The organism is Psychroserpens sp. S379A, from assembly GCF_049800755.1.
Taxonomy (GTDB): domain Bacteria; phylum Bacteroidota; class Bacteroidia; order Flavobacteriales; family Flavobacteriaceae; genus Psychroserpens.
In genome coordinates this window covers 56,377-171,719 of record NZ_JBNAFQ010000004.1, presented here as the reverse complement: position 1 = coordinate 171,719, position 115,343 = coordinate 56,377, and the positions used below count along the sequence as shown (strand labels likewise).

The following is a 115,343-nucleotide window of genomic DNA, read 5'->3' as shown; positions in this document are numbered from 1 at the left end:
GCTATACTTTTTTATCAGTGCTTTAGCTTCTTCTATTAGGTTTTTCTTTCCTTTGATTTGATCGTCAATAAGCTCTAAGTTAGTGCTTAATTTTTCAAGTCTAGTGTTTAAACCTTCAACTTCATCTTCTAAATCTTGAACCTCAAGTGGTAATTCTCCTCTAAGGTTTCTAATTTCATCTACTCTTGAGTCAATTAATTGTAAATCGTACAATGCTCTTAATCGATCTTCAACAGATGCTTCAGCTTTTTTTGCCATAATTATAAATACTTTACCGGATTTGTATTTGTCGTTGATAAAACGACTGCAAAATTAGTAATTTTTTTTGAGAGATAGTCTACTAAAAAGTTTTTTGTGAATTGTTCACTTTCATAATGCCCAATATCTGCTACAATAATGTCATTTTCTGCTGAAAAGAAATCGTGATATTTTAAATCTGAAGTCACTAAAACATCAGCTCCTGCTGCTTTAGCTGCAGCAATTGCAAAACTTCCTGAGCCTCCTAAAACTGCAATTTTTGAAACTTGATTTTTTATCAATTTTGAATGTCTAATGCAAGATGCCTTCATTTTGTCTTTTACAAACTGAAGAAAAGTTTCTGTGTTTTGAGCAGATTCTAATTCGCCAAGCATTCCGATGCCAATATTTTGATTGTAATTATCGAGTGTTGTGACTTCAAAAGCAACTTCTTCGTAAGGATGGTGTTCAAAAAGTGTATTTAAAAGTTTAGATTCTACATGTTTATTGAAGGTTACAGAAATTTGAGTTTCAGGTTCTTCATGCAATTCTCCTTTTTTTCCAACTTGCGGATTCGAATTTTCATTGCCTCTATATGTGCCTTTGCCTTTAGTATTAAAACTGCAATTGTCATAGTTACCAATATTGCCAGCTCCAGCTTTAAATAGTTCAGTTCTTAAAGCTTCAGCATTTTGAGTTGGAACATAAGTTGTTAGTTTTTTTATGGTTCCTTTTTGCGGAATTAAAATCTTTTTGTTTGTTAAGCCTAATGTATTGCAAATAATATCGTTTACACCTTTAAGTGCATTGTCTAAAGCAGTATGAATAGCATAAATAGCAATATCGTTTTTAATGGCTTTTAAAACGGTTCGCTCTACATAAGATTTTCCTGTAATTTTTTTTAGACCTTTAAAAATAATAGGATGAAAACTTACAATGAGGTTGCAATTTTTTTCAATGGCTTCGTCAACTACTGCTTCCAAAGTGTCTAAAGTAACAAGAACACCAGAAACTTTAGCGTGTTTATCTCCAACTAGAAGTCCGACATTATCAAAGTCTTCTGCATAATTTAGTGGAGCCAATTCTTCTAAGTAGCTAATAACCTCTTTTATTTGCATAATTCTGAATTTGTTTCAAATATAAAATTTTATAGTCATTTTGATATGTTTATCTTAGCAATTGATTTTATGCTATGAAGCTACTTCGATATATTCTTTTTCCTGTGGTTCCTATTTATTTTTTAGTGACTTGGCTAAGAAATAAGTTATATGATATGGGATGGAAATCTTCTAAGAGTTTTGATATTCCTATTATTTGTGTTGGGAATTTAAGTGTTGGTGGCACAGGAAAAACACCAACAATAGAATATCTTATCAAGCTTTTAAGTCCGAATTATAAAGTGGCAACTTTAAGTAGAGGTTACAAGCGCAATTCTTCGGGTTTTATAATTGCAGATGATCAATGTACTGCAGCTTCAATTGGAGATGAACCCTTTCAGTTTTATAACAAATTTAAAGCTATTATTGTCGCTGTTGATGCAGACAGACGTCACGGAATTTCAGAATTAATTAAGCAGAAACAACCAGATATTATTTTATTAGATGATGCCTTTCAGCATAGAAAAGTAAAAGCTGGATTTAATGTTTTACTCACATCATTTGACAATTTATATGTTGATGATTTTGTGTTGCCAACAGGAAATTTGAGAGAACCTAAATCTGGAGCTAAAAGAGCTAATGTTATTGTGGTAACTAAATGTCCTGAAACGATTTCTGATTCTGAAAAAAAATCAATTATTAAACGACTGAAGCCTTTATCGCATCAAACGGTGTTTTTTAGTTCGATACAATATTCTGAAGAGATTTTGAATGCTAATGAAAGTTTAGCCTTATCTGAATTAAAAGGAGAAAAGTTTACCTTAGTAACAGGAATTGCTAATCCGAAACCATTGGAGAATTTTTTAGATAATGAAGGCTTACAATTTGAGCATTTAAAATTTAAAGACCATCACAATTTTACTGAAAGTGATATTTCGTTATTGAAAACAAAGGAACGAATAGTAACTACCGAAAAGGATTATGTGAGATTGTCACCTTATTTTAAGGATGAAAAACGATTGTTTTATTTGCCAATTGAATTTAAAATAGACGCTCTCGAAATATTTGAAAAATCGATTTTAAGCTATTTAAAATCTTAAGTTAAACAGAAGGTGTTGTTTTTTCGTTTTCTGCTAAAGCTTCATACAATTTCTTTTCAAAATCTTCTTGTTTAAACGGTTTAGAGATGATATCATCAAATCCTGCTTCGTCAAACTCGTGCATTTTGTCTTCTAAAGTTACAGCTGTAAGCGCGAAAATAGTAAGCTCTTTGTCGAATGTTCTAATTCTTTTTGTGGCTTCTAGTCCACTAATTCCAGGCATGTGAATGTCCATAAGGACAACGTCGTAAGTGTTTTCTCTTACTTTTTCAACAGCTGCTTCACCATTATCTACGATTTCACATTCAAGATTCATCTTATTTAAGATTTTCTTGGTAATCATTTGATTGATTTTGTTGTCTTCAACAATCAAAATTTTAATGTTGCTAATGTCCAATTTGCTAATGTTTTTAGAGTAATCCTCTTTAATAATTTTAACTTCTTCTGGAGCGTAGGTCAATGGGATTTCAAAAAAGAAAGTTGTTCCTTTTCCGAGTTCACTTTTGAGGTAAATTTTTCCTTTTAATATTTCAATTAATCCTTTTACAATGGAAAGACCTAAACCAGTTCCACCATATTTTCGATTAATTTGTATGGAGCCTTGGGAGAAGCTCTCAAACATATTTTCTTGTTTTTCTTTAGAGATTCCTATACCATTATCTTCAATTTCAAATCTTAAAATGTGATCGTTTCCTTTTTTAGAGATACTGTATACTCTTACCCAAATGTCTCCATCTTTAGTGAACTTGATTGAGTTTCCGATAAGGTTAATTAGGATTTGAGAAATTTTTAAATTATCTCCAATAAAAGTATGAGGCAAATCTTTTTGATACTCATAATGCATCACAACATTGTTGTCTAATGCCGAATTGTTAAGCGCAGACACAACGTTCTCTACTTTCATTTTTAAGTTAAATTGAACAGGATCAAGTTCTACTTTATTAGCTTCAATTTTATTAATTTGAAGAATATCATTAATAAACGTTAACAGATAATCTCCTGAAAATTTTAAAGATTTTAAATGTGGAATTTGGTGTTCTTTTGGATCTTCATCTAAAAGCATATTTGTTAAACCAGTTACAGCATATAAAGGCGTTCTAAGCTCATGAGTTACTGTAGATAAAAAGTTAGCTTTGGTTTTTGAAGCTTGTTCAGCTTTACGCATGGCTTCAACCAGATCGTCATTTTTTTCATGAAGCATGTTATTAGACTTCAATCTAATGTTGTTGTTCTTGTATAAGGCTAAGGTTAATAACGATAAAATGGTGATAAGTGCAATACTTAAAATGGTTGTAATTTTTGCTAAGCTACTTTCCGATTCCTGTTCTTCTATTATTGTTTTTAGCTTTTCGTAATCTGCGGCATTGTAGGCGTCAATATATTCGGCACGTTTTTCAGGCAATAGGTTTTCTCGTTTAACATTGAGAATAGAATCCGAAAGTTGCACATGTTTATTTAAATACTCATGAGCTAATTTAAAATCAGCTTGGTCTTTATAAATATTACTAAGCGTGATATAAGCTTCGTTAGTGTTTTCAATAAAACCATTATCATCAGCAATATTTAAGCCTTCTTCTGTCATAGAAATAGCTAATTTGTTATTTCCAAGCTTGTCTATAGTTTTTCCGCTGTAAATTAAGGCATTTGATAAAATGTTATTTTGGTTATATTTTCTAGCGAGAACAATAGTTTGTTCTAATAAAGATTTGGCTGTTTTATAATCTTTAAGTTTTAGATTTACTTTGGCTTCATTTAATGTAACTTCAGGGATATAACGGTCTAGATCTTCTTCTTCAAATTTAGTTTTTGCAGAATTGAAATAATCTAAAGCGGTTTGGTATTCTTTTTTGCTAGCATGAAGTGAGCCTCTAATGCTATAAGTTGTAGCTAAATTGCCATAATCACTTATTTCACGCTGAATTTCAGCAGCTTTGGTTAGTGAAATTAAAGCATTATCATATTCGTTAACAGTAAATTGAAGTTTGGCAATTTTAGTATGAATTTCGCCTTCACTTTTTCTATCGCTTATTTTTTCAGCGATAGTAAGTGCTTTTTCTAGGTTGTTTTTTGCATTAAAATAATCGCCTCTATCACTATCAAAACTTGATTGAGTGATAAGGTTTTCAATGCGCATTTTCAATATATCAACATCTTCTTCTGAATCAACTTGAGCAGAAACAAAGGTCGATAAAGTGATTAAAAAAGCTAATATGTAATACTTGATTTGGGACATAACTTTGCCACTTTATTTGGACAAATATAATTATTTATTCGATAAACGTACTAATTTCATCGATAAATTGCAAATTAAATCTAAGATTCTTGAAGAATAGCCTGTTTCATTATCGTACCAGCCCACAATTTTTATCATATTTCCAATAACTGAAGTCATTTGAGAATCAAATATGCAAGAATGTGTGTTTCCTACAATATCTATAGAAACAATTGGATCTTCAGTATATTGAAGAATTCCTTTGAGGTGTTCTTGAGAGGCAATTTTGAATGCTTCATTAATATCTTCAATAGTGACTGTACGTTCAATATTAAAGGTGATATCTGTTAATGAACCATTTGCAACAGGAACTCTTATTCCGCAACCACCAATAACATCAGATAAATCGGGAAAAATTTTGGTTAAGGCTTTTGCAGCTCCAGTTGTTGTTGGAACTATAGATTGTCCTGCTGCTCTTGCGCGTCGTAAATCTTTGTGAGGTTGGTCGTGTAAACTCTGATCTGTGGTATACGAATGCACAGTTGTAATATAGGCTTGTTTTACTCCACAAAGTTCATTAATTACAGAAATCATTGGAGCAGCATTATTAGTAGTGCAAGATGCATTTGAAATAATTGACTCGTTTCCTTCAACGACATTGTCATTGACACCTAAAACCACAGTTTTTATGTCATCTTCAATTGGTGGAACAGATAAAACAACTTGTTTTGCACCATTTTTTATATGGTGTTCTAAATCTGAAGTTGTTTTAAACTTTCCGGTAGCTTCAATTACAAAATCGACATTATAAGGAGTCCAGTCGATATGTTTTGGATGATTTTGGTTTAATAGAGGAATAGAATTATTATTGATAATAATCTCATTTTCAGAGCATGATATCTCATGTTTTGAAACACCATGAATGCTATCGTATTTAAGTAAATGACTAAGAGTTTTGGTGTCAGCAAGATCGTTTATGGCAACAACCTGAATGTCATCTCTATCTTGAATAAGTCTAAAAACTCGTCTTCCAATACGACCAAAACCATTAATTGCAACCTTAATCATTTAGTTGATATGTTTTTGTGCTTTATACGAAGATCTTACTAAGGCACTACTTTCTACGTGACGAAATCCTAAATCTAATCCTATTTGTTTATATTCATCAAACTGTTCAGGAGTTACAAACTGTTTTACAGGTAAGTGCTTTTTACTAGGCTGAAGGTATTGTCCAATTGTCACTACATCTACATCATTATCCTTAAGGTCGTGAAGTGTTTCAATCACTTCGTCACGAGTTTCACCTAAGCCTAACATGATACCAGATTTAGTACGACGCTGACCTTGTTGCTTTAAATATTTAAGAACGTGCATGCTACGATCGTATTTTGCTTGAATACGAACGTCACGAGTTAAACGTCTTACAGTTTCGATATTATGAGAGACTACTTCTGGAGCAACATCAATAATTCGATCAATATGTTGTTCTATACCTTGAAAATCTGGAATAAGTGTTTCTAGAGTCGTTTCGGGATTCATGCGTCTAACCGCTTTAACGGTTTCGCTCCACATAATGCTTCCCATATCTTTTAGATCATCTCTATCTACACTGGTTAATACAGCATGCTTAATTTGCATGAGTTTGATAGAACGTGCTACTTTTTCAGGTTCGTCCCAATCTACCGTTTCTGGTCGACCAGTTTTTACACCACAAAATCCGCAAGAACGCGTGCAAATGTTGCCTAAAATCATAAATGTAGCAGTCCCTTCGCCCCAACATTCTCCCATATTCGGACAACTTCCTGAGGTACAAATGGTGTTTAATTTATATTTATCGACAAGACCTCTTAATTCGGTGTATTTTTTTCCTGTTGGAAGCTTAACACGAAGCCATTTTGGCTTAGGTTGACGTGCTGTAGTTGTATTTGAAGCGACTTCTGTACTCATTCTAAAAATTTTCGACTACAAAGATACGAAGTATTCTTTTAAATAAATCTTAAGAAATAAGATACCACACGCTAAATCCTACTAAGAAGATTATTCCTAAAATACTCAATATATGTAAGCCTTTTGAAGGTCTCCATGCTTTAGGAGTATGTTTACTTGAAATGAGTAGGTAATTAATTATGGCATAAAAAGGCGCTGTTAAAAATGAAAGTATTGTGGCTATTTTTATAAGTAAACCCATTTCCGAAGCAAAACAAAAAAAGATAATTATTGTTCCTGCAGATAAAATTAAAATCCAAAATAAATAGCCTTTTTTGAATACATTACCTAAAAGAAGTTGTGATGTTTTAGCCATGGCTCTCGGAGAAGCATCTAAGGTGGTTAATGTAGTGCTAAACATGGTTGTGAAAGCTGCAATACCAACAAAAATGAAAGCCCAATTACCTAAGCTTTGTGTGTACATATCGAGTAATTGATTCGCAAATTTTCCAGCAGAGTTGTTAAATGTTGTTCCGCTTTGAAACATAACTAGTGCGCCTAAAGCTACAAATGCAATTCCTAATATAATTGTGCCAATATAGCCTACATTAAAGTCGAATAATGCTGATTTAGGAGAAAATTCTCCAGACGTTTTTTTCTTTTCAATAGCCCAAAGTGAATGCCATACAGAAATATCTAAAGGCGCAGGCATCCATCCCATAAATGCAATTAGGAAGGTGATTTCTACACTGTTTTTTGGAAGTAACTGTTTTAATGCTATCGCGTTGGTATTGTTAAACAAAGCAAAACAAACCGCAATGATGGTGCTTAAAGTAAGCGTTACAATAATGATTTTTATGAGTTTATCTAGGAGGTTGTATTTTCCAACAAGCAACAGCATTAAACAAACTCCTAAAATAATCACAGTCCATGTTTCAATATTAATAGCGTCTCCAAAAAGCGAAGAAGCTATTCCAGCAGTAACAATTGTAACTGCTGTTTGTATGGTAAACATCGTGGCGAATGTTAAAATGAAATATGCAATAAGAACTGGTTTTCCGAGTTTTTTATAACCATCTAATAATGATTCACCAGTTGCTGAAGCATGTCGAGGTCCAAATTGAAAAAACGGATATTTAAAAAGATTGACCAAAAGCAAAGCCCAAATTAAGCCAAATCCAAAATCTGCTCCAGCTCTAGTAGATTGTACCAAATGTGATACACCAATAGCAGCTCCAGCAAATAGTAAACCAGGTCCTATTTTTTTAAGACTAAAAGTCATTATTCTTTTTTAATAATCTCAGCTAAAAGTTTTTTTGCTCTAAGTAACTTCACTTTGACGTTATTCATGGGTTCGTCAAGCTGTTGCGCAATTTCTTTATAGCTAAGCTCTTGAAAGTATCTTAAGTTAATGACTTCTTGATAATGTGGTTTTAATTTTTTGATATCGCGAAGTAATTTTGCAAGATTTTGTTCAGTAATTAAGATGTCTTCAGGTGAAGGTGATTCGTCAATAATACCATGAAAATCATCGTCTTGATTACTATTAGCTGTATGTGAAATTGACGACTTTTGTTTTCGAAGTAAATCGATATGAATGTTTTTAGAAATGGTAATCAACCAGGTTTTAAATTCATAGTTGTCGTTATATGTATGAATTTTGTCAAATGCTTTAGAAAATGTTTGAATGGTTATGTCTTCAGCATCATTTTCATTTTCAGTACGTTTCAATTGAAATCCGTAAACGCTATTCCAAAAGTTATCGAGCAAAAAATTAAATGCTATTTGGTCTTTGTTTTTTGCTTTTTGAATGGCTTCGTTTACTTCCAATGCTTTGGTTTTGATATCAAATTTTTTATAAAGATAAAGAATTGAAAGGCAATTAAGAATATTTCAAGAAACGGACTTAAAAACGGAAGGTCTTTTTCATTCAGTTTTTTTGAAGCTAAATAGAGATTAGTAAGTTGCACTAAGAATCTTAAAATAATTAAGCCTAAAACGATTTTCCAATTAAACATTAACGTCATTAAGGTAATCGCTAGTGTCCAAAATAAAAGTTGCGAACAATAAAATGTAGCTAAGAAGAATTTGTGTTTTGGTTTATAATGGTTTGCAGTGCTTATATGTCTGCGTTTTTGAAGCATCCATCCTTTAAGTGTCTGTTTTGGAACAGATTCAGTAAAGCTTTCATTTGTAAGGCATATTGTGGTGTTTGTTGCATTTGCAACTTGATTAATGAATAAATCATCATCACCAGATTTTATATGCATATGTTGCATGAATCCATTAGCTTCGAAAAATTGTTCTTTTCGGTAAGCTAAATTTCTTCCAACTGCCATATAAGGTTGCCCTAATTTGGCATACGATAAATACTGAATTGCTGTTAGAAAAGTTTCATAACGAATCAGTTTGTTTATAAAAGAACCTTTAATTTTTTGATAAGTACCATAGCCAAGTACAATGGTTTTTTTGTTAGAGAAATGCGCACTCATATCTCTAATCCAGTGTTTAGATAAAGGTTTGCAGTCGGCATCAGTAAATAATAGAAAGTCATTAGTGGAAGCTTTAATGCCTAAAGTGAGTGCATATTTTTTGTTTCCCCAAAATTTCTCAATAGGTTTTACATTAACGATTTTTATATTGTCATGTTTAAGTTTGAAGTCCTCCATGACATCTAAAGTATCATCAGTAGAATTGTCATTAATGAGAATAACCTCAAAACTTGGATAGTCTTGAGTAAGAATTGATGGTAAGAATTTTGTTAGGTTTTTAGCTTCATTTTTAGCGCAAATAATTACTGAAACTGAAACGTTTTTCGGTTTAGGTTTGGTAGCTTTATAATTGATAAAGCTATTGAATATAATTCCGTAAAATAAAACTTGAATACCTACTGCAACGATAAATACGTAGAATGCTACTTCAAGAATAATCATTAATGATTAAGAGTGTTGAGGTTCGTTGCAATTTTCAAATTGATCAGGAGTTTTTCCACAAAATCCGCAAGCTTCACCTTCTTGATTTAGCATAGGGTTTTGGCTTGCACATGTTCCTGCAAATTTTCCATCTTTTTTTGCCCAAATTTTAATGGCAATTCCAGCCACACCTAAACTTAGAAGTATTAATGTGATGATGACGAGTTTCATAAATGAACGATTAAAAATTTAGTGCAAAGATACAATTTTTCGCATGTTTAACGAACAATATATAAGATAGTCTTGTACTTGCAAGAAGGTTTTGTACTTGTTTGTTAATTAAATTGTTAGTGACTTTTTAACAGTTCTAGTGTCTTAATTAGTAATTATTATAAATTTAAATTCACTAACTAATACTTTTATCACTTATGAAAAAATTATTTGCAGAGTTCTTCGGAACATTTTGGCTAGTTTTTGGCGGTTGTGGTAGCGCGATTTTTGCTGCTGCATTTCCAGAACTAGGAATTGGTTTTGCTGGTGTTGCATTGGCCTTTGGTCTAACAGTTTTAACGATGGCATATGCTGTTGGTCATATTTCTGGAGGACATTTTAATCCTGCTGTTTCTTTGGGTTTATGGGCTGGAGGAAAGTTTTCTGCTAAAGACCTTGTTGGTTATATTGTTGCTCAAGTTGTTGGTGCAATAGCAGCTGCTGGAGTTTTGTATGTTATTGTTACTGGTAAATCTGATTTTGTAGATATTGGAGGTTTTGCTTCAAATGGCTATGGTGACTTATCTCCTGGAGGTTATAGTATGATGTCTGTGTTAATTGCAGAATTTGTATTAACAATGTTTTTCTTGCTTATAATTTTAGGAAGCACTAATGTTAGAGCTCCTAAAGGATTTGCTCCAATTGCTATTGGACTAGGGTTAACGTTAATACATTTAATTAGTATTCCAATTTCTAATACATCAGTTAATCCAGCACGATCTACAAGTCAGGCGTTGTTTGCTGGAGGAGAATTTACAGCACAATTATGGTTGTTTTGGTTGGCTCCAATTGCAGGTGCCATTGTTGCAGGATTTGTTCATAAAGCAATGTTTGATAAAGAATAAATTATTTATTTGATTTTAATATAAAAAGCCACTTTTGACTATCAAAAGTGGCTTTTTTGTATAAGTACTATTAATCTTATCTTTTGTTATTTAAATCAATTTCTGCAACAGCGCTATCTGCAACAGCTTCATTTAAATGGTCTTTTTGTTCAATTGTAATACTTAATGCTAAAGCATCTTTCACGTAAGGAACAGATTGAAGTTGTTTTTGTGAAGCATCTAAAATTCCTAAATGAACCATTCTATCTTGCATCTCTGCCCAAAGTTGGTATGTTTGGTTTTCTGGTAATTGAGGTAAAGATACTACATCAATTAATGAGGTTTCTTCTACTGGATTAATATAAGCAACAGTTTTTAAATCTTTAGCGCGATCATTTCCTCGAAACACATATTTTTCAGTTTCAGGATTGTTGAGTTTCATAAACTCATGCATTAAATTGTCTAGTCTTTTATTGTTCTCTTCAATATCGCTTCTTAAGTCAAAAATTTCATCAACAACAACTTGGTTTTCTTTTAATAAAGCTTTGTTTTGTTCGCTTTTAATGTAAAAACCACCAGCGCAAATTAATGCTACCATACTAGCAGCAATACTGTACCAAGGTGTTTTGCGATGCTTTTTGTCTAATTTGATTACTGGAGTTTCTTTTTCAATATCGTTTAAGACATTGTTTAAAACAAATTTAGGCGCTTCTACTGCATTAGCTTTAGCGATAATTTCAAGATTATCTTGTAATCTTTCGTATTCACTTCTCACTTCTGCATAAGTGTCAATGTAGTGCTCTACTTTCAGACTTTCTGAAGTAGAGGTTTCATCTAGTATATACTTGTCAAGTAAACCAGATTGAAAAAAAGTATGTAGTTTTTTTTCCATAAGTAATATTTTTAAGGATCATAAACTTTTTTAAGTTCCCGTAATCCTATTTTTAATCTAGACTTAATCGTACCTAAGGGAATATCTAATTCGTCACTTGCTTCTTGTTGTGTCATGCCTTCAAAAAAGAGGGCTTTCAAAACAATTTGGTACTTTTTATCTAATCTTGCCACATGCTCTTTTAAATCTAATACATCTTGATTTAAATTCGCTGTTGGTAAGATATATACGTTTGATTTATCAATTTGGACTTCTTTATCGAATCTGTTATTGAAGCTTCTTAATTTGTCAATAGCTGTGTTTTTAGCAATTCGATATAACCAAGTAAATAATTTTGCTTTTTTAGAATCGTATTTTTTGGCATTTTTCCAAACCTTAACAAAAGTTTCTTGTAAAGCATCTTGAGCAATTTCTTCATTTATGGTCACTTTTAAAATCACACCATACAAACTATCTGAATAATGTTCATAGAGAAGCCTTAGGGCTTTTTTATCGCCTTTTTCTAATAGTTGTACAATTTGTTGTTCGATAGAAGTGCTCAAAAAAATAAATTATGTTAAAATTAAATTTTAAATGATCTAAATATACAGCTATGTTCGTATATAGTATAAGTTTGGTAAAGTTAATTAAAAATTAGCGTAATAATAATGTTAAGATTGTGTCTGTAGGAACTAAACTTTCTTTCTAAAGAAATTGATTAATAGCTTTTTCATGTTTCTACAGTAAGACTAAAGCCTCAATATATTGAGGCTTTTTCTTTATATAATATTTACTTCGGCTTCAATATTAATATCAAATAGACGCCAAACTGTTTTTTGAATGAGTTTTGATAATTCTAAAATGTCATTTCCTGAAGCATCACCATAATTCACAAGAACTAATGCTTGTTTTTTATGTACACCATAATTACCTAGAGTTTTTCCTTTAAAGCCTGAAGTTTCAATGAGCCAACCTGCAGGAACTTTAATTTCATTTTCTGAAATTACATAATGTGGAACCTTTGGGAAATTATTTTGAAGTTTTAAAAATGCATCTTTAGATATAATTGGGTTTTTAAAGAAGCTTCCGCTATTGCCAATTTTTTTAGGATCGGGTAATTTACTTTGTCGTATAGAAATTACAGCTTTTGAAACCTCTTGAATGGTAGGTTCAGAAATACACATGTGTTCTAATTGAGCAGCTATTGCACCATAATTAGTGTGTAATACGTGATTTTTTGAAGTTAATTTAAATACAACATTTAAGATGATGTATTTTCCTTTGGCTTCTTGTTTAAATATCGAATTGCGATAATCAAATTTGCAATCTGAATTTGTAAATGTTTCAATTTCTAAAGTATCAAGATTTAAAGCTTCGCAAGTGTGGAAAGTATCTTTCAGTTCTACACCATAAGCACCAATATTTTGAATTGGACTTGTGCCTACATTTCCAGGAATGAGTGATAGATTCTCCAAACCGCCAAAATCATGTTTTAAAGTCCAAAGCACAAATTCATGCCAATTTTCTCCAGCATTAGCTCTAACAAAAACAGTGTCTTCAGTTTGAGAAATAATAGTCTTGCCTTTTATATTGATATGTATAACAAGCGCATCAACATCTTTAGTGAGTAGCATATTGCTTCCACCTCCCAAGATAAATTTAGGCGTATTTGTTTCAGAAGTATATACATTTTTTAATTCAGCAACAGAATCAATAGAAACAAACCGCTTAGCTTTTGCTTCAATACCAAACGTATTATAAGCTTTTAGAGATATGTCATTTAGAATTTGCACTAGTCTTTGTAAACTTTAAGGGCTTCTTTTAAAATATTTACAGATTTGATCAAGCTTTCTTTATTTAAAACGTACGCAATTCTGATTTGATTTAAGCCAACTCCTGGAGTACTGTAAAAACCTGCAGCTGGAGCAACCATAACCGTTTCACCATCAACGTCAAAAGATTCTAATAGCCATTGCGCAAATGCATCAGAGTTTTTTATTGGTAATTGAGCGATGCAATAAAAAGCACCTTTTGGGTTTGCGACTTGTACACCTTCTATGTTGTTAAGTTCTTCAATAAGAACATTTCGTCTTTCAACATATTCATTAATGACATCATCGAAATAGCTTTGTGGAGTTTCTAAAGCAGCCTCGCTGGCAATTTGTGCAAGAGTAGGAGGACTTAATCTGGCTTGAGCAAATTTTAAGGCAGTTTTAATAACCTCTTTGTTTTTAGATACCAAGCAACCAATACGAGCACCACACATGCTATATCGCTTAGACACAGAATCTATAACGATAGCGTGGTTTTCTAAGCCTTCTTCTTGTAGTATGGAATAATGGTTAACTCCATCATAGGCAAACTCTCTATAGACTTCGTCTGCAATTAAAAACAAATCATGTTTTTTAACTATTGCAGCTAATTTTTTGATTTCTTCTTTTGAATAGAGATAACCTGTTGGGTTTCCTGGATTACAAATTAATATTGCTTTTGTTTTTGAAGTGATTAATTTTTCAAATTCTTCAATTGGAGGTAAAGCAAAATTATTTTCAATTTTAGAGATTACAGGGACTACTTTTACACCAGAAGATGTTGAAAACCCATTATAATTTGCATAAAATGGTTCTGGAATTATCACTTCATCATCAACATCTGTAATACTACCAAAGGCAAAAAGTAAAGCTTCACTACCACCAGTTGTAACAATGATATCATCATGCTTTACATGGATGTCATTTTTAGCATAATAATTAGCTATTTTTTGGCGATAACCTTCAGAACCTTCAGAACGTGTATAAGCCAATATATCTAATGAGTGGACTTTTACAGCGTCTAATGCAATTTGAGGAGTTTTGATGTCTGGTTGACCTATATTTAAGTGGTATACTGTTTTACCTTGTTTATATGCATTTTCAGCAAAAGGCACTAGCTTTCTAATAGGTGATTCTGGCATGTCTTGCCCTTTTTTTGATATTCTTGGCATAATGAAATTATTTATGTGGTAAAGTTCTGAAAATTATCTTAAAGTTTATTTAAAAAATACATCTAAAAAAGCGACTTATAATTAAGATTTGTAAATTGAAGTAATTATACCTCAACCAATGATAAAAAAGGAAGTATTATTACTATTTTTAGTTTTAACTATAAATTTTTCCTTTTCACAAGGCCAGTTTGACTTACCAGGTTTAGAGAAAGATAAAATTCGTTTTGATCTTGTTGGGAATTTGATTGTTATTCCAGTAGAAATTAATGGAGTCGAATTGTCTTTTGTTTTAGATACTGGAGCTAGTAAGCCTATTTTATTTAATTTTACTAATATTGATTCGCTTCAAATAAATAAAACTGAAACTATTTTATTGAGAGGGCTTGGAGGAGGACAACCAATTCAAGCTATTAAATCAAAAAACAACTTTTTAGCTATTGGTAAGGCTATAAATGTTAATCAAGACGTGTTTGTTGTTTTTGATAAAGAATTAAATTTTACGCCTAGGTTAGGTAGACCAATTCATGGTATCATAGGTTTTAGTTTATTTAAAAATTTTGTTGTTGAAATTAATTATTCATCAAAGTATTTAAAGCTTTTCAAACCAAGTGCTTTTCGGGATAAGAACTGTAAAAAATGTGAAGTATTTAATTTGTCATTTCATAATAATAAACCCTATATAGATGCACAAGTAAAAATAGATAATCAATTTAAACCTGTTAAGTTATTAGTTGATACAGGTAGTAGTGATGCACTCTGGCTTTTTGAAGACAAATCTTTAGGCATTGAGCCTCCCAATGAAATGTATTTTAATGATTTTCTTGGAAAAGGATTAAGCGGAAATATATATGGGAAACGATCTAAAGTAAAGACATTTCGTTTAAAAAGATTTGAGCTAAATGACGTGAATATAGCTTTCCCTGATTCAAGTGCCATAAGTCATGCTAGAAGGTTTACTAAGCGAAATGGTAGTATTTGCGGAGATTTATTAAAGCGATTTAATTTAATTATAGATTATCAAAATGCTAAGCTAACAATAAAGAAAAATAGTAAGTTTAGATTACCATTTTATTATAACAGAAGTGGTATTGTAATAGAGCAGAGAGGATTTATTGTTGTTAAAGAAGAAGTTAATTCAAATAATTTAAACTATGATTCTTCAGATTACTCCTCAAACGTCGAAATTAGTATTGCAAGCTATTTTAATTATGCAGCGAAACCAGCTTATACAATAGTTGAGATACGTAAAAACTCTCCAGCTGAAAGAGTAGGTTTGAAAAAAGGAGACATTATATTAGCTATCAATGGTAAGGAAACTCATACATTAGAACTTCAAAACGTTATCGCTTACTTTAAATCAAAATCAGGAAAGCTTATAAGTTTGAAAATTAATAGAAATGGTTCAATTTTTTTATTTAAATTTAGACTAGAAGACGTCTTTAAACAAAAAGAACTCCCTTAAAAAGAGAGTTCTTTATCATTAATGAGTTGAGCGTTATTATTGTTCCATAACACTTTTATCTTTTTTCTCTAGTGGATTTTTTTTGCTAGAATCTACGACTAAACCTTTAATTTTTAGAGCTACACTAGGAGTTTCTGCATTAGATGTTACAGTAATGGTCTTTCTAATAGGATTAACTCTATTAGTGTCATATTTAACAGAAATTTCTCCTGTTTCTCCTGGCATAATTGGTCCATCAGGTTTTTTTGGCACTGTACAACCACATGTCGATTTTACTTTAGAAATAATCAAAGGAGCATTTCCAGTATTAGTAAATTTAAATACTCTAACGCCATCAGATCCTTTCTCAATGGTACCATAATCAATTACTTGGTTTTCAAATTCTATTTTTGCAACCTTTTCTTGAGCTGAAACACTCAAACTTAGTAAACCAACAAATAAAATTAATATTACATTTTTCATCATTCAAATTTTAAATTGATATAATCAAAACTACTTACTTTTTAACTTTCTGCAAAATTAATTAGACATAATGCAGCATTAATTAACACTATCTAAGCTAAATCTATTAATAATATATCGACTTTAATTTCGCAAAAAAAGAAATATAAGTACTTTTGTCAGTCATAAAGCAAAAACAATACCAAAGCATGAGCATACCAGCAAAATATTCAGCATCTAATGTAGAAAGTAAGTGGTATAACTACTGGATGGAACATAATTATTTCCATTCTGTTCCAGATGAACGTGAACCTTATACCATAGTCATTCCTCCACCAAATGTAACAGGAGTATTGCATATGGGACATATGCTTAATAATACCATTCAAGATGTGCTTATTCGTAGAGCACGTTTGCAAGGTAAAAATGCATGTTGGGTTCCTGGAACAGACCATGCGTCTATTGCTACTGAAGCTAAAGTAGCTGCAAAGCTTAAAGCTCAAGGTATTGATAAAAATGACTTAACTCGCGAAGAATTTCTTAAGCATGCTTGGGATTGGACTGAAGAATATGGAGGTGTTATTCTTGAGCAGTTAAAAAAGTTAGGGTGTTCATGTGATTGGGATCGTACCAAATTCACTATGGATGACGATATGAGTGAAGCTGTTATCAAGGTTTTTGTTGACTTATACAACAAAGGTTTGATTTACAGAGGTTATCGAATGGTAAATTGGGATCCTGAGGCTAAAACAACCTTATCTGATGAAGAAGTAATACATGTAGAACAACAAGGCTTGCTATATTATTTAGAATATCAAGTTGAAGGCAGTAATGAGAAATTGACCATTGCAACAACACGTCCAGAAACAATTTTTGGAGATACAGCAATATGTATTAATCCAAATGATGAACGTTTTCAGCATTTAAAAGGAAAAAAAGCAATTGTGCCAATCTGCGGAAGAGTGGTTCCAATCATTGAAGATGAATATGTAGATATAGAATTCGGAACAGGTTGTTTAAAAGTAACACCTGCTCACGATGAAAATGATAAAGTTTTAGGCGATAAGCATAACTTAGAAGTTGTTGATATTTTTAATGAAGATGCCACTTTAAATAGCTACGGAATGCATTTTGAAGGTCAAGATCGTTTTGTGGTTAGAAAAGCTATTGCTAAAGAGTTAGAAGCTTCAGGAGTTATTGTTAAGACTGAAAATCATATTAATAAGGTAGGAACTTCAGAAAGAACAAAAGCTGTTATCGAACCTCGTTTAAGTGACCAATGGTTTCTTAAAATGGAAGATTTAGCTAAACCAGCCTTAGATGCTGTGCTTACTAATGGAGATGTGAAGTTATATCCTAAGAAGTTTGAAAATACATATAGACATTGGATGGAGAATATTCGTGATTGGAATATTTCCCGTCAATTGCGTTGGGGACAACAAATTCCTGCCTATTATTATGGAGATGGAAAAGAAGATTTTGTAGTTGCTGAAACTAAAGAAGAAGCTCTAGAGTTAGCTAAAACTAAGACATCAAATAAGGGATTAACTCTAGAGGATTTGCAGCAAGACTCAGATGCACTAGACACTTGGTTCTCGTCTTGGTTATGGCCAATGAGTGTGTTTGATGGTATTCGCAATCCAGAAAATGAAGAAATTAAGTACTATTACCCAACGAACGATTTAGTGACTGGTCCAGATATTTTGTTCTTTTGGGTAGCTCGTATGATTATTGCTGGTTATGAGTATAAAGGGCAAAGACCTTTTGAAAATGTATATCTTACAGGATTAGTAAGAGATAAGCAACGCCGCAAAATGTCGAAATCTCTTGGTAATTCTCCAGATGCCTTAAAATTAATTGACGATTATGGAGCAGATGGTGTAAGAGTTGGATTGTTGTTGAGTGCTGCTGCAGGTAACGATTTAATGTTTGACGAAGACCTCTGTAATCAAGGTAAAGGCTTTGCTAATAAAATATGGAATGCGTTTAGATTGGTACAAGGTTGGGAAATTAAAGATATTAAACAACCTGAATCGTCTAAAATTGCGTTAGAATGGTATCAAAACAAATTTCAAAACACTTTAGCAGAAATTGAAGATCATTACAGTAAGTATAGACTTTCAGATGCTTTAATGAGCATGTATAAATTGATTTGGGATGATTTCTGCTCTTGGCTTTTAGAAATGATTAAACCTGCATATCAACAACCTATTGATGCTAAAACGTATGCTTCAGTAATTGCGATTTTTGAAAATAACTTAAAGATTTTACATCCATTTATGCCATTCTTGACCGAAGAAATATGGCAACACATTACTGAGCGTCAGCCTGAAGACGCACTCATAATTGCTGAATATCCTAAAATTACATCATTCGATTCGGAGTTGGTTTCAAGTTTTGAAACCATTAAAGAGATTGTTTCGGGTATTAGAACGATTAGAAAAGAAAAAAATATTGCATTTAAAGACATTGTTGAATTAAAGGTTTTAAACAACGAAAACCTAGATGCCAAGTATGATACAGTAATTTCTAAAATGGGAAATATTTCTCAAATGAGTTCTGTGGCTGAAACTGTTGAAGGCGCTTTAACCTTTAGGGTAAAATCTAATGAATATTTTATTCCTATGGAAGGCAATATTGATGTTGAAGCTGAAATTCAGAAACTATCTGAAGAACTGAAATATACTGAAGGCTTTTTGAAATCAGTTCAAGGAAAGTTAAAAAATGAACGTTTTGTCAATAATGCTCCAGAACAAGTAGTGGCTAGTGAACGTAAAAAAGAAGCCGACGCTTTGGCTAAAATTGAAACTTTAAAGTCTAGTTTAGCGAGTTTGAAATAAATAATGTCATTCAGAAGGAGCCTAGCGACTGAAGAATCTCTTTATAAAGTATAGACTTCTCGATAACTACGTTACATATTTTCATTTCAGTAATGCTCGAAATGACACTAGTTTATTATATCTAGTGTTCAAAACAAAAATGATAAATGAGATTAAATTGTTGTTATTCAGAAGGCGTGTAACGACTGAAGAATTTCTTTATAAAGTATAGATTTCTCGGCTTAACTCGAAATGACAAAATGATCATTACCATTCATTTATTTTATTACTATCAAGCTTCACAAATATGAAAAGCAAGATGGTAAAACCCCAAAGTCCTGAACCTCCATAACTGAAAAATGGAAGCGGAATACCAACCGTTGGTATTAATCCCATAACCATTCCTGTGTTTATCGTAAAATGAATGAATAATATGGAAGCCACTGCATAACCATAAACCCGACTAAATTGAGATTTTTGAGATTCGGCCAAATACAATATTCTAATAATAAGCGCTACAAAGAGAATGACGACAAAAGAACTGCCTAAAAATCCCCATTCTTCGCCAACTGTACTAAAAATATAATCGGTTTCTTGTTCTGGAACAAATTTTCCAGTAGTTCGTGTGCCTTCTAGAAAGCCTTTACCAGAAAATCCTCCAGAACTAATTGCTTTTTCAGATTGAATAAGGTTATAAGCTTCTTCTTTTTTCATTTGCTCTAGCTTAACTGGATCTTTTTCAAGTCGCAACCAAAGACTTATTCTGTTTTGCTGATGAGGTTTTAAAACGTGATTATAAAATAATTTCACACCAGAAGAAAATACAATGCAGATGCCAAGAATAACTACAGATTGTATAATTGTTGCTCGTTTTTTTCTTCGGAAGAAATAGATTCCAAAAATAATTACAGCAGTAATAATTGCAGTAATTATAAGACCAAATTTTAAAGCTAAGACTGCTAATATAATACCCGAAAAAGCAATAGCTAAATAGATTTGTTGAAGGCCTTCTCGATAAAATACAAAAAAGAAAGAAGCATATACTAAGGTACTTCCAGCATCATTTTGTAATAAAATTAATAGCGCAGGAACTACAATAATAGCAACAGCTCGTAATTGATCCCTTAAGGTGTTCATGTCTGTTTGTAAATCGCTCATGTATTTAGCAACAGCTAAAGCAGTAGCAAATTTGGCAAACTCACTAGGCTGTATGGTCATACTACCTATTCCGTACCAAGATCTTGCGCCATTGACATCTTTTCCGAAGATAAATAACCCAACAAGTGCTAACATGGCGACAATATATATGATACTCGCAAAGCGTTCATAAAATTTGGCTTCAATCGAAAGGATTAATACAATCAATACAAATGATAGTCCGATAAATACTAATTGCTTTCCATAAAGCTGATTCATGTCAAAATAGCTTTCAATATTACCAATATGAGATGCAGACATAATGTTTAACCATCCAAAGCCTACTAATAGTAAAAACAAAATAATGATGATCCAATCAAATTTAAAACCTCTATGATGCTCTCTATTCATTGTTATTGGTTTGGTTGATTAGAATATTTGTCTTGAGGAGCAATGACTTTTTCGACGACTTGAAATGAAGTTTCACCATTAATTTTAAAAGGTTTGCCAGAGTAAGGTTTGGCATATTCATTTTCAAGACTATGAGTTAAAATCCAGTCTTCTAAATCTGTTCTTGTTACTTTTCCTTTAATGTATTTTTCAATCATTAAACTTGCCATGCGACCGGCAAAGCGACTTCCCCAATATCCATTTTCTACAAATACAGCTATGGCTATTTTAGGATTGTCTTTAGGAGCAAAGGCTACAAAAATAGAATGATCGGTTAGTTGTGTTTTTACGCTGTCAATTTCTACAAAATTTTCGGCAGTACCAGTTTTTCCACAAATGTCAATACCTGGAATTCTTATGGATGTAGCAGTTCCTTTATTGTAAACATCAAACATACCTTCAATCACAGGTTCAAAGTGACGTTTGTCTATTGTTGTCTGTTTTGGTGTTGTGTATTTACTTGGAATGGTATCATTTTCAATAGCTTTTATAATATGTGGTGTGTAATAATAACCTCGATTTCCTATAGCAGCTGCCATGTTTGCTAGTTGAATAGGAGTGGCTTCAACCTCACCTTGTCCAATAGCATTAGAGATGTTAAACGTAGAACCCCAACGATTGTCACCATAAGCACGATCGTAATAATCACCATCAGGAATTCGTCCTGGTCGTCCAACCGAAAGATCATTATTAAGAAAATCGCCTAATCCAAAGCTCTTAGCGTGTTTAGCCCAATTATTCATCGCATCGCCAGGATCATCATATTTGTCTATAATTTTTCGATAGATAGATGCAAAATAAGCATTACAGGATTGTGCAATGCCATCATTCATGTTAACTGGGCTTTTATGATGGTGACATCCCATTTTTCGATTACCATATTTATAACCCATTCTGCAACTCACTCTGTCTTTAGTGTCAACCACACCTTCTTGCAAAGCAATAAGTGCGTTTATTACTTTAAAAGGAGAGCCAGGAGGATATTGAGCAAGAAGACCTCTGTCAAATAAAGGTTTTGCAATAGAATCGAAGTGTAGTTTATTGTAGTTTTTTGAGCGTTCTCGACCAACAAGGATGTTTGGGTTATAACTTGGACCAGTAACCATAGTTAGAATTTCTCCACTACTTGGTTCAATGGCGACAATACCACCACGTTTGTTGGTCATTAGTAGTTCGCCATATTTTTGTAGTTCAGAATCAATTGTGATGGTGATATCTTTTCCTGGTTGTGGTAAGGTGTCAAATTTACCTTCTTTATAAGGACCAATATTTTTGTTGAACCTGTCTTTTTGAATAAATTTAATGCCTTTTACACCACGTAAAACCTTTTCGTAAGATAGTTCAACACCTTGTTTGCCTATTAAATCACCCATTTTGTAATATTGATCTTTTTCAATATTTCGTCGATTTACTTCGCCAATATCACCTAAAACATTAGCTCCTATTGAAGTTTGGTAATCTCTAAGGGAACGTTTTTGAATGTAGAATCCGTCAAATTTTCTCATTTTTTCCTGAAGTACAGCATAGTCTTTTTTGGAAAGTTGTGGTACAAAAACAGAAGGTAAACGAGGCGAATAATGGTACGCTTTACTGTAAATTCTCTTAAAATCTTCTTTTGTAATTTTAAGTAATCTGCAAAATTCTAAAGTGTCTAAAGGTTCAACTTCTCTAGGAATGACCATCACATCGTAAGATGGTTGATTGGCAACTAAAAGTTTTCCGTTTCTATCATAAACATAGCCTCGTTTAGGATAATGATATTCCTTTCTAATGGCATTATCTTCATACAAGCTGTAAGCTTCTTTATTGTACACTTGTAAATAAAACAAACGTGCAATAAATAAGAGTCCTACTAAGATTACAGTTAATAAGAGTAGAAGTTTTCTCATCGTTGTTTTCGACTAAAAAGTACAGAAATTAATATACAAAGTATCAAGGTAAATACACTAGAAAATAACGTCTTTTTCAGAATTAAAAGTATGTTAGAGATGTTAAAAATTTCTAATGAAAATAAGATGAGATGATGGAGAATGATTAAGATTAGAAAGTAAATCATTCTATTACCAAATTCAGTATTGCTAAACTTAATGTTTTGATGTTCGTAAACCATTCCGAAAGCAAATTTTAAAATTGGAGGTCTTGCAAAAGCAATAGCTACACACGCAGCTGCATGCACACCTCCAGAATCTGAGAATATATCTACAAACAATCCTAACATAAAACTTAAGAAAATAAACAATACGCGATTGTTGTTGATTGGAAATAAAAGTACGAAAAGAATATATGGATAGGGATTTACTGAACCTATAAAGTTGATATGGTTAAATATCAAAGCCTGTGCTAAAATGAGCACTACAAACCTAATGATGCTATTGATATTTAAGCTATTCATTGATTGGGTTTTCTAGTTGTTTTATTTCTTCAGCATCTAAATTTTCAATAATATACACATGAGAGAGAGTCGTCATGTCATTAAAAGGCTTAATATTAACTGTATAAGTGTCTCCTCCAATATCTATTACGAAATCTTCAACTGTTCCAATAGGAATTCCTTGCGGAAAAATAGAAGATTGTCCACCTGTTACAATAGTATCTCCTTGTTTGATAGGTGCAAATTTTGAAATGTCTGTGAGTTGAATTACAGACGCAGATTTTGCATCCCAAACTAAAGAGCCAATATGATTAGAAGATTGTAGTTGTGCATTGATTTGACTCTTTGTATTTAAAATGGAAAGCACTCTGGCATATCCATTAGATGTATTATCAATGATACCAACGATACCTTGTGATGTAATAACTGCCAAATCTTCTCTAAGTCCATGTTTTTCTCCTTTATTTATGGTTAAATAGTTTTTTGAAGATGTATAATTATTATTAATGATTTTAGCTGTTGTAACCTTGTATCGACCATTAAAAGTAGTCGTGTCTATCCTTGAACTTTCACTAATAATTGAATCTGTACCATTTAAAATTTGAGAGCGTAAGATTTTGTTTTCTTCAACAAGAATCTCGTTTTGTGTTTTTAAATCGAAGTAGTTTGAAACAGAACTTGCACTTTCATAAATGCCACCAGTAAAGAAATTAGCCGAATTGATAAACTTACTTTTATGGTACGAATGCGATTGAATCGTTAGCGCAATAGAAACAGAAAACAACAGCAGAAACAAAAGGGAAGTTTTGTTTCTAATGACAAAGTTTATAATCTGTTGCATGTTAAGTAGGTATTCTCAGTTATTTAATCAATACACTTTTAAATTTAGGTAAGTTCTTCAGTGTAATTCCTGTTCCTCGAACAACAGCTCTTAAAGGGTCTTCAGCAATATAAACAGGTAGATCTGTTTTTTGAGATAAACGTTTGTCTAGTCCACGTAACATCGATCCACCACCTGCAAGGTAAATTCCAGTATTGTATATATCTGCTGCTAATTCTGGAGGTGTTTGTGATAAAGTTTCCATCACAGAATCTTCAATTCTTAAAATCGATTTGTCTAGCGCTTTTGCAATCTCACGATAGGAGATTTGTACTTGCTTTGGTTTTCCAGTTAACAAATCACGACCTTGAACACTCATTTCTTCTGGTGGAAGGTCTAAATCTTCAGTAGCTGCACCAATTTGAATTTTAATTTTTTCAGCAGTACGATCACCAACATAAAGGTTATGTTGTGTTCGCATGTAATAAATAATATCATTGGTAAACACATCACCTGCAACTTTAACCGATTTGTCGCAAACAATTCCACCAAGTGCAATGACTGCAATTTCTGTGGTTCCACCTCCAATATCTACAATCATGTTTCCTTTTGGTTGCATAATGTCAATGCCAATACCAATGGCTGCAGCCATTGGTTCATGAATAAGATATACTTCTTTGCCATTGACACGCTCACAAGATTCTTTTACTGCTCGCATTTCTACTTCAGTAATTCCTGAAGGAATACAAACCACCATACGTAAAGCAGGTGTAAATAATTTCTTTTTTAACGCAGGAATGTTTTTAATGAACATGCTTATCATTTGCTCAGATGCATCAAAATCGGCAATTACACCATCTTTTAATGGTCTAATCGTTTTTATGTTTTCGTGCGTTTTTCCTTGCATCATGTTGGCTTCTTTTCCAACAGCAATAATTTTTCCTGAAATTCTATCTCTGGCAACAATCGATGGACTATCAACCACCACTTTGTCGTTATGAATAATAAGCGTATTCGCAGTTCCTAAATCTATGGCTATTTCTTCGGTTAAGAAATCAAAAAATCCCATGTGTTATTTTAATATTATAAGGGCGTTATTGTATTCAGTTATTGGTCTTTTGTAAATGTAGTAAAACTTACTAAATATTTACGTTTTATTTTTATTTCAATTTATATGAAAGCTAAGTGTTTATCATTTTATAGTTAAACGTAAGCTTTTTACTTTTGGATGTTTGAGATTGAAAGATTTTTTTTCAATCCTTTATACATAGTTATAAAAGTGTTTTTGCTGCCTTTTGAGTGCAGTCGAAAAATGTCAACGGCATTTTAAACGTATATGAGATTCTTCAATTTTATCAAAAAGACATTTTTAAAACATCTTTTCTAATGTTTAAAATGACGTGTTCCTGTCATAACCATTGCCACATTGTTTTCGTTACAATAATCTATGGTTAATTGATCTTTAATAGAACCACCTGGTTGTATTACAGCAGTAATTCCAGCGTTATCTGCAATTTCTACACAATCTGGAAACGGAAAAAATGCATCGCTAGCCATTACTGCACCTTTTAAATCAAAATTGAATGATTTCGCTTTATGAATGGCTTGATTAAGTGCATCTACACGACTTGTTTGACCTGTTCCACTTGCGCAAAGTTGTTTGTTCTTTGCTAAAACAATTGTATTTGATTTGGTGTGTTTGCAAATTTTTGAAGCAAATATTAAATCTTCTAACTCACTTTCGCTAGGTTTACTATTTGTAGCGTTTGTCAAATCTGAAAGACGATCCGTTTTATTGTCTTTATCTTGAACCAAAATACCATTTAAGCAAGTTCTTACAGTTGTTTGTGGGAAGTCTACATCATGTAAAACAAGTAAAATTCTATTTTTCTTTCCTTTTAAAATGTCTAAAGCCTCTTCAGAGAATGAAGGTGCAATCACGACTTCACAAAATAACGAATGAATTTCTTCAGCTGTTGTTTTATCAATTTCAGTGTTGGCTATTAAAATGCCACCAAATGCCGATACTGGATCACCAGCTAACGCATCAATATAAGCTTGATGGATCGTGTCACGTTGTGCAAATCCGCAAGCATTGTTGTGTTTCAAAATTGCAAAAGTAGGAGCTTCATCTTTAAACTCATTCATTAAATTTACAGCAGCATCTACATCGAGCAAGTTGTTGTAACTTAATTCTTTTCCGTGGAGTTTAGTAAATAAGTCATCAAAATTTCCGAAGAAAAATCCGCGTTGATGAGGATTTTCGCCATAACGTAACACCTGACCCTTAGTTTCGCTAATTTTTAAAGATGTAATCTCATGATTGGCATTAAAGTAATTAAAAATAGCCGAATCGTAATGCGAAGACACATTAAACGCTTTAGCAGCAAAACGTTTTCTATCAGCTTCAGAGGTGTCTCCATTTTTAGATTGCAATAATTCTAAGAATTCTGAATAATCTTCAACCGAAGATACACAAACTACATCAGCATAATTTTTTGCTGCAGCTCTAATTAGAGAAATACCTCCAATATCAATTTTTTCAATAATATCTTGATTAGAAGCTCCAGAAGCTACTGTTTTTTCAAAAGGATACAAATCCACAATGACTAAGTCAATTTGCGGAATGTCAAAATCAACCAATTCTGCCACATCACTTTCGTTATTTTGACGATTTAAAATGCCTCCAAAAACTTTAGGATGTAAGGTTTTTACTCGACCTCCAAGAATTGAAGGATATGATGTGACATCTTCAACTGGTATAACATTTATACCAAGATCTTTAATGAATTTTTCGGTACCACCTGTAGAATAAATGGTGACGTTTTGCGCGTCAAGTTCTTTTACGATAGGCTCTAAACCTTCTTTACTAAAAACTGAAATTAATGCAGATTTAATTGCTTTGTTGTTACTCATTGTTGTGTTGTTGTAGATAGGTTTCTAATTAAGAAACTGTGTTGTAAAAATTAAAGCCCAAAAATACATAATATCAAGAGTTATTATCAGTGAAAAATAGAGTTTATTTAAGTTTTTTGTAACAATAAATTGTTGAAAACGTCCTACCTTTATAATTCTACTAAAATTCTTGAATTTAAAACCAAATTAATGCTTGTATATTTAAGATTGTTTAAAGAAAGTTTTTCGTTTGCTATTAATGCATTGCGAAATAATAAACTGCGAACGGTCTTATCGCTTTTAGGAATTACTATTGGTATTTTTTCAATTATAGCAGTGCTTGCAGCAGTAGATTCGTTAGATAGAAGCATTAAGGATCAATTAAGTGGTCTTGATAAAAACACCATTTATCTTACTAAGTTTTCGTTTGGACCAACCGATGTTCCTAGATGGCAACGTGATAATTTTCCTCAAGTTGAGCACGACGATTTTGAATTTATACAACGTAATATTTCAAATATTGAAGCTATAGCTTATGTTATTTTTGGAGGTTCAGAAAATTTAAGGTATGAAGGTAAAACGGTTTCAGGTGTAAATGTTACTGCTGTGTCGAATGGTATATATGATATTGAAAACTTGAAGGTAGAAACAGGACGTTTTTATACTGAATCTGAATCAAATTCTGGAGCTCCAGTCATTGTTTTAGGAAGCGCTACAGCAAGTAATTTGTTTGATAATTTGAATCCAATAGGAAAAACAATTCGTGCTTTTGGGCGAAAATTAACTGTAATTGGTGTGCTTAAAAAAATGGGAACGGGTTTTGGAGACTCACCAGACGAAAGGGCTTATGTGCCAGCAAATTTTGTGAGACGTTTTAATAATGGAGGAGCAGATGGATTGCCAGGAGCAGTAATTATTAAACCCAAAAAAGGTGTTGATGTTGGTGCATTTGAATCGGTTTTAAAACAAAAATATAGAGCTTACAGAGGTTTAAAAGCCGATGAGCCTGACAATTTCTTTGTTAATAAATTATCTGGTTTAACCGATTTTGTAGACGGAATTATTAGTTTTATGAATGGTGTAGGTTGGGTAATTAGTGCATTTTCATTGTTAGTTGGAGGCTTCGGAATTGCAAATATTATGTTTGTAAGTGTTAAAGAACGTACCAACCTTATCGGCATACAAAAATCTTTAGGTGCTAAAAATCGTTTTATTCTATTTCAATTTTTATTTGAATCTATAATCTTATCTGTGCTTGGCGGAATTATTGGAATTATATTAGTTGCTATCATTGCTTTAGCAGCAACTGCAGCTCTAGATTTTGAGTTTGTCTTATCGTTCTATAATATTTTCTTAGGGTTTGCTTTATCAACCTTTATCGGATTGATATCTGGTGTGATTCCAGCTATTTCTGCTTCAAAATTAGATCCTGTTGAAGCGATAAGAACAGGAATGTAGACTTTAGTTAAAAGTTGAAAGTTGAAAGCTGAGGACTGCTATGTGTGTGAAATTATAGGAGCTTAGCTACTTTTTGGCAAACAAACTCTAAAAAGCGTTCGTCTGCTTCAGTAAACGGATTTGCTGTGTTTGAGTCAATATCTATCTGACCAATATTTTCTCCATTTACAAAAATAGGAATGACTATTTCAGCTTTAACAGTTATGCTACAAGCAATGTAGTTGTCTTGAGCTGATACATCTGGTACTACAAAATTTTCATTTGAAACAGCAACTTGTCCGCAAATTCCTTTCCCAAATGGAATTATAGTGTGATCTGTTGGTTCACCAACATAAGGTCCGAGTTTTAATTCGTTTTTGTTTCCGTTTTTAAAATAAAAACCTACCCAATTGTAATACGATACTTGTTTTTCAAGAAGTTTACAAACATCTAAAAGGCGTTCGTTTGTTGTTTTAGTATCATTAGTAATAATGGTTTCTACTTGAGGTTTTAGGGCTTCAAAAATCATTGTTATTAAATTTTTTGTAAAAGTATTTAAAAAGTGATATTTCTATATGCATTTTGTATAATTTTAACTGAATAAAATTGAATCTATTTGAAAGCACTTTTTCTTAAATACAAATCTGTTATAAAATTTATTTTAACCTTTCTTTCAGTATACTTTGTATTGACTTTAACCTATAAATTTTATTTAGACTTTTCTAATGGTTCTAAATATTATCCAGATTTTTTTACAAATTTAGTAGCTAAACAAAGCCATTTGCTATTAGAAACTTTAGGGTATGATGCAGCAATTGTAGCGCATCCAAATGAGCCATCAATGAAACTTATTATCAACAATAAATTTGTGGCTAGAGTAGTAGAAGGATGTAATTCGATTAGTGTGATTATTTTGTTTGTCTCGTTTATTGCAGCTTTTGCAGGTCGTTTTAAATCTACATTTGTTTATATGCTTTCAGGTAGTGTGATTATTTATGTTGTAAACCTGTTACGCATCGTTATTCTATCTATCGGACTTTATAATTATCCATGGCGACGAGAAGAACTGCATACAGTTATTTTTCCTTTAATTATCTATGGAATGGTGTTTTTGTTATGGATGTTTTGGGTAAATCGTTATTCTAAATTGAATCCAAAGAATGAATAAGCTTTTAACATTCATATTGCTTTTTATATTGTTCAGTCTGCTGGTTTTAATTCGGGTTTTTGAAGATGAATTGTTTTATGATCCTTATCTGTTGTTTTTTAAAAGTGATTATTTACATATCGACTCTCCTAGACGAGAAGTTTTTAAATTGACGTTATTTACAACCTTGCGTTATGTTTTAAATTCGATCATATCACTTGGCATTATATTTTTGTTTTTTAAAGATAAATCTATTGTAAAATTCTCCAGTATTGTTTATACTATTGCTTATGTTATCCTTATAGGATTGTTTTTGTATTTCGTAATTCATCCTAGACAAGAAGATTATTATTTGTTTTTTAATTTTAGACGATTTCTAATTCAGCCTATATTACTGATCCTCTTGTTGCCAGCATTTTACTATTACAAGCTCAAACATTAAAATTGTTAATGCATTTATAAATTAAGTGCTTAATTTTATCTTTTTTATACCTTTGTATTTCATTTAACTTATGATTAAAGCAATTTTACATAAAGCTTTTTCTGCGCTAATGGCATTATTAGTGCTGTTTTCTACTGTATCTTTTACTGTAGAAAAGCATTTTTGTGGAGATGTTTTAATTGACACTGCAGTGTTTTCTGAGGCTGAAAAATGTAAGATGGAAGCCTTTGAAATAGAACAATCTAAAATTACAAAAAAGCATTGTTGTAAGGATGTTACTGAAGTTGTTGAAGGTCAGGATCAATTGAAGCCTTCAAAAATTGAAAGTATAACGTCTCAACAGCAAATGTTTGTTGTATCGTATTTATATACTTATGTAAATACATTAAATGAGTTGCCAAAACTCATTATTCCTCATAAAAATTATTCACCTCCAGATCTCATTGAAGAGATTCTTATTCTTGAGGAGGTTTTTTTGATTTGATATAAAAGTTATTCTGAATTATTTAGAGTGCAAGATGATGTTTTGCGCTAAAATGAATAACTAATATATTAAATAAAATCAATGAAAAACATATGTTTATTACTTCTAGTTTTTCCACTTTTTATGTTTTCTCAAGACGAATTAAAAGGTGAGATATTAGAAGCTACATCAGATAATAAAACTATTCCAGTTGTTGGTGCCAATGTATTTTGGTTAAACACTTCGCTTGGAGCGGTAACTGATATCGATGGAAAGTTTTCTATTCCATATCAAAAAAATTACAAACAATTGGTGGTGAGTTATGTAGGTTATAAAACAGATACACTTACGATTACACAACCAAAATACATTAAACATTACTTAAAATCTACAAGCGAGTTAGATGAAATTACGATAACATCGAGAAAACAAGCAACAGTGAAATCTTATATGAAAGCTGCAAACGTAATTACAGTAAGTAGTGACGAATTATTAAAGGCAGCATGTTGTAACCTTTCTGAGAGTTTTGAAACCAATCCGTCGATTGATGTTAATTTCTCTGATGCTTTAACAGGAACTCGTCAAATTAAAATGCTAGGATTAACTAGCAAATATATTTTAATAACGACCGAAAATGTGCCATCAATTCGTGGCGCATCTCAAGCATTTGGTTTGAGTTTTATTCCTGGAACTTGGGTTGAAAGCATTCAAATAACTAAAGGAGCAGGAAGCGTAGCTAACGGGTTTGAAAGTATAGCTGGACAAATTAATGCAGAGCTTGTTAAACCGACAAAAGACAATCGCTTTTTTGTAAATTTTTATGCGGCAAGTAGCCAACGTATGGAGTTAAATACACATGTCAATACTAAAGTAAGTGACAAGTGGAGTACAGGTGTATACATTCATGGTAATACTCATCAGGAGAAGCATGATGTCAATGATGATGGGTTTTTAGATATGCCCTTGTACAATCAAATCAATGTGATGAATCGATGGCAATATACCAATGCAGAAAAAGGACTTGTGAGCTTTATTAATCTACGCTATCTGAACGATGCTAAACAAGCTGGTCAAGAAGATTTTGATCCAGATAGAGATAAATTCACAACTAATTTTTGGGGAAGTGAAATCGATACAGAACGTTTTGAAATCACAACAAAATTAGGTTATGTGAATCCTGAGGTGCCTTGGCAAAGTGTAGGTGTTCAATTTGCATATAGCACACATAATCAAACCTCATATTATGGCTTGAATCGATATGATATAAACCATAATAGTGTATATTCAAGCGTAGTTTATAATTCTATTATCAGCGATTCTAGACATAAAATTAAAACAGGATTGAGCTTCACCTATGACCATTATGATGAATTTGCAATCAATACAAATTTTGAGCGAAGCGAACGCTCATTTGGAGGTTATTTTGAATACGCTTATGATAATTTAGATAAACTAACATTAACTGCTGGACTACGATTTGATACGCATAATTTACTTGGTGAATTTGTTACACCAAGATTGCACATGAGATATACGCCTTGGGAGAAATCTGCATTGCGATTTTCTATTGGACGAGGAAAGCGAAGTGCTAATATTTTTGCTGAAAACCAAAATATGTTCGCAACGTCTAGAGCTATAAATATTTTAAATAGTAAAGGAAGCATCTATGGTTTAGATCCAGAAATAGCATGGAATTATGGAGTGTCGTATTTACAAGGATTTAATCTCTTCGGAAGAAAAGGCGATGTCACATTTGATTTTTATAGAACCGATTTTAAAAATCAAGTCGTAGTCGATTGGGAAAACCCTCAAGAAGTGAATTTCTATAACCTAAAAGGTGATAGTTATGCCAATAGTTTTCAAGTTGAAGTAAATTACAATGCCTTTAAGGGTTTCGATTTTAGAACTGCTTATAAGTATTACGATGTGCAAACCGATTATTTAACGGGAATGTTATCTAAGCCATTAACACCTAAGCATCGTTTTTTTGCTAATGCATCGTATGCGACTAATGCAGATGAAGAAGTAAAGTCTAGATGGAAATTTGATTTAACTTACAATTGGTTAAGTGAGCAACGTTTTGCGTCTACAAGTTCTAATTCTTCAGAATTTAGGTTACCTGAAGAATCACCAATAGTAGGAACTTTAAATGCTCAGGTCACTAAAGTATTTTCACCTAAATTTGAAATATATGTTGGAGGAGAGAACATTACCAACGTAAGACAGGATAATCCAATTTTAGGAGTAGATGATCCATTTGGTTCAAATTTTGATACTACATTTGTATATGGTCCAATTTTTGGAAGCATGTATTATGCAGGTTTACGCTTTAAAATAAAATAAATAATAAAATCTATAATAATGAAAAAAGTACTATTAGTAATAGCAGTGATGTTGGTTTCAATGCCATCCTTTGCTCAAAACAAAAATGCTAAAGCCTCTATAGAAGTTGATGGTGTTTGCTTAATGTGTAAGGAACGTATTGAAAAAGCGGCCATTAGAACCAAAGGCGTGAAGTCTGCCATTTGGAATGTAGAGACTCATGAATTAAAACTCATTTATGATGAACGCAAAACAAATTTGGATACCATTAGGCAAAGTATAGTTGCTGTTGGTCATGATACCAAAGCGTTAAAAGCTACAGATGAGGCTTATGACTCAGTTCATCCTTGTTGTAAATATCGTGATGAAGACGTGCAACGAGATCATAAAAATTAGATTGTATAAGTGTAACAAACTAGTTTGTTACACTTATAGTTTTAACTTCTGAAATAAGATTCCCTTTATTATCAGTGCCTTCAATATAAAAGTTTAATTTTTGGGTTTTTGTATTTGGGATTTTTAACACGATAGAGTTGTTGTGTTCCAAGTTTATATTTGGAAACCAACCAACTGTTCCATAATTTTTATAGCGATCATCACTATAACTGGCATATTTTGGTGTGTAAAATACTTTTGATTCAGTAAAACCTACTACAGCTTTACTTTCATGTGCAAATGGATTTTGTTTGTTTATAAAACCTCCTAAAGGTGTTTTTCTAGAGTAGATTCTAATAACTCCATTTGCGCCATTCATTCCAGTTCCAAATCCATTTTTATCTATTATTATACCTTCAACATCTGAAGTATATACACTTGTTAAAAAGTTAAAATCAGATATAGGAGAATTGTCAAAAAAGACAACAGGAGATTGACTTGCATTAAAAGATGAAACTATGTTCCTTCTAATTTGAATATTTCCAAATTGAGTTGAACGACTTACATTGTAACCATTTGCTCCTATATAGTCTAGAATGGTGCGAAACCTATTAGCAATGTCTTGAGTAATATGGGTATAATTGTTTTTAAAAGTAACATTGTTAATTTTTCCAGCCGCATCATTAACTTTTTTCGGTTTAGATGTACCTTGAAGTAGTACTTCATCTAGCACTATGTTATCCTTGTAAAAAAAATTTTCAAATGATATATGTTTAGGAAGAGTTGATTCAATTAAATGATTGTAATTAGTCAACATATCTTGATTTAAGGTGTTTTGATCAGCCGAATTTAACATGCAGCTTACATATAGATATGGTTTAGTCAATTTACCATTCTTGTCAAAATATGAAAATCGTATAGTTTCATTTTTAAGAGGGTAATAGTTTTTTACTTCAAAAGTATTATCACTTTTAACAGGTATATTGGACCAACTAAATCCTTTAAGTTTTGGGTCTTGCAAGCGCAGTGTCGTGATTTTTTTACTATCATTAATTTTACCTCTAAGAGTAACTCCATTTTCAAATTCAAAGATGGCTTTAGGTGCATTATTAAAGATAGAATTCCAGTTATATCGACTCCATCCTTGGGTTAATAATAACAAATCTAGTTCATAGAGTTTCTTATAGTTAACTTTTGTGAAATAGTATTTAGGATCTTCAATATATCCTTTTATGTAAGGTTTTAGTTGAGTTGCAGAAATAATATTTTGATCAGGATTATAACTACTAGTAGCGTGTGGTAGAACAGAAATACTAATGTTGTTTATGGTTTTATTACTATTTTGTTTGTCTAGGCTATATAATGATAAATAAAGTGAATCGTTTTCTTTTTTTATATGATTAATAGATATAGGTGAAGCTTCTGCGCTTTTTGTTGAATTAAATATAAGGCGTTCTATTAATGCTTGTTCGTTTTCATCAAATACAGTTAAAATATTAATACCATTAAATAAATCTTTTTTTGGTATCCTAAGTAATTTGTTTTTTGAGGTTTTAAAAGAAAACGTCATTGATTTCGATTTTCCATTTTTATGAATAAGCAATGTGTATACTTTTTCTTTTATAGAGTTATGGGTAAATTGATTTGTAGATATGTTTACTAAAACATCTTTAGCTCTTGTTGAGGTGACGCTTAACGCAATACCATTAGTTTTTATGTCTATAATATCTTTTCTAATTACATTACCATTAGGTAAGTTGATTTTAGCAAAATAGGATTGGTCAATATTAGGTTTAAAAGAGCATTTGCCAATACCAAAATCATTACTTTTAAAAGTTGTAATTTCTTGATTATTGTCATTATATATTGTACCAGATATTTTTAAGCCTTTATTGTTTGAATCAGTAATTTTAAACCCTAAAGTATTGTTTAAATCATAGATAATATATCCACCTTCTGGTAGAAATTGAAAATCATAATTGTTTTTCTTGACTACTAATTTGTTTTTGTTAATGTCATTTCCAATGATTTTTATTTTTTGAATATAAGCATCGTTTTCTTCAAAATTTCTCATCCAATTAGTGGAAGTTTTAATATAATAATCTCCAGTTGTAAAAGTAGAATCAATAAAAAAGTTCCCATTGGCACTTCCGTTTTGAGCCAGCCATAAATCATTTTTGATGAGTTTTCCAGATTCATCATAAACTCCTACATTTATATTTGTTGTTGCTTTTGATGGTAGATTTTCATGTCTGTCAAAAACATAAGTTTTAAACCAAATTTCTTCACCAGCAATGTAGGTTGTTTTATTTAGATGTGTGTAAAGGGTTTCTCTCGGTAATTCGAAATAGGCTTGGTATGTATTTTGAATAGATTCTTTGCTTTGAGAATAAATGTTGAGAGTAGCGCATAAAAAACAAACGAATAAATAATGTTTCATGTGTAGATTTTTTTCTAAAAATATTAAATAATAAATAATAAAAAAAGCTATTAGATTAATTCAATAAAAAAACGCTTCAAAATTAACTGAAGCGTTTTTAATTTTTATAGTTTATACTAAAATTACATCATGCCTGGCATTCCGCCTCCCATTGGTGGCATTCCTCCACCAGCTGGAGCATCTTCTTTAATATCAACCAAAGCACATTCGGTTGTAAGAATCATTCCAGAAACAGATGCGGCATTTTCTAAAGCAATACGAGTTACTTTTTTAGGATCGATAATTCCAGCTTTGAGCATATCTACATAAGTTTCAGTTTTTGCATCAAAACCAAAATCTTTTTTGCCTTCCATAACTTTAGAAATCACTACTGAACCTTCACCACCAGCATTAGAAACAATAGTTCTTAAAGGGGCTTCAATTGCTCTAGCAACGATTTGAATTCCTGTAACTTCATCTAAGTTTTCAGTAGTTATTTTTTCAAGAACAGATTTTGCTCTAACTAAGGCAACTCCACCACCAGCAACAATACCTTCTTCAACAGCAGCTCTTGTTGCGTGTAATGCATCATCAACACGATCTTTCTTTTCTTTCATTTCAACTTCAGAAGCAGCACCAACGTATAATACAGCAACGCCTCCTGCTAATTTAGCCAAGCGTTCTTGAAGTTTTTCTTTATCATAATCGCTTGTAGTTGTTTCAATTTGTGCTTTGATTTGGCTAACTCTAGCTTTAATTTCTGAAGACTTTCCAGAACCATTTACAATGGTAGTGTTGTCTTTATCAATCATTACAGATTCAGCAGTTCCTAGCATGTCTAAGTCAGCGTTTTCAAGAGAAAAACCACGTTCTTCAGAAATTACAGTTCCACCAGTTAAGATAGCAATGTCTTCAAGCATTGCTTTTCTTCTGTCACCAAAACCTGGTGCTTTTACAGCAGCAATTTTAAGTCCACCACGTAATTTATTTACAACTAAGGTAGCTAAGGCTTGACCTTCAACATCTTCAGCGATAATTAATAATGGACGACCAGATTGTGCTACTGGTTCTAATATTGGAAGAATTTCTTGAAGGTTAGAAATTTTCTTGTCAAATAATAAGATGTATGGATTTTCTAAATCTGCAATCATCTTATCAGAATCTGTTACGAAGTAAGGCGAAAGGTAACCTCGATCAAACTGCATACCTTCAACAACATCTACATAAGTATCTGTTCCTTTGGCTTCTTCAACAGTAATGACACCTTCTTTTCCAACTTTTCCAAAAGCTTGTGCAATTAATTCGCCAATAGTATCATCGTTATTAGCTGAAATTGAAGCGACTTGCTTAATCATTTCAGAAGAGTTTCCAACTTTTTTAGATTGCTTATCTAAGTTTTCGGTAATAGCTGTAACTGCTTTATCAATACCACGTTTTAAATCCATTGGATTAGCACCAGCAGCAACATTTTTTAAGCCTTCTTTTACAATAGCTTGAGCTAAAACAGTTGCAGTTGTTGTTCCGTCACCAGCTAAATCGTTGGTTTTGCTAGCAACTTCTTTTACCATTTGTGCTCCCATGTTTTCAAGCTCGTCTTCAAGCTCTACTTCTTTGGCTACAGAAACACCATCTTTAGTCACTTGAGGAGCACCAAAGCTTCTACCAATAATTACGTTTCTACCTTTTGGTCCTAAGGTTACTTTTACTGCATTAGCTAACGCATCTACACCACGTTTTAATCCGTCGCGTGCTTCAATATGAAATTTTATATCTTTTGCCATGTTTTTTAAGTTTTTAGCTTTTGGCTTATAGCCTATAGCTTTAGTTTATAATTTAGTTTTAAACAGCTAATAGCAAATGGCTAGTAGCTAAGCAATTTTAAACAATTGCTAATATGTCGCTTTCACGCATGATGAGGTAATCTTTACCTTCTAACTTTAATTCTGTTCCAGCATATTTACCATAAAGAACAGTGTCGCCAGATTTAACTGTCATTGGTTCATCTTTTGTACCTTTACCAACAGCGACAACTTTTCCTTTTTGTGGTTTTTCTTTGGCGTTGTCTGGAATAATAATTCCTGAAGCTGTTTTGGTTTCAGCTTCAACAGGTTCGATAAGAACTCTGTCTGCTAATGGTTTAATGTTTAAGCTCATTGTTATGTGTGTTTTTTAATTAAATATTTAAGTTAACGCTAAAGCGTTGAGCTAAAAATGTGCCAGCTGTTTTTTAACTGACAAACTTGCAGAAATAAAAAGAGCCAACTTATACAGTTGGCTCTTTTTATTAAGATTGTTTATTTTATTTAGTTTCCTGTTGAATCAGCAGGAGTTGCAGTGTCTTCAGATGTGGTTGTGTCAGGAGTTGTTGCTGGAATTGAAGTTTCGGTATCTTCTCCATTAATTACTTTAGACTCGGTAGCACCACCAGCTCCAGGAATAGCAAAATTAGATGCTAATATTAATGCTAATAATAAGGTTGCTAAAGCCCAAGTACTTTTATCTAAAAAATCGGTTGTTTTTTTAACACCACCTAATTGTTGTGTGCCACCACCTCCAAACGACGATGATAATCCTCCTCCTTTTGGGTTTTGTACCATAACTACAACGACTAGTAAAAATGCTACTAATACGATAAGGATTAAAAAGATAGTAAACGTATTCATGAGTTTATGTATTATTTTCTTGTAATTGTTTGACTGCTTTAATTTGGTCTGCAAAGAAACCACTTTTTTCTGGATATTTCAAACTTAAAATTTTATAAGATTGAATAGCCTTTTCATAATTTTTTTGTTCGAGATAAATTCGAGCTAAAGTCTCTGTCATTAAGCCATCATGCTTTACAGAGTCTTCGGTTTTAATCTCAATTTTTGAAGCCTCCTTTGAAGGTACTATTTTTGGATTGGATTCTAAAAACTTATCGATAAGCTCAAATTTTCTGCTAATTGTCTCAGTTGAATTCTCTACAGATGCTTCAACGTTATCTTCGAGATTGACTTTGTTGTCTTCTCGATTGATAGGTTTAAAACTTGTAATTTTTAACCATTCTGAAAATGAATGTGTTTCAGATTTATCAAATTCTAAAGGTTTCCCAATTTGCAAGGTATCTTTAGGAGCGTTTTCAATATGTTTTGCGTCAATATCTAAAATCACTTGTTCTGGAGTAGACTCTCGAAGTGATAAAAAATTTGCAACGTCTTCTATTTTTACTTTTTCTTCAAACAAATCTGGATCTAGAACGCCTTCTGTGTTTTTTATGTGTTCTTTTAAGGCATTGTCAATCGTAACACTTTTATCTACCGAAATATCATCAGCTTCCATGACAACAATTTCTTTAAGATGCTCAGAGTTTTGTTTAATAATTTGTGATATTTCATTTTGATTAAAAGCTTCAGAAGTAATATAGTCAAACAAGATGCTTCGGTCTGTAGTGTAGGCAGCCGTTGTTTTTAATTCCTGATTGTATTTGTAGCTTTCTTTGTTTTTTAAGCCTTTAAGGTATAATGCTCTTGCTGATTGTGCATACGGAAATTGGCTCAGTAATTCTTGCAATTGTCCTGTTTGATCAGATGTAATGTTCTGAGGATTTTGAAGGATGTATGTGAAATCTAGTGTGTTCAAAACAAATTACCATTTTGCTAGAGTAGCATTAAATATATCTTGTGTGAGACGCTCGAAAATTTCTTCATGTGCAGTATCTTTTTGCGCTCCAACTAACTGAGCACTACCTTCATAATCATAAAAGAACGAGAAGCGTTGCTCAAACTCTTCTTCAGGTTCATTTTTATCATAAAATCTAAGATTAACACTAATGGTTAATCTGTTTTGTGCTGCAGTGCTATTGGCTTGGGCTGTAGTTGGTGAAATTCTATATTCGGTAATTTCTCCTTCGTATACTAAGTCTCCATTTGAGGTTACTAAGCTTAAATTGGTTTGATTTTGGATTAAATCTTCAAGAGCAATTTTAAAATCTCTTTCTATTCCAGGCTCTACTAATGCAGCTGTATTTTGAAAATAATTCACTTGAAAGGTTTCAATGTTGCTTGCTATTGAAGTTCCTGTAAACGAATAAATTCCACAGCCTGAAAGAAACAGTGTTAAGCAAAAAAGAGTTATAAATTTAAAAACTAACTTCATTAATATGTATTTGGGCGTTTCATGGTTATAAATGCGTAAATTTTACCAGCTTCAATTGTAAATGAAGTTGTGATTAATCGATAGCCTTTATAGTGTTTTTCATTAATTAAGTCTTCAGCTTCTTTTCTAATAGCTTCAGAACTGTTTGGTCCAAACGAGCGTCTTAATCTAAATATTTCAACTGCTTTCATTTAGTTTTATTTTAAAAGATGTCTTAAAGATCATATTGTTTGATTTTTCTATACAATGTACGTTCGCTAATGCCTAATTCTGCAGCAGCTAGTTTTCGTTTGCCATTGTGACGTTCAAGAGACTTTTTAATTAATTCTAATTCTTTATCGTGTAAAGATAAGGTTTCTTCTTCTTGAATGTCTTCAGCAAAATGATATTTGTCTTCTGAATTGTCTTCAATAGTTTCAACAAGAGTATCTGTTTTTTCAGCAATAGGTAAAACTTCTAAGTTTTGAAATTCATTTTCAGTTGAATCGCTGTCATTGCTTCCGTAGATTTTCTGAATCAAGTGTTCATTATCTTTTTGAACTTCGTTAGCATTGCCACTTTTCATAAGTTCCATGGTGAGCTTTTTCAAATCGTTTAAATCACTTTTCATATCAAAAAGGACTTTGTATAAAATCTCACGCTCGTTACTAAAATCTGTTTCAGATTTTGAAGCATTTATGACTGCAGGTAAATTTGTAGAAGTGTTTGGGAGATAATTTCTAAGAACAGCAGCATCTATGGTTCGATTTTGTTCTAATACCGAAATTTGTTCAGCTACGTTGCGTAATTGTCTAATGTTTCCATTCCATCTAAACTTTAAAAGCATGTCGATTGCTGCATCATTAAGTTTAATGGTAGGCATTTTATATTTCAAGGCAAAGTCGCTTGCAAATTTTCTAAATAACAAATGAATATCATCTTTACGCTCTCTTAAAGGCGGAATGTTAATTTCAATAGTGCTTAGTCTGTAATACAGGTCTTCTCGAAATTTCTCTTTTTTAATCGCTTCAAACATATTTACATTGGTAGCTGCAACAATACGAACATTAGTTTTTTGAACCTTACTCGAGCCAACTTTTATAAATTCACCATTTTCTAAAACACGTAATAAGCGTACTTGTGTTGTAAGAGGTAATTCTCCAACTTCATCTAAAAATATGGTTCCACCATCGGCAACTTCAAAATAACCAGAACGCGTTTGTGTGGCTCCAGTAAAAGCACCTTTTTCATGACCAAATAATTCGCTATCTATTGTGCCTTCAGGAATCGCACCACAGTTTACTGCAATATATTTGCCGTGTTTGCGATGAGATAACTGATGTATGATTTTTGGAATACTTTCTTTACCAACACCAGATTCTCCAGTAACTAATACCGAAATATCTGTAGGAGCAACCTGAATTGCTTTTTCAATAGCGCGATTGAGTTTAGGGTTGTTGCCAATAATACTGAATCGTTGTTTTATAGCTTGAATAGATTCCATAGTTTAATTATCTTTTGAATATCCAATTGCTTCACCTATAAGCGTTGCGCTGGTACAATCTTTTACATCTACATTTACTAAATCTCCAATGTTGTAATGTTCTTTTGGGAAAACAGCAACAACATTTTGTGAGGTTCTTCCAGACCATTGATTATTAGATTTTTTAGACTCGCGTTCTATTAAGACTTCTACAGTAGTATTGAGATATTCTTTCGTTCTTATTTCGCTATGCTCACGTTGGCGTTGCACAATTTCTGCTAATCGTCTTTTCTTCACATCTTCAGGCACATCATCATCCATTTTACGTTCTGCCATAGTTCCTGGACGTTCAGAATACGTAAACATATAGCCAAAATTATATTTCACATAATCCATTAAGCTTAAAGTGTCTTGATGATCTTGTTCAGTTTCGGTTGGGAAACCAGCAATTAAATCTTGGCTGATTGCACATTCTGGAAGGATTCGTCTTATGTTGTCGATAAGTTCAAAATATTCCTCTCTAGTATGTAATCGATTCATTTCTTTTAAAATACGATTACTGCCACTTTGAACAGGTAAGTGAATGTGTTTACAGATGTTGTTGAACTTTGCCATCGTTTCAATCACATCTAAAGTAAGGTCTTGTGGATTGCTAGTAGAAAAACGAATACGCATTTTTGGTTGTGCTTTTGCACATAATTCTAATAGTTGCGCAAAATCAACAGCAGTCGCTTTTTGCAAATCGCTAGCTTTAGAAAAATCTTTTTTGAGTCCTCCACCATACCATAAGTAACTATCTACATTTTGACCTAAAAGTGTGACTTCTTTAAAGCCTTTGTTCCATAAATCATTAATTTCTTCAATAATACTTTGAGGATCTCGACTTCGTTCTCTTCCGCGAGTGAAAGGCACAACACAAAATGTACACATATTATCACAACCTCTAGTGATAGACACAAAAGCGGTAACACCATTACTGTTTAATCGAACAGGAGAAATGTCGCCATAAGTTTCCTCTTTTGAAAGAATAACGTTAATAGCATCACGACCTTCGTCTACTTCGGCTAAAAGATTTGGTAAATCTTTGTAAGCATCTGGTCCTACGACTAGGTCAACGATTTTTTCTTCTTCTAAAAATTTAGTTTTTAAGCGTTCAGCCATACAACCTAAAACACCAACCTTCATTTTAGGATTGATACGTTTTACAGCATTGTATTTTTCCAAACGTTTTCTAACGGTTTGTTCTGCTTTATCGCGAATAGAGCAGGTGTTCACTAAAACCAAATCGGCTTCTTCTAAACTTTGAGTTGTATTAAAGCCTTGTTCAGAAAGAATAGAAGCAACAATTTCGCTATCGCTAAAATTCATAGCACAACCATAGCTTTCAATAAAAAGTTTGCGATTATTCCCTTTTTTGGCTTCGAGAATTAGTGATTCTCCTTGTTTACTTTCGTCAATTGTTTTTTCCATAGATTTAGTATGCAGTTACCAACTCAATAAGCATGCAAAGATAAGATATTTTTAATGGATATGACAAAGTGTCAGCGTGTAATTTTCTTTGAAACTAACTATTAATTCGTTTCTTTGAAAGTATAATCTAAATAAATGCGGATACATGTTACTAGCAGAAATTCAATATAAAATTCAAAACGCCAAACAGTTAGACTTTGGTAAAATTTTTAATGAAAGTATTGAGCTTTATAAAAAGGTTTGGTCGCAAGGGTTGGTGATGGTTTTGTTAATGATGGCATTTGTAATAGCATTTGCTTTTGTAATCTATATACCTCTAATGGTTTTTGGTGTGCTTGGAGAAACTAATCCTAGTATGTTGGATGGTGTTGCTCCATTATTACTATTAGTAATTATTTTAATGTATTTGTTGTTCATAGTTACTTTGATGGTTGTTACCTTAGGTATGAAAGCAGCTTTTTTTAGAATCATGTTTCAGCATGATATGAATATTATAGGAAAGGATGATTACTTTTATTTTTTAAAGCGACCTTATTTAGGGAAAACAATAGCATTAGCTTTTGCAAATTTTGGGATTACACTATTAGCTATTCTATTATGTTACCTTCCTGTGTTTTATGTTGTTGTTCCAATGAATCTGTTAGTGGTGATTTATGCTTTTAATCCAGATTTGACAGTTTCTAGTTTAGTGAAGTTGAGTTTTGAACTGGGTAATAAAAAATGGTTTTTGACCTTTGGATTAATGTTTGTCGCTGGTTTTTTAGCTCAAGCCGTCGGAATGTTAATGTGTTTTATTGGCATATTTGCTACAATGTCTTTTGTTAGTGTTCCTTTATATTTTATTTATAAACATGTTGTTGGTTTTGATCAGTCTGAAATTTTTGAGATTGAAGAAAATTCTAAACTTTAACGCAACCATTTACCATTTTATGTATCTAAAAAAAAACTGATGCTATGAAATTATCTAAAATGATTATCGCTTGTATGTGTTTTACGTTATTGTTGATGAATGCACAATGTGATAGTGATGATGATTTAAACGATGATAGTTGTGGTGAATTTGTAATTATAGACAATTCATTTTTTGAATCAGCAGTTTCAGGTGATTATACTTTGGTTGGATATAATTTAGATCAAGATTGTCTAACTATTGAGGTTTCTGCTAGTGGTTGTGACGGAGAGACTTGGAGTATGGTATTGGTCGATTCTGGAAACGTTGCAGAATCTTCGCCAGAGCAACGCTATTTAAAGTTTGTCTTTACTAATAATGAAGCTTGCTTAGCTGTGTTTAATCAATCTCGAAGTTTCAATTTAAGTAATATAAGAGTTGAAGGAAGTAATGAGGTGGTTTTAAATATTGAGGGCTTTCCTGAAAGCATCAACTATGTGTATCCTTAAAATAATTTAGATTTACTTTAATTTTATTCAGATAAACTTCTTGAGTTTTTATAGTTAAACTCACACTTTTTTACGATAAAAGTAAATTGAAATTTTTAAAAATTAGGATGATAAATTTTTTTTCACATACATTTGTAGCCTGAAAAAATCAAATATGTCGAAGAATTTAGTCATTGTAGAGTCACCTGCTAAAGCCAAAACTATTGAGAAGTTTCTTGGAAAAGATTTTAAAGTAGAATCAAGTTTTGGGCATATTGCAGATTTGCCTTCAAAAGAATTGGGAGTTGATGTTGATGGAGATTTTAAGCCTAAATATCAAGTTTCAAAAGACAAAAAAGATGTCGTTAAAAAACTGAAAGACCTTGCCAAAAAAGCTGAAACAGTTTGGTTGGCTAGTGATGAAGATCGAGAAGGAGAAGCTATCGCTTGGCATTTAGCCGAGACTTTAGGTTTAGATAAAGCAAAAACGAAACGTATTGTTTTTCATGAGATTACTAAAACTGCTATTAAAAAAGCAATTGAAAATCCAAGAGGTATTGATTACGACTTAGTTGATGCTCAACAAGCTAGACGTGTATTAGATAGAATAGTAGGTTACGAATTATCTCCTGTGTTATGGAGAAAAGTAAAAGGTGGTTTATCTGCTGGTCGAGTACAATCGGTTTCTGTACGTTTAATTGTAGAACGTGAACGAGAAATCAGTGATTTTCAAGCCGAAGCTTCTTATAGAATAGATGCTGAGTTTTCTAATGAAGACGGACAAACATTCAAGGCTAAACTTCCAAAGAATTTTTCTTCTAAAGAAGAAGCTTATGCATTTTTAGAATCAAATGCTGAAGCGAGTTTTAAAGTTTCAGATTTAGAAAAAAAACCAGCTAAAAAATCACCAGCTGCTCCTTTTACAACATCTACTTTACAGCAAGAAGCGTCTAGAAAGTTAGGATTTTCAGTAAGTAGAACCATGCAAAATGCGCAGCGTTTATATGAAGCAGGTTTGATTACTTATATGAGAACAGATAGTGTTAATTTGTCTGATGAAGCTCGAAAAGGTGCGCAAGCCGAAATTGAAAACGCTTATGGCTCTCAATTTAGTAAACCTAGAAATTATAAAGGAAAATCTAAAGGTGCTCAAGAAGCGCATGAGGCTATACGTCCAACAGATTTTACAAGACATACAATTAATGTTGAAAGAGATCAAGCACGTTTATACGATTTAATTTGGAAACGCGCTATTGCATCTCAAATGAGCGAGGCTTTGTTAGAAAGAACTAATGTAAAAATTAGTGCATCTACTCATAACAATACATTTACAGCTAATGGAGAGGTAATTACTTTTGAAGGGTTTTTAAAAGTATATCTTGAAGGAACTGATGATGAAGATACTGAGCAGGAAGGAATGCTGCCTGCAATGAAAGTTAATGAGACTTTACTAAATAGCTATATAACTGCAACCGAGCGTTTTTCACGTCCACCATATCGATATACAGAAGCTTCTTTAGTTAAGAAGCTGGAAGAATTAGGAATTGGTCGTCCGTCTACTTATGCGCCAACAATTTCTACCATTCAGAATAGAAATTATATTGAAAAAGGTTCTAACGAAGGTGTAGAAAGAGATTACACGCAATTGACACTTCAAAACAGACAAATAAAAGATAAATCACTTACCGAAAAAGTAAATAGTGATAAGGGTAAATTAGTACCAACAGATATTGGTATGATTGTTACTGATTTTTTGGTGAATCATTTTGGAGCAATTTTAGATTATAATTTTACTGCTAAAGTTGAGGCAGATTTTGATGAGATTGCTGAAGGTAAAGAAGACTGGACAAAAATGATGAAGGATTTCTATAAGGACTTTCATCCAAAAGTAGAAGATGTTGCTGCCAATGCCGAAAGAGAATCTGGCGAGCGTATACTCGGAAAAGATCCCAAAACAGGAAAGCAAGTTAGTGTTCGTTTAGGTAAGTTTGGGCCAATGGTTCAAATAGGAACTGTTGATGACGAAGAGAAACCACAATTTGCAAGCTTATCTCCAGATCAGCAGCTAACAACCATTACTTACGAAGAAGCAATGGAGTTGTTTAAGTTGCCTAAGCAATTAGGAACTTATGAAGGTGAAGAAGTTGAAGTTAATAACGGTCGTTTTGGACCTTATGTTAAATTTGGAAAAAAGTTTGTCTCACTTCCAAAAGGAACAAACCCTTTAGACGTTGAAATGGATCAGGCTATTGAATTGATTAAAGAAAAGCAAAAAGCCGATGCTCCTATATATATGTATCAAGACTTGCCTGTTCAAAAAGGAAAAGGACGATTTGGGCCATTTATTAAATGGAACAATATGTTTATTAATGTGAATAAAAAATACGATTGGGATAATTTATCTGAGACAGACATTGTAACTTTGATTGAAGAAAAAATTCAGAAAGAAAAAGATAAATTAATTCATCATTGGGAAGATGAAGGGATTCGTGTTGAAAAAGCACGTTGGGGAAGACACAATGTTATTAAAGGAAAAATAAAAGTTGAGCTTCCTAAAACAGTTGACGTTTCAGACATGACCTTAGAAGAAGCTAAAGCTCATATTGAAACAAAAGCACCTAAGAAAAAATCAGCGGCTAAAAAGAAAACCACAAAGAAAAAAACAACTGCTAAAAAATAAAACCAATGAACTTTAATTTTTTGTCACCTGTTTCAGATGCAGTATTAGCTCATAACGAACTATTGTCTGAACAAGCCTTGGGCAAAAAAATAAAAGTACACTCTTCTCAACAAGGCATTCCAGATTTAGATGGTGTTAGTCTAGCTATTATTGGAGTAAAAGAAAATAGAAATGATGTTAATTATATGGGAGAAGCATTGAACTTCGATGCTATTCGCACATCATTATATGCTCTTTTCCCAGGAAATTGGCATACCTCTATAGCAGATTTAGGAGATATACCAGCAGGTTCATCTGTTGAAGATACTTATTATGCAGTTCGTACTATCATTTCTGTTTTAATAGAAAAAAAAGTTATCCCAATTATTATAGGAGGAAGCCAAGATTTAACCTATGCTAATTATCGTGCTTATGATACCATGGCTCCAATGGTAAATATTGTAAATGTAGATAGTAATTTTGATTTAGGAGATGCTTCAGTAGAAATGAAGAATAATAGTTTCCTTGGAAAAATTATTTTAGAGCAACCTTATAATCTATTTAATTATTCAGCAATAGGATATCAAACGTATTTCAATTCACAAGAAGAAATTGATTTGATGGATAAGCTATATTTTGAAGCTTATAGATTAGGGGAAGTTACTCACAATATTAATATGGTAGAACCTGTAATGCGTGATGCGCATATTGTAAGCATAGATTTGAAATCTGTTAGAGCTGCTGAAGTAGGTGCAAAGCAAAAATTTTCACCTAATGGCTTTAACGGAAAAGAGATTTGTGCCATTTCGCGTTATGCAGGAATTAGTAATAAGGTGTCTTCATTTGGTGTTTATGAATTTAAAACTACAGCAGAGTTAGATGCAACTCCAATGTTAGTATCTCAAATGATATGGTATTTTATCGAAGGTGTTAATTGTAGAATACATGACGATGTTTTTTCTGACGAAGAGAACTATCAAAAGTATAATGTTCTTATTGAAGATGAGGAACTTATATTTTATAAAAGCATAAAAACAGGACGTTGGTGGATTGAAATACCTTTTTTGCCAAATGTTAATAATAAATTAAAAAAGCATACGTTATTACCATGCACACATGAAGATTATGTGGAGGCTAGTCAAGGTAAAATACCAGAAAGATGGTATAAAGCGTATAAAAAGAATGGTTTTTAGTATATTTAGCTTTTTAAAGATTAACGTTTTTTTAATCGATGAAATGTTAATTTAGTAGGATGAAATGCAAAAAAGTTATAAAAAAAATTGTTTTTTACAAAATATATAAATATGTTTACTGCCTTAAAAAAATAAACGTTTTTAAAACACAATAATTACAACTAAATAATTTAACCTCGAGTTTCTATGAATATTAAGAAGTTTGCTTTATTAACCGCTGTTTTAGCTCTATTAGTCAGTTGTGGCTCTGGTGACAGAGGAGAACTGGTTGGAGTTAAAGGAAAGAAATGGCATCCCGAAAAACCTTATGGTATGGCACTTGTTCCAGGTGGAGCATTTATAATGGGAAAATCGGATGATGACCTTGCTGGTGTTCAAGACGCACCAACACGAACTGTTACAGTTAGAGCGTTCTATATGGACGAAACTGAAATCACTAACAGTGAATATCGTGAGTTTGTGTATTGGGTTAGAGATTCAATATTAAGAACCAAACTTGCTATTTTAGCTGATGAAATTGGTGAAACTCCTGGAAATGGAGGTATTGGCGAATTTGCATTTAATGATGCAGATCCAGAAAATATGTCTGTATATGAAAAGTATATGTATGACAATTATAGTGGGCTAGGACCAACAGGTTATGAAGGTAGAAAATTGAATCATGATGTTGATTTAATTTTAGATACTAATGATTATCCTGACGAATACTATGCTGAGGTCATGGATACAATGTACTTGCCAATTGAAGAATCATATAATGGTCAACGTACTTGGGATGTTAAGAAATTTAAATTCCAGTACAAGTACATGGATATACAAAAGGCAGCTAAGAATCGTAATTTAAGACGTAAAGACGTAATTATTACTGAAGAAGTTGAAGTGTATCCAGATACAACAGCTTGGATACGTGATTTCTCTTATTCTTACAACGAGCCAATGCATAATGATTATTTCTGGCATGACGCTTATGGAGATTATCCAGTAGTTGGAGTATCTTGGAAACAAGCCAACGCATTCTGTCAATGGAGAACATTAAAGAAAAATATATACCAAAAAGAAAAAGGAAGACAATTTGTAAATAAATTCAGATTGCCTTCTGAGGCTGAATGGGAATATGCAGCAAGAGGAGGAATTCAAGGAGCTACATATCCTTGGGGTGGACCTTATGCTAAAAATGATAGAGGTTGTTTTATGGCTAACTTTAAACCATTAAGAGGAGATTATGCTGCTGATCAAGCATTATATACTGTTGAAGCAGATGCTTATGAGCCTAATGATTTTGATCTTTATAACATGGCAGGAAATGTTTCAGAGTGGGTTCAAGGATCTTATGAGCCTTCATCATATGAATATTCTGCATCATTCAATCCTACTGTAAATGATCCTAATAACGAACGTAAAGTTGTTCGAGGAGGTTCATGGAAAGATGTAGCTTACTTCTTACAAGTGAGTTCTAGAGATTACGAATATGCAGATTCAGCAAGAAGCTACATTGGATTTAGAACAGTTCAGGATTATATGGGAACTGAGGTCACTAAAAATGCAGCAACCAACTAAAATTATTAATTAACTAAACTAAATATTTAATCTACTTAAGTATTAAACTTAAGACTAAAACTAAAAACAAAATTATGGCACAAAAAGGAAAGGTAACCGTAACTAATATGGTCTATGGACTAGGAGCAGCAATCGTAATCGTTGGAGCTTTATTTAAAATTCAACACTGGCCATTTGGTTCAGAAATTTTAACTCTTGGAATGATCGTAGAAGCATTAGTATTTACATATTCGGCTTTCGAAAGACAACAAGCAGACTTAGATTGGTCATTGGTTTACCCTGAATTAGCTGGAGGAATGTCTTCAGGTAAAAAAAGTAAAAAAGAAGAACCAAAAGATGCTGAAGGTTTACTATCTAAAAAATTAGACAATCTTTTAAAAGATGCTAAAATAGATGGTGAGTTAATGGCTAGTTTAGGAGAAAGCATTAAAAACTTTGAAGGTGCTGCAAAAGGAATTAGTCCTACAGTAGATTCAATGGCTGCTCAAAAGAAATACAGTGAAGAAATGTCTTTAGCTGCTGCTCAAATGGAATCATTAAATAGCCTTTATAAAGTACAAATGGAAAGCGCTAATCGTCAGGCTGCAATTAACGAAGAATCTGTAGCTAATGCTGAGAAACTTAAAGAACAAATGCAATCATTAGCGTCTAACTTATCATCATTAAATGGTGTATACGGTGGAATGCTTTCTGCAATGAACAAAAGCTAATTAGTTTTTTTAATAACTATTCAATAATTTTTAACCCTTAAAAAACTGATTAAAAAATGGCAGGAGGAGGCAAATTATCTGCAAGGCAGAAAATGATTAACTTAATGTACTTAGTATTTATTGCTATGATGGCAATGAATATGTCTAAAGAAGTACTATCCGCTTTTGGATTGATGGAAGCAAAATTTTCAGATGCAAACGTAGTAACTACAGATATGAATGAAAAGTTACTAGCTAATCTTGAAACAAAAGCAGAAGAAAAACCAGCTGAATTTGCTTTAGCAGCAAATAAGGCAAAGGAAATTAGTATAGCTTCAGAAAGTTTTTATAAGTACATCGAAACTTTAAAGAATGATTTATTATCTAAAGGTAAATACCAAATAGATCCTGAAACAGGAAAATTACCTTTTGAAGCAATGGATAAAACAGATATTCTTGATGAAGCTTGGTTTACTGGAGACAGATTAACCAAGAAAGGTCAAGAAGTAATGTCTAAAATTGAAGATTATAAAAGCACAATCAAAGGAATTATTGGTGATGATGTAAAATACAGCAAAGCTGTTGAGAACTTTGAAAAACGTTTTAGTACAGAGCAAGAAAAAAACAAGGATGGTAAAAAAATCGATTGGTTAGATTACCACTTTAAAGGGTTTCCTGCAATTGCATCGTATACAAAGTTAACAGCAATGCAAAATGATGTTAAAGTAACTGAAGCAAATATGTTTAATGTGTTTCTTGGTAATACTTTAGATGAAGCAGTATCTCTTAAAAACTATACAGCTATTGTAATTGCTGATAAATCTGCATTTTTTGCAGGAGAACAATTTCAAGGAAAAGTTGTGTTAGGTAAATATGCAAACGTTACTCCTACAGGATTAAGTGTTGGAGGTTCTGCTGTAGATTTAGAAAACGCAATTGATTCTACTGGAGCTGCACGTTTAGACTTTAATGTAGGTAGTGTAGGTGAACATGAAATTGATGGTAAATTTACTTTCTTAGAAGATGGAAAACCATTAGATATTCCAATTAAAGGAAACTACGTGGTTGTGCCAAGACCAAATTCAGCTACAATCTCTGCAGATAAAATGAATGTAGTGTATCGTGGTGTAGTTAACCCAATGACGATTTCATTTGCTGGTGTTCCTGATAATAAAGTATCTGCTTCAGGTGCTGGATTGAAAAAAGGTTCTGGTATGGGTAAATATACTATGGTGCCAACATCTGGTAGAGAAGTAACAATTAACGTTACTGCAACACTTGACGACGGATCTAAAGTTAGTGATAAAGCTGTATTTAGAATTAAAGATATTCCAAAACCATCTGGACAAATTGCTGGACAAATTGGAACAGCAAAACTACCTAGAAATAATGTTGAAATTGGTCGTATTGAGGCTGTATTAGAAGACTTCGATTTCGATTTACCATTAACAGTTACTGGATTTAAAATGAAAGTAGAAGGTAAGCCTTCTGTAACATGTTCTGGTAATAGACTTAATGGTGCAGCAAAATCAGCTCTTAGAAGTGCAAAACGAGGATCTCAGGTTCAGATTTTTGACATCAAATCAAGAAGTAATGGTCCTGCTATCAAACCAGCATCACCACTAATAATTGAGTTGACTAACTAAATCAACTTATAATACCCAAATTTAAAATTAGAAAAGATGAATTATAAATTCTTATTGTCAATTTTTGTAACTGTAGGTGTCACAGCTAATATCTGTGCACAGGCAAATATTTTGAATGCCAAAACTCCTCAAGAAGTTGGTGTTAAAACTGAAGCACAGTTAGCACTAGATAATGATAAACCATTAGAATATGGCTATGTTGATGATAGAGACATATTGTTTTCTAAGATGACTTGGGAAAAAGTAGTTTTGGATGAACGTGTAAACTTTCCGTTATACTTTCCAGTAGATACAAATAATATTGGAAAAGAAAGACGTTCTTTATATCATACTTTAATTAAAGCTGTTAAAAACGGAACAATTAAAAATGTATATAATGACGAGTATTTTAACGTAAAGCGTACAATGAAAGAAATACAAGATATCACAACTAAAGTAGATACTTTAGATATTGGTTACGATCAATTAAATGCTGATGGTTATGTAGATCCTGAGTATATCACAACAACTAATATTGAAGCTTTTCATATTAGTGCATATTTAATTAAAGGATTGTGGTATTTTGATAAGCGTCATGGTGAATTAAAGTATAGAATTTTAGGCATTGCTCCTGCAGCGCCTGATGTAAACTTTCTAGATTCTGAAGATGAATCTTTAAAAACTCCTAATGCCTTATTTTGGGTGTTTTATCCTGAAGTAAGAGAAATATTACATGAAGCTAAAGCATTTAATCGTAAAAATAGTGCTATGCCATTAACTTTTGACCATTTGTTAAACTCTAGACGTTTTAACGGTTATATGTATAAAGAAGAAAATGTATATGGAGATCGTGAAATTAAAGAATATGTGGCAGATAATGCATTAATGCAACTATTAGAATCTGATCGTATTAAAGATAAGATTCGTAATTTCGAACAAGATATGTGGTCTTACTAAAGAGCATTATATTTTTAGCCATGCAAAAGCGTTCACTTTTTTAGTGAGCGCTTTTGTTTTTAATTTGAGTTGAGCGTATCTTTTTGATGCTTATTATAATTGTGCTCATAATATCTTCTTTACTTTTGTTATAATGAAACATGTAGATTATATTATTGTCGGTAACGGTCTAGCGAGTATCGCTTTTTGTGAGAAGCTTAGGCTTCATGATAAAAGTTTTGTCGTTTTCGATAACCAATCACAGCAATCGTCTAAAGTTGCAGCAGGTTTATACAATCCTGTTGTTTTAAAACGATTTACAAAAGTATGGAAAGCTAAATTTCTTCTTGAATTAGCAATTCCGAAATATAAAACTCTTGAAGACTTACTAAATGTTAAACTTGTTTATAAACGTCCTGTATATAGACGGTTTATATCTATTGAAGAGCAGAATGATTGGTTTACAGCTTCAGATAAGCCTATTCTAGGTGATTTTTTGTCTACAAGTTTAATTAAAAATGAAAACCCTTCAATTGATGCCGAGTTTGGTTTTGGAGAAGTATTACATTCGGGTCGCGTTAATACAACGCAATTAATAGAATCTTACACAGAGTTTCTTAAATTGAATGACCAGTTGATTAACGAATCATTTGAATATGAACAGTTAAAAATTCAAAAGAATATCCTTCAGTATAAAAACCTAAGTTCAACATATATTGTGTTTGCTGAAGGCTTCGGAATAAAAAAGAATCCATTTTTTAATACACTTCCGCTCAACGGAACCAAAGGTGAAATGCTAACCATTAAGGCTCCAAATTTAAAAATGAATTTCATTTTAAAGTCTTCAGTATTTATTGCTCCTTTAGAGAACGATTTATATTGGGTTGGAGCAACTTATGAATGGGAAGATAAAACACATGCGATTACTTCAGAAGGAAAAGAAGAATTGATTCAGAAGTTAAAGAAAATCATCAATTGTGATTTTGAAGTGGTACATCAAGTAGCAGGCATACGACCAACAACAAAAGACCGTAGACCTTTAGTAGGTGCGCATCAAACGCATAAAAACATGTTTGTACTTAATGGTTTAGGCACTAGAGGAGTGATGATGTCTCCTTTTGTGGCTGAGCAATTGTATGATTATATTGAGAACGATACAGCGTTAGATAAGGAAATTGACATCAAACGATGTCAATAAATTATGTTTATTTCTTAACTAACTCTTTATCATAATTCATAAATATATTAATCCATATATTTCTTGAAAGTCGCATAATAATAGGACCACAAAAAATAACAGTTGCAACAATAGCAATAAATGCAGTCATTAAAGAGCTACCTAAAAACAAGTAGCTTATTACAAAAGCTGCAACAGCAAATGCAATTCCTACAGCATAACTAACATACATAGAACCATAAAAAAATGAAGGTTCAATTCGGTAACGTGTATGACAGTGCGAACATTTTTCGTTAATTTTTAAAACATCACTTAAAACATAAGGGTTTTTAGTTTCGTACATAGATTCTTGATGACATTTTGGACAAGCTCCTGTGAAAATGCTATATATTTTTGTGCCTTTTAGCATGATATAAAATTGATTACTTTTGCGTTTCGTATTGTAATACAAAAATACGGTTTATTAATAGTTTTATTGTAACAAAAGTCACAAATGCTCAATATCCATAACCTTTCTATTTCATTTCAAGGCGAATACCTATTTGAAGATATTACCTTTAAACTTAGTCCTGGAGATCGTATAGGATTAATTGGTAAAAATGGCGCTGGTAAATCGACAATGCTCAAGATTTTATCAAAAGAATTAGAACCAGATTCTGGGCAAATTGCAGCAGATAAAAACTTAAGTATAGGCTTTTTAAAGCAGGATATTGATTTTGTCTTCGGAAGAACGGTTTTAGAAGAATCGTATGAAGCTTTTAAAGAAATAAAAGCACTCGAAGCTAAAATGGAGCATGTCAATACACAATTGGCAGAACGCACTGATTATGAAAGTGAGAGTTATAATCAATTAATGATAGATTTGAATGAAGTTCAGCATGCTTACGAGATCATTGGAGGTTATAATTATCAAGGTGAAACCGAAAAAATATTACAAGGACTTGGCTTTAAACGAGACGATTTTAATAAACTAACCGATACCTTTTCTGGTGGCTGGAGAATGCGTATCGAGTTAGCGAAGCTACTTCTTCAAAACCATGATATTCTATTGCTAGATGAGCCAACAAACCATTTAGATATAGAATCGATTATTTGGTTAGAAGGTTTTTTAAAAAACTATTCAGGAGCAGTTGTAATTGTGTCACACGATAAAATGTTTTTAGATCATGTAACCAATCGTACAATTGAAATTTCTTTAGGTAGAATATACGATTACCCAAAACCATATTCTAAGTTTTTGGTATTGCGTCAAGAGATTAAAACACAGCAATTAGCCTCTCAAAAAAATCAGCAAAAACAGATTGAACAAACTGAAAAATTAATTGAAAAGTTTAGAGCTAAAGCAAGCAAAGCTTCAATGGCTCAATCACTTATAAAAAAGTTAGATAAAATTGATCGTATTGAGGTTGATGAAGATGATAATAGTGTCATGACCTTAAACTTTCCAGTATCTGTCACACCAGGAAAAGTTGTGGTTGAAGCCGAAGGAATATCCAAACGTTATGATGACAATCAGGTTTTAACAGATGTGAATCTAATGATAGAACGTGACAGTAAAACTGCTTTTGTTGGTCAAAACGGACAAGGAAAATCGACACTAGCAAAAATTATTGTTGGTGAAATTAAACATAAAGGCCATTTAAAGTTAGGACACAACGTACAGATAGGATATTTTGCTCAAAATCAAGCAGAGTATTTAGATGGAAGTAAAACCGTTTTAGATACCATGATTGATGCAGCAAATGAATCTAATAGAAGTAAAGTTCGTGATATTTTGGGATCTTTTTTATTTAGAGGAGATGAAGTTGAAAAATATGTAAGAGTACTCTCTGGAGGCGAAAGAAACCGATTGGCTTTAGCAAAATTAATGCTGCAACCTATCAATGTGCTCATTATGGATGAGCCAACCAATCATCTAGATATCAAATCTAAAAACGTTCTTAAAGAAGCGCTTAAAAAGTACGAAGGTACTTTGGTTTTAGTCTCACACGATAGAGATTTTTTACAAGGTTTGACTAATAAAGTATATGAGTTTAAAGACCAAAAAATTAAGGAGTATTTAGGTGATATAGATTTTTATTTAGAACAGCGAAATGTTGAAAACTTGCGTGAAGTTGAAAAGCGTACAGTAGTTAAAGAAACACCAAAAGCGACTAATAAACAATCTTATGAAGATCAGAAAAAAGTCAAATCGCTAAACAATAAATTAAGCAATATAGAATCTAAAATAAGTCATCTAGAAAAAGAGATAAAAGCTGACGATGTAGATCTGGCAACCAATTATGATGCAACTGTCTCTGATGCTACTTTTTTTGATCGTTATCAAGCCAAAAAAGAAAAGTTAAAGCAGTTGATGTCTGATTGGGAAGCGATACAATTAGACTTAGAGGCATTCTCATAATTCATTAAAAAAATATCATGATAGAGCATTTTTTTCAGTGTCCATATTGCTGGGAAACGATATCAATGCTCGTTGATATTTCGCAATCCCATCAGTCATATATTGAAGATTGCGAAGTGTGTTGTAATCCTATACAGTTGATTGTCAACACAGAAAACAATGAGGTTTTAAATTTTGAAGCTCAAAACATTGAACAATAGCTTGTTTTTAAACATCTGATAATCAGTTTTTTATAAAATTTTCGATGAACAACTATGCATTTCGTCGAAAAAAATTGGTAGATAATCGATATTCTTCTATTTTCGTTATAGTAAATGTGCTCCCTCACAAAAATCTACTAATATGAAAACCGCTAAAATTACAATGTTATTGTGCCTAGTAACGATATTTTCGTTTGCTAGTATCACTACAAAAGAAAAAGAAGCACTTCTAGCTTTTCACAGTTCAACAAATGGTACATCGTGGCATACAACTTGGGATTTAGAAAGTCCAGTTTCTAGTTGGTATGGTGTTACTGTTGAAGGTGAAAATGTAGTAGCTCTTAATTTAGAGTTTAATAATCTTGAAGGTCAACTTCCTGAAGCAATAGGAGATTTAGTTAACCTTAAAGAACTCAACTTATTTCGAAATAATATTTCAGGAGCAATTCCAAATTCAATAGGAAACCTAAAAGCTCTTGAAGTAATGAATGTTGCTTTTAATAAGCTTGATAAGGCATTACCAAATACTATTGGTGATTTATCTTCATTACAATCATTACAATTGTTTATGAACAATATTGAAGGATCAATTCCAGAATCGATTGGTCAACTATCTCAATTAGAATCTTTAGAATTGTATAGTAATAACCTTTCTGGTGTATTGCCTAGTTCATTAGGGAATTTAGCTAAGCTTAAGAAATTATTAGTGAGTAGTAATAACCTAACAGGTAAATTACCTAAAAGTATTGGTAATTTAACAGATTTGAAAGCATTAAGTGTTTTTGATAATACCTTATTAGGAATCGTACCAAATGCAATTTCTAATCTTGTAAATTTAGAAGAATTGGTATTAGCTGACAACGCATTTTTTGGTAATCTGCCTACAGATATGGCAAATTTATCTAACTTAAAAATACTAATGATAGGTAATAATGACTTTAAAGGAGATTTAGCACAGTTAAAAACGCAGCTTCCAAACATAGAGCAATTTGATTATGTAAATAATAAGGATGCAGGAGTTTATGCTACATTAGATACCGAAGACGACGACGATTAATATATTTTATAGTTTTAATTTTGAATAGCTCTTAGTTAAATTTAATTAAGAGTTATTTTTTTGTATTTATTTTATTGTAGAAATCAAAAAGCGTTGTATATTTGCAGTCCGAAATGGTTGAGTCGGCATTATGAACCGAAAGTTAAAAGCTAAGAGAATCATTTTATTTAAATCGCGGGATAGAGCAGTAGGTAGCTCGTCGGGCTCATAACCCGAAGGTCACTGGTTCGAGTCCAGTTCCCGCTACTAAGTAAAGAGTTAACAGCAATGTTAGCTCTTTTTTGTTTAATAATTTCTTGTAATACAATGTTTTAATAAAAATCTACTTTTTAAGCATTGTATAATACTATCAAATAAAAGGCATACAAAAAGGTAACCATTCTCAAAAAAAAGGTAACCATTGTATTTCATCTTCCTTTATTCTTTAAAACCTAGTTAAAATATGGAATTATTAAAGCTAACTATACGCTTTATTATTGCCAAGAACAAAACCAGAACAGATGATAAAGCACCATTATTTTGTAGGTTGACTTTTAATAAAAAAAGGAAGCAATTTGCAACTGGTCTTTTTGTCAGTTCTAAATCTTGGGACAGTAAAAAACAAATTGTTAAACCATCAGAGGAAGAATACAACTACATTAATACCCAGCTTACTTTAATTAAACAGAAACTGCAACAGGCTTCTTTACTATTACAAGTTAAAGAAGATGTATTTGATGTTGAGGATATTTATTTAAAGTATAAGGGAGAAAATATAAACAAGGAAAAAACTTTAATGGAAGTATTTAAGACCCACAATGAGGACATGTCTAAACTCATTGGGAAGGAATATACCAAATCAACCTATTATAAGTTTAAAGAAGCTAAAAATCATCTGTCTAACTTTTTGAAATTTAAATATAAGCGTAATGATATTTTGTTATCTAAGATTACATTAAAGTTTCTGGATGATTTTGATTTCTATTTAAAGTCAGAATTAGGACATAAACAGATTACCATAAATAAGTCTATACAGAGATTACGTAAAATAATAAAGTTAGCTCTAGCTGAAGGGTATCTACAAAAAGACCCTTTTATTCTTTATAAACCTAAAAGATATAAAGTTGAAGTAGTATATCTCAGTTCTGATGAATTAGAAAAGCTAGAGAAACATGATTTTTCCTATAATTTAAGATTGGAAAGGATTAGAGATTGTTTCGTGTTTTGCTGTTATACAGGCTTAGCATATGCTGAAATGAAAGCATTAAGTGAAGAACATATAATTGAAGGATTTGATGGAAACAAATGGATTAAAATGTTTAGAAAAAAGACAGGGAGTCCAGTTAATATTCCTCTTTTACCTAAAGCAATTTCAATTCTTGAGAAGTACTATCATGAAGATAGATTACTACCTGTTGTCACCAATCAAAAATTTAATTCCTACTTAAAGGAAATAGGAGTGATATTAGGCTTTAAAAAGAAATTGACACATCACATTGCCAGAAAAACATTTGCAACTACTGTATTGCTTTATAATGATGTGCCAATGGAAATTGTGAGTGAGCTTTTAGGTCATTCTAAAATGACAATTACTCAAAGACATTATGGTAAAGTGGTCCAACAGAAAATTAGCCAAGAAATTAATAGTCTTAAAAGAAAATTGAAAGAGTAGTGTTAAGCTACTCTTTCCCATTTCTCTACTTTTAGTTCTGGTGCAAATCCAACTGCATTTTCTAAAACGTGTTTCATTTCCTTTTCAATTACATCCTGATACTCAGGAACTGTTATTATTGAATCATGCAAAGTGAACATTGGAATATCTGGATTTATTTGGTTTATATTTTTGCAGATAGTATGTAGTATAAGATTAGCTTCAAATCTTTGTAACATACACGATAATGCCCTATGCTTTCCTTTAGCAGACTTAACAGTCCTAAAAACTTCATATACTTCTGGATATGTGGATTTAAAAAGTTGAACCTCTTTTATGTGTTTTGCTTTTTCATTAGGACTAAACAATGCACTGAAAGTAGCATCTTTAACAATTCTTCTATTATTGTCTATTGAGGCATCAATACCTATTAACTTACCAAATTCTTCATAGAACCTACCTGTTTTTACAGAATTGATAAACTTTATTACGTTTTCTGCATTCTCAACCTTTTGAATCAGTTTTGCTAACATAATAGGGTTTTGGGTAGAGGATAGTAAGTTGGGGTTGTATAGTTGGATAAGGTGTAAGATGTTATTTTTTTCATATTTTTCATAGTTTAATAAAACAGAAGCTAAATATGGTTGAGAATTAACAATATCAATAGAGACCAATGGTTGGTTATCATATGTTATGAACTGTCTTAAATCACTTTTTAATTGTGTTAGGACAGAATGCAATCTACCAGCAGTTGTGTCTAGTTTAGGACTGAAATTTCCTTTGTGAAATAAAACTAAAGGTCTGAGTCTTGAATTAAATCTTTGCATAGCATGGTAATTCCAATAATCAAATGAGTCATCATTTAAGCTAGATTCTTTAATGTATAAATCTAAAAGATATTGTTTTGCGGCAACGAAATCAATTTTTAGTTTGCTGTCAGATAGCCATTTTGTTAGGAAGGATATATCTAACTCTGAACCGTCAATTATTGGTTTACTAAAATCAACCTCATAACGTTTTAAAATCTTTTTGATTAATCTTTGATGAGTGATAATAGTTTGCTTAGCTTCAACACAATACTCAGTTGTATAGGCAAATCCTCTTGACTTTATGCCAACAATATATTGACTATCCTCAAAGAGAATTTTATTGTTAATTAAATAGTCAAAGTGTTCTCTATAGTTTCGGATTCTTCTTTGAATTAAACCAGAATGAAATCGAGAAAATATGTCGCTATTTTCAGGGTTAAACAGTTTATAAACATAATCAAGCAAGAGCTTGAAATTATCCTTATGGAATTTAAAACTAGGTGGGTTTTCCTGTAGCAATTTATCTAAATCTAAGTTGCTAGGAATAAAAGCCGTTAAACTTTTAGGTACTTCATTGACCTGAGATACCCTATCAGGATTTGTTCTGGGTTCACTTCCAAGGTGGTTCTCCTTGGTGGTATCAAGTGTTGAGTTAAAAGTCAACATGACCCTCTCATATTCAGAGAGGCTAACTTGATGTTAGGCGGGAATAAGATTTTTAGGCAGAACCACCAACATTCCTAAAAATGTATTCCTCACTTCATGTCTTTCGACAAAAGCAAAGATACAAAAAAACTAAATATTTCACATAGTATTTCTTTAAAAAATAACAATGTATTTGTTTGAAATACAGAGTGTTAAATAGTAAATAAAATTCTAAATAAAAATAAATATTAATCTTAAAAAATTTAAATAATGGAACTTAAACAAAGTAAACGAAGTAATGTAAAGTTAAGAATTGGTATTTCTGGAGCATCAGGTTTTGGAAAGACATATTCAGCATTACAATTAGCTTATGGAATGACTAAAGATTGGTCAAAAATTGCTGTGATTGATACTGAAAATTCATCAGCTTCTCTTTATTCTGATTTAGGGAATTTTAATGTTTTAGACTTATCAGCACCCTATTCACCGCATAGGTATATTGAAGCAATATCAATATGTGAAAAAGCTGGAATTTCTGTATGTATAATAGATTCAGTGAGCCATGAGTGGTCTGGAACAGGTGGGTGTCTTCAGATTCATGAACAATTAGGAGGTAGATTTCAAGATTGGGCTAAGGTAACACCACAACATCAGGCATTTATTGATAAAATACTTCAATCTTCCTGTCATATCATTACAACAACAAGAAGAAAAATTGACTATTCTATGGATATTGGAAGTAATGGTAGAGCTAAAGTCGTAAAACATGGAACAAAAGAAATCACTAGAGAGGGCTTTGAGTATGAGCTGACCATTAACTTTGAAATAATCAATGAAAATCATTTGTCTAAGGCATCAAAAGATAGAACAGGATTATTTATGAACAAGCCTGAGTTTGTAATTAATTCTGCCATAGGTAAAAAGTTAATTGAATGGAGTGGAGAATCACACTCTAAGGAAGACATCTTAAATCATATTAATGAATGTTTATCTGTAAGTGAACTTATGAAGTTGTATAAGGATAATCCAGGATTTCAAAAAACTCTTAATGCAGATTTCATTAAGAAAAAAGAACAATTAGAAAATTTAGTTAAACAACCAAAACACAGTCAAAATGGAACTTATAACAGTAACCCAAAACAATAATATTTCCTCTTTACCTGATAGTACAAAACAATCTTCTCAAGATTACCATACACTATCAGAAAAGAGAAAATTTAAACAGAACCCATTTATAGAGGCTAACACAAAAAACGTTAGTCTTTCTTGTTTAAAAGAAGAGTGCATTATCCCAGTATTTGCCAAGGATAATGAAAGAACCATAGCACATCAAGAGTTCATAGAAATAACTCAAGACTGTGTTAGTAGAGTTTTTAATAATCAGCAGATTGATAAGCCAGAGATAAGGGTAAGTCATCAAATTAAGGGCAGAACTAGTGATGCTATACACAAGTCAGCCAATGAATTATTAGATACTGAAGTTACTCAGTACTTTGAGAGGATGGCTTTTATGGTGAGAATACCATCAATAACAGAAACCATTAACGGTAATCCTTTATCCTTGATGGTAGGTGGTGTTAGAGCATACAATCATGAAAACCTTTACAGTAAGAAAACATATGAAAAATTCAAATTCTTTATTGGATTCCAAAACATGGTATGCTGTAATATGTGTATATCATCTGATGGCTTTGTGTCAGAAATGAGAGTAGGTGGGTATGATGAGCTTCAAGCTAAAATAATGGAAACCATACAAGGTTATGAAGCAGAAAGTCATTTAAAAGCAATGAGAGAACTGACACAACAGAGTATTACTGAACATCAATTTGCACAGTTAATTGGTAAAGCAAGATTGTATAATTATCTGCCTAAAGAACAGAGAAAGGAATTACCACAAATGGACTTTGCAGATAGGCAAATGAATACTATTGCAAAAGACTATTATGAGGATAAGAGTTTTTGTAAAGATGAAAATGGAAACATTAATTTATGGAATGTTTATAACCTTTTCACATCAGCAAATAAGAGTTCTTATATAGATGCTTTTCTGGATAGAACTGTCAATGCTTTTGATTTTACAAATGGATTGGCACAAACTCTCAATGGGGATTCCAAGTATTCTTGGTTTGTGAATTGAGTTGATAGATGCCCAATTTCTTTAATTAGAGGTTGGGCTATTGTTTACTTAAATATTAATCGAGTAGGGGTTTAATGGCAAACCAATAAGCCAAAATCCCCCAAATTATAAGACTTAGAAGCCTAGATTTCCAATCATGGAAATCATAAGATAATTTTTTATCCTTATTCTGAGAAGGTGAAAAGAATGAAAGAAACTGATTAAAGAAAAGTATAACTAATAGCTTACCCCAGAAATTAGTTTTGGTAAGATAATCATATAAAAAAGTTTCATCTAACCTTAATATTCCGTAGAAAAAATGGGCTAGTACAATGAGTAAGATTATTATCAAATATCCTATTTGGATTTTTGAATATACTTTTTGAGTTTTAGCCTCTTTTTTCTTTTTTTCAATTTTCTTTTTTACTGAAGGAATATAAGTAAGATTCAGATTAACTATATTTTTTGCATTCAAAACAAAAATATCACCAGGGACTTTTAATCTGTTTCTTGATTGAGTAGGGTTTTTGTCCTTCTTAGGTTTTACTTCTTTACCTTTATCGTCATAAACCTTATCCTTTTTTTTGTACCTATGAGTATCTATTAAATAGATTTTATCTAATTGAGAAATATCATCACTTTTTAAATCATAATCAACAACATAACCAGTGTATAATTCTTTTCTGTCATTTTGGTCACTTACAGATACCAAAATATCAGCATAAGTCATCAGTGTATCTTGTTCTTTTCCTTTATTGTTTTTGAAAGAAACTAGATGGGCTTCTTGAAATTTCTTCATATTTAAAACCTCACCACTAAATATATAATACCATTGATTTTTAAATCTAAAAAGTTTAAATTTCTTATCCCACTTTCTTACTCTAATTATTCTACTCGAAATCCATCCTAAAAAAGAAGCTAAGGCGAAAACAAATATTGAATACAGAAAGAAAGTAATAATATGATTGTTTATGAAGTTCTTTGTTGCTTCTTGAGTACCATTAGAACCATCAGAAGTAATGTCTCTAAATATTGTAAATACATCTAAAAAACTTGAATCGAAACCAAGTGATAGATTATAAATAATAAAGGAAATTAATTGAACTACAATGCCAGGGATTATACCTAAGAAAATAGAATGTAAAACAGGGTCTTTAGTATTAAATTGTTTAGAAAATTCCCCATAAAAAAAGAATCTTCTAAAGAGGATTCCAGGAATTATTATTGAAATAAAAAAGGCTATGAAACCTAATGTAAGATTCATAGCATTTTATTATAAAATTGATTCTAATTTTCTTTCATTCCATTCACCTGTCTCATGGTAATCATCAACAGCTTCTCTAAGTTTATCAGCTGTTTCAGGATTTTTGATTGCCTTAAGAGCATCATCAGAAATTACATTAGTTTCAGTATCAGAGTCTAGTGATTTATATGCATGGTAAACAATAGCAAATAGAGAAAGAACTCCAAGTAGTCCTAAAATATTATCTAAGGTGCTTTTATTATTTTCCATAGGTTCAACTAGTTTGAATTGCGAAATTATTTAATAATATAACGAAAAAAAAATGTTTTAGTACATATTTATGATTAAAACAATAATTATACCTTTTCGTATTATTTATATTTATTTCTCTTTTTAATTTTTAATCAATATTTCATTTTATTTGGAATCACACCTCTAACACCACCTTCTGGGTGCTTTAAATCACCTTTATATCTTGGGATAATATGACAATGGAAATGAAAAATGGTTTGTCCAGCAGGTTTACCACAGTTCATTCCAATATTATAACCATCTGGTGAGTGTTCAGTTTCGATTAGTTTTTTAGCTTCATCTATTACATCAGGTAATTGTTGTTTAGCTTCTTTAGAAAGGTTAAAATAGTCTTCTATTAATTCATTGGATATAATCAATAGATGTCCTGGTGAAACAGGATATGAGTCTTTGATTATAAAGAAATGACTATTCTTATAAAGTTTTTTATTCTCTGCTATTTTTAAGAAGTTTTTCATGTCTTTAAATACTGAAATCCATTATTATGAGCAATAGTTAGCATTGGTTGTATATGTTCAACAAACTTTGACTTATCAAAAGACATTTCTGGGAAAATTGTAAGGTAATCTTGTAGAAACTTATTCTTTGGACTTATCTTTTTTATTATTTCAAAGCCTTCTTTCTGTAAGTAGTAAAAATCATCAAAGTACTTTTCAAATGGTGGCAGTTTGTCACTTTTTTTAGAATTGAATTGACTATCAGCAGGAATAAGATTCCACATTAAATCATGTGCTACAAACTGGTGTGGTAAAAAATGCTCAATAATGTAATCACCAACAACTAATTTTTCATTTGTGTAGATACAATTAATATAGCCAAGTTCATTTAAAACAATATCCCAAAACTTCTGTTTATGCTTATTCAAACTTCCCCTAATAATTGGTCTATGGATTTTGTTTGGTATATCAGGAACATTAGGATTTCTACTTTGCAGAAAAAGAGCTAGATTCCAAAAGCTGAATGATTTCAAAATACCAAGGTTGTTTTTGAAATAGTTAAACCATTTGTTATTAATTACAATATGTTCCTTATGCAATTGGTAAGGTGCATTTATATTGTTGTCTAGGGATTGCTCATATACTTTTGCTCTTGAACCACTACCTAACCATGGACTTAAAAATTTATGTGGTACATTATTGTCAAAATGAAGTAACAGTTTAATTGTCTCTGGATTTTTTGACTTAATTAACCTATTTAGAATAACACTTTGTTTGTCATCAATACTTAGATTTTCTAAGTCTTTGACATTAAAAATAGCTTGTTGTATTAAATCCTGTTTCCCGAATGAAATATGGAAGTAATTCACAGTGTACCATGACAAAGAAAGCATTCTAGCAAATATTTCCTTCTTATTGATAGTTGATTTTCCTTCTTCTATAGATTCTAAAATTCCCCAAAACCAATAAAATTTATAGGTAGCACTGGTGTTTCTGAATACAGAAGCTAATTTTGATATTGGTATTTCTAAACTGAAAGGAAGTTGCATTAAGCTAACGAATTGAATTTAAAAACTTCTCACAAACTTTCTTATCAAAGAACAGCTCAAATTCATCATATTCTTCTTTCACAGAAACTTGGTTTTCATTTTGAAAATCCCAAAAATTTAAGCCCTTTATTACAGTTACAATATTGCTCAGCATTGTATTAACTTTATTGTCATTTGACTTTTCATAAAAGGATAATTTATAACAGTAGTTCTTGATTACACCTATATCATCTTTCTCTAAAACAATATATTTCTCAAGATGATTTATTAATTCTTTTACAAAAAGTTTTTGCAACTCATTCAGGTCTTCTCTTTTAAGGTCAAACAAGGTAACATAAAAATAAGTTTGGTGGTGTATAAATGTAACACAACTACAATTATCAGCTTTAAACCTTTGAGCTGTCCATAAATACTTAGACTCTATTTCTTTTTCAGGTAAAGGTTCAATCTTATAATAATTTTGAAAAGCCTTAAAGCAATGTATGTTTATCATTTTTGAAAATAAATTATATAAGTTTATTGTTTTCAGCTTCTTTTGTCTTTTTGATGTACCAATTAGATTCATCTCCTTTAATTACATCATAATCAATTCCAAGTGCTTTAAAATGTTTTTGAGCCACTTTTACTTTATTGATTTCATGAACAAATCTCAAGTTTTCAATATCAGCAGTTCCTTTAGTTTCTCTAACTAGTTGAACTTTTAAATCATCTTTGTCCTTTCTGATTATTCCCCAATCAGGATTATAGTTCCCAATGATTTTTGGGAAGTCAATCTTGTATTTTGACGGGAACTTAAAAAAGAACTCTACTTTTCCATCTGCCTCTAATTTAGTGCTTACAAACCCTTCTTCAATATCAGAATCTTTTTGTGTTGCATCATATAATCCATGATTAGGTGAATCAACTATTTCTGTTTGTACATAGTTAATCTTTTCAGGAAAAAGTTCTTCTAAATCATCTTGTTTTATTTCATCTGATAGTTCAAATTCTATGTTTTCTGCTACATGAATAGCAAGTGCATTTTTAGTTATTTCAATTAGTTTATTAGTAAATCCTTCTGGATTTCTAAAAAGTTTTGCTTGTTCATCATGAGGCACAGCTTTTAAGATTTTAAAGCATGTATCTTTAGTTAATGAAGTAGCTTGTTCAAGTTTATCTACGACATTGAAAACAGGGAATCTCTCTAGTCCTGATTGAGAGTCTTTTGATTTTATGTCTCTATTGTCACTTACTGTATATGCTTCAGGTTTAAATTTAGAGACTTTAAAGCCATTCTTAAACTCAATATCTGGGTTAGATTTATTTGGCTCAATAGCATTTACTTTGAAACCTCTCAATTTCGGTTCTTTAAGTTCCTTTTCTAAATCAGTTCCTTCTGAAATTAAAAAGCCATCATCAAACATTCCACCTAAATTGTTTCTGTTTCCTCTGGTGTCCTCTTTTACAATAGCAATTTTTGCTGTATTATTTTCTTCAAAAGATTTAATGGTAAAGGTGAAAGTTGTGATAACAAAGTTTCCTTTACTAATAACCACCTTAGGAACAGGGAATGTATTGTTCTTTTTGTCTTTAAACTTTTCTTTTATTTCAGCTAAAAGTTTGTCTGAATCAACATTGATATTGTATTTAGATTTAAGAGTAAGTTTTTTCCAAAAGTCTTTGAAGTCATCACTATTGTAAAACTTATCTTGTCTATTGGCAGCAGCTCTTTTTGGTTTTGGTTTTGGTGGTGCATCACCTTCTTGCTCAATGTATTCTTGTTGAAGAGTGTTTGCAAAAGACTCATAGCTCTCATTGGCTATTACAGTAAGTATGTTGATTTGGTCATCATGCATTCTTTCCCCTTTTTGGTTTACAGCTAACCTTAAACCTCTACCAATTTCTTGTCTCTTTTTAGTAACTGATACAGTTTGGTTAAGAGTACATATTTGAAATACATTAGGATTGTCCCAGCCTTCTTTTAAGGCAGAATGAGCAAAAATGAAACACACATCTTCATCAAATGATAATAGCTCTTCCTTGCCTTGCATAATCAATTTAAACTGCTTTTTTTCAGCAGCTCTTTGTTTTGCATTTGTGGCTTCACTATCAAGATAAATAGGTGATTTGTCACTTTTTTTATTTTTATAACTAGCAAAATAAGATGCTTGTACATCTTCAGGACTTTTGTCTTTAAATCTATCTAATTGGTCTTTGGCTATTCTAAATTCTTCACTAAATATTCTTTTAATAATACCTTCTTTCTGACCATCACCAACATAGTTAGCAACCTTGTCAATAAAAAATAGAGATAGCACTTTTACATTGTGCTTTTCCATCTTTTTTTGATGCTCTATATGCTGTGAAATGGTCTCTTTGATTTGGTATCTAAATATATCTGGTTTAGAAATACCATCACCACCATAAGCATTTAGAACTGTACCATCTTCAAACTCTACATACTCTTCACCTTTAGCAGAACCAATGTTGTGGATTACCATACCTTTGTGTTCTTCAAGTTTAGTTTTATCAAAGAGATTGTCATTTGTTTTTAAGGTAACTTCTTCAATTTTTTGCATACCTTTTTTGTTGGTATAGGTAGCAAGAGTGACTTTTGCATTTCTACCTGTGCCTGAAACTTTTTTGAGTGAAATAGGGACTTTACCACCAAGTTCTTTTTGTTCTACACCAATCACTTGAATCCTTTTTACTAAGTTTCTTCTAAAGGCTTCTACAGGTGTTAATCTATATACTAAGTTTGGTGTTTCTTTATGAGTAGCAGAATATCGTAATGAGAATAATGGCTTGAGTGTTCTTAATGCATCTTTAGATTTTTGAGAACTCATATTTTGAGGTTCATCTAAAATTAAGATTGGTCTTGCTTTTTGAATGTATTCGTAAGGTAATAATTCACCAGGTATTTTATGACCAGCCTCCTTGTAAAGATTGTTTGATGTAGAGTTAAATGCAGCTAATGTTATTAGTAATACCTCTACGTTTTTTGCTGTAGCAAAACTTTTTACATCTTGTATTCTATTGGAATCATAAGGTCTTAAAGCAAAGTGTTCTGTCCCATAAATACTTTTAAAATGGTCTATAGTGTTATCCCAACTTTTAATAATACCTTGATAAATGGCTACTGATGGAACAACAATTACATATTTACTGAATCCATATTTTTTGTTTAGTTCATAAATAGTTCTTAAATACACATAGGTTTTACCTGTACCTGTTTCCATCTCAACAGAAAAACTTGGGTACTCATATATGTCATTGCTTACACCTTCTAGCATCTGACCACGTTCTTTTTCTAAAGAGTTACTGACACCTATTTTCATTGTAGGTGTACCTTTGGCTTCCATAGCCATATCAAACTCTTCTTGAATGAATTGAAGATTCTCTAATAGAAACTCGTCATCTAAATCTTCATCCTCTGGAAGGTTAGGTATTATTTCACTACCCATTGTAAACTTGGTGTGGTATTCTCCAATACCATCAAAAAGCTCTACAACATTATTAATTGCTTTTAGCTGAAACTCTTGATTTGGATTAAACTTTAACTTCATAGCAATTAAATAGTATATAATTTACATTGGTTGTCTAATTTTTGTTTAAGAGCATCATTACCTTCAAAAGCCTTGTCTAAACATATAAAGTGGTCTGTTTCTTGTAAATCTAGTTTACCAAAGTCTGTGTTTTTGAAACTGTGTAGCATGGTGGCATACAGTGTATATGGAATCCACTCATGAGTGATTTTAAAAATACCACTTGCTACTTCCTCTTGTTTAGAAGTTAATGGAAAACCTTCTTGTAAAATAACTTCTGTGACAAAGTCTTGGGTTTTAATACCGTCTTGTAGAGGGTTTTTGTATGCTAACTCTAATCTGCTGAATAAATCTGGTAAAGCTCCATCTTGTTCTGGAACAAATTCTTGCCATTTGTAGATGGTTGAAGTATTTTGTTTGTAAATTTTAAACCCTTGAGAGATATCTACTTGATTAACTACATTCCTTAGTCTTAGCTTAGTTAATTCCGAAATATTTAAAGGTTTACTGCTTTTCTTTAATAAACTTATAGCATTTTTACCAGTAGCAGAACTTTCAGTAATTTCAACAGGAATCTGAACGACAATAAATTTTCTGTTGGTTTTTTCTAATTTGTTTAATTCAATCAATGCTTGTGATGTTGTTCCTGACCCTACAAAAAAATCTAAAATAATATCATTTTCATTTGTGCCTATTTTAATGAAGTCACGGATTAAATCTATTGGTTTGGGTGAGTCAAACACTTTACTACCCATTATTTTTTTTAATAATGTAGTAGCTGAACTTGAACTATATTCAGGTTTGTAGAAAGTTGATTTTGGTTTTTTGGTGGGTAAATTACCTAATTGAGGTCTTTGTTTTTTATAAATATTTAAACCATTTCTCCCTTCGACTACAATTAAATTATGCTCTTCGTTTGTTATTTTTTTCTTTGACCAAGACCATGAAAGTTCTTCTCCTTCTTCATTTATGGGAAGTAAAATATAATCGTTATTATTTAATGGTTTGTCATCATCAGTAACATAAACATAACTTTCATCTCTAATAAACACAGGAAAATACCCTTTAGGTCTTCTCTCTCTTGCCGCATCTTGTCCTGTCCTTCTTAAAGTATCAGCTCTTTTCCATAATCCATGGTCATCCTCAAGCCATTCATCAAGCTCATCTTCATCTAAATCAAATTGATTTGGGGTGAAATTTTCTTTTTGTTTTGCATATACTAGAGTATATTCATGTGTATCAGTAAAACAAAAATTGTCAGGATTACCCTTTAAATTCATTATAGTAGGAAGTTCACCTATGAAATTTTCTTCTCCAAAAATTTCATCACATAAAAGTCTTAAATTATCTATTTCATTGTCATCTATGGAAATGAAAATTACACCATCTTCTTTTAATAAATCTTTTGCTAACCTTAATCTTGGATACATAAAAGAGAGCCAATTTGCATGATATTTACCAGAAGACTTTGGGTTTGATACTAAAAGCCCATCATCACTTTTTTCACCAGATTTTCTTAAATAATCTTCTGTACTATCAGCAAAGGTGTCATTGTAGATAAAATCATTACCAGTGTTGTAAGGTGGGTCTATATAAATCATCTTTATTTTGCCCATGTAAGATTTTCTGAGAATTTTTAGGACTTCTAAATTTTCACCTTCAATAAAGATATTCTCGGTATTGTCTTCATTTACACCTTCACCAGGACAAGGTTTTAAAGTACCTGTTGGTGGTTTTGCTGCAATTTTTCTTGCATCTTGTTTGCCAACCCAGTTTAAGCCGAAATGTTCTTTAACTGTATTATCTGTGCTGTATTCTCCAATGAGTTCTTTTAACGTATCAATATTAAAAACACCATCTTCCCATGCTTCTGGAAAAAGTTGTTTTAACTCATTTAATCTATCATTTGTGAAGTTGTATTGAGGTTTAAATTCTTCTGGCATTTTTATCTAGTCTTTAAAATAAAATTTTCGTTAGGGTTTTGTCTGTTAAAGCTATCTACATTAATGAAATTATCCAAAGTTTCATTTGGAAAACTCCATCTTTTTAATGCAAAGTCCACCATTTCTGTTTCTCTAAAATCATTTATAAAAGTAGATACAAACATGAACCAGTTTTGAGTCCTTTTTTTATGCTTGTTTTTATCTACAAAATCAATAGCTTTTGGTAAAATATTAGTTAGGTCTGTAACTTGTCTCAGAGCCATATGACCAAAACCTTTATTTACATCATTATTATTTAATTCTTTTACTTTTTCAGGAACATCATCGTTACTAAGTTGAATGTTTTTAGACAAGCCAATTAGCACAAAATTTCCTAACCTTCTTTTTTCTTTGTGGTGATGCCCAAAATAGTCACTTCTATTTTGAGTTGCCCAAATATGTTCTAAAGATAAAAAGTCATTATTCTTAACTGTTGCATCAGCTCTTTGTTTTAGAATATTTTGTATATCAAATGTAGTTTGTAAATCTTCTTGTTTGTATTCTTCAAAACTAGCCAAAAAGTAACGGATTCCTTTCCAGTGATAGTAATCATCTGCTTCATCATCATCAATAGTAAGTGATTGGATAAACTTTCTCTGAGAACAATTATGAATAGTGAATCCAATAACATCTAAAGCTATTCTATCTATAATATTACCTTCAATTTTTAAATTGCTGTATTGCGTATAAAAGAAGTCAGGGAACTGTGATGAGTGCCAGTTTCTGTCATGATATAGATTATAGCCCCATTTAAACATATCACCTTGCATAGAATCTGCTCTTGATGTGACTTTAGGTAACAAATACACTCTAAAATTTGCAATTTCTAATACTTGAAGCATCTTAAAAGTCCCTTCAGGATTTTCAACTAAATAGCTCATTGTAGCTAAATATAAAGGTAGAATTGATGCTTTTGTAGGCTGACATCTTATTTGGGTCAAGATTTTACTTATCTCATTCTTAAAATCTTTATCATAAGACTCATTAAAAATGTTTTGATTAAATAGGTAAGAGTAGTGTAGTGAAGCATCTTTAAGAAACCTAACAAAATTACTTATTGTATGATAGTCTTGTTCTATTTTTTTTCTTTCTGTTTCTTCTGGATTAAATCTTAATTTTAGCTGTTCATAAACATGCCAACTTTTGGTTTTGTTAGTATCAAAAAATACAAGATAACAGTTTCTTAAAAAGCTATTTTCATCATTGTTGGAATAAACATGAGCATTACTAAGGTTAATCAATATTTCACTCCATATTGTGTTAATCTCATCTCTAAATGTTGTGTAATTATGAATACTAGCATAGTAGATAAAAAAGTTTTTTATCTTCTCTAATTCAGATAATGCCTTTCCTCTGTTGTTGATTACCTCAAACATAATCCCAATTTCTTTTGTGTCTTGAGGTGTAAAAAAAATAAAACCAAATTGTTGGGTTACAATATCAACCACTTTCTGAATATCTACTTCTTTTTCAGAAAACCATTTTTTAAAAAAAAGTTGAGCATCTCTAATTCTTAAATGAGATTTTACTTTAGGATTTGGTGACTCATTTTTTTGAATCAGAGATTTAAAGTACTCTTTTGTTTCTTCATTAGTTTCAAGAACGTATTGCTCTCTTCCTAATTCACCTCTTTTAATATAAGTATTTAATATATTAAAGTCATCAAGGAATTTAGCAGCTTCATTAAGTAAAATGATAAGAGTAGTAGTTCTTTGTTGACCATCAACAATATTAAAATAATTGGTTTGTTCTTTATTTTTGGTGGCTACAATTGTACCAGTAAAATGTCTATAATCCTTTGTGTAAAGGTTTTCAATATCTTTCCTTAAATCTTCTAATTGTCTTTTTTCCCAAGAATATCCTCTTTGATAATCAGGTATTTTGAAAAAGTGGTCTTTAATAATTTTTTCAAATGAAATTAATTTTGTTCCAATAGAATTATTGCTCATAGTTTAAATTAAGTCGTTTATATCATTTGGTGGTGGTGTTTCAAAAGCATTTGTATTAGTGAAATTTTCAACTTCATCTGAATTACCTAAATCATTTATATATTGAGCAAAACCACCACTAAAAGAACTTGATTTTTGAGCATATTCTCTATAAGCATCACAAGAGAATCTGGCATCACAGTTTCTGCAAACTCTTGTTGCAAATCTCTGTTTTGTACCCTTAATCCTTTCTTGTAATTCATCTACACTAGGTGGGTGAAATTCTCTGTTTTCAATTCTATCTACAACACATGCAAACTTGTTTATTGTATCTTCAACTTTTTCTTGAGAAAAGGGGATAGGAATTACTGGATTCCATTTTTCTAATTCTCTTATTAGCTTTTCTTCCTCATCAGCATCAATTGCTTTTTTTAATGTTCTGGGGAATTGTGTTGCAATAATGGCTGTGCCATTTAATGTCTCATTTCTAAGATTTTGCCATATATGGGTATAAACATTCAATTGGTCTATATAATCTTCTTTGTTGGCTTTAACATAATCAGCATCATGAGTTTTAACATCATACATCGTTGTAGAGTCTTTTTCTCGAATTATATCAACCACGCCTTCAATTGTAAATTTATTTCCTTTGGGTGAGGTTTGCTCTGGTAATGTTAATTTAACTTCTGTTTCTGTTACAGTTTCAGCAACTTCTCTCATTTTTCTAAAGTACATAAGTACTTGTAAAAGACCCTGTCTTTTTACTTCAGGAGAAAGAGCATGTCCTCCTTCAAGTCTTAATCTTTCATAATTTGCTTCATATTCTTCAGTAATCCATTCTTCCATTTCAACTAGATATTGAAGCTCTTTTAGTCTTGCCTTATCTTTTTTCAATAAGTTTAATTCATCTTTCATGCTTCTTGTTTTTCTCTTTTAGAAATTAAAAATTGATGTAAATCTTCAATGGTATTATGGACCAAAGAACCAAAAAACATTGTCTGGCTTCTTGATGGAATGAAACCATACTTTCTAAATATCATATATTGCCTAGGGCATCTATCATATGCTAAATAATCAGCTGTATAAGAATATGGTTTTGTAAGAGCAGATTCTTTTATATTATTTATGTTTAGTGTACTACTATCAAAACTTTGCATGTCTTGGGCATTAGTCTCAGAAAGTGTATTATTAATGTAAGAGATTATACATCTTCCTTTTTGAGATTTAATAGGCATTAATTTAGGTAGTATTAATAATTTCTCTGCCCTTGATAGTCCAACATAAAAAATTCTCATTAAATCAAATCTTCCAATCTTTTCTAATGGTTCTCCATCAACTTCTTTTAAATTTCTAATTATAACTTCTTTAATATCTGCATCTTTAAATTCTCTTCTTTTAGGATACATAAAAACTACAGGAAATTCTAATCCTTTAGATTGATGAATTGTTAGTACTTGAATATTTCCTTTTGGAAATGGGTCATCATCATTTTCATATTCACTTTCTCCCATTCTAAAAATCGTATATAAATAAGATGAAAAGAATAATCTAACAAATCCTTCATCATGTAAGAAACTAGCAGATAGGATAGAAGAGTAAAGCTCCATAAATTTAGTTAAGTACTCTGTTATTTTTGATAGGTTGCAAATAGGGGCTTCATTACCTTCTTTTTGGGCTAAGTCAAAGTAGTTTTTGAAATGACTAAAACCACTTATTTGATAAAATAAATCAAGCAGACTCCAATCTAATGAGGTTGCTCTGTTTATAATTTGAGATAGCTTAAATGGTTTAAGTTCGTCATCATTGAGTCTGTCATTTACAATCCTAGCCAAATAAGGACTTAATATTGCATTTCTTGCACTATCAGAAAGATTATTAGCTTCAGCTAATTTTCTTCTCATTTTTTCCAAATTAAAATCATCCTCTAATTCCCATTTATTTTTTTCTACAACCCTTAGTAAACTTTCATAGTCTTTTAGTATAGTTTGTAGTTGAAGTCGTTTATTATTGATAAAATTTTTTAAATCAGAATCGCTATCAATAATATCAGAACCAATATTTTCAGCCTCTCTTATCCATGCCTTATATTTATTAAATTCAAACCCAGAAAAATCAGAAGAGTCTGGTAGCCCAAATACATTTGCAAAAACACCAAATAGTTCAGTTGCTTCTTGTCCTTCTAAAAATCTTCCTGCCCTGGGAGCATATACATTTAAGCCTTCTTCTCTTAATGTCTGAATGGTTCTCTGAGCATCTGTATTGGTTAAGGAAGGAAAGAGAAATGCTATTTGATTGGCATCACTTACAACTTTGTTCTCAATAAGTTCTTTGCAGAATAATGCTGTTTGGTCAATCCAATCATCTTCAACTGATATTACAGAAACACTCTCATCAGTTGAATTTGCAACTATTCCTTTGTCATGAACTCTATATTGACTCATAACATTTCCATTTTTAGTCCAATCTTCTTGTTCAATGAACCCACTATAGAAGTCAACAATTTTCTTTTTTGACCTATAATTAATTGATAAAGGTATTTTTCTAGTTTCAATTTTAAGATGTTTTTTTACTCTAGCAGGGAACTCGACAAAATTTTCTACAGTACTTCCTCTAAACCTATAGAGAGCTTGGTCATCATCACCTACAACACAAATGTTTTTATTTCCAGCTAGTGCAAAATACAACTGCTCTTGTATGCTGTTAGTATCTTGATATTCATCAACAATTATGTATTTGAAGATTTTTGATGCATCTTCAAACTGTTCAATAACTTCTAAAGCCTTGTTTTGAATTAAAGATAAATCACATCTTTCAAGATTCTCGTCTTCTACAAGGATAGTTCTATATTCTTCATACATTTTTAAAATAGAGAAGAGAGTATCTACTTCATCTGTCTTATCTAAAGCATCCTTTATGTTTAATCTTTCTTCTGAAAACCTATTAAAAAGAGCAATACAATCTATAATTGCTTTGTGTTTATTAGGGTATTTTGGTTTTACTTTTTGAAAATATGCATTTACTTCTATAGTGTCAATATTTCCTGCATTTAATAACCTATTCCAAATTGAGTGTCTTTTAATAAAGAAATATTGTTCTAACTGGTCTATGGTTTTTACTGTTTTATTTCTCTTCCTGTTAGAATAAAACCTTCTGTCACCTATTAATCTATTACATGATGAATGAACAGTTCCAATATACATACTAGCTAAATCATATTGTTGACCAGTATGATTACTTGCTAATCCTAAAAGAGATTGAAGACCTTCTTTTAGCTGATGAGCTGCTTTTTCTGTAAAAGTTGTAAGCATTATTTCATCAGGTTTAATGTTATGAAAAACAATAAGGTTAAGAGTTCTCCATAATAAAACTCTCGTTTTTCCAGAACCAGGACCTGCTGTTAAATATAAAGCACCTTCTGTGTACTTAATAGCTTTTTCTTGAGATTTGTTTGGAGTGAAATTAACTTCAGCCCACAGGGTTTCCAATGAGAAATTTTTATTCATTTTTTAATTGGTGTAAATAAATCAGGGAGAATGCATAAATCTACATATTTAATTCTTCAATGAAAATTTTTTTAAAATTTTTTTCTGGTAAGAATAATTCAAACACGAGTCACCTTCTCAACACCCCCACCCATACTTGAGCAAAGGGGAATCCCCACCCCTCTGTGAGTAAAACAAAATTTTTTAGTCGTCAAGAAAAAATGAACAAGGTGATAGCTGTTCCTTTTCTGATAGTTTAAGATGTTGTTTTACGAAAAGAAATGTTCAACTCAAAAATTTTAAAATCATGGTACGAATTGTAAACTATCAACAAAGAGAATCTGATGAAGGCAATGTGTTCTTTGCTTTAATCATTCAAGGTGGTGTAGAATTAGTGCAGAGTAGAGAAACTAATAACTTCTACGCTACTGCAAGAAAAGCATCCATTTCATCAACATTTGATGAAGAAACCTGTAAGGCATTATTAGGAAGTGAAATTCCTGGTGAAATAGCCAAAATTGAATGTGACCCTTATGACTACACAATCAAGGAAACAGGTGAAATTATTCAATTATCTCATAGATATCAATATGTTCCTGAAACATCATCAGGAAGAAATGATATGAGTGAATCCACAATAGACGATTTTGTTCCTAGTGAAACTGCAAGTGAGGAACATCATCCATTACTATCTAGTTAAAATCAACATGCCCAAGACTTATAGTTTTGGGCATTTATTTTTTGAATTATGAATACAATACAGGAAATAAAAGTCTCTTATACTTCAGGTAATAGAGATAAAGTAAAGATTACTAACAGTAAGGATAGTTATGAACTGCTTTTGTCTTGCTGGTCTCAGAAAATCATTGAGTTACAAGAGGAATTTAAGGTGTTACTGCTAAATAGAAACCATCAAGTTTTGGGAATCTATCCTTTATCAAAAGGAGGTGTGTCAGGTACAGTAGTAGATGCTAAGTTGGTTTTTAGTGTAGCTTTAAAGTGTAACGCTTCAAGTATAATAATAGCCCATAACCATCCATCAGGGAATTTAAAACCTAGTGAAGCTGATATACGGTTGACACAAAAACTTAAAGAAGCAGGAAACTATTTAGATGTCAAAGTCCTTGACCATATTATACTATCAAGAGAGGGATATTATAGTTTTGTAGATGAATCAAAAATGTGAATGAATTTACAAACCATTCTTTAAGGCTATAAATATGACAATTAAGAATTGTTCAGATATATATTAATAGCCATTTTTTAATTTTCCATATCCACTAAATCTTTAAGAGATACCCCTAAATGTTCTGCTATTTTGCTAAGCGTATAAATGGTGGGATTTGTATTACCAGCTTCTAATCTGCTAAAGTTGGATTTTTCAATGTTACAAAGACCAGCAATATCTTGTTGAGAGATATTCTTTTCTTCTCTAATTGATTTAATCCTTTTGCCTATAGCAATTTGAAGCTGTTTTTTATCTGTCATTAGTGTATCTTAGTGACACACAAAGTTGTTGTTTATGATAACTAGATGGTTATCATATATGATAAATAGCTATTTTTGAATTTTAACTGTACAGAATCTCAGTCAATCAAAACTTAATCAACACACCAAACAAATTATTAACTATAAATTTTTTACAATGAAACCAATTTTAAAACTAACCCTAATATTAATGTCATTTTTAGTAGTTGCTTGTAGCTCATCAGATGACTCTAGTGATGCTAATCAAATCGATTCACAAATAGTAGGGAAATGGTATTTTGGTAATCCTTTATTAGTGGGGTTAGAAACTAATAATTCTTTTACATTCAATGAAAATGGAGAGGTGGTTTATTCTTATTGGAGTGGTGGAGCTGACTTTGATTTTTTAACAGAGACAGGAACATATAGTTTCAATGGAGATATTATGACTATGATTTTTCCAGAAGGAGTTACACTAACCTTTGTTCAACGAGTAGAATTTATTACTGATAATATTGTAGAGTTTATCCAAACCTCAAACCCAAATGATAATGCCTATGAGGGGGATTATTTTAGAGATGGTTCAGATAATTATGATTTACCACCTACTGTTAAAGAGTATGAAATTAGAATATCTGGAGAGAGTTCTTCTAGTCAACAATATCCTCTTGTAATTGAATATTATTCAGATGATGAAAATGGTCAAGTTTTCACAGAAACAGTAAATTCACAAACTAATACAGACATTATTCAAAACTTGAATTTAGAGTCTTTTAATATCATTGGTTTTGAATATGATGTTACTGGCTATGAAGATAGTGTTATATATGAAGTTCAGATAAAAGATGTTGAGACTAATACTATACTGTTTTTAAATAGTTCATTAAGCATTGAAGATAATGAAGTCTTTACTTATAACATTTCTGAAGATTCTTTTACAGTACAATAAGCTAAGACCAATCAAAACTTAAACCACCTTTTAAACAGGTGGTTTTTTTATACTCTAACACTATGGAAATTAAACTACCATTTAGAATAGGAGAACAATTCGAAAACTATGAATTTGAATTAAATGAAGGAGTGGTAGTAAGTGTTAATGATTTTGAGTTTATAAAATATGAATTAACCCAAGATTCTATTAAGAAGTATGGTATTCAATCATCAATGGAATTGTCACTTTATTTTAATGCTGATATATTAGGCATTATAGAATTGAAATGGGCTAAAGGAGATGACTTGGATTTTTCTGTACTAGCAGAAAATGGAAATATCATATCTATCCATTATGCTGATAGTTTAATTACAATTTCTATAACTCATTTTAAATATTTAAAATTCAAATAAATATTAAAATTCCAAAAATTCATTAACAATATCCATAACCACCAACCCAAATTTATCTCTATTATGTTAGCAAAAAGTTGTTCTCTTTAAAGTTATCATATATGATAATTAATTACTTTTGAATAAAAACAATCATTAACAAAAATTAAAGTTCATGAAAAAAATATACTTGTGTCTCTTATTAATTTTAATGCCTATGGTTTTCTTTTCCCAAGAAAAAGAGTCCTTCAAATTGAAAGATATTATATTCTTAAAGGAAAATGCAGGGGAGAAAGTTGATTATTTTTTAAAGTCTAGGTTTTTTGAGTTTGTTAAAACTAATGAAGAACATCAAGCATATGAATATGGGCTTAATTATAATAAGAATACTAAAAAAGCAACTATTTGGGTTATTAAGGAATTTGACGGTGACGTTAGTATTGTTGAAGCAGGTGAGGGCTTACTTTTGAAATATATAAAGGAAGAACTTGAAAACTACAAGGAAGACTTTGAATATCAAGAAAACTCATGGACAATGTCAACGTTTAATTATAAATCATACGAAATTCTTATCAGAGAAAATAATGTCTTGGAGGAGTATATGTTGTTTATTCAAGATAAGATTTGATTAAAACATGGGATTATCTCTTTCAGGAATTAATGAATTAATATATCTCTCTGCTGATAGTATAATTTCAATAGATAAAGTTGAATTTTGGTTACTCAAAAATCAAGATGAATACAATCATTTCAAATCTATTAGAGAAGGCGAATTACCAGCTATATCCAATTATGCAACAGCAGAAGATAAGTTTGTAGATTTATTTGAACAGTTAGAAGAAGTATCCAGATACTATAAGTATGAACCTTATTGTAAAGAACAATTAGAGACTTACACTTCCATCAAAAATGATACTGAAAAGCTAGAGAAATGGCTAAGTACCAATGAAAACTTTTACTATGAGGAATTAATCCATTTTTCTGTAAACTACTTGGACTATTTGGGAGACAATAAAGAATATCACTTAAAGATATTTTCTTATCTAAATAAAGATATAGGGTTATTTATAGACGGAAAGGATTTCGAATCTACAATTGAGCTTATTGAAAAATTTAATCAAAACATTTAAATTTAAAACAGAATAAAGGAGGTTAAAAAGGCATACTATTAGGTAACCTTTTTTAAGTAGCATTTGTAAGAAATTAATAATCAATGTAGAGAAGGAACTGGTTCGAGTCCAGTTCCCGCTACTAGTAAAAACAAGCCTTCATAGAAATGTGAAGGCTTGTTGCATTTAAAGTGCACCATAGGCACGACACTCGTTACTTTTGTTAGTACTATTTGTTTTGATTCAACAGAGATTCTTTCCTTAAAAAATCTTTTCTTCTCGTTATTAAAGTTCTAATTTCAAAGCATTTTTATAAACCATTAAGCATCTTTCCCTAGCAAATTTATGATCCACTATTGGTTTTGGATATGTTAGTTCTTGAAATTCAGGAACCCATTTTTGTATGTAATCAAAATTTTTATCAAATTTTTTTATTTGTGTCATTGGATTAAAAATTCGGAAATATGGTGCAGAATCACAACCAGATCCAGCAGACCATTGCCAATTTCCGTTATTAGAGGCTAATTCAAAGTCTAGTAATTTTTTCGCAAAATAAGCTTCACCCCAACGCCAATCAATTAACAAGTGTTTGCAAAGAAAACCAGCTGTTATCATACGCACTCTGTTGTGCATATAACCTGTTTGGTTTAATTCTCTCATACCTGCATCAACTATTGGGTAGCCTGTTCGTCCTTTGCACCACATTTCAAATTCATACTCATTATTTCGCCATAGTATATTATTGTATTTCGGTTTGAAATTTTGAGTTACAACTTTTGGGAAATGATATAGAATTTGAATAAAAAATTCTCTCCAAATTAATTCACTCAAAAAGGTTTTGTTTAAATTTAAAGCAATTTTTACTACTTGCCGAATACTTAGTAGACCAAAACGCAAATATGGAGATATACTGGAAGTTTTATTTAATGCAGGATAATCACGAACATTATGATAATTAGATAAATCTTCTAGATTATAGGGTTTTACTTTTATAATACTTCTTTTAAAACCCAAATTCTCCATACTAGGGAAGTTGCTTTTTAAATTATAAAATGCTGATCTGTTTTTATCACAATCGTACAGCTTAATATCTTCAGATGGATTGAATTTTTTTAGCCACTCATTCTTATAAGGTGTATATACTGTATAAGGTGTTTTATCTTTTTTTACGATCTCATTTTTTTCAAAAATAACATGGTCTTTATAAGAAAATATATCAATACCCTTTGAATATAAAATGTTGCTTATTTTTTCATCTCTATTGATGGCATAGGGTTCATAGTCTTTATTAAAAAACACACTGGCAATTTTGTATTTTGAGGAGAGGTTCTCCCAGACTTCAGTTGGTTTGCCAATTAGGATTTGTATCGAACTATTAAATGCTTTGAGCTTAGTGTCCAATTCTTTTAAAGTATCATAGATAAACGTAATTCTGCTATCATCTTTTGGTAGCTTATCTATGATTTCTTCATCAAATATAAATATTGGTAATACAACATTTCCAGAGTTTAATGCAAAATGAAGAGCAGTATTATCTTCTAAACGTAAATCTCTTCTAAACCAAAAAATAGATATTTTATTATGCATTGAATAATTTTTCTAAGGTGTTGTGTCGATACTTAAATATAAATGTAAGTTGTTTTTTTATGAAAATTGAATGTGCAAAATGTCCAAAAAAACCAAAAGGTATTTTATAGGACACTTTATCTTTCATTAAAGTTTTTCCATTAGCTATTGTTTCAAAAAAATGTTCGTGATGCCACATTTTATATGGACCAAATCTTTGCTCATCAACAAAATACTTTTGCTCTTTTACTCGCGTAATTTCTGTAACCCAATTTTGTTTAATATACGGAAGAATTCCAATTTTATAGGTTAATATTTGACCAGGATAGGCTTTTGCATCAACCTTAGAAGTAACTTCAAATCCCATATGGGAAGGTGTGATTTTTTGTAAGTTTTTAGGTGAACTAAAAAAAATCCATGCCTTTTCTAAAGAAACGTTTAATATTTGCTTAGTCTCTAATGTGTAAATACCAGAATGTTTATTGATTTCAATCATTTTTCATCATTGTTTTCTTTTATAAAACTTTTTTAATCTATTAAAAATCAGTTGTACAGAGAAGAGCATAGTAAAAGCATAAAAAACATCCTCTAGCGGAATTGTAAGTATCCTATAACCCAAATTTTCGTTATTATTATACCAAACCACAGGATTTTCAATATAGCTCCCGGTGAGAACACCATTGACAAGGGTAAATGGTATTAAGATTATTAAAAAACTTGGAAAATAAACACGTAGGGATTCTACTTGATACTTTAGACTATATAGAATTAATAGTAAGAATAATGAAAAGTTTATAGTTGTGTACCATTTTCCAAAATTCTGGACAAGCAAGAAAGAAGCGATTAACACTAATAAAGAGCCTATGATTAAAGTGGCTGATTTTGATAGTTTTAAGTTAGGGAAGTAATATTTTATACCCTCATGAGTAAAGAGACAGGCATAAGGGATACAAAAGAAAAATAACCATTCTTCCAATGGCATATTAAAAAATTTAATAGATAGGTGATAATCTGAATTAAATCCCCAAATGCCATATTTAGTAAATAAGACATCCCAAATTAAAAAAGGAATTGCCACAAATAAGATGCTAAAAAAACTTGCCTTAATAAATTGAATAAAGTGAAATTTTTTCTCAAAAACACTATACAATAATGGAATACTTAAACTCCCTAAATCTAATATGAGGTACAAATATTGATTCACTGTCTTTTTCTAAAATATTTAAAAGGAACAAATAGCATCCCAAAGCATTCACCATTAGGTTTGTCCAAATGCTTATGATGAATTTTATGAGCTTTTCTAAGCCCTTTCAAGTATCTATTATTAGTATTTTTAAACCAATTGAATCTGCGATGAATTAACACATCATGCACTAAAAAGTAAGCAATTCCATAAAATAGAATACCTAATGCAACAAAAAACAGGTAGTTTAGTTGCGGTCTAAGCCCCAAAAAAAACAATAGGATACAAGGCGTAGCAAAAACAGCAAAGAAAGTATCATTTTTTTCAAAAGTATGTGGGTAACCTGGTTGGTGATGATCTTTGTGAAAATACCAACCAAAACCATGCATTACATATTTGTGGGTGCACCAAGTAACGCCTTCCATTATTATAAAGGTTATTATAGTTGTGCCTAAAAAGTATAGCCAAATCATAAGTGTGTATTTTTCTTAATCTAAAAATTTAAATAATCAGGTACTCTTTTTTTAGTTCTTAATTTCACTCAAGGTAGAGCATTATATTTTGACTGCTTGATTTTTAATGAAATCATATGCAATTTCATACTTAAACTAGCCTTCCCGAAACTTGATGATGTTTTTTACAAAATCTGGTGTCGAGTCGTTGATATTATCAAGGATTAATAACAATTGAGAAAAAATAATTCTCATTTATATTAAATTTAGTTTATACTTCACGTAACTTCTAGCCATCAAATTTATTTTCATAGTATTGGATATTCTAATTCTTGTTTCCATGATTTCTGAAAAAGGAGTTTTTTTAAGTTTTTTAAGTAATCGTGAATAATACCGATAAGCGATATAAACGCCAAACCTAGCATCAACGGGAAGTTTTAATATTCCATTTTGATAGGCATAATCTAAATCTGATTTAATATCTTTTATAATTAATTCTTTAGAATGTGAGTCTAACTTGCCCAAATTTATATTTGGAAAATAACTGCGATTTAATACGTTTATGTCTTCTTTTAAATCTCGTAAAAAATTCACTTTTTGAAACGCAGATCCTAATCGCATGGCAGCAACCTTTAGTTCGTCATACTTTTGCTGGTTTCCATTTACAAAGACTTTAAGGCACATAAGACCTACAACATCTGCAGAACCATAAATATAAGCTTTGTACTCGGCTTCAGTTTTATAACTATTCTTGTGTAAATCTGCTTTCATGCTATTTAGAAAAGCATCTATTAAGTCATTAGAAATATTATATTGTTTTACTGTATGAACAAATGAATTTAAAACTGGGTTTAAACTAATTCCGTCTTTTATAGCTTTATAGTAATCTTTCTCAAATTGTGTTAATAATTCTTCTTTGTTATAATCGTGAAAAGAATCTACAATTTCATCTGCAAACCGAACAAAGCCATAGATGTTATATATAGCGATACGAACTTTTGGCGATAACATTTTTGTTGCCATAGAAAATGAAGTGCTGTATCTTTTCGTAACTATTTTACTGCACTCATAAGAAACATCATCAAATAATTGTTTCATGATTGTGTGTTTTTAAAATTAAATCTGAAGCGATTTTGCCCGATATTAAAGAAGGTGGTACTCCAGGACCTGGAACTGTAAGTTGTCCTGTAAAAAACAAATTCTTTACTTTTTTACTTTTTATTTTTGGTCTTAAAAATGCTGTTTGTGAGAGAATATTTGCCAGTCCATAAGCATTGCCTTTGTATGAATTATAATCTTTTTTAAAATCCTTTACACAATAACTTTCTTTAAAAATGATATCCTTTTTGACAGATTGATTAGTTAAATTCTCTAATCGTGTTATTATGATGTCAAAGTATTTCTCTCTAATTTTTGGTGTGTCTTTAATTTCTGGTGCTAACGGAATTAAAAATGTAGCTGCTTCTTTGTTTTTTGGAGCAAAACTGTCATCAGTTATGGATGGGAAACTTGCATAGAACAAAGGGTTTTCTGGCCAGCTAGGAGTGTCGTAAATTGTCTTTGCATGTATATCAAAATCAGTATCAAAAAATAAGGTGTGATGACAAACATTTTCTAGTTTTTTATTAAATCCTACGTAAAAAAGGAGTGCAGATGGAGCAAAGACCTTGTTATTCCAATATTTTTCTGAATATTGTCTGTAGTTCTTTGGTAATAATGTTTCTGTATGATGATAATCTGCTCCGCTTAAAATTATATCAGCAGCTATAAATTCATCATTTACCACAACTCCTATTGCTTTTCCTGTTGAATCTACCTTAATTTCTTGGACATTAGATTTGGTTTTAAATTCAACTCCTAAAGATGTAGCCAGTGTAACTATGGCTTGAATAACTTTATACATTCCTCCTTTAGGATGCCAAGTTCCTAAAACAAAATCTGCATAATTCATAAAATTGTAAAAAGCAGGAGTATTACTTGGCTTTGCTCCTAAAAATAATACAGGAAACTCCAAAATTTGAATAAGCTTTTTACTTTTTATCTTCTTTCGAACCTGTTTTCGAATGGTAGAAAAAAACTGAAAAATTTTGCCGATAGTTACTGGTGTAATTAATTCCAAAGGGGAAACTCCAGGCTTATAAACTAAATCATTTATTGATACATCATAGTTGTATTCAGCAGATTTCAAAAACGATTTTAGATGTTTGGAGCTTCCCTTTTCCTCTTTTTCAAATATTTTATATATGTCTTTTAGATTTCCAGGAATAGTTATTGAATCTTCATTACCAAAATATACTTGATAGGCAGGTGATAGTTTTTGTAATTTATAGTAATCAGATGGTTTTTTATCAAAGTCTGCAAAGAATTTTTCAAACACATCTGGCATCCAATACCATGTTGGTCCAATGTCAAAGGTAAACCCTTCTTTAGTTAAATGTCTTGCTCTGCCTCCAATTGTATTGTTTTTTTCTAGCACAGAGACTTTAAAGCCTGATTTTGCTAGATAGCAAGCCGCAGAAAGTGAAGAGAATCCTGATCCTATAATTACGATGTGTTTTTTCAACATTGAGTTTAGTTTAAATTAAAACAAATGATTTTAAAAACGGCAGTTTTAGCAACTGCCGCTTTCCAAATCAACCAAACAACCAAATCAACCTAACATGAATATTTTAGTATGATAAATTATTCAGCAGGTAATAATACTTTATTAATGACATGAACTACACCATTACTAGCTAAAATATTAGGAGCTGTTACTTCGGCATCACTCTCAGTTGCATCTTGAACAAAAACTCCACCTGTCAACGATATGGTTATATCTTCACCTTGAGCTGTGGTTATCATTTGTCCATCAGATAAGTCTGTAGACAATGCCTGTACTGTTACTACATGATATTTCAATATGTCTGCTAAAAGTTCTTTCTCCTCAATGGTATCAAAATCAGCAAGGCTGTTGTAATCGTCACCTAAATCATCTAACAAATCTGAAAATGCTTGATTTGTAGGTGCGAATACTGTAAATGGGCCATCAGTTTGTAATAAATCCACAAGTCCTGCATCAGCTTGAGCTAGTGCAGCAACCAGCGAACTTAAATCGGCCGTGTCTTGCGCAAGCTCAACAATGTTTGGTCTTAACGAATTAACAAAATCTACAGCTTCTTGAGGTAGAAGAACTTTATCAATTGTATGAGCCACTCCGTTGGATGCCATAATGTCCGTTCCAGTAATATTAGCATCTGTATCACTTGCGTCTCCAATCACAAATGTAGAATTGGAAGCAATTACTTCAATATTATTACCTGTTAAAGCAGTAGGTACTTGGTCAGCACTAAGCATATCTGAAGTTACTTCAGCTGGAATAACATGGTATAGTAATATATTTCTTAGTAGGGCAATTTCATCAGTTGTATCAAAATCATCAAGACTGTTGAAGTCATCACCAAGTGCATCCATAAGGGCAATAAAAGCGTCATCTGTGGGAGCAAAAACTGTAAATGGTCCGTCTCCGTTTAATGTGTCTACTAAATCAGCCTTAATCACGGCAGCTTCCAAATTTGAAAGTGCCTCGGTGTTAATAACTACGTCAACTAAAGTTCCTAGATTTATGATGTCCAAAACTTCTTGTGGCACTAAGACTTTATTTATTATATGAATTATTCCATTTGTTGCTTCAATATCGGCACTTAAAACCGTACTACTCATACCTGTTGCATCAGTAAATGATATGTCTGTTCCAACATTAGCAGTTAGCATCTCTCCTTGTACGGTTGAGATTTCTTGCCCATTAGTTAAAGCTGAAGATTCTACAGCAGCTCCCGAAATCACGTGATATTTTAATATAGTAGCCAATAATGCTTTGTCTTCCTCTGAAGAAAAGTCATCCAAAGAACTGTAGTTATCCAAACCTGCTAAAAGAGAGGTAAAAGCTTCGTTTGTAGGTGCTAGAACTGTAAACGGTCCAGATCCGCTTAGAGTCCCTATTAAATCAGATTCCGAACTTTCATCTGCTTTTAACAAAGCGGCTACAAGATTGCTAAGGTCTGATGAGCTTTGAGCAGTTTCAACAATATTCATTGCTGATGTCATCATAACACCATCATCGTCATTTTTGTCACAAGATTGAAATGTGAAAATGACCAAAAGAATAGTCATTAGGTAAGCAGTAAATTTTTTCATGTCTAATTTATTTGTAGTTAAACTTAGACAAATATATGTTTTATATTTTAATTGTCAAATAAAATTTTAAAAAAGTTAGACAAAATGTTGTTTTGGTTTAAAATATTTGTATAATTTTGTGTTAATTAAACTTAGACAATATGGAGTATTCAATGGCTCAAGCTGTAGCTTTAACAGATATTAGTGCGCATACTTTACGGAAGTGGGAAAGTAGATATTCATTTCTAGAAGCAAAACGAACTGAAACTAATATTAGGTTTTATACTGACGATCAAATAAAAAAACTTTTGAATATTAGTATTTTAATTCGTCATGGTTACAGGATTTCAAAGATTGATAAAATGACCATTGATGAGATTCATAATATTGTAACCGAACTTTCTAAGAATGATGATAAAGATATAGACATTAAGTCCCTATCTGCTAGTATGATTGAAATGAATGAGAATTTGTTTGAAGATATTTTAAATGAAAACATAAGGAAATTTGGGTTGTTAGATACAGTTACAGAATTGTTGTATCCTTTTTTAGTGCATATTGGGATTTTATGGGGCACTAACAAAATAATGCCTGCTCAAGAGCATTTTATTTCTAGTATTATACGCAAAAAAATATTTTCTAAGGTGGACGCTTTACCACAGCCTGAAACAAATGCAAAAAAAATAGTTCTATTTTTACCTGAAGGTGAACACCATGAAATAGGTTTATTATTAGCGTATTATATTGCTCGAAATCTTGGGTGGAGAGTTTTTTATTTAGGACAGAACGTGCCAACCACTAATATCAATCAAGTAATTAAAATAACTAAACCTGATGTGTTATTAACCATCGTTGTTACTTTAGCTAAAGAAAAAGCTGTAAATATTTTGAATAAAATATCGAGTGATTTTGACAAAACTATTTTGTTGGCGGGCAATATTGATAACAATGATAAATTTGAGCTAGAAAATGTTAAGCTATTATTTGCTCCTAAAGAATTAATAGAATATTTGAAGTAGTATATTCTAATTTTATTGTTGGGTTTTGTGTATTCTTAATTGATTTTTTTCAAATCTTAAAATAATAGAAGTGCTTGTAAACTTTTTTATGATGAATAATTTGTGAATACTGTAGATCTAGATGAAGATATGATAAGGAGATATGTGAAATATTAAGAATATTGAGAATGAATCTATGGCCTCTTTGTAGCTAATCTGAAAATCAAAAGCTCCATCTTTAAAGGAGGTTTTTTATTTTTGTTTTATGATTGATAATTTCAAAAACGAATTCTTCGGAATTGGTATTCAAAACGGAAAAACTCCAGAAAACTTAGGTGTTCTTTGGCGTTCAGCTCAAAATCTTGGAGCTAGTTTTATTTTTACCATTGGAAATCGTTATGCTAAACAAGCTTGCGATACTCATAATGCGGTTAAGTCAATGCCTTATTTTCATTATGAAACTTTTGATGATTTTTTCAACAATTTACCAAAAGGAACTCGTTTGGTTGGTGTAGAATTAACTGATGAAGCTGATGACTTAGAAACCTTCCATCATCCAAGACGTTGTGTATATCTCTTAGGAGCAGAAGATCATGGTTTGTCAAAACAGGCAATTAAAAAAAGTCACTTTTTAATCAAATTCAAATCGCAATTGAGTTTAAATGTATCTGTAGCTGGAAGTATTGTGATGTATGATAGAGGAATAGATAAACCTAGATCATAAGTTTGGAGCTTTTATAAAGACCAATTTTACAAGAATTCAGAGTTTCTTTTTATTAATATTAAAGCTGTATTGTTCTTAAATGATGATAATTAGAATTTTTTTAATATATTTATTAATAATGTAATTAAATTAATCCTATTTGAAATGAATGCACAAGAAGATCAAATTACCAGAAAAGATGCCTTGAAAAAAATGGGAAAGTATGCAGCTTTAACAGCAATAGGAACATTTATTGTATTAAACCCTAAAAAAGCAATGGCATCATCACCACCAGATCCAGGAGGATCAGGAGGACTAGGGTAAAATATAAGTTATAATAAAAAAGCCTATGAAGTAAATCTCATAGGCTTTTTTTATTTCGGGCACTTATAAGTTATTTAATATTTGATAAAGGTTGTAACTTTGTCGCTAGATTTAAATTTGTACTATGAGCCATAAAGCAGGTTTTGTAAATATTATTGGAAATCCTAACGTTGGTAAGTCAACATTAATGAATGCCTTTATTGGCGAGAAGTTATCCATAATTACATCAAAAGCACAAACGACAAGACATCGTATTTTAGGAATTGTCAATGGAGAAGATTTTCAAGTTATTTTAAGTGATACACCTGGTATTATTAAACCAGCTTACGAACTTCAAGAGTCCATGATGGATTTTGTGAAATCGGCTTTTGAGGATGCAGATGTACTCATTTATATGGTAGAAATTGGCGAAAAGGAATTGAAAGATGAAGCCTTTTTTAACAAAATCAAAAACTCTAAAATTCCAGTCTTGTTGCTGCTTAATAAAATTGATAATTCTAATCAAGAGCAATTAGAAGAACAGGCTGAATTATGGCAAAGTAAAGTCCCAAATGCTGAGTTTTTTCCAATTTCAGCACTGCAAGGGTTTAATGTTCAAAATGTATTTGATCGCATTATCGAATTGTTACCAGAATCTCCAGCATTTTACCCAAAAGATCAGTTAACCGATAAGCCTGAGCGTTTTTTTGTAAATGAAGCCATCCGTGAGAAAATCTTAATGCACTACAAAAAGGAAATTCCTTATGCTGTTGAGGTAGATACTGAAGAGTTTTTTGAAGAAGAAAATATTATCAGAATGCGTTCTGTTATCATGGTCGAACGCGACACTCAAAAAGGCATCATTATTGGTCATAAAGGTTCTGCACTAAAACGTGTTGGAGTAGAAGCTAGAAAGGATTTAGAGAAATTCTTCGGAAAACAAGTCCATTTAGAACTCTATGTAAAAGTCAATAAGAACTGGAGAAGTAATCAACGCCAATTAAAACGCTTTGGGTACAATCAGAAATGATTTAAGCTTCAGCATGAATACCTTTACTTCTTAAGGTGTCACGCATAAAATGATGTAAATCATGCATTTCACTCATACCCGTTTTTTTTCCTATACGTCCACCAAAATATAAAGCAAACCAAATGACTATTGTGAGTAAAGCGACAGATAATTGAATTGCATAACTAGTCTCTAAAGTCCAATTTACATAAGTCCAAATTGCAAAGGCAATAAATAAGCCTGCAATGATAAAATGAAAAAACATAAATAAGGTCCAAACCGTTGGATTTGGTCCAAATAATCCATAGATGATACTGCCTTCTCGATCTAGTTCTTTATTGATTTCTATATGCAATTGAGGCGACCAAAAATGTTGTTTATTCTTAGGGATTTTTATAAAAATATGATCGTCAATACGCGAAACGATAAAGTTTGATTGTGTTGTTTTTTGATTTTCAAACAATTTTAAAAGCATTTCATGGTCATGGTTCACATGAAATCTAAATCGAGGCCTTAATATAATCTCATTAGTAGTTCTAGACATTTTGATAAAAAATAATAAATCAAAATACTAATTTTTATTCAATTTATATATTGATTTCATGTTTACTGTAAAATTCGTCTAACGTCATTACTTATTTAGTATCTTTGCAGTCGCTTACAGGATATGTAATGCATAGTAAAACACGTAATTATGAGTAATATTGTTGCAATTGTAGGAAGGCCAAATGTTGGAAAGTCAACATTTTTTAATCGATTAATTCAACGTCGTGAAGCGATTGTTGATGCTGTTAGTGGTGTCACAAGAGATAGACATTACGGCAAAAGTGATTGGAATGGAAAAGAGTTTTCTTTAATAGATACTGGTGGATATGTAAAAGGAAGTGATGATATTTTTGAAGCCGAAATTGATAAGCAAGTCGAATTAGCTATTGACGAAGCAGATGCGATCATCTTTATGGTTGATGTTGAAACTGGTGTCACTGGAATGGATGAAGATGTAGCGAGACTACTTCGTAAAGTTGATAAGCCTGTTTTCTTAGCAGTCAATAAAGTAGATAACGGAAAGCGTGCAGAAGATGCGGTTGAATTTTATGCTTTGGGATTAGGTGAATATTATACCATTGCAAGTATTAATGGTAGTGGAACAGGTGATTTGTTAGACGCTTTGGTTGAAGCTTTGCCAGAAAAAGAAGAGGAGGAAGAACTTGATGAGTTACCTCGTTTTGCTGTAGTAGGTCGACCTAATGCTGGAAAATCATCGTTTATAAATGCACTTATTGGTGAGGATAGATATATCGTAACAGATATTGCTGGAACCACAAGAGATGCTATTGATACCAAATACAACCGTTTCGGATTCGAATTTAATTTAGTCGATACAGCTGGTATTAGACGTAAATCTAAAGTTAAGGAAGATTTAGAGTTTTACTCAGTAATGCGAAGCGTTAGAGCTATTGAACATTGTGATGTTTGTATGTTAGTGCTTGATGCAACTAGAGGATTTGATGGTCAAGTGCAAAATATATTTTGGCTAGCGGAACGAAATCGTAAAGGCATCGTAATTCTAGTCAATAAATGGGATTTAATAGAAAAAGATACCATGACCACTCGTGATTTTGAAAAACGCATCAGAAAAGAAATCGAGCCTTTTACAGATGTCCCAATTATTTTTATTTCAGTTCTTAATAAGCAGCGTATTTTTAAAGCTATTGAAACTGCTGTTGAAGTTTATAAAAACAGAAGTAAAAAAATTAAGACAAGTAAACTTAATGAAGTTTTATTACCAATAATTGAAAATTATCCACCACCAGCATACAAAGGTAAATTTGTAAAGATTAAATACATTATGCAATTGCCAACACCACAACCGCAATTTGCATTCTTTTGTAATTTACCTCAATATGTTAGAGATCCTTACAAGCGTTATTTGGAGAATAAACTTAGAGAGCATTTTAATTTTAATGGTGTTCCTATTAGTGTTTATATGAGAAAGAAATAGAGCACTATTGTTATTTCATAGTTTCAAAATTGGATTCTGATTCAGATATTTATAAAGAAATTAAGAAAATTCATACGAAAATTAGTATATCTTCGTTTTCTTCAATAAGCTACTAATCATCAATCAATCTTATGAAGAAATTAATTTTTCTCCTAACTCTATTCTTAACCGTATTTAGTGTTTTTTCACAATCTCAAACGTTTAAAATTCAAGGAAAGCTACTTTCTGAAAGCGATCAGTTACCCTTAGAATCTGCGACGATTTATTTAGAGCGTGTTAAAGATAGTAGTTTGGTAACATATACTATTTCTGATAAAGAAGGAGGCTTCAAAATAGAAGATAAGACTTACGATAAAAGCTTAAACCTAACCATCTCTTACATCGGATTTCAACCTTTTACAAAAGAAATACAAATAGATAAAGCACTTATAAATTTAGGTGTAATTAAGCTACGAGTTAGCAATCAATTAGACGAAGTAGTTATAAAATCTAGAGTACCTATTACCATAAAAAAAGATACATTAGAGTTTAATGTTAAATCTTTTAAAACTAAAAAGGATGCCAATGTTGAAGATTTACTCAAGCAATTGCCAGGAGTAGAAGTAGATGAACAAGGAAAGATAACTGTAAATGGCAAAGAGGTTAATAAGATTTTAGTTAATGGAAAACCATTTTTTGGTAATGATCCTACAATTACAACACGAAACTTAACAAAGGATATTATAGAAAAAATTCAAGTTGTAGATACCAAAACAAAATCTGAAGCACTAACAGGAGAAAAAGGTAGTCAAGAAAATAAAACAATTAATTTAACCATTAAAGAAGAAAATAATAAAGGTGTTTTTGGACGTTTGTCAGCAGGAGCAGGTACAGACGAGCGTTATGAATTTGCTGGAATGCTTAATCGTTTTAATAATGATCGACGTATGAGTGTGTTGGTTGGAGGTAATAATATCAATTCACCAGGATTTAGTTTTGGAGAAATCTCTAAAATGTTTGGTCGTAGTGGTAGCAGTTCATTTAGTAGTAACGGTTCTTTTTCAATTGATGGTCGATCTTTTGGTGGAGGAGAAGGAATTACTACTTCAAGAAATGTAGGTGCAAATTATGCAGATGTTATAAATAAAAAAAACGATTTGTCGGCAGATTATTTTCACTCTAGTAGTCAGTCTGATAATGCCTCATCATCACAACGTGAAACGACCTTATCAGATTCTAGGTTTTTTTCCAACTCAAATTCTAATACCATAAATGAAACCAACAGCCATAGTGTAAATATGGAATACGATATTAAAATTGATTCTACATTTGTAATTAATATCGAACCTTCTTTTAGATATTCAAAAACCATTAATAGATCTGCTAGATATAATGAAACTTTAGATGAGGAAAGAACCTTAACCAATCAGTCTAATGTAGATACTGATATTGAGAGATTCGGAAAAACATTTACCAATGATTTAACCATTACTAAAAAATTTGGAAATAGAGGTGCATTTGTACGTTTTGGTATTGAAAATGAAATCACAAATACCGAAAGTGATGATTTTTTAAATTCAACAACACAAATTTTTGGAGACAATCCAGAGCTTATACAAAGAAAACAACTTACAGATGGTAATGGTAAATCAACCGTTTTTGAATCTGAAGTAAAATATCGTTATCCGATTGTAGCCAAAAAACTATTTTTAGATTTTGAATATAATTATAGAAAAGCTATAGATCAAGATGTGCGTAGTACTTTCGATTTTGATGATGTGACTAATACTTATAATCAATTCAATACAACATTAAGTACAGATTTTGAATATGTAAATATTGAACAAATTCCTGCCATAAGTTTACGTTTCAATGATGAAAAATGGTATGCTTCCATTGGTGCAGATTATGTGTTAAGAACTCTAGAGAATACAGATTTATTACGTCCAGAGTTTAATATCAAACAAGATTTTGAAGCGTTACAACTTAGTGGTTATGTAAATTATAGATTTAGTGAAAAATCTTCGATTTATTCAGGATATAGATTGCGAAATAGACCACCAACTCTTAGACAATTACAAGCTTTTGAAGATGTTTCTAATCCGTTAAATACAGTTGTTGGTAATCCAAATTTACAACCTACAGATAATCATAGGTTGTATGTTGGGTTTAATTCTTACGACTTTCAAAAGCGTTCAGGATTGTTTTTTTATGTAAGTATTGATGCACAAGATGACGATGTGGTGTCTAAAACTACAATTGATCCCGAAAGTTTAAAACGTACAACAACTTATGCAAATGTAAATGGGAATTATAGAGCTAGTTTTAGTACGAGTTACAGCAAAAACATAAAATTAGATTCTATTCGAAAACTTAGAGTACGACTAGGTGTATGGGCTAATAAATCTAGAAACATTAATTTTAATAATGATGTTCAATATGCAAGTGAAACTACTTCATTTACACCAAATGTAGGCTTAGAATTTACTTGGAAAAAAATCTTTGATATTAAACCAAGCTATAGACTTAATATTACAAATAATACATTTGATATTGATGCATTTGAAGATCGAGAATTTCTGAATCATAATTTAAGTATAAAAACAACAACGTACTTACCTAAACGTTTTGAGTGGATTAACGATATTCGCTACAACTACAATCCGAATGTAGCAGATGGCTTTCAAAAAAGTGCTTGGTTTTGGAACACGTCATTAGCTTATTCTATGTTAAAAGATAAGGCAGCACTTACTTTAAAAGTGTATGATTTGCTTAATCAAAATACAAATGCAAGACGTAGAGCAACAAGTGATTATATAGAAGATTTACAAAGTACAGTTCTGCAACAATACTTTATGTTAAGCTTTAGTTGGAAATTTAATAGTTTAGGGTCTAAGGGAGAAACAAATTCGAGTGATTTTTATATCATAGATTAGTTAGAAGTTAGTGGTGAGAGTAGAAAGTGATTGATTCTCAGGATGATTTTTTGTTCACCACTTTAATCAGTTAAGCTTTTTTAATTTTATACTCGCTTCTTCAGCTTTTATAATTTGGTTGTAAAACTCTTTTAAAGCTTTATATTCATTAGGAGAGAACGTTTTTTTCATTATATATAATTTTGTGCTAATATTAATAGAGTTTCCATTTTGAGAGACATTTAACATAAAATCACCTCCATTATTTGGTAAGGCAAAAGCTTTATTTTCTGGTAAACTAATTATTTCATATTTGTCTAATGGGATATTTAATTTTATAGAATTTAAAAAAGTTCTTGGATAACCATAATCTATATCATAAATGCGTCTGTCTAACTTAAAAGGGTTAATAGAAATTCTTCCATATATGTGAGGGTTGATTCTAATGAAGTTATTGTCAGTGTAAAGTTCTTTTGTTATGTCATATCTTTGTATTAAATGTTTATCAAGATTATGTTCATTTTTAATAGTATAATCATCTACTAGAATATTTGGGTGTTTGCTTTCAAAATAATCTAAATATTCATCGGTTGATTTATTACTTATGAAATTTCGTTCAGAGACAGCATTATAACCCGTTTTTGTTACTTGTAATTTCCCTTGTAATTCGCTCTCTTCGTTAAAAGAAAGCTCAGTGTAAGAAGAGATTATAGATAAAGTGTTTGTGTTTATTTGTTCCCAATAACTACCTTTTTTAAAATCTAACACTCTACCATCTCCATTTATACATTTAAAAGGAATTTGACCGAAAGCTGTTTTTTTATTTGTTGCATCTAGAAAAAATGTTTCGTTACCTATAACTGCTTTTACTAAAATGTAGTTAAAGTCTTTGGTTAACGGATAGACCTTAGTTGGTAAACCATTATTTCTTGTTGAAGATACAACAATATAACTTTCTATATTAGCAGCTCTTAAGCTATTATACAAGATTAAGTTAATAGCATCAACACTTCCGGAACCTTCTTCAAATGCTTTTTTTATTTTCAGGTTGCCTTGAGTCCAATATTTTTTGTTCCAAAATAATTTGTTTTGAATGAATTGATAAATTTGTTTTGCTTTATCAAGTTCATTTTCAGTGTTCAATATTTCTTGTGGGATATTCTTTTTAAAAAAACTTGTTTTAGTAGTTTGGTTATCAAAAAAATTCTTTTTTAAAGTTTTGTCTGTATCCTTCCACGTTTTGGTATAATTTTTAATTACTCCTTCTGTATTGGTATATGAAATGAGATCTAATACAAGTCTAGATAGATAGTTTTTTTTACTCAACATGTAGTCTTCTTCTTCAAAAGCAGGAATGTTTTTCATTCCAAATGAATATTCCTTGCATCCTCCACTACCTAATCCAGTTATGGTAATACAATTCTTTTTGAATGTAATGTCTTTTTTATCTAATTGTTGAACTCCAAACAAACGAAGGTTATATTTATAATTGACTAATAATGTTGCATCATATTTGCTTTCTAATTTTGGAATTTCACTTTGAAAATACCAATCATCAAGCCTTGAGTAAGGACTAATAACACTATAAGTGTATTCTATAATAGTTCCTTCCTTTATGTTTGGAATTGCAAAACTGGTTTTGTTCCAATATTCATTTTCTTGAGTTTTATAAATGTTTTTTTCGTTTAAAAATGTTTTAGATATATTTTCGCCTTTTAAATTATATGCTATGGCATTTATCTCTTTCACATATTCATCTTTGTATAGTGGTATCTCTATATTAGCGAGATGAAAAGCGTTTTTATTGAATAGTTTGATTTTGAAATAATAATCTGTTCTAAATTTATATTCATTTTTTTCATCTAAGTAAACATTTGCATGCTCATATAAGACTAAAGCATCAGCTAACGAATCATTTTTGTATGTATTCATTTTTAATTCATTTACAGATACTTGCCCAAGTTTGTTAGATTTTTCTTTCTGAGCATATATGTTAAGAGGAATCAATAGTAAAATTATAATGCAATTTTTTGTCACGAGATTATTTTTTTAAAATTAATCTTAAATTTTCTTGTTTAGCAATTTGTTTTCTAAAAGCTCTATATGTTTTGTAATCTTCTTTAGAATAAATTCCCTTTTTTATTAATATTGTTCTTTTATATAGAATAGTGTTATTATCTATTTTTTGAATACTAACAGAGTATTCTCCAAATTTAGATTTTATATTTTTATTTTCAGGAAACAATCCCAATGAATATTTATTAGGTATTGTAAAAGTATATTCGTCAATATCTTTAAATCCATGTTTTATTTCTAATGGTAAATTTCTAGTTCTATAACGTTTAGGTATATAACTGTTTCTGTTGAAAGTGTTAATGTTAAATATATATTCGTTATTATTTATAGTCGCATACTGGTCTATTGATATCTTGAGTTTTTCTATAAGCGCAATACTGTCTCTTTTATTAATAATTTTACTAGAATCTATATTTAAATTATTAACATATCTCCATGAATTAGTTTTGTAGTGGTCGTGCAAATCTTTTTCAGAATAATTTTCTAAATGATATTTGTTATCATACTGAATTCCTTCTGAAACTCTTTCAATCGAAGCTGTAACATTTCCATCATTATGTAATACTATTGAAGCATTTGTGGTTTGTAAATTGTCATTATTTTTATATTCAGGAGTTCTTTTAATTATTCCTCCTTTAGGAGTAATTACAAGAACATTCCTGTTTTCTGTAAAATCTCCTAAAAACCCAAACGGAAGTGTTTGGCTAGTACATTCTAGCCATATATCGCTCTCCTTGTTTGGAATGTTCAAAATTGCATGATTCCCTTGAATAGAAGTAAAGCTAGAATCTATATCGCGATTATTTCCGGCATATACCAGTGTGTAGTTAGATTTTACACCCACAATATCTAAAAGTGCTTTAGTATAAATAGTTAATGCTTTACAATCTCCATAACCAAGATTGTCTACTTCATAAGGTGTAATTGGTTCCCAACCTCCAATCCCAATTTGCACACTGATATAACGAGTTTTATTTTGCATATATCTGTAAACAATCTTGGCTTTTTCAATGTCATTAGTAACACCTTTGGTTAAATTTGTTATTCTAGTTATTGTTTCTTCTTTTACCTTAGTTTTATTTGATAGTAGTTTGTCATGCATCCATTTTCCAAAATCGTTCCAATTAGATGCATTTCCTGCTACACCTTTTAAAGTGAAATTGTTTACTGCTACCATTAGATATGGCATTAAATCTATAAAAGAAGTACTGTAGTTTTCATGCTTTATTGCAGGTTGATTATTCATGATATAATGAACTCTATCTTTAGATTTCTTTACAATTTGATACCCATTAAAGTTATTCTCTTTAAACTTTATTTTAAGATTATTAGGATTGTGAATAATGTATTCACTTTGTTGTACTGAAACATTGTAAGAACTTATAGGATGCCATCTAGGAATAAATGCGGTAGTTTTAGTTTTATATTCATAATTAAATACAGCTGTATATGGATAAAACGTAGGTGTATAATCTATATACATTACTCTGTCATCTGTATATAATGAAAAGCCATCTACAGCATTAATATCTTTGAATTTTGATTTTGAAAACTTTTTTATTTCAATTCCATTTGCATCATATATAATTAATGAAAGATTATTTATTTTAACATCGTTATCATAGAATAAGTGAGAGTTTAATATATTATTTCCTTTAGAGTTAAAAATAGTAACGGTTTGAGATTGTTGCACATACATTTTATTGCTAGACTCAATTCTTATTCTTTTTGTGTTTTCTCGTATTACTGCATTTGCATTTGTCTTTAGAGTTTCAGGAATTGTATGTTCAAATAGAATATCTTCTTGAGTGAAGATAATTTGTGAAACCAATAAAAATACAATTAATATTAGGTGTTTGTTCATAACTAATTTAAAATCATTTTTTTAACTACCAACTACCAACTACCAACTACCAACTACCAACTACCAACTACCAACTACCAACTACCACCAGCACCACCACCAGAGAATCCGCCTCCTCCAAAGCCACCACCAAAACCTCCTCCGAAGCTACCACCAGAACTACTGCCAAAGCCTCCTGAGCTTCCACCATAACTGCCTCGTCCCATATTGCTCAAAATAATAGCATCAAGAATACTAGTGCCTGACGAACGTCGACCACCTTTTCCATTATTTCCACCACCTCGTCTGTTTTTAGATATAGCGATAATGAAAATGATAAATACAATAAATAAAAATAAAAAGAAACCTATTGGGAAAGCATCACTTGAATTACTTTGTCGAGTGCCTTGATATGCACCAGTTAAAACATCAAAAATAGCATCTGTACCTTTGTTTAGTCCTTGATAATAATCTCCTTTTTTAAATTCAGGAATAATAGTGTTTCGTATAAGTTCACCTGTAATTCCAGCAGTAAGACGATCTTCAACACCATAACCAGGAGAAATCCAAATTTTGCGATCATCTTTAGCTAATAAAACGAAAACACCATTATCTTCTTTAGCTTGACCAATTTTCCATTCATGAGCCCATTTTGGTGTGAGTAACCCAATATTTTCACCTTTGGTTGTTGAGATTATAGCAATAACAATTTGTGTTGAAGTGGTATCAGAGTAGCGAACTAATTTTTCTTCTAAGTTGTTTTTTTCAGAAGTAGAAAGCAAATTCACATAATCATAAAGACTAGTTTGCTTTTCTGGGATAGGCGGAATATTAAACTGAGCAACTGCTACTTGTGAACTTAAAAAAAGCAAAGCCAAAAGTAGCAACAACTTTGTTTGATGCTTTCTTAGAAACAAATTTTTTATGCGACTCGGTATGTTTAACATATTGAATTTAATACTTTTGCTTACTGCTTACTGCTTACTGCTTACTGCTTACTGCTTACTGTAACACTATCCTTTAGAAATGTCATTAGGCAATTCATTAATGTCACCATGAACCCAAGGGAAATGTGTTTCTAATTCTTTACCAGCTTTAAGAACACCTTCAATTAAGCCTTGTTTAAAATGTCCATTTTTAAAATGTGATTGCATGATGTCTTTGGTGCTATCCCAAAATCCAGAAGGAACCACATCATTAATGCCTTTGTCTCCATAAATCACAAAAGTTTTGTCGTTAACAGCTACATAGATTAAAACACCGTTTTGCTGTTTGGTATTGTCCATTTTTAAATAATGAAACACTTCCATAGCTCTATCAAAAGGAGCTATTTTTGAAGAATGTTCAATATGAACTCTTATTTCACCAGAAGTATTGTTTTCAGCAGTGCGTATTGCCGAAATAATCTCTTGCTCTTCTTCAGCGCTAAGAAAATCTTCAACTTGTGACATGTCTAATTATTGAAATCAAATTCTACATCTACAGGCTTTTCTGCTCCAACTTCAGCATCAAAATAAGGTTTGTCATCAAAACCTAATGCTCCTGCTAAAATAGAATTTGGAAATTCTTTAACATGAATATTATAAGGCTTAATCGCTTCATTATATCTCGTTCTAGCGGTTTGAATTGTGTTTTCTGTACTCGTCAATTCGTCTTGAAGTTTTAAAAAGTTTTGATTTGATTTTAAGTCTGGATAACGTTCAACAGTTACCAAAAGACTTTTTAAAGCACCACTTAATCCACCTTGAACTTGATTGTATTGCGCTAATTGCTCTGGTGTTACGTTTGAAGGGTCAATGTTTATTGAAGTAGCTTTTGCTCTTGCTTCAATGACATCTTTAAGCGTGTTGCGCTCAAAATCTGCAGCTCCTTTTACAGTATTCACTAAGTTTCCAATAAGATCATTGCGTCGTTGATAAGACGTTTGTACATTTCCCCAAGCTTCACTTACATCTTCATTAAGTTGCACAGCAGTATTGTTAAATCCTTTAACCCAAGAATAAGATCCTAGTACGATGACTGCAATAATTATTATAGGAATAAGCCATTTTTTCATGATTAGTGTTTTTAAATTAGTGAATGTATTTGTTAGTTGTAGTAATATAGAATATGTTACAACTGCGATTTAATTTTAATAAGTTGAGCTTTGATACCTTCCAGTTTACTAATAATTTCAAAATTATTAAGTGTTTGTTTTTTTCCTTCTTTAAGGTGTGTTTTTGCACCTTCAAGAGTGAAGCCACGTTCTTTTACTAAATGGTATATAAACTGAAGGTTTTTAATGTCTTCTGGTGTAAATTTTCGGTTGCCTTTAGCATTTTTCTTAGGCTTAATGACATCAAATTCCTTTTCCCAAAAGCGGATTAAAGAGGTGTTTACTCCAAAGGCTTTGGCAACTTCGCCAATACCATAATAACGTTTTTCTGGTAAATCTATATGCATTAGTCTAAGGATTGATTTTCTAGTGATGCTTTTTCTAACAATCTTGCATATTCGTCTGCAGAGAGGTTTCCGTAGTAAAAATTAATAGGATTGATGCGCTCTCCATCTTTAAAAACTTCGTAGTGAAGATGAGGAGCTTCTGATCGTCCAGTACTTCCAACATAACCAATAAGATCTCCACGTTTCACTTTTTGATTAGAACGTACATTGTATTTGTATAAATGTGCATATAAAGTCATATAACCATAACCATGGTCTATTCTAATATGCTTGCCATATCCAGACGAATTATTATCTGCTCGTTTTACGACACCATCACCTGAAGCATAAACTGGTGTGCCTCTTGGTGCTGTAAAATCCATACCGAAATGAAATTTTCTAACCTTAGTAAATGGATCTATTCTAAACCCATATCCAGAAGCCATACGAGTGAGGTCTTCATTTTTAACAGGTTGAATTGCTGGTATAGCAGCTAAAAATTTCTCTTTATCTTCTGCTAAAACAGCAATTTCATCTAAAGATTTAGACTGTACAACAATAGCTTTTTGAAGTTGATCTAAACGTTTATTACTTTCAATAATTAATTCAGAATTATCATAACCTTCATACTTTTTATATCTGTTAATTCCACCAAATCCAGCTCTTCGTTGTTCAGATGGAATCGGGTTGGCTTCAAAATATAAACGGTAAATAGCATTGTCGCGCTCTTCAACACTTTCTAGAACAGTAAAGGCATTATCAATACGTTTGTTTAATAACTTGTACTGTAATTGTAAATTTGATAGCTCATGTTTAAGCGCTCTTTCTTTTGGTGATTCAATGTATTGACTAGCAATAAAAACAAATATAAATCCAAATAAAGCTGACGCAAGTATAAACAACATGGCAAACTTTATAGTAGTTCTTTTTTTACGCTCTATTTTTCGATAAGAAAGCGTTTCAGAATCGTAATAATATTTTACTTTAGCCATATCTTAAAAAGTCCTATTTTTGCAGGAATAATAGAACGAAACACAAATATATAAATTGTTTCACACTTTGAAGTCATTTGAACTTTAGTTTTAGAGGTTTTCATTAATTTAAGTGATGCAATTTTTTAATATACAAGCATTTAATTAATCTCTTATGATGAAGTCTCAAGACATTCGTAAAGCATTTTTAAATTTCTTCGAAGAAAAGAAACATAGCATTGTGCCTTCTGCACCTATGGTATTAAAAAACGATCCAACCTTAATGTTTGTCAATTCTGGAATGGCACCTTTTAAAGAATTCTTTTTAGGGAATGCCGAACCTAAAAATAATAGAATTGCAGATACTCAAAAATGCTTACGTGTATCTGGCAAACACAACGATTTAGAAGAAGTCGGTTACGATACATACCATCATACCTTATTTGAAATGCTTGGTAATTGGAGTTTTGGCGATTATTTTAAAAAGGAAGCTATTGCTTGGGCTTGGGAATTATTAACCGAAGTGTATGGCATTAGTAAAGACATACTTTATGTGACGGTTTTTGAAGGAGATAAAGAAGATAATATTCCTATGGATCAAGAGGCTTACGATTTTTGGAAAGCTTTTGTGCCAGAAGATCGCATCCTTATGGGAAATAAGAAGGATAACTTTTGGGAAATGGGAGATCAAGGACCTTGCGGACCATGTAGCGAGATTCATGTCGATATTCGTTCTGATGAAGAGAAAGCTAAAGTTGATGGAAAGTCATTAGTGAATATGGATCATCCTCAAGTTGTAGAAATCTGGAACCTTGTATTCATGCAATACAATCGTAAAGCTAACGGAAGCCTTGAAAACTTACCTGAAAAGCATATCGATACAGGAATGGGCTTTGAGCGTTTGTGTATGGTCTTACAAGGTGTGCAATCTAATTACGATACAGATGTGTTTACACCAATCATTAGAGAGATTGAAACGATTACTAACAAAGACTATGGTAAAGATGATAAAACAGATATTGCCATTCGTGTGATTTCTGATCATGTGAGAGCTGTCGCGTTTTCAATTGCTGACGGACAATTACCTAGTAATACTGGAGCAGGTTATGTGATTCGTCGAATTTTGCGTCGTGCTGTGCGTTACGGATTTACATTCTTAGACAAAAAAGAGCCTTTTATTTATAGATTGGTTGATGTTCTGAATAAAAAAATGGGAAAAGCGTTTCCTGAACTTAAAGAGCAAAAGCAACTTATTGAAAATGTTATTAAAGAAGAAGAGACCTCTTTTTTAAGAACTTTAGATCAAGGGTTGTTATTGTTAGATCGAATTATTTCTACGACTAAATCTAAAGAGATTTCTGGTAAAAAAGTATTTGAACTTAAAGATACTTATGGGTTTCCTGAAGATTTAACCGATTTGATTCTTCGAGAAAAAGGATATACTTATAATCACGATGAGTTTCAACAAAAATTAAAAGAACAGCAAGAAAGAGGAAAACAAGCCTCGCAACTCAAATCTGATGATTGGACGATTATAAATGACGATGAGGAACAAGAGTTTATAGGTTACGATACAACCGAAGCTAATGTGAAATTAGTAAAGTACAGAAAAGTTACCTCTAAGAAAGATGGCGAAATGTATCAGTTGGTGTTTAATTTAACACCGTTTTATGCTGAAGGTGGAGGACAAGTTGGTGATAAAGGTTATTTGGAGGACGCTTCAGGTGATGTGATTTATATTGTAGATACCAAAAAGGAAAACAATGTTATTATTCACTTTGCTAAAAACTTACCTAAAGATGTCAATGCGACGTTTAAAGTTTCGGTAGATAAAAAACAACGTTATAGAACGGAGTGTAACCATACAGCAACACATTTATTACATCAAGCACTACGTGAAGTGTTAGGAACACATGTGGAGCAAAAAGGCTCTGCTGTGCATTCAAAATATTTACGCTTTGATTTTTCACATTTTGCTAAACTAACGGTTGAAGAATTGCGCGATGTTGAAAATTTTGTCAACTCCAGAATTGAAGGCAAATTACCTTTAGAAGAACAGCGTAATATTCCAATGCAAAAAGCTATCGATGAAGGTGCAATGGCATTATTTGGCGAAAAGTATGGCGATACAGTTCGTACAGTTCGTTTCGGACAATCAATAGAGCTTTGTGGTGGAACTCACGTTAAAAACACAGGTGATATTTGGCATTTTAAAATCGTTTCTGAAGGCGCAGTAGCTGCAGGAATAAGACGTATTGAAGCCATTACCAATGATGCTGTTAAAGATTTTTATTTTGAAAATAACAGAGCGTATTTCGAAATGAAAGATTTACTTAATAACGCCAAAGAACCTGTTAAAGCGTTACAAAATCTTCAAGAGGAAAATTCAAATTTAAAGAAGCAGATTGAACATTTACTTAAAGAAAAAGCTAAAGGCATTAAAGGTGATTTAAAAAAGGAAATTTCTGAAGTTAATGGCATACAGTTTTTGGCTAAAAAAATTGATTTAGATGCTGCTGGTATTAAAGATTTATGCTTCGAGTTAGGAAGTCAGTTTGAAAATTTATTCTTACTGTTTGGAGCCGAAAATAATGGCAAAGCGATATTATCTTGTTATATTTCTAAAGCACTTGTTGCGTCTAAAGACTTAAACGCTGGAACCATAGTAAGAGAACTTGGTAAACACATTCAAGGAGGTGGAGGAGGACAACCTTTCTTTGCTACTGCAGGAGGTAAAAATCCAAATGGATTAGAGGATGCTATACAAGCTGTTAAATCTTATATCGAATAATACATTTTAAAGACCACTTTCATGAACGTACATTTTATAGCCATTGGAGGCGCAGCAATGCACAATCTAGCCATCGCTTTACATAACAAAGGTTATAATGTTACTGGAAGCGACGATACCATTTTCGATCCTTCAAAATCACGTTTAGAAGCTAAAGACTTATTACCTGAAACCTTTGGTTGGTTTCCTGAAAAAATAACTTCAGAGTTACATGCCATCGTACTTGGGATGCATGCTAAAGCTGATAATCCGGAACTATTAAAAGCTCAAGAACTCGGATTAAAAATTTATAGCTATCCTGAATTTTTATACGAACAATCCAAACACAAAACACGAGTAGTCATTGGTGGAAGTCATGGTAAAACGACTATTACGTCAATGATTTTACACGTGATGCATTATCACAATCGAGATGTCGATTATATGGTTGGCGCACAGTTAGAAGGTTTTGATGTGATGGTAAAATTAACCGAAGACAATGATTTTATCGTCTTAGAAGGTGACGAGTATTTGAGCTCTCCAATTGATAGACGACCAAAGTTTCATTTGTATAAACCTAATATTGCCTTGTTAAGCGGAATTGCTTGGGATCATATTAATGTGTTTCCAACCTATGAAAATTATGTGGAGCAATTTTCCATTTTTGTAGATAGCATTGTTCAAGGTGGAAGTATTAATTACAATGAAGAAGATCTTGAAGTAAAACGCGTGGTTGAAGCTAGTGAAAATCCGATTAGAAAATTGGCGTATCACACACCAGACTATCGCGTTGAAAACGGACAAACCTTACTGGAAACGCCTGAAGGTGAATTGCCTATTGAAATCTTCGGAAAACACAACCTTAATAACCTTGCTGGAGCCAAATGGATTTGCCAGCATATGGGAATTGATGAAGACGATTTTTATGAAGCTATCGCAACCTTTAAAGGCGCAAGTAAACGCTTAGAAAAAATAGCAGAATCTTCTAAGAGTGTCGCTTACAAAGATTTTGCACATTCACCAAGTAAAGTAGAAGCGACAACCAAAGCAGTTAAAGAACAATACCAAAATAGAACTTTAGTGGCTTGCCTTGAGCTGCACACCTATAGTAGCTTAAATGCTGAGTTTTTAAAAGAATACAAAGGTGCTTTAGATGCGGCTGATGTAGCTGTGGTGTTTTATTCACCTCATGCAGTAGAAATTAAAAAATTAGATGAAGTTACTCATGAACAAATCGCAACTGCTTTTGAGCGTGAGGATTTAATAATCTACACCAATCCAGATGATTTTAAGCAATTTTTATTCTCACAAGACTTTGAAAATAAAGCCTTACTCTTAATGAGCTCTGGTAATTATGGAGGCTTAGATTTTGATGAGGTGAAAAATTTATTTCAATAAAATTCGTCATCCTGAACTCGTTTCAGGATCTTATTATTTTGTTTTCTGTCATTCTGAGTGTCTCGTTTACCAAAGCTTATGCGAAGATGAAAGCGAAGAATCTTAACTTGCAATAAAAGCATTCTTTTTTAGTTTTAACCGTTGAAAGATACTTGACGCTGTTTATGAAACTAACTTTTACAATTTTTTTTATTTTCATTTTTAAATTCTCTTTTGGTCAAGAGATTAAAGTTTTAGATTTCAACTCAAATGCACCTATTAAAAATGTTTCAATTTCTATAGATGAAAAATTTATAGGTTATTCTGATGATTTAGGAAATTTTAAATTAAATGAAGGTATAGGATATACTTTTATCAGTTTTTCTCACTTAAGTTACGAAACACTTTCTATTAAAAAAGAGCATTTTAATGAACAGATTGTTTATTTAGTTTCTAAGCCTGAAACACTTGATGAAGTTGAAATTGAAGCTAAGAAAAAGTATAGCGTACGTAAAGCTATATTTGGTGGATTAAAGGTTAGTGCTGGATCAAATTTAGGTTGGAATACAAAAGTCGTGACATTCATTCCATTTAAAGAAGAAGGAAAAATTACTAAATTAACGTATCAATTAGTTGATATGCTTGGTGTAAAAGGTTTAAAATATTTAAAGTTTAAGGCAAATCTATACTCTATTGATACATTAACAAGATTACCTAAACAGAAATTAATAAAAGAAGACATTATAACTTCAAATAAGAATGGAGATCGTGTGTATTCACTAGATGTGAGTAAGTATAATATTCAAATGCCAAAAGAAGGTGTTTTTGTTGCTTTTATAATTTTGAGTTATGATGAGTATGATATAAAAGTTGTGATGTCTAAGCAAGGACAGATATGTGCTACTCCAGCGATTAAAACAAGAGTAAGAAAAAATAAAGAGAAAAGGTTTTCATTGCAATGTTCTAAAGGATATTTTGATTCTAAACTCAATTATAAATGGAGTAAAATTGATAAATGGAATAAAATTGATGATTATTTTTATGTTATGGGTTTAGAAATAGATGAAGCAAGAAAGTGATTTTAGGCTTAGATTTTGATTAGGTAAGAAATTTATTTCAATAAAATTCGTCATCCTGAACTTGTTTCAGGATCTTATTATTCTGTCATTCTGAGCGAAGCGAAGAATTTCTTTATTAATTTAAAATCATATCAAGTTAAAAAATAGTATCCAAAAACTGTTTAATACTTTCTTGATTGGTCTTAATTAAATGCTCTCGAGCTGCTTCAGTATCGCTTGGTTTTTTATCTTGAGACAATTTGAATTTACCTTCCCAATCTGTAATGGTAATTTCAAACATTTTTATATAATCAAGATTTCTATTGAGCCTGGGATTTTCAGAATCTAGAATATAGTTGTGATTTGGAGCTTCTAAAAATTCAGTCATTGCAATTAAGGATTGTTTTAAAGCAGCTTTGCTTTCTATAGCTTTGACCTTTCCTTTTACATGTACTTTAATATAGTTCCATGTTGGGAGTTGAGTCGTGTTATACACACTAGGAGAAATATAACAATTAGGGCCAGAGAAAATTAAAGTGACCTCATTATCATTTTTTAATAATTCAGCTTGCGGATTGTAAATATCTATATGACCAATAAGTTTTTCGTTGTCTAAAATTAATGGCAAATGTGTAATTAAAGGTTGGTTATTAGCTACAGAAATTATAGTAGCCAATGGATAGGTTTTAATTACGTCTATTAAATGAGCTTTGTTATTTTCTTGATGATGTTGAGGAGGATACTTCACTTTTAAACGCCAAATTGTTTTAAATGATGATCTAAATGCTTGTATTGCATTTTTCCCCATTGTTCACTAGTAAAATTACCAAACATTGGATGAGGAGGCCATTCTGTTTTAGATTTTTCAGCATGAAACTGATTGATTTTCTCAACCAATTTTGATTTTTCAGTATTAAAATCTTTATCGTTATTTACAATAAATTCTTTTGCTGTTGGCATGCCTTGTTTCCATGATTTATCATTATATAAAGATGATTTAAACATTGAAAACAACAAACGCATAAACACATTAGGCTTTTTAAGAGTCAAATCTTGTAATGCAACCTGCAACGGAAAATTACAATGCGAAAGCATTTGTGATACATTCATTGTTCCCCATTGTGCTGGTTTTTGTTCATCAAGTTGATCAATTCTGTTTAAAATTTCTTTGTGAGCTTCAGTTGTAAATAAGGATTTCATGAAGTGTAGTATTTTTTCTATTTGAAGTTGTATATTTATATTGGATAAAATTACAATATATCTTTCAAAATGTCTGAAAAACCATCTTCATTTTCTATTAAAAACTGGTCACAAGATGACCAACCTAGAGAGAAACTTCGCGACAAAGGAAAATCTGTTTTAAGTGATGCCGAACTTGTTGCTATTCTTATAGGATCTGGTAATAGAGAGGAAAGTGCTGTGTCACTTAGTAAGCGTATTTTGGCAAGTGTAAATCATAATCTCAACGCTTTAGGAAAGTTGTCTTTAAAGCAACTCATGACTTTTAAAGGCATTGGAGAAGCTAAAGCCATAACCATAGCAGCTGCATTAGAATTAGGTAGAAGACGACGTGCAACTGAAGCACTTCAAAATAATAAAATTAATTCAAGTACTTCGGTTTTTGAATTGATGCAACCTATTATAGGAGAATTGCCTCATGAAGAATTTTGGATTTTATATTTAAACAATTCTAATAAGGTGATTCAGAAAAACCAATTGAGCAAAGGTGGAATTACTGGGACTTTAGTTGATGTTCGTTTGGTTCTTAAAACCGCTTTAGAAGTTGGAGCAGTTGGTCTAATATTAACACACAATCATCCATCTGGAACCTTGAAGCCTAGTCACGCAGATAAGCAGCTTACTCAAAAACTTAAAGTAGCTGCACAGAGTTTAGATATTAAGGTTTTAGATCATCTTATTATTACAGAAAGCAATTATTTCAGTTTTGCTGACGAATCTCTATTGTAAAATGATGATTTTCCATTCGTAATTTGGTATTTTTAAAATCTGGAATTTTAGACGACTTATGCTCCTTGTTTATACACACAAAATTACACCACGATTGCGTTATACTTTTAAGCATTTGTGTACACGAATATTAGGGATTCCTGTGTCGTTTACTACAACTGTTGAAGAGTTTATTGCTCACGATAGTATTAAGATGTCTTATTCTAAGCAGCCATTGAGTAATGAGGTTTTTGTAAGAAGTCATGAGTTGCTTTTTGAGCAAGGTCTTTCAGATCTTGATATCAATGTTCAAAATTGGGATGATACCAAAGGGTTTTTTTCTACAGGAGATAAGAGCACTTTACCTTTTGATATTTTTGCAGCTTCATTTTATTTATTGAGTCGCTATGAAGAATATTTGCCACATGTAAAAGATAATTACGGACGATTTTTAGCTTCTGAAAGCATCGCTTTTAAAAACGACTTTTTGCATCAACCTGTCGTTGATATTTGGGCATATAAACTTAAAAGAGTTTTAGAGGAAAAATTTGAAGGGTTTCATTTTCCTAAAAAAACATACAAAGTTCAACCAGTTATTGATGTGCCAAGAGCATTTTATTTCAGAAAAAAAGGTTTGATAAGAACTTTGGGAGGCGTGTTTAATGATGTGATTCGGTTTAGGTTACGACGCTTATACCAAAGAACTCTTGTGCTTTCTGGTTTTAAACGTGATCCTCACGATACGTTTAAATGGATTATAAATAAACAGAAAACCGTTAACTTTAAGTTTGTCGTTTTGTTTTTAATTGGCGATTATTCTACTTATGATAAAAATATTAGCGTCAATAAAAAAGAATTCGTTTCTCTTATTAAATCCGTTGCAGATTATTGTAAAGTTGGTTTGAAAGCTTCATATTTTGCTTTAGATGATATTTCCGTTTTAAAAAAGGAAAAGAAAAAAATGGAAGCCATTGTCAATTATGAACTTCAAGCATCGCGACATTCGTATTCTAAGTTAAACTTACCTAAATCGTATCGTCATTTGGTAGAATTAGAAATTCGTGAAGATTATACTATGGGCTATATCAAAGAGCTAGGATTTAGAGCTGGCACTTGTACACCATTTTTGTTTTACGACTTAGATTATGAAGTGCAAACACCATTGCAAATACATTCGTTTCATTGCTTAGACGCAGCATTGTTAAAACACCAGTCTCAGTTAGATAAAAAAGAAGCCATCCAACGAATTATCGACCAAGTAAAGCAAGTCAATGGAACCTTTACACCAATTTTTCATAACTATAGTTTTAGTGATGATATGCTTTGGAAAGGTTATAGAGAATTATTCACCATGATATTAGAATCAGCAAATGAAAATTAAAGATATTAAGCATGTGTTTTTTGATCTCGATCACACGCTTTGGGATTTTGATAAAAATTCAGCATTAACATTTAATAAAATATTCGAACTGCATAAGTTAGATGTCGACAGCAATCAATTTTTATCAGTTTATGAACCCATTAATTTGAATTACTGGAAACTGTATCGAGAAGAAAAAATTGATAAATCTAATTTGCGATACAAACGTTTAAAAGACACTTTTGATGCTATTGAGTTTGAAGTTTCAGACGATACCATAAATCAATTATCTGAAGACTATATCACTTACCTCACGACTTTTAATCACCTTTTTGAAGGTACTTTTGATATCTTAAAGCATTTAAAGCAGAAGTATCAATTGCATATTATTACCAATGGTTTTGATGAAGCGCAACAAAAGAAGATGGATAACGCAAACATTTCTCAGTATTTTACAACCATTACCAATTCTGAAATTGCAGGTGTTAAAAAACCCAATCCTATTATTTTTAATTATGCTTTAGATATGGCAAAAGCTAAACCACATGAAAGTATTATGATTGGAGATAATATTGAAGCAGATATTTTTGGAGCGCTTGATGTAGGTTTTGATGCCATTTTATTTAATTACCATAAAGTTCAAGCTGAAGCTCATATCAAACAAGTGAACTCACTTTTAGATTTAAAAATGTATCTTTAATCCTCATTTTGAAACTTAAAACATCAAACAAATGAAACATGTTTTACCAATATTAGTATTCTTATGTTCTTTTAATGTGTTTTCACAAGAAGTTAAGACCAATTTAGAAGCTATTAATGATTACAAATATATTATTGTTCCAGAAGTTTTTGATTTTTTAAAAAAACCAGATCAATATGATGTTAATTCATTAACTAAGTTTTTGTTTACAAAATATGGCTATAATACATATTTTGAAAATGAAGAATTACCAGCAGACTATCAAGATGATAAATGTTTAGGGTTAATTGCTAAAGTTGAAAAGGCAAAAGGCGGTTTTTTAAACAAAAGACTACAAATAAATCTTGTTGATTGTAATAAAGAAACAATTGTTTCATCTAGCATTGGAAAATCAAAAGAAAAGGATTTAAAAAAAGCGTATAATTTAGCTTTAAGAGAAGCTTTTAAAACGTTTCAATATTTTAAATATGAATATAAGCCTAGTCCTGAAGTATTAGCTAAACTATCTAGTGCTAAGGAAGAAAAAAAGGCAACAATGTTAGCAGCCCAACAAAAAGAAGAAGAAATTGAACGCTTAAAACAAGAGGTAGCTGCACTTAAAAAAGAGAAAGAAAATAATACAAATGAAATTAGAGCTGTTGTAGCAACGTCTTCTAAAGAAAAAACTAACAAGGTAAATAATACAAAAGAAGATAAACTGCTTTACGCACAACCTATAGAAAACGGATTTCAAGTGGTAGATAGTACGCCTAAAGTAGTAATGATTCTTTTAGAAACGCCAAAACAAAATACCTTTATTGTTAAAAACCAAAATGCTATTGTTTACAAAGAAGATGGGTTTTGGTATTTGTCAAAAAATGATGGTAAATCGTCATCTTTAGAAACGTTGAATATAAAATTCTAATACTTGTATTTGTCTTTCCAACGTTGTTTTAAAAACTCACGTTGAGCATTTTCTCTTGCATTGTTTCCAGGATTGTATAATGTTGTGTTTTTTATCTCATCTGGTAAAAATTCATGATCTACAAAGTTGTTATCATAACCATGAGCATATTTGTAGTTGTCTCCATAACCTAATTCTTTCATTAGTTTAGTTGGCGCATTTCTTATCGATAACGGAACCGATAAATCTCCAGTATCTTTTACAAGTTTTTGTGCTTTTCCAATAGCCTCATAAGCTGCATTGCTTTTTGGAGAAGCTGCTAAATAAGTGGCACACTGACTTAATATGATTCGAGATTCAGGGTTTCCTATTACAGAAACCGCTTGAAACGTATTATTTGCAATCACTAAGGCTGTCGGATTTGCATTACCTATGTCTTCGCTAGCTAAAATGAGTAAGCGTCTGGCTATAAATTTGACATCTTCGCCACCTTCAATCATTCGTGCTAACCAATACACTGCTGCATTGGGATCGCTTCCTCGTATCGATTTGATAAATGCAGAAATAATATCGTAGTGTTGGTCTCCAGTTTTATCATATCTAACAGTATTGTTTTGTGCTTTTTTAGATACAATATCGTTAGTGATTATAATCTTTTCATCTGCATTATATGATGAAACAATCAATTCAAAAACATTCAACAGTTTTCGTGCATCACCTCCAGAAAGTCTTAATAAAGTTTCGGTTTCTTTTAATTTAATGTTGCGTTTTGATAGCACATCGTCTTCAGTTATAGCACGCTTTAAGAGAGCTTCTAAATCTTTCTTATCAAAAGCGTTTAATACATAAACTTGACATCTTGAAAGCAATGCAGGAATCACCTCAAAACTCGGATTTTCTGTGGTGGCACCAATTAAAGTTACCCAACCTTTTTCAACAGCTTGTAATAAAGAATCTTGCTGCGATTTGCTAAAGCGATGAATCTCATCTATAAACAAAATAGGATTCTTGGTAGTGAATAATCCTCCACTTTGTTTCGCCTTGTCAATAACTTCTCTAATATCTTTAACGCCAGAATTTATAGCACTTAATGTATAAAAAGGTCTGTTAGACTCGTTGGCAATAATATTAGCAAGTGTCGTTTTTCCTGTACCTGGAGGTCCCCAAAAAATCATTGAGGCAATTGCTCCATTTTGCAATTGTTGGGTTAAAACACCAGTTTTACCAACCAAATGCGACTGACTTAAATAATCGTCAAGTGTTTGCGGACGTAATCGTTCTGCTAAAGGCTCATTCATTGTGTAAAATTACAAAACCAAGGTGACAATATTTCATAGTTTTAACAATTGGAGAACATTTTGATAATTAAATTCTAAATTTGAAAATGAGTCATCACCAACAACAGTTTAGATATTCTACAGGAGTTATTGCATATCCAGTATTTTTTGTGCTTCTAATATGGATTGTTTTTTGGTTGCAAGTCCGTTTTTTTCCTGCCATAAAAACCTTAGGTGTCTATCCTCAAAAGTTAGAGGGTTTAAGCGGCATTTTATTTAGTCCATTCATTCATGCCGATATTCAACATCTATATCACAACAGTATTCCGTTGTTTGTTTTATCGGTCGCTTTATTTTATTTCTATCGAAAAATCTCTTGGAAAGTCATTCTCTATGGAATTTTGCTTTCAGGATTAATTACTTGGATTATTGGTAGGCCTTCAAATCATATTGGAGCTAGCGGATTGGTTTATGTCTTGGTGAGTTTTATCTTTTTTAAAGGTGTTTTTGCAAAGCATTATCGATTAGTCGCTTTATCTTTAATGATTATTTTTCTCTACGGAAGCATGATTTGGTATGTGTTCCCTGTAAAAGAAGGCATGTCTTGGGAAGGTCATTTAGGAGGTTTGATTTCAGGGCTATTTTTTGCAATAATTTTCAGAAAATCGGTCGCAAAACCTGAACGTTATGTATGGCAAGAACCAGAATACAATGAAGAGGATGATGCCTTTATGCGTCATTTTGATGAAAACGGAAATTTTATCGAAAACTTAGAACCCGAAATTGAAGACGAATCAGAAACAAATAATGATCCAAAAATCAATTATATTTTTAAAAAATCCAAGAATTGATTTTTTTACTCCACACTCCACACTCCACACTCCACACTCCACACGTTGTACTTTACACTAACTTCTCTGCCTTACAGCTTCGTATAAAAACGCTCCACAAGCCACAGAAACATTTAAAG

107 protein-coding genes and 1 tRNA gene (2 of these 108 only partly in view) are annotated in these 115,343 nt (G+C 31.5%); 46 read left to right on the top strand and 62 right to left on the bottom strand.

The window, feature by feature from the left end; all coding sequences use genetic code 11:
- Positions 1-258, bottom strand: partial view of a zinc ribbon domain-containing protein gene (locus ACP15M_RS11475; protein ID WP_425077350.1) — the 5' end (the start) only. 522 nt of this gene lie to the left of the window's left edge; only the first 258 of its 780 coding nucleotides appear in the window; it begins with the start codon at positions 256-258; its stop codon lies off the left edge, out of view.
- A 2-nt stretch (positions 259-260) separates the two neighbouring features.
- Complete coding sequence (locus tag ACP15M_RS11470; RefSeq protein ID WP_425077349.1) at positions 261-1,355, bottom strand: Nif3-like dinuclear metal center hexameric protein; 1,095 nt, start codon at positions 1,353-1,355, stop codon at positions 261-263.
- A gap of 74 nt (positions 1,356-1,429) precedes the next feature.
- Here ACP15M_RS11470 and lpxK point away from each other — a divergent pair, with 74 nt between their 5' ends.
- The gene (gene lpxK / locus ACP15M_RS11465) at positions 1,430-2,434 is read left to right on the top strand and encodes a tetraacyldisaccharide 4'-kinase (protein ID WP_425077348.1); all 1,005 of its coding nucleotides are present in this window, start codon (positions 1,430-1,432) and stop codon (positions 2,432-2,434) included.
- A 1-nt stretch (position 2,435) separates the two neighbouring features.
- Here lpxK and ACP15M_RS11460 read toward each other — a convergent pair whose 3' ends face one another.
- From ACP15M_RS11460 to ACP15M_RS11430, 7 genes are read right to left on the bottom strand one after another with little or no spacing between them, the layout of a single operon-like run.
- Entirely contained in the window at positions 2,436-4,667 is a 2,232-nt protein-coding gene (locus ACP15M_RS11460) for an ATP-binding protein (RefSeq protein ID WP_425077347.1), read from the bottom strand.
- Positions 4,668-4,697: 30 nt separating this feature from the next.
- The gene (gap, locus tag ACP15M_RS11455) at positions 4,698-5,714 is read right to left on the bottom strand and encodes a type I glyceraldehyde-3-phosphate dehydrogenase (protein ID WP_425077346.1); all 1,017 of its coding nucleotides are present in this window, start codon (positions 5,712-5,714) and stop codon (positions 4,698-4,700) included.
- The gene (gene lipA / locus ACP15M_RS11450; RefSeq protein ID WP_425077345.1) at positions 5,715-6,593 is read right to left on the bottom strand and encodes a lipoyl synthase; all 879 of its coding nucleotides are present in this window, start codon (positions 6,591-6,593) and stop codon (positions 5,715-5,717) included.
- A gap of 49 nt (positions 6,594-6,642) precedes the next feature.
- The gene (locus ACP15M_RS11445) at positions 6,643-7,854 is read right to left on the bottom strand and encodes an Nramp family divalent metal transporter (protein ID WP_425077344.1); all 1,212 of its coding nucleotides are present in this window, start codon (positions 7,852-7,854) and stop codon (positions 6,643-6,645) included.
- The gene (locus ACP15M_RS11440) at positions 7,854-8,402 is read right to left on the bottom strand and encodes an RNA polymerase sigma factor (RefSeq protein WP_425077343.1); all 549 of its coding nucleotides are present in this window, start codon (positions 8,400-8,402) and stop codon (positions 7,854-7,856) included. Before ACP15M_RS11440 ends, ACP15M_RS11445 begins: the two co-directional genes overlap by 1 nt.
- Positions 8,393-9,505 (bottom strand): glycosyltransferase, encoded by a 1,113-nt coding sequence (locus ACP15M_RS11435; RefSeq protein WP_425077342.1) that lies wholly within the window; start codon positions 9,503-9,505, stop codon positions 8,393-8,395. Before ACP15M_RS11435 ends, ACP15M_RS11440 begins: the two co-directional genes overlap by 10 nt.
- A 6-nt stretch (positions 9,506-9,511) precedes the next feature.
- Complete coding sequence (locus ACP15M_RS11430) at positions 9,512-9,715, bottom strand: membrane or secreted protein (protein WP_425077341.1); 204 nt, start codon at positions 9,713-9,715, stop codon at positions 9,512-9,514.
- A gap of 197 nt (positions 9,716-9,912) precedes the next feature.
- On the opposite strand from ACP15M_RS11430, the gene aqpZ reads away from it, so the two are divergent.
- Positions 9,913-10,599 (top strand): aquaporin Z, encoded by a 687-nt coding sequence (gene aqpZ, locus ACP15M_RS11425; RefSeq protein ID WP_425077340.1) that lies wholly within the window; start codon positions 9,913-9,915, stop codon positions 10,597-10,599.
- A 76-nt stretch (positions 10,600-10,675) separates the two neighbouring features.
- Here aqpZ and ACP15M_RS11420 read toward each other — a convergent pair whose 3' ends face one another.
- The 4 genes from ACP15M_RS11420 to ACP15M_RS11405 all read right to left on the bottom strand — a co-directional run bounded on the left by ACP15M_RS11420 (position 10,676) and on the right by ACP15M_RS11405 (position 14,432).
- Entirely contained in the window at positions 10,676-11,470 is a 795-nt protein-coding gene (locus ACP15M_RS11420) for an anti-sigma factor domain-containing protein (RefSeq protein ID WP_425077339.1), read from the bottom strand.
- A gap of 11 nt (positions 11,471-11,481) precedes the next feature.
- A complete protein-coding gene (locus ACP15M_RS11415) occupies positions 11,482-12,012 on the bottom strand; it encodes an RNA polymerase sigma factor (RefSeq protein WP_425077338.1) in 531 nt (176 codons plus the stop codon).
- A 216-nt stretch (positions 12,013-12,228) separates the two neighbouring features.
- Entirely contained in the window at positions 12,229-13,242 is a 1,014-nt protein-coding gene (gene murB, locus ACP15M_RS11410; protein ID WP_425077337.1) for a UDP-N-acetylmuramate dehydrogenase, read from the bottom strand.
- Complete coding sequence (locus ACP15M_RS11405; protein ID WP_425077336.1) at positions 13,242-14,432, bottom strand: pyridoxal phosphate-dependent aminotransferase; 1,191 nt, start codon at positions 14,430-14,432, stop codon at positions 13,242-13,244. Before ACP15M_RS11405 ends, murB begins: the two co-directional genes overlap by 1 nt.
- 118 nt (positions 14,433-14,550) lie before the next feature.
- Between ACP15M_RS11405 and ACP15M_RS11400 the strand changes: the two genes are divergently transcribed.
- The gene (locus ACP15M_RS11400; protein ID WP_425077335.1) at positions 14,551-15,894 is read left to right on the top strand and encodes an aspartyl protease family protein; all 1,344 of its coding nucleotides are present in this window, start codon (positions 14,551-14,553) and stop codon (positions 15,892-15,894) included.
- A gap of 36 nt (positions 15,895-15,930) precedes the next feature.
- Here the strand turns inward: ACP15M_RS11400 and ACP15M_RS11395 are convergent, their stop codons facing one another.
- Positions 15,931-16,356 carry a DUF1573 domain-containing protein gene (locus ACP15M_RS11395; RefSeq protein ID WP_425077426.1) on the bottom strand — a complete coding sequence of 142 codons (426 nt, stop codon included), beginning with the start codon at positions 16,354-16,356 and terminating at the stop codon, positions 15,931-15,933.
- A gap of 188 nt (positions 16,357-16,544) precedes the next feature.
- Here ACP15M_RS11395 and ACP15M_RS11390 point away from each other — a divergent pair, with 188 nt between their 5' ends.
- The gene (locus ACP15M_RS11390; RefSeq protein WP_425077334.1) at positions 16,545-19,175 is read left to right on the top strand and encodes a valine--tRNA ligase; all 2,631 of its coding nucleotides are present in this window, start codon (positions 16,545-16,547) and stop codon (positions 19,173-19,175) included.
- A 246-nt stretch (positions 19,176-19,421) separates the two neighbouring features.
- Here the strand turns inward: ACP15M_RS11390 and rodA are convergent, their stop codons facing one another.
- The 6 genes from rodA to purH all read right to left on the bottom strand — a co-directional run bounded on the left by rodA (position 19,422) and on the right by purH (position 26,848).
- On the bottom strand, positions 19,422-20,702 hold the full coding sequence (gene rodA / locus ACP15M_RS11385) for a rod shape-determining protein RodA (RefSeq protein ID WP_425077333.1): 1,281 nt from the start codon (positions 20,700-20,702) through the stop codon (positions 19,422-19,424).
- Positions 20,703-20,704: 2 nt separating this feature from the next.
- A complete protein-coding gene (gene mrdA / locus ACP15M_RS11380) occupies positions 20,705-22,630 on the bottom strand; it encodes a penicillin-binding protein 2 (RefSeq protein WP_425077332.1) in 1,926 nt (641 codons plus the stop codon).
- Positions 22,627-23,133 carry a rod shape-determining protein MreD gene (locus ACP15M_RS11375; RefSeq protein ID WP_425077331.1) on the bottom strand — a complete coding sequence of 169 codons (507 nt, stop codon included), beginning with the start codon at positions 23,131-23,133 and terminating at the stop codon, positions 22,627-22,629. The genes mrdA and ACP15M_RS11375 overlap by 4 nt, the downstream gene beginning before the upstream one ends.
- Complete coding sequence (gene mreC, locus ACP15M_RS11370; protein WP_425077330.1) at positions 23,126-23,953, bottom strand: rod shape-determining protein MreC; 828 nt, start codon at positions 23,951-23,953, stop codon at positions 23,126-23,128. Before mreC ends, ACP15M_RS11375 begins: the two co-directional genes overlap by 8 nt.
- A gap of 19 nt (positions 23,954-23,972) precedes the next feature.
- Positions 23,973-25,001, bottom strand: coding sequence for a rod shape-determining protein (locus tag ACP15M_RS11365; RefSeq protein ID WP_033960946.1), 1,029 nt, complete (start codon positions 24,999-25,001; stop codon positions 23,973-23,975).
- 314 nt (positions 25,002-25,315) lie between these two features.
- Positions 25,316-26,848 carry a bifunctional phosphoribosylaminoimidazolecarboxamide formyltransferase/IMP cyclohydrolase gene (gene purH / locus ACP15M_RS11360; RefSeq protein ID WP_425077329.1) on the bottom strand — a complete coding sequence of 511 codons (1,533 nt, stop codon included), beginning with the start codon at positions 26,846-26,848 and terminating at the stop codon, positions 25,316-25,318.
- Between the two features lie 189 nt (positions 26,849-27,037).
- On the opposite strand from purH, the gene ACP15M_RS11355 reads away from it, so the two are divergent.
- Positions 27,038-28,285: an ABC transporter permease gene (locus ACP15M_RS11355; RefSeq protein ID WP_425077328.1), complete on the top strand. Its 1,248-nt coding sequence runs from the start codon at positions 27,038-27,040 to the stop codon at positions 28,283-28,285.
- Between the two features lie 52 nt (positions 28,286-28,337).
- Here ACP15M_RS11355 and ACP15M_RS11350 read toward each other — a convergent pair whose 3' ends face one another.
- Positions 28,338-28,793, bottom strand: coding sequence for a GAF domain-containing protein (locus tag ACP15M_RS11350; RefSeq protein WP_425077327.1), 456 nt, complete (start codon positions 28,791-28,793; stop codon positions 28,338-28,340).
- An 87-nt stretch (positions 28,794-28,880) separates the two neighbouring features.
- On the opposite strand from ACP15M_RS11350, the gene xrtF reads away from it, so the two are divergent.
- The 5 genes from xrtF (at position 28,881) to ACP15M_RS11325 (ending at position 33,034) form a co-directional block, all read left to right on the top strand.
- A complete protein-coding gene (gene xrtF, locus ACP15M_RS11345) occupies positions 28,881-29,432 on the top strand; it encodes an exosortase family protein XrtF (RefSeq protein WP_425077326.1) in 552 nt (183 codons plus the stop codon).
- A complete protein-coding gene (locus ACP15M_RS11340) occupies positions 29,425-29,853 on the top strand; it encodes an exosortase F system-associated membrane protein (RefSeq protein WP_425077325.1) in 429 nt (142 codons plus the stop codon). Before xrtF ends, ACP15M_RS11340 begins: the two co-directional genes overlap by 8 nt.
- Before the next feature lie 70 nt (positions 29,854-29,923).
- Positions 29,924-30,337, top strand: coding sequence for an HYC_CC_PP family protein (locus tag ACP15M_RS11335; protein ID WP_425077324.1), 414 nt, complete (start codon positions 29,924-29,926; stop codon positions 30,335-30,337).
- An 81-nt stretch (positions 30,338-30,418) separates the two neighbouring features.
- Positions 30,419-32,659, top strand: coding sequence for a TonB-dependent receptor (locus ACP15M_RS11330; RefSeq protein ID WP_425077323.1), 2,241 nt, complete (start codon positions 30,419-30,421; stop codon positions 32,657-32,659).
- An 18-nt stretch (positions 32,660-32,677) separates the two neighbouring features.
- Entirely contained in the window at positions 32,678-33,034 is a 357-nt protein-coding gene (locus tag ACP15M_RS11325) for a heavy-metal-associated domain-containing protein (protein WP_425077322.1), read from the top strand.
- 19 nt (positions 33,035-33,053) lie between these two features.
- Here ACP15M_RS11325 and ACP15M_RS11320 read toward each other — a convergent pair whose 3' ends face one another.
- The 9 genes from ACP15M_RS11320 to miaB all read right to left on the bottom strand — a co-directional run bounded on the left by ACP15M_RS11320 (position 33,054) and on the right by miaB (position 42,498).
- Complete coding sequence (locus ACP15M_RS11320; RefSeq protein ID WP_425077321.1) at positions 33,054-35,453, bottom strand: hypothetical protein; 2,400 nt, start codon at positions 35,451-35,453, stop codon at positions 33,054-33,056.
- A gap of 122 nt (positions 35,454-35,575) precedes the next feature.
- Entirely contained in the window at positions 35,576-37,213 is a 1,638-nt protein-coding gene (gene groL, locus ACP15M_RS11315) for a chaperonin GroEL (RefSeq protein ID WP_425077320.1), read from the bottom strand.
- A gap of 97 nt (positions 37,214-37,310) precedes the next feature.
- On the bottom strand, positions 37,311-37,586 hold the full coding sequence (groES, locus tag ACP15M_RS11310; protein WP_091423334.1) for a co-chaperone GroES: 276 nt from the start codon (positions 37,584-37,586) through the stop codon (positions 37,311-37,313).
- A gap of 149 nt (positions 37,587-37,735) precedes the next feature.
- A complete protein-coding gene (gene secG, locus ACP15M_RS11305; RefSeq protein WP_425077319.1) occupies positions 37,736-38,095 on the bottom strand; it encodes a preprotein translocase subunit SecG in 360 nt (119 codons plus the stop codon).
- Between the two features lie 4 nt (positions 38,096-38,099).
- Complete coding sequence (locus ACP15M_RS11300) at positions 38,100-39,050, bottom strand: hypothetical protein (protein WP_425077318.1); 951 nt, start codon at positions 39,048-39,050, stop codon at positions 38,100-38,102.
- 6 nt (positions 39,051-39,056) lie between these two features.
- Entirely contained in the window at positions 39,057-39,566 is a 510-nt protein-coding gene (gene lptE, locus ACP15M_RS11295) for an LPS assembly lipoprotein LptE (protein ID WP_425077317.1), read from the bottom strand.
- A complete protein-coding gene (locus ACP15M_RS11290; RefSeq protein WP_425077316.1) occupies positions 39,566-39,757 on the bottom strand; it encodes a hypothetical protein in 192 nt (63 codons plus the stop codon). The genes lptE and ACP15M_RS11290 overlap by 1 nt, the downstream gene beginning before the upstream one ends.
- 23 nt (positions 39,758-39,780) lie before the next feature.
- Positions 39,781-41,049 carry a sigma-54 interaction domain-containing protein gene (locus tag ACP15M_RS11285; protein WP_425077315.1) on the bottom strand — a complete coding sequence of 423 codons (1,269 nt, stop codon included), beginning with the start codon at positions 41,047-41,049 and terminating at the stop codon, positions 39,781-39,783.
- Between the two features lie 3 nt (positions 41,050-41,052).
- Positions 41,053-42,498, bottom strand: coding sequence for a tRNA (N6-isopentenyl adenosine(37)-C2)-methylthiotransferase MiaB (gene miaB, locus ACP15M_RS11280; protein WP_425077314.1), 1,446 nt, complete (start codon positions 42,496-42,498; stop codon positions 41,053-41,055).
- A gap of 145 nt (positions 42,499-42,643) precedes the next feature.
- Between miaB and ACP15M_RS11275 the strand changes: the two genes are divergently transcribed.
- The 9 genes from ACP15M_RS11275 (at position 42,644) to ACP15M_RS11235 (ending at position 53,732) form a co-directional block, all read left to right on the top strand.
- The gene (locus ACP15M_RS11275) at positions 42,644-43,408 is read left to right on the top strand and encodes a hypothetical protein (protein WP_425077313.1); all 765 of its coding nucleotides are present in this window, start codon (positions 42,644-42,646) and stop codon (positions 43,406-43,408) included.
- A gap of 44 nt (positions 43,409-43,452) precedes the next feature.
- Entirely contained in the window at positions 43,453-43,896 is a 444-nt protein-coding gene (locus ACP15M_RS11270; RefSeq protein ID WP_425077312.1) for a hypothetical protein, read from the top strand.
- Positions 43,897-44,050: 154 nt separating this feature from the next.
- Positions 44,051-46,555 carry a type I DNA topoisomerase gene (gene topA / locus ACP15M_RS11265; protein ID WP_425077311.1) on the top strand — a complete coding sequence of 835 codons (2,505 nt, stop codon included), beginning with the start codon at positions 44,051-44,053 and terminating at the stop codon, positions 46,553-46,555.
- A 5-nt stretch (positions 46,556-46,560) separates the two neighbouring features.
- Complete coding sequence (locus tag ACP15M_RS11260) at positions 46,561-47,727, top strand: formimidoylglutamase (RefSeq protein ID WP_425077310.1); 1,167 nt, start codon at positions 46,561-46,563, stop codon at positions 47,725-47,727.
- Positions 47,728-47,913: 186 nt separating this feature from the next.
- The gene (gldK, locus tag ACP15M_RS11255) at positions 47,914-49,284 is read left to right on the top strand and encodes a gliding motility lipoprotein GldK (protein ID WP_425077309.1); all 1,371 of its coding nucleotides are present in this window, start codon (positions 47,914-47,916) and stop codon (positions 49,282-49,284) included.
- A 74-nt stretch (positions 49,285-49,358) separates the two neighbouring features.
- Positions 49,359-49,994 carry a gliding motility protein GldL gene (gene gldL, locus ACP15M_RS11250; protein ID WP_425077308.1) on the top strand — a complete coding sequence of 212 codons (636 nt, stop codon included), beginning with the start codon at positions 49,359-49,361 and terminating at the stop codon, positions 49,992-49,994.
- 56 nt (positions 49,995-50,050) lie between these two features.
- Positions 50,051-51,619 carry a gliding motility protein GldM gene (gene gldM / locus ACP15M_RS11245; protein ID WP_425077307.1) on the top strand — a complete coding sequence of 523 codons (1,569 nt, stop codon included), beginning with the start codon at positions 50,051-50,053 and terminating at the stop codon, positions 51,617-51,619.
- Positions 51,620-51,655: 36 nt separating this feature from the next.
- On the top strand, positions 51,656-52,555 hold the full coding sequence (gldN, locus tag ACP15M_RS11240; RefSeq protein WP_425077306.1) for a gliding motility protein GldN: 900 nt from the start codon (positions 51,656-51,658) through the stop codon (positions 52,553-52,555).
- A gap of 133 nt (positions 52,556-52,688) precedes the next feature.
- Positions 52,689-53,732, top strand: a complete 1,044-nt coding sequence (locus ACP15M_RS11235; protein ID WP_425077305.1) for an NAD(P)/FAD-dependent oxidoreductase — start codon at positions 52,689-52,691, stop codon at positions 53,730-53,732.
- A 7-nt stretch (positions 53,733-53,739) separates the two neighbouring features.
- Here ACP15M_RS11235 and ACP15M_RS11230 read toward each other — a convergent pair whose 3' ends face one another.
- Complete coding sequence (locus ACP15M_RS11230; RefSeq protein ID WP_425077425.1) at positions 53,740-54,123, bottom strand: DUF983 domain-containing protein; 384 nt, start codon at positions 54,121-54,123, stop codon at positions 53,740-53,742.
- 81 nt (positions 54,124-54,204) lie between these two features.
- On the opposite strand from ACP15M_RS11230, the gene ACP15M_RS11225 reads away from it, so the two are divergent.
- The 5 genes from ACP15M_RS11225 (at position 54,205) to ACP15M_RS11205 (ending at position 59,020) form a co-directional block, all read left to right on the top strand.
- Positions 54,205-56,112 carry an ABC-F family ATP-binding cassette domain-containing protein gene (locus tag ACP15M_RS11225; RefSeq protein ID WP_425077304.1) on the top strand — a complete coding sequence of 636 codons (1,908 nt, stop codon included), beginning with the start codon at positions 54,205-54,207 and terminating at the stop codon, positions 56,110-56,112.
- Between the two features lie 17 nt (positions 56,113-56,129).
- Positions 56,130-56,312, top strand: coding sequence for a CPXCG motif-containing cysteine-rich protein (locus ACP15M_RS11220; protein WP_425077303.1), 183 nt, complete (start codon positions 56,130-56,132; stop codon positions 56,310-56,312).
- Between the two features lie 142 nt (positions 56,313-56,454).
- Positions 56,455-57,369 (top strand): leucine-rich repeat domain-containing protein, encoded by a 915-nt coding sequence (locus ACP15M_RS11215; RefSeq protein ID WP_425077302.1) that lies wholly within the window; start codon positions 56,455-56,457, stop codon positions 57,367-57,369.
- Between the two features lie 173 nt (positions 57,370-57,542).
- Positions 57,543-57,615 (top strand) — tRNA-Met (locus ACP15M_RS11210).
- 196 nt (positions 57,616-57,811) lie between these two features.
- Positions 57,812-59,020 (top strand): site-specific integrase, encoded by a 1,209-nt coding sequence (locus tag ACP15M_RS11205; protein WP_425077301.1) that lies wholly within the window; start codon positions 57,812-57,814, stop codon positions 59,018-59,020.
- Between the two features lie 2 nt (positions 59,021-59,022).
- On the opposite strand, the gene ACP15M_RS11200 is transcribed toward ACP15M_RS11205, so the two are convergent.
- Positions 59,023-60,474: a hypothetical protein gene (locus ACP15M_RS11200; protein ID WP_425077300.1), complete on the bottom strand. Its 1,452-nt coding sequence runs from the start codon at positions 60,472-60,474 to the stop codon at positions 59,023-59,025.
- Between the two features lie 249 nt (positions 60,475-60,723).
- Between ACP15M_RS11200 and ACP15M_RS11195 the strand changes: the two genes are divergently transcribed.
- Positions 60,724-61,599: an AAA family ATPase gene (locus tag ACP15M_RS11195; protein ID WP_425077299.1), complete on the top strand. Its 876-nt coding sequence runs from the start codon at positions 60,724-60,726 to the stop codon at positions 61,597-61,599.
- Positions 61,568-62,590, top strand: a complete 1,023-nt coding sequence (locus ACP15M_RS11190) for a DUF3871 family protein (protein WP_425077298.1) — start codon at positions 61,568-61,570, stop codon at positions 62,588-62,590. The genes ACP15M_RS11195 and ACP15M_RS11190 overlap by 32 nt, the downstream gene beginning before the upstream one ends.
- A 55-nt stretch (positions 62,591-62,645) precedes the next feature.
- Here ACP15M_RS11190 and ACP15M_RS11185 read toward each other — a convergent pair whose 3' ends face one another.
- The 10 genes from ACP15M_RS11185 to ACP15M_RS11140 form a co-directional block, all read right to left on the bottom strand.
- Entirely contained in the window at positions 62,646-63,833 is a 1,188-nt protein-coding gene (locus tag ACP15M_RS11185; protein WP_425077297.1) for a hypothetical protein, read from the bottom strand.
- A gap of 9 nt (positions 63,834-63,842) precedes the next feature.
- A complete protein-coding gene (locus ACP15M_RS11180) occupies positions 63,843-64,082 on the bottom strand; it encodes a hypothetical protein (protein ID WP_425077296.1) in 240 nt (79 codons plus the stop codon).
- A 134-nt stretch (positions 64,083-64,216) separates the two neighbouring features.
- Entirely contained in the window at positions 64,217-64,582 is a 366-nt protein-coding gene (locus tag ACP15M_RS11175; RefSeq protein WP_425077295.1) for an HIT family protein, read from the bottom strand.
- Positions 64,579-65,610 (bottom strand): HNH endonuclease domain-containing protein, encoded by a 1,032-nt coding sequence (locus ACP15M_RS11170; protein WP_425077294.1) that lies wholly within the window; start codon positions 65,608-65,610, stop codon positions 64,579-64,581. Before ACP15M_RS11170 ends, ACP15M_RS11175 begins: the two co-directional genes overlap by 4 nt.
- 4 nt (positions 65,611-65,614) lie before the next feature.
- On the bottom strand, positions 65,615-66,103 hold the full coding sequence (locus ACP15M_RS11165; RefSeq protein WP_425077293.1) for a DUF6933 domain-containing protein: 489 nt from the start codon (positions 66,101-66,103) through the stop codon (positions 65,615-65,617).
- A 13-nt stretch (positions 66,104-66,116) separates the two neighbouring features.
- On the bottom strand, positions 66,117-69,155 hold the full coding sequence (locus tag ACP15M_RS11160; protein WP_425077292.1) for a DEAD/DEAH box helicase family protein: 3,039 nt from the start codon (positions 69,153-69,155) through the stop codon (positions 66,117-66,119).
- A 5-nt stretch (positions 69,156-69,160) separates the two neighbouring features.
- The gene (locus tag ACP15M_RS11155) at positions 69,161-71,077 is read right to left on the bottom strand and encodes a site-specific DNA-methyltransferase (RefSeq protein WP_425077291.1); all 1,917 of its coding nucleotides are present in this window, start codon (positions 71,075-71,077) and stop codon (positions 69,161-69,163) included.
- Positions 71,078-71,079: 2 nt separating this feature from the next.
- A complete protein-coding gene (locus ACP15M_RS11150) occupies positions 71,080-73,065 on the bottom strand; it encodes a DUF262 domain-containing protein (RefSeq protein WP_425077290.1) in 1,986 nt (661 codons plus the stop codon).
- Between the two features lie 3 nt (positions 73,066-73,068).
- Positions 73,069-73,959 carry a PD-(D/E)XK nuclease family protein gene (locus ACP15M_RS11145; RefSeq protein ID WP_425077289.1) on the bottom strand — a complete coding sequence of 297 codons (891 nt, stop codon included), beginning with the start codon at positions 73,957-73,959 and terminating at the stop codon, positions 73,069-73,071.
- Positions 73,956-76,547 (bottom strand): UvrD-helicase domain-containing protein, encoded by a 2,592-nt coding sequence (locus tag ACP15M_RS11140; RefSeq protein ID WP_425077288.1) that lies wholly within the window; start codon positions 76,545-76,547, stop codon positions 73,956-73,958. Before ACP15M_RS11140 ends, ACP15M_RS11145 begins: the two co-directional genes overlap by 4 nt.
- 286 nt (positions 76,548-76,833) lie before the next feature.
- Between ACP15M_RS11140 and ACP15M_RS11135 the strand changes: the two genes are divergently transcribed.
- Positions 76,834-77,226 carry a hypothetical protein gene (locus ACP15M_RS11135; protein ID WP_425077287.1) on the top strand — a complete coding sequence of 131 codons (393 nt, stop codon included), beginning with the start codon at positions 76,834-76,836 and terminating at the stop codon, positions 77,224-77,226.
- Between the two features lie 48 nt (positions 77,227-77,274).
- Positions 77,275-77,712, top strand: a complete 438-nt coding sequence (locus tag ACP15M_RS11130; protein ID WP_425077286.1) for a JAB domain-containing protein — start codon at positions 77,275-77,277, stop codon at positions 77,710-77,712.
- 77 nt (positions 77,713-77,789) lie between these two features.
- Here the strand turns inward: ACP15M_RS11130 and ACP15M_RS11125 are convergent, their stop codons facing one another.
- Positions 77,790-78,014, bottom strand: coding sequence for a helix-turn-helix domain-containing protein (locus ACP15M_RS11125; RefSeq protein ID WP_425077285.1), 225 nt, complete (start codon positions 78,012-78,014; stop codon positions 77,790-77,792).
- A gap of 190 nt (positions 78,015-78,204) precedes the next feature.
- Between ACP15M_RS11125 and ACP15M_RS11120 the strand changes: the two genes are divergently transcribed.
- From ACP15M_RS11120 to ACP15M_RS11105, 4 genes are all read left to right on the top strand, one after another.
- A complete protein-coding gene (locus ACP15M_RS11120; protein WP_425077284.1) occupies positions 78,205-78,942 on the top strand; it encodes a lipocalin family protein in 738 nt (245 codons plus the stop codon).
- A 38-nt stretch (positions 78,943-78,980) separates the two neighbouring features.
- Positions 78,981-79,337, top strand: coding sequence for a hypothetical protein (locus ACP15M_RS11115; protein ID WP_425077283.1), 357 nt, complete (start codon positions 78,981-78,983; stop codon positions 79,335-79,337).
- A 154-nt stretch (positions 79,338-79,491) separates the two neighbouring features.
- Positions 79,492-79,944 carry a hypothetical protein gene (locus ACP15M_RS11110; protein ID WP_425077282.1) on the top strand — a complete coding sequence of 151 codons (453 nt, stop codon included), beginning with the start codon at positions 79,492-79,494 and terminating at the stop codon, positions 79,942-79,944.
- A gap of 7 nt (positions 79,945-79,951) precedes the next feature.
- The gene (locus tag ACP15M_RS11105) at positions 79,952-80,446 is read left to right on the top strand and encodes a hypothetical protein (RefSeq protein WP_425077281.1); all 495 of its coding nucleotides are present in this window, start codon (positions 79,952-79,954) and stop codon (positions 80,444-80,446) included.
- A 264-nt stretch (positions 80,447-80,710) separates the two neighbouring features.
- Here ACP15M_RS11105 and ACP15M_RS11100 read toward each other — a convergent pair whose 3' ends face one another.
- The 7 genes from ACP15M_RS11100 to ACP15M_RS11070 form a co-directional block, all read right to left on the bottom strand.
- A complete protein-coding gene (locus tag ACP15M_RS11100; protein ID WP_425077280.1) occupies positions 80,711-82,012 on the bottom strand; it encodes a cryptochrome/photolyase family protein in 1,302 nt (433 codons plus the stop codon).
- Positions 82,005-82,487 carry an SRPBCC family protein gene (locus tag ACP15M_RS11095; RefSeq protein ID WP_425077279.1) on the bottom strand — a complete coding sequence of 161 codons (483 nt, stop codon included), beginning with the start codon at positions 82,485-82,487 and terminating at the stop codon, positions 82,005-82,007. Before ACP15M_RS11095 ends, ACP15M_RS11100 begins: the two co-directional genes overlap by 8 nt.
- A gap of 6 nt (positions 82,488-82,493) precedes the next feature.
- Positions 82,494-83,195, bottom strand: a complete 702-nt coding sequence (locus tag ACP15M_RS11090; RefSeq protein WP_425077278.1) for a lycopene cyclase domain-containing protein — start codon at positions 83,193-83,195, stop codon at positions 82,494-82,496.
- Entirely contained in the window at positions 83,192-83,647 is a 456-nt protein-coding gene (locus ACP15M_RS11085) for a sterol desaturase family protein (protein ID WP_425077277.1), read from the bottom strand. The genes ACP15M_RS11090 and ACP15M_RS11085 overlap by 4 nt, the downstream gene beginning before the upstream one ends.
- A 234-nt stretch (positions 83,648-83,881) precedes the next feature.
- The gene (locus ACP15M_RS11080; protein ID WP_425077276.1) at positions 83,882-84,724 is read right to left on the bottom strand and encodes a phytoene/squalene synthase family protein; all 843 of its coding nucleotides are present in this window, start codon (positions 84,722-84,724) and stop codon (positions 83,882-83,884) included.
- On the bottom strand, positions 84,708-86,189 hold the full coding sequence (locus ACP15M_RS11075) for a phytoene desaturase family protein (protein ID WP_425077424.1): 1,482 nt from the start codon (positions 86,187-86,189) through the stop codon (positions 84,708-84,710). The genes ACP15M_RS11080 and ACP15M_RS11075 overlap by 17 nt, the downstream gene beginning before the upstream one ends.
- Positions 86,190-86,308: 119 nt before the next feature.
- Entirely contained in the window at positions 86,309-87,802 is a 1,494-nt protein-coding gene (locus tag ACP15M_RS11070) for a fasciclin domain-containing protein (RefSeq protein ID WP_425077275.1), read from the bottom strand.
- A 140-nt stretch (positions 87,803-87,942) separates the two neighbouring features.
- Here ACP15M_RS11070 and ACP15M_RS11065 point away from each other — a divergent pair, with 140 nt between their 5' ends.
- From ACP15M_RS11065 to era, 4 genes are all read left to right on the top strand, one after another.
- The gene (locus ACP15M_RS11065; RefSeq protein ID WP_425077274.1) at positions 87,943-88,800 is read left to right on the top strand and encodes a MerR family transcriptional regulator; all 858 of its coding nucleotides are present in this window, start codon (positions 87,943-87,945) and stop codon (positions 88,798-88,800) included.
- 244 nt (positions 88,801-89,044) lie between these two features.
- Positions 89,045-89,503: an RNA methyltransferase gene (locus ACP15M_RS11060; RefSeq protein ID WP_425077273.1), complete on the top strand. Its 459-nt coding sequence runs from the start codon at positions 89,045-89,047 to the stop codon at positions 89,501-89,503.
- A 144-nt stretch (positions 89,504-89,647) separates the two neighbouring features.
- The gene (locus tag ACP15M_RS11055; protein WP_425077272.1) at positions 89,648-89,806 is read left to right on the top strand and encodes a hypothetical protein; all 159 of its coding nucleotides are present in this window, start codon (positions 89,648-89,650) and stop codon (positions 89,804-89,806) included.
- A gap of 124 nt (positions 89,807-89,930) precedes the next feature.
- On the top strand, positions 89,931-90,815 hold the full coding sequence (era, locus tag ACP15M_RS11050; RefSeq protein WP_425077271.1) for a GTPase Era: 885 nt from the start codon (positions 89,931-89,933) through the stop codon (positions 90,813-90,815).
- Between the two features lies 1 nt (position 90,816).
- Here the strand turns inward: era and ACP15M_RS11045 are convergent, their stop codons facing one another.
- Positions 90,817-91,338: a GTP-binding protein gene (locus ACP15M_RS11045; protein WP_425077270.1), complete on the bottom strand. Its 522-nt coding sequence runs from the start codon at positions 91,336-91,338 to the stop codon at positions 90,817-90,819.
- Positions 91,339-91,488: 150 nt separating this feature from the next.
- On the opposite strand from ACP15M_RS11045, the gene der reads away from it, so the two are divergent.
- The gene (der, locus tag ACP15M_RS11040) at positions 91,489-92,796 is read left to right on the top strand and encodes a ribosome biogenesis GTPase Der (RefSeq protein WP_425077269.1); all 1,308 of its coding nucleotides are present in this window, start codon (positions 91,489-91,491) and stop codon (positions 92,794-92,796) included.
- A 131-nt stretch (positions 92,797-92,927) separates the two neighbouring features.
- A complete protein-coding gene (locus ACP15M_RS11035; RefSeq protein ID WP_425077268.1) occupies positions 92,928-95,711 on the top strand; it encodes an outer membrane beta-barrel protein in 2,784 nt (927 codons plus the stop codon).
- A 66-nt stretch (positions 95,712-95,777) separates the two neighbouring features.
- On the opposite strand, the gene ACP15M_RS11030 is transcribed toward ACP15M_RS11035, so the two are convergent.
- From ACP15M_RS11030 to ACP15M_RS11000, 7 genes are all read right to left on the bottom strand, one after another.
- The gene (locus ACP15M_RS11030) at positions 95,778-97,622 is read right to left on the bottom strand and encodes a hypothetical protein (RefSeq protein WP_425077267.1); all 1,845 of its coding nucleotides are present in this window, start codon (positions 97,620-97,622) and stop codon (positions 95,778-95,780) included.
- Positions 97,623-97,731: 109 nt separating this feature from the next.
- Positions 97,732-99,630 (bottom strand): DUF3857 domain-containing protein, encoded by a 1,899-nt coding sequence (locus tag ACP15M_RS11025; RefSeq protein WP_425077266.1) that lies wholly within the window; start codon positions 99,628-99,630, stop codon positions 97,732-97,734.
- A 74-nt stretch (positions 99,631-99,704) separates the two neighbouring features.
- Positions 99,705-100,556 carry a TPM domain-containing protein gene (locus ACP15M_RS11020; RefSeq protein WP_425077265.1) on the bottom strand — a complete coding sequence of 284 codons (852 nt, stop codon included), beginning with the start codon at positions 100,554-100,556 and terminating at the stop codon, positions 99,705-99,707.
- A gap of 66 nt (positions 100,557-100,622) precedes the next feature.
- On the bottom strand, positions 100,623-101,060 hold the full coding sequence (locus ACP15M_RS11015; protein ID WP_425077264.1) for a TPM domain-containing protein: 438 nt from the start codon (positions 101,058-101,060) through the stop codon (positions 100,623-100,625).
- Positions 101,061-101,062: 2 nt separating this feature from the next.
- Positions 101,063-101,665: a LemA family protein gene (locus ACP15M_RS11010; protein ID WP_425077263.1), complete on the bottom strand. Its 603-nt coding sequence runs from the start codon at positions 101,663-101,665 to the stop codon at positions 101,063-101,065.
- A 56-nt stretch (positions 101,666-101,721) separates the two neighbouring features.
- Positions 101,722-102,051, bottom strand: coding sequence for a MerR family transcriptional regulator (locus ACP15M_RS11005; protein WP_425077262.1), 330 nt, complete (start codon positions 102,049-102,051; stop codon positions 101,722-101,724).
- Positions 102,051-103,022 carry a M23 family metallopeptidase gene (locus ACP15M_RS11000; RefSeq protein WP_425077261.1) on the bottom strand — a complete coding sequence of 324 codons (972 nt, stop codon included), beginning with the start codon at positions 103,020-103,022 and terminating at the stop codon, positions 102,051-102,053. Before ACP15M_RS11000 ends, ACP15M_RS11005 begins: the two co-directional genes overlap by 1 nt.
- Positions 103,023-103,179: 157 nt before the next feature.
- On the opposite strand from ACP15M_RS11000, the gene alaS reads away from it, so the two are divergent.
- The 3 genes from alaS (at position 103,180) to ACP15M_RS10985 (ending at position 108,227) form a co-directional block, all read left to right on the top strand.
- Complete coding sequence (gene alaS, locus ACP15M_RS10995; protein ID WP_425077423.1) at positions 103,180-105,792, top strand: alanine--tRNA ligase; 2,613 nt, start codon at positions 103,180-103,182, stop codon at positions 105,790-105,792.
- A gap of 21 nt (positions 105,793-105,813) precedes the next feature.
- Positions 105,814-107,169, top strand: a complete 1,356-nt coding sequence (locus ACP15M_RS10990) for a UDP-N-acetylmuramate--L-alanine ligase (RefSeq protein ID WP_425077260.1) — start codon at positions 105,814-105,816, stop codon at positions 107,167-107,169.
- Between the two features lie 164 nt (positions 107,170-107,333).
- On the top strand, positions 107,334-108,227 hold the full coding sequence (locus ACP15M_RS10985; RefSeq protein ID WP_425077259.1) for a hypothetical protein: 894 nt from the start codon (positions 107,334-107,336) through the stop codon (positions 108,225-108,227).
- Positions 108,228-108,363: 136 nt separating this feature from the next.
- Here ACP15M_RS10985 and ACP15M_RS10980 read toward each other — a convergent pair whose 3' ends face one another.
- Positions 108,364-108,954, bottom strand: a complete 591-nt coding sequence (locus ACP15M_RS10980; RefSeq protein WP_425077258.1) for an FMN-binding negative transcriptional regulator — start codon at positions 108,952-108,954, stop codon at positions 108,364-108,366.
- Positions 108,955-108,956: 2 nt separating this feature from the next.
- Positions 108,957-109,406 (bottom strand): DUF1569 domain-containing protein, encoded by a 450-nt coding sequence (locus ACP15M_RS10975; RefSeq protein WP_425077257.1) that lies wholly within the window; start codon positions 109,404-109,406, stop codon positions 108,957-108,959.
- Between the two features lie 69 nt (positions 109,407-109,475).
- On the opposite strand from ACP15M_RS10975, the gene radC reads away from it, so the two are divergent.
- From radC to ACP15M_RS10955, 4 genes are read left to right on the top strand one after another with little or no spacing between them, the layout of a single operon-like run.
- A complete protein-coding gene (gene radC / locus ACP15M_RS10970) occupies positions 109,476-110,174 on the top strand; it encodes a RadC family protein (RefSeq protein WP_425077256.1) in 699 nt (232 codons plus the stop codon).
- 58 nt (positions 110,175-110,232) lie between these two features.
- A complete protein-coding gene (locus tag ACP15M_RS10965; RefSeq protein WP_425077255.1) occupies positions 110,233-111,534 on the top strand; it encodes a polysaccharide deacetylase family protein in 1,302 nt (433 codons plus the stop codon).
- Positions 111,524-112,213: a YjjG family noncanonical pyrimidine nucleotidase gene (locus tag ACP15M_RS10960; RefSeq protein ID WP_425077254.1), complete on the top strand. Its 690-nt coding sequence runs from the start codon at positions 111,524-111,526 to the stop codon at positions 112,211-112,213. The genes ACP15M_RS10965 and ACP15M_RS10960 overlap by 11 nt, the downstream gene beginning before the upstream one ends.
- Before the next feature lie 31 nt (positions 112,214-112,244).
- Complete coding sequence (locus tag ACP15M_RS10955; RefSeq protein WP_425077253.1) at positions 112,245-113,117, top strand: hypothetical protein; 873 nt, start codon at positions 112,245-112,247, stop codon at positions 113,115-113,117.
- Here ACP15M_RS10955 and ACP15M_RS10950 read toward each other — a convergent pair.
- Positions 113,114-114,394 carry a replication-associated recombination protein A gene (locus tag ACP15M_RS10950; protein ID WP_425077252.1) on the bottom strand — a complete coding sequence of 427 codons (1,281 nt, stop codon included), beginning with the start codon at positions 114,392-114,394 and terminating at the stop codon, positions 113,114-113,116. The two genes, ACP15M_RS10955 and ACP15M_RS10950, sit on opposite strands and share 4 nt — an antisense overlap.
- A gap of 86 nt (positions 114,395-114,480) precedes the next feature.
- Between ACP15M_RS10950 and ACP15M_RS10945 the strand changes: the two genes are divergently transcribed.
- Entirely contained in the window at positions 114,481-115,224 is a 744-nt protein-coding gene (locus ACP15M_RS10945; protein WP_425077251.1) for a rhomboid family intramembrane serine protease, read from the top strand.
- Positions 115,225-115,281: 57 nt separating this feature from the next.
- Here the strand turns inward: ACP15M_RS10945 and rlmB are convergent, their stop codons facing one another.
- Positions 115,282-115,343: the 3' end of a 23S rRNA (guanosine(2251)-2'-O)-methyltransferase RlmB gene (rlmB, locus tag ACP15M_RS10940; protein ID WP_425077250.1), read on the bottom strand. Its footprint extends 673 nt past the window's final position; only the last 62 of its 735 coding nucleotides appear in the window; its start codon lies beyond the right edge, outside the window; the stop codon is at positions 115,282-115,284.

Bases quoted from the DNA above. Each gene is read 5' to 3' on its own strand.
- ACP15M_RS11470 (WP_425077349.1), bottom strand. From the start codon at position 1,355: ATGCAAATAAAAGAGGTTATTAGCTACTTAGAAGAATTGGCTCCACTA.
- lpxK (WP_425077348.1), top strand. From the start codon at position 1,430: ATGAAGCTACTTCGATATATTCTTTTTCCTGTGGTTCCTATTTATTTT.
- ACP15M_RS11460 (WP_425077347.1), bottom strand. From the start codon at position 4,667: ATGTCCCAAATCAAGTATTACATATTAGCTTTTTTAATCACTTTATCG.
- gap (WP_425077346.1), bottom strand. From the start codon at position 5,714: ATGATTAAGGTTGCAATTAATGGTTTTGGTCGTATTGGAAGACGAGTT.
- lipA (WP_425077345.1), bottom strand. From the start codon at position 6,593: ATGAGTACAGAAGTCGCTTCAAATACAACTACAGCACGTCAACCTAAG.
- ACP15M_RS11445 (WP_425077344.1), bottom strand. From the start codon at position 7,854: ATGACTTTTAGTCTTAAAAAAATAGGACCTGGTTTACTATTTGCTGGA.
- ACP15M_RS11435 (WP_425077342.1), bottom strand. From the start codon at position 9,505: ATGATTATTCTTGAAGTAGCATTCTACGTATTTATCGTTGCAGTAGGT.
- ACP15M_RS11430 (WP_425077341.1), bottom strand. From the start codon at position 9,715: ATGAAACTCGTCATCATCACATTAATACTTCTAAGTTTAGGTGTGGCT.
- aqpZ (WP_425077340.1), top strand. From the start codon at position 9,913: ATGAAAAAATTATTTGCAGAGTTCTTCGGAACATTTTGGCTAGTTTTT.
- ACP15M_RS11420 (WP_425077339.1), bottom strand. From the start codon at position 11,470: ATGGAAAAAAAACTACATACTTTTTTTCAATCTGGTTTACTTGACAAG.
- ACP15M_RS11405 (WP_425077336.1), bottom strand. From the start codon at position 14,432: ATGCCAAGAATATCAAAAAAAGGGCAAGACATGCCAGAATCACCTATT.
- ACP15M_RS11400 (WP_425077335.1), top strand. From the start codon at position 14,551: ATGATAAAAAAGGAAGTATTATTACTATTTTTAGTTTTAACTATAAAT.
- ACP15M_RS11395 (WP_425077426.1), bottom strand. From the start codon at position 16,356: ATGAAAAATGTAATATTAATTTTATTTGTTGGTTTACTAAGTTTGAGT.
- ACP15M_RS11390 (WP_425077334.1), top strand. From the start codon at position 16,545: ATGAGCATACCAGCAAAATATTCAGCATCTAATGTAGAAAGTAAGTGG.
- rodA (WP_425077333.1), bottom strand. From the start codon at position 20,702: ATGAATAGAGAGCATCATAGAGGTTTTAAATTTGATTGGATCATCATT.
- mrdA (WP_425077332.1), bottom strand. From the start codon at position 22,630: ATGAGAAAACTTCTACTCTTATTAACTGTAATCTTAGTAGGACTCTTA.
- ACP15M_RS11375 (WP_425077331.1), bottom strand. From the start codon at position 23,133: ATGAATAGCTTAAATATCAATAGCATCATTAGGTTTGTAGTGCTCATT.
- mreC (WP_425077330.1), bottom strand. From the start codon at position 23,953: ATGCAACAGATTATAAACTTTGTCATTAGAAACAAAACTTCCCTTTTG.
- ACP15M_RS11365 (WP_033960946.1), bottom strand. From the start codon at position 25,001: ATGGGATTTTTTGATTTCTTAACCGAAGAAATAGCCATAGATTTAGGA.
- purH (WP_425077329.1), bottom strand. From the start codon at position 26,848: ATGAGTAACAACAAAGCAATTAAATCTGCATTAATTTCAGTTTTTAGT.
- ACP15M_RS11355 (WP_425077328.1), top strand. From the start codon at position 27,038: ATGCTTGTATATTTAAGATTGTTTAAAGAAAGTTTTTCGTTTGCTATT.
- ACP15M_RS11350 (WP_425077327.1), bottom strand. From the start codon at position 28,793: ATGATTTTTGAAGCCCTAAAACCTCAAGTAGAAACCATTATTACTAAT.
- ACP15M_RS11340 (WP_425077325.1), top strand. From the start codon at position 29,425: ATGAATAAGCTTTTAACATTCATATTGCTTTTTATATTGTTCAGTCTG.
- ACP15M_RS11335 (WP_425077324.1), top strand. From the start codon at position 29,924: ATGATTAAAGCAATTTTACATAAAGCTTTTTCTGCGCTAATGGCATTA.
- ACP15M_RS11330 (WP_425077323.1), top strand. From the start codon at position 30,419: ATGAAAAACATATGTTTATTACTTCTAGTTTTTCCACTTTTTATGTTT.
- ACP15M_RS11325 (WP_425077322.1), top strand. From the start codon at position 32,678: ATGAAAAAAGTACTATTAGTAATAGCAGTGATGTTGGTTTCAATGCCA.
- ACP15M_RS11320 (WP_425077321.1), bottom strand. From the start codon at position 35,453: ATGAAACATTATTTATTCGTTTGTTTTTTATGCGCTACTCTCAACATT.
- groL (WP_425077320.1), bottom strand. From the start codon at position 37,213: ATGGCAAAAGATATAAAATTTCATATTGAAGCACGCGACGGATTAAAA.
- groES (WP_091423334.1), bottom strand. From the start codon at position 37,586: ATGAGCTTAAACATTAAACCATTAGCAGACAGAGTTCTTATCGAACCT.
- secG (WP_425077319.1), bottom strand. From the start codon at position 38,095: ATGAATACGTTTACTATCTTTTTAATCCTTATCGTATTAGTAGCATTT.
- lptE (WP_425077317.1), bottom strand. From the start codon at position 39,566: ATGAAGTTAGTTTTTAAATTTATAACTCTTTTTTGCTTAACACTGTTT.
- ACP15M_RS11290 (WP_425077316.1), bottom strand. From the start codon at position 39,757: ATGAAAGCAGTTGAAATATTTAGATTAAGACGCTCGTTTGGACCAAAC.
- ACP15M_RS11285 (WP_425077315.1), bottom strand. From the start codon at position 41,049: ATGGAATCTATTCAAGCTATAAAACAACGATTCAGTATTATTGGCAAC.
- miaB (WP_425077314.1), bottom strand. From the start codon at position 42,498: ATGGAAAAAACAATTGACGAAAGTAAACAAGGAGAATCACTAATTCTC.
- ACP15M_RS11275 (WP_425077313.1), top strand. From the start codon at position 42,644: ATGTTACTAGCAGAAATTCAATATAAAATTCAAAACGCCAAACAGTTA.
- ACP15M_RS11270 (WP_425077312.1), top strand. From the start codon at position 43,453: ATGAAATTATCTAAAATGATTATCGCTTGTATGTGTTTTACGTTATTG.
- topA (WP_425077311.1), top strand. From the start codon at position 44,051: ATGTCGAAGAATTTAGTCATTGTAGAGTCACCTGCTAAAGCCAAAACT.
- ACP15M_RS11260 (WP_425077310.1), top strand. From the start codon at position 46,561: ATGAACTTTAATTTTTTGTCACCTGTTTCAGATGCAGTATTAGCTCAT.
- gldK (WP_425077309.1), top strand. From the start codon at position 47,914: ATGAATATTAAGAAGTTTGCTTTATTAACCGCTGTTTTAGCTCTATTA.
- gldL (WP_425077308.1), top strand. From the start codon at position 49,359: ATGGCACAAAAAGGAAAGGTAACCGTAACTAATATGGTCTATGGACTA.
- gldM (WP_425077307.1), top strand. From the start codon at position 50,051: ATGGCAGGAGGAGGCAAATTATCTGCAAGGCAGAAAATGATTAACTTA.
- gldN (WP_425077306.1), top strand. From the start codon at position 51,656: ATGAATTATAAATTCTTATTGTCAATTTTTGTAACTGTAGGTGTCACA.
- ACP15M_RS11235 (WP_425077305.1), top strand. From the start codon at position 52,689: ATGAAACATGTAGATTATATTATTGTCGGTAACGGTCTAGCGAGTATC.
- ACP15M_RS11225 (WP_425077304.1), top strand. From the start codon at position 54,205: ATGCTCAATATCCATAACCTTTCTATTTCATTTCAAGGCGAATACCTA.
- ACP15M_RS11220 (WP_425077303.1), top strand. From the start codon at position 56,130: ATGATAGAGCATTTTTTTCAGTGTCCATATTGCTGGGAAACGATATCA.
- ACP15M_RS11215 (WP_425077302.1), top strand. From the start codon at position 56,455: ATGAAAACCGCTAAAATTACAATGTTATTGTGCCTAGTAACGATATTT.
- ACP15M_RS11205 (WP_425077301.1), top strand. From the start codon at position 57,812: ATGGAATTATTAAAGCTAACTATACGCTTTATTATTGCCAAGAACAAA.
- ACP15M_RS11200 (WP_425077300.1), bottom strand. From the start codon at position 60,474: ATGTTGACTTTTAACTCAACACTTGATACCACCAAGGAGAACCACCTT.
- ACP15M_RS11195 (WP_425077299.1), top strand. From the start codon at position 60,724: ATGGAACTTAAACAAAGTAAACGAAGTAATGTAAAGTTAAGAATTGGT.
- ACP15M_RS11190 (WP_425077298.1), top strand. From the start codon at position 61,568: ATGGAACTTATAACAGTAACCCAAAACAATAATATTTCCTCTTTACCT.
- ACP15M_RS11185 (WP_425077297.1), bottom strand. From the start codon at position 63,833: ATGAATCTTACATTAGGTTTCATAGCCTTTTTTATTTCAATAATAATT.
- ACP15M_RS11180 (WP_425077296.1), bottom strand. From the start codon at position 64,082: ATGGAAAATAATAAAAGCACCTTAGATAATATTTTAGGACTACTTGGA.
- ACP15M_RS11175 (WP_425077295.1), bottom strand. From the start codon at position 64,582: ATGAAAAACTTCTTAAAAATAGCAGAGAATAAAAAACTTTATAAGAAT.
- ACP15M_RS11170 (WP_425077294.1), bottom strand. From the start codon at position 65,610: ATGCAACTTCCTTTCAGTTTAGAAATACCAATATCAAAATTAGCTTCT.
- ACP15M_RS11165 (WP_425077293.1), bottom strand. From the start codon at position 66,103: ATGATAAACATACATTGCTTTAAGGCTTTTCAAAATTATTATAAGATT.
- ACP15M_RS11160 (WP_425077292.1), bottom strand. From the start codon at position 69,155: ATGAAGTTAAAGTTTAATCCAAATCAAGAGTTTCAGCTAAAAGCAATT.
- ACP15M_RS11155 (WP_425077291.1), bottom strand. From the start codon at position 71,077: ATGCCAGAAGAATTTAAACCTCAATACAACTTCACAAATGATAGATTA.
- ACP15M_RS11150 (WP_425077290.1), bottom strand. From the start codon at position 73,065: ATGAGCAATAATTCTATTGGAACAAAATTAATTTCATTTGAAAAAATT.
- ACP15M_RS11145 (WP_425077289.1), bottom strand. From the start codon at position 73,959: ATGAAAGATGAATTAAACTTATTGAAAAAAGATAAGGCAAGACTAAAA.
- ACP15M_RS11140 (WP_425077288.1), bottom strand. From the start codon at position 76,547: ATGAATAAAAATTTCTCATTGGAAACCCTGTGGGCTGAAGTTAATTTC.
- ACP15M_RS11135 (WP_425077287.1), top strand. From the start codon at position 76,834: ATGGTACGAATTGTAAACTATCAACAAAGAGAATCTGATGAAGGCAAT.
- ACP15M_RS11130 (WP_425077286.1), top strand. From the start codon at position 77,275: ATGAATACAATACAGGAAATAAAAGTCTCTTATACTTCAGGTAATAGA.
- ACP15M_RS11125 (WP_425077285.1), bottom strand. From the start codon at position 78,014: ATGACAGATAAAAAACAGCTTCAAATTGCTATAGGCAAAAGGATTAAA.
- ACP15M_RS11120 (WP_425077284.1), top strand. From the start codon at position 78,205: ATGTCATTTTTAGTAGTTGCTTGTAGCTCATCAGATGACTCTAGTGAT.
- ACP15M_RS11110 (WP_425077282.1), top strand. From the start codon at position 79,492: ATGAAAAAAATATACTTGTGTCTCTTATTAATTTTAATGCCTATGGTT.
- ACP15M_RS11105 (WP_425077281.1), top strand. From the start codon at position 79,952: ATGGGATTATCTCTTTCAGGAATTAATGAATTAATATATCTCTCTGCT.
- ACP15M_RS11100 (WP_425077280.1), bottom strand. From the start codon at position 82,012: ATGCATAATAAAATATCTATTTTTTGGTTTAGAAGAGATTTACGTTTA.
- ACP15M_RS11095 (WP_425077279.1), bottom strand. From the start codon at position 82,487: ATGATTGAAATCAATAAACATTCTGGTATTTACACATTAGAGACTAAG.
- ACP15M_RS11085 (WP_425077277.1), bottom strand. From the start codon at position 83,647: ATGATTTGGCTATACTTTTTAGGCACAACTATAATAACCTTTATAATA.
- ACP15M_RS11080 (WP_425077276.1), bottom strand. From the start codon at position 84,724: ATGAAACAATTATTTGATGATGTTTCTTATGAGTGCAGTAAAATAGTT.
- ACP15M_RS11070 (WP_425077275.1), bottom strand. From the start codon at position 87,802: ATGAAAAAATTTACTGCTTACCTAATGACTATTCTTTTGGTCATTTTC.
- ACP15M_RS11065 (WP_425077274.1), top strand. From the start codon at position 87,943: ATGGAGTATTCAATGGCTCAAGCTGTAGCTTTAACAGATATTAGTGCG.
- ACP15M_RS11060 (WP_425077273.1), top strand. From the start codon at position 89,045: ATGATTGATAATTTCAAAAACGAATTCTTCGGAATTGGTATTCAAAAC.
- ACP15M_RS11055 (WP_425077272.1), top strand. From the start codon at position 89,648: ATGAATGCACAAGAAGATCAAATTACCAGAAAAGATGCCTTGAAAAAA.
- era (WP_425077271.1), top strand. From the start codon at position 89,931: ATGAGCCATAAAGCAGGTTTTGTAAATATTATTGGAAATCCTAACGTT.
- ACP15M_RS11045 (WP_425077270.1), bottom strand. From the start codon at position 91,338: ATGTCTAGAACTACTAATGAGATTATATTAAGGCCTCGATTTAGATTT.
- der (WP_425077269.1), top strand. From the start codon at position 91,489: ATGAGTAATATTGTTGCAATTGTAGGAAGGCCAAATGTTGGAAAGTCA.
- ACP15M_RS11035 (WP_425077268.1), top strand. From the start codon at position 92,928: ATGAAGAAATTAATTTTTCTCCTAACTCTATTCTTAACCGTATTTAGT.
- ACP15M_RS11030 (WP_425077267.1), bottom strand. From the start codon at position 97,622: ATGAATACATACAAAAATGATTCGTTAGCTGATGCTTTAGTCTTATAT.
- ACP15M_RS11025 (WP_425077266.1), bottom strand. From the start codon at position 99,630: ATGAACAAACACCTAATATTAATTGTATTTTTATTGGTTTCACAAATT.
- ACP15M_RS11020 (WP_425077265.1), bottom strand. From the start codon at position 100,556: ATGTTAAACATACCGAGTCGCATAAAAAATTTGTTTCTAAGAAAGCAT.
- ACP15M_RS11015 (WP_425077264.1), bottom strand. From the start codon at position 101,060: ATGTCACAAGTTGAAGATTTTCTTAGCGCTGAAGAAGAGCAAGAGATT.
- ACP15M_RS11010 (WP_425077263.1), bottom strand. From the start codon at position 101,665: ATGAAAAAATGGCTTATTCCTATAATAATTATTGCAGTCATCGTACTA.
- ACP15M_RS11005 (WP_425077262.1), bottom strand. From the start codon at position 102,051: ATGCATATAGATTTACCAGAAAAACGTTATTATGGTATTGGCGAAGTT.
- ACP15M_RS11000 (WP_425077261.1), bottom strand. From the start codon at position 103,022: ATGGCTAAAGTAAAATATTATTACGATTCTGAAACGCTTTCTTATCGA.
- alaS (WP_425077423.1), top strand. From the start codon at position 103,180: ATGAAGTCTCAAGACATTCGTAAAGCATTTTTAAATTTCTTCGAAGAA.
- ACP15M_RS10990 (WP_425077260.1), top strand. From the start codon at position 105,814: ATGAACGTACATTTTATAGCCATTGGAGGCGCAGCAATGCACAATCTA.
- ACP15M_RS10985 (WP_425077259.1), top strand. From the start codon at position 107,334: ATGAAACTAACTTTTACAATTTTTTTTATTTTCATTTTTAAATTCTCT.
- ACP15M_RS10975 (WP_425077257.1), bottom strand. From the start codon at position 109,406: ATGAAATCCTTATTTACAACTGAAGCTCACAAAGAAATTTTAAACAGA.
- radC (WP_425077256.1), top strand. From the start codon at position 109,476: ATGTCTGAAAAACCATCTTCATTTTCTATTAAAAACTGGTCACAAGAT.
- ACP15M_RS10965 (WP_425077255.1), top strand. From the start codon at position 110,233: ATGCTCCTTGTTTATACACACAAAATTACACCACGATTGCGTTATACT.
- ACP15M_RS10960 (WP_425077254.1), top strand. From the start codon at position 111,524: ATGAAAATTAAAGATATTAAGCATGTGTTTTTTGATCTCGATCACACG.
- ACP15M_RS10955 (WP_425077253.1), top strand. From the start codon at position 112,245: ATGAAACATGTTTTACCAATATTAGTATTCTTATGTTCTTTTAATGTG.
- ACP15M_RS10950 (WP_425077252.1), bottom strand. From the start codon at position 114,394: ATGAATGAGCCTTTAGCAGAACGATTACGTCCGCAAACACTTGACGAT.
- ACP15M_RS10945 (WP_425077251.1), top strand. From the start codon at position 114,481: ATGAGTCATCACCAACAACAGTTTAGATATTCTACAGGAGTTATTGCA.